General features: G+C 45.3%; 97 protein-coding genes, 10 tRNA genes, 3 rRNA genes and 1 pseudogene (2 of these 111 cut by a window edge). 67 read left to right on the forward strand and 44 right to left on the reverse strand.

Features of this window, described 5'->3' with window-relative positions; translation table 11 throughout:
• From QWZ07_RS22275 to QWZ07_RS22295, 5 genes are all read right to left on the reverse strand, one after another.
• Window positions 1-420, reverse strand: the 5' portion of a protein-coding gene (locus tag QWZ07_RS22275; RefSeq protein WP_017109674.1) for a thiol:disulfide interchange protein DsbA/DsbL. It extends 180 nt beyond the left edge of the window; 420 of the gene's 600 nt are visible here — the first part of the coding sequence; its start codon is at window positions 418-420; its stop codon lies beyond the left edge, outside the window.
• A 55-nt stretch (window positions 421-475) separates the two neighbouring features.
• A complete protein-coding gene (locus QWZ07_RS22280; RefSeq protein WP_065111984.1) occupies window positions 476-1,462 on the reverse strand; it encodes a serine/threonine protein kinase in 987 nt (328 codons plus the stop codon).
• A 74-nt stretch (window positions 1,463-1,536) separates the two neighbouring features.
• The gene (gene ccoG, locus QWZ07_RS22285) at window positions 1,537-2,955 is read right to left on the reverse strand and encodes a cytochrome c oxidase accessory protein CcoG (protein WP_017109665.1); all 1,419 of its coding nucleotides are present in this window, start codon (window positions 2,953-2,955) and stop codon (window positions 1,537-1,539) included.
• 299 nt (window positions 2,956-3,254) lie between these two features.
• Entirely contained in the window at window positions 3,255-3,518 is a 264-nt protein-coding gene (locus QWZ07_RS22290) for a YihD family protein (protein ID WP_017109664.1), read from the reverse strand.
• Window positions 3,519-3,649: 131 nt separating this feature from the next.
• Entirely contained in the window at window positions 3,650-3,817 is a 168-nt protein-coding gene (locus QWZ07_RS22295; protein ID WP_004735761.1) for a hypothetical protein, read from the reverse strand.
• A gap of 283 nt (window positions 3,818-4,100) precedes the next feature.
• Here QWZ07_RS22295 and QWZ07_RS22300 point away from each other — a divergent pair, with 283 nt between their 5' ends.
• Together QWZ07_RS22300 and trhA are read left to right on the forward strand one after the other, a co-directional pair.
• Entirely contained in the window at window positions 4,101-4,892 is a 792-nt protein-coding gene (locus QWZ07_RS22300) for a sporulation protein (RefSeq protein ID WP_065104219.1), read from the forward strand.
• Between the two features lie 143 nt (window positions 4,893-5,035).
• The gene (gene trhA, locus QWZ07_RS22305) at window positions 5,036-5,689 is read left to right on the forward strand and encodes a PAQR family membrane homeostasis protein TrhA (RefSeq protein ID WP_017107564.1); all 654 of its coding nucleotides are present in this window, start codon (window positions 5,036-5,038) and stop codon (window positions 5,687-5,689) included.
• Here the strand turns inward: trhA and QWZ07_RS22310 are convergent.
• From QWZ07_RS22310 to def, 6 genes are all read right to left on the reverse strand, one after another.
• Entirely contained in the window at window positions 5,686-6,258 is a 573-nt protein-coding gene (locus QWZ07_RS22310) for a DUF3157 family protein (protein ID WP_192854255.1), read from the reverse strand. The two genes, trhA and QWZ07_RS22310, sit on opposite strands and share 4 nt — an antisense overlap.
• Window positions 6,259-6,284: 26 nt before the next feature.
• A complete protein-coding gene (locus tag QWZ07_RS22315; protein WP_017109660.1) occupies window positions 6,285-7,730 on the reverse strand; it encodes a TrkH family potassium uptake protein in 1,446 nt (481 codons plus the stop codon).
• Window positions 7,731-7,811: 81 nt separating this feature from the next.
• The gene (gene trkA, locus QWZ07_RS22320; protein ID WP_004735766.1) at window positions 7,812-9,188 is read right to left on the reverse strand and encodes a Trk system potassium transporter TrkA; all 1,377 of its coding nucleotides are present in this window, start codon (window positions 9,186-9,188) and stop codon (window positions 7,812-7,814) included.
• Window positions 9,189-9,298: 110 nt separating this feature from the next.
• Window positions 9,299-10,579: a 16S rRNA (cytosine(967)-C(5))-methyltransferase RsmB gene (gene rsmB, locus QWZ07_RS22325; protein WP_017099685.1), complete on the reverse strand. Its 1,281-nt coding sequence runs from the start codon at window positions 10,577-10,579 to the stop codon at window positions 9,299-9,301.
• 119 nt (window positions 10,580-10,698) lie between these two features.
• Window positions 10,699-11,664: a methionyl-tRNA formyltransferase gene (fmt, locus tag QWZ07_RS22330; protein WP_192854651.1), complete on the reverse strand. Its 966-nt coding sequence runs from the start codon at window positions 11,662-11,664 to the stop codon at window positions 10,699-10,701.
• Between the two features lie 38 nt (window positions 11,665-11,702).
• Window positions 11,703-12,215 carry a peptide deformylase gene (def, locus tag QWZ07_RS22335; RefSeq protein WP_004735769.1) on the reverse strand — a complete coding sequence of 171 codons (513 nt, stop codon included), beginning with the start codon at window positions 12,213-12,215 and terminating at the stop codon, window positions 11,703-11,705.
• A gap of 140 nt (window positions 12,216-12,355) precedes the next feature.
• On the opposite strand from def, the gene QWZ07_RS22340 reads away from it, so the two are divergent.
• The 4 genes and pseudogenes from QWZ07_RS22340 (at window position 12,356) to QWZ07_RS22355 (ending at window position 15,617) form a co-directional block, all read left to right on the forward strand.
• Window positions 12,356-13,447 carry a LysM peptidoglycan-binding domain-containing protein gene (locus QWZ07_RS22340; RefSeq protein WP_192854653.1) on the forward strand — a complete coding sequence of 364 codons (1,092 nt, stop codon included), beginning with the start codon at window positions 12,356-12,358 and terminating at the stop codon, window positions 13,445-13,447.
• A pseudogene (dprA, locus tag QWZ07_RS22345) lies at window positions 13,444-14,555 on the forward strand (DNA-processing protein DprA). The gene QWZ07_RS22340 and the pseudogene dprA overlap by 4 nt, the downstream one beginning before the upstream one ends.
• 3 nt (window positions 14,556-14,558) lie before the next feature.
• Window positions 14,559-15,035 carry a DUF494 family protein gene (locus QWZ07_RS22350; RefSeq protein ID WP_009848094.1) on the forward strand — a complete coding sequence of 159 codons (477 nt, stop codon included), beginning with the start codon at window positions 14,559-14,561 and terminating at the stop codon, window positions 15,033-15,035.
• Window positions 15,036-15,047: 12 nt separating this feature from the next.
• Window positions 15,048-15,617, forward strand: coding sequence for a DNA topoisomerase family protein (locus tag QWZ07_RS22355; protein ID WP_192854655.1), 570 nt, complete (start codon window positions 15,048-15,050; stop codon window positions 15,615-15,617).
• 67 nt (window positions 15,618-15,684) lie between these two features.
• Here QWZ07_RS22355 and QWZ07_RS22360 read toward each other — a convergent pair whose 3' ends face one another.
• On the reverse strand, window positions 15,685-16,815 hold the full coding sequence (locus QWZ07_RS22360) for a 5-(carboxyamino)imidazole ribonucleotide synthase (RefSeq protein ID WP_017107570.1): 1,131 nt from the start codon (window positions 16,813-16,815) through the stop codon (window positions 15,685-15,687).
• 5 nt (window positions 16,816-16,820) lie between these two features.
• Entirely contained in the window at window positions 16,821-17,306 is a 486-nt protein-coding gene (gene purE, locus QWZ07_RS22365) for a 5-(carboxyamino)imidazole ribonucleotide mutase (protein ID WP_017073863.1), read from the reverse strand.
• 195 nt (window positions 17,307-17,501) lie between these two features.
• On the opposite strand from purE, the gene tsaC reads away from it, so the two are divergent.
• The 4 genes from tsaC (at window position 17,502) to QWZ07_RS22385 (ending at window position 20,191) form a co-directional block, all read left to right on the forward strand.
• On the forward strand, window positions 17,502-18,059 hold the full coding sequence (gene tsaC, locus QWZ07_RS22370; protein WP_029222950.1) for an L-threonylcarbamoyladenylate synthase type 1 TsaC: 558 nt from the start codon (window positions 17,502-17,504) through the stop codon (window positions 18,057-18,059).
• Between the two features lie 19 nt (window positions 18,060-18,078).
• Window positions 18,079-18,996: an oxygen-dependent coproporphyrinogen oxidase gene (hemF, locus tag QWZ07_RS22375; RefSeq protein WP_192854657.1), complete on the forward strand. Its 918-nt coding sequence runs from the start codon at window positions 18,079-18,081 to the stop codon at window positions 18,994-18,996.
• Between the two features lie 77 nt (window positions 18,997-19,073).
• A complete protein-coding gene (gene aroE, locus QWZ07_RS22380) occupies window positions 19,074-19,904 on the forward strand; it encodes a shikimate dehydrogenase (RefSeq protein WP_192854659.1) in 831 nt (276 codons plus the stop codon).
• Window positions 19,905-19,921: 17 nt separating this feature from the next.
• Window positions 19,922-20,191, forward strand: a complete 270-nt coding sequence (locus QWZ07_RS22385) for a DUF1488 family protein (RefSeq protein WP_192854660.1) — start codon at window positions 19,922-19,924, stop codon at window positions 20,189-20,191.
• Here QWZ07_RS22385 and QWZ07_RS22390 read toward each other — a convergent pair.
• Window positions 20,188-20,733: a gamma carbonic anhydrase family protein gene (locus QWZ07_RS22390; RefSeq protein WP_192854662.1), complete on the reverse strand. Its 546-nt coding sequence runs from the start codon at window positions 20,731-20,733 to the stop codon at window positions 20,188-20,190. The two genes, QWZ07_RS22385 and QWZ07_RS22390, sit on opposite strands and share 4 nt — an antisense overlap.
• Before the next feature lie 571 nt (window positions 20,734-21,304).
• Here QWZ07_RS22390 and QWZ07_RS22395 point away from each other — a divergent pair.
• The 8 genes from QWZ07_RS22395 to QWZ07_RS22430 all read left to right on the forward strand — a co-directional run bounded on the left by QWZ07_RS22395 (window position 21,305) and on the right by QWZ07_RS22430 (window position 26,928).
• Window positions 21,305-22,859: ribosomal RNA gene (locus tag QWZ07_RS22395) — 16S ribosomal RNA — on the forward strand.
• Between the two features lie 123 nt (window positions 22,860-22,982).
• Window positions 22,983-23,058: transfer RNA gene (locus tag QWZ07_RS22400), tRNA-Glu, on the forward strand.
• A 2-nt stretch (window positions 23,059-23,060) separates the two neighbouring features.
• Window positions 23,061-23,136: transfer RNA gene (locus QWZ07_RS22405), tRNA-Lys, on the forward strand.
• 25 nt (window positions 23,137-23,161) lie between these two features.
• Window positions 23,162-23,237, forward strand: a tRNA-Ala gene (locus QWZ07_RS22410).
• Between the two features lie 32 nt (window positions 23,238-23,269).
• A tRNA-Val gene (locus QWZ07_RS22415) sits at window positions 23,270-23,345 on the forward strand.
• A gap of 316 nt (window positions 23,346-23,661) precedes the next feature.
• Window positions 23,662-26,554: ribosomal RNA gene (locus QWZ07_RS22420) — 23S ribosomal RNA — on the forward strand.
• A gap of 98 nt (window positions 26,555-26,652) precedes the next feature.
• Window positions 26,653-26,768 (forward strand): 5S ribosomal RNA (gene rrf / locus QWZ07_RS22425).
• Together the 16S, 23S and 5S rRNA genes with 5 tRNA genes alongside form the textbook arrangement of a ribosomal RNA operon.
• 69 nt (window positions 26,769-26,837) lie before the next feature.
• Window positions 26,838-26,928 (forward strand) — tRNA-Ser (locus QWZ07_RS22430).
• A gap of 116 nt (window positions 26,929-27,044) precedes the next feature.
• On the opposite strand, the gene ilvY is transcribed toward QWZ07_RS22430, so the two are convergent.
• Window positions 27,045-27,935, reverse strand: coding sequence for an HTH-type transcriptional activator IlvY (gene ilvY / locus QWZ07_RS22435; protein WP_029223704.1), 891 nt, complete (start codon window positions 27,933-27,935; stop codon window positions 27,045-27,047).
• Window positions 27,936-28,081: 146 nt separating this feature from the next.
• Here ilvY and ilvC point away from each other — a divergent pair, with 146 nt between their 5' ends.
• Complete coding sequence (gene ilvC, locus QWZ07_RS22440) at window positions 28,082-29,566, forward strand: ketol-acid reductoisomerase (RefSeq protein ID WP_017112134.1); 1,485 nt, start codon at window positions 28,082-28,084, stop codon at window positions 29,564-29,566.
• A gap of 278 nt (window positions 29,567-29,844) precedes the next feature.
• Here ilvC and ubiK read toward each other — a convergent pair whose 3' ends face one another.
• From ubiK to QWZ07_RS22460, 4 genes are all read right to left on the reverse strand, one after another.
• Entirely contained in the window at window positions 29,845-30,096 is a 252-nt protein-coding gene (gene ubiK, locus QWZ07_RS22445) for a ubiquinone biosynthesis accessory factor UbiK (protein WP_009848085.1), read from the reverse strand.
• 119 nt (window positions 30,097-30,215) lie between these two features.
• Window positions 30,216-33,338 (reverse strand): multidrug efflux RND transporter permease subunit, encoded by a 3,123-nt coding sequence (locus tag QWZ07_RS22450; RefSeq protein WP_192853234.1) that lies wholly within the window; start codon window positions 33,336-33,338, stop codon window positions 30,216-30,218.
• An 11-nt stretch (window positions 33,339-33,349) separates the two neighbouring features.
• Window positions 33,350-34,456, reverse strand: coding sequence for an efflux RND transporter periplasmic adaptor subunit (locus QWZ07_RS22455; protein WP_065106032.1), 1,107 nt, complete (start codon window positions 34,454-34,456; stop codon window positions 33,350-33,352).
• Window positions 34,457-34,474: 18 nt separating this feature from the next.
• A complete protein-coding gene (locus QWZ07_RS22460) occupies window positions 34,475-35,056 on the reverse strand; it encodes a TetR/AcrR family transcriptional regulator (protein WP_065106033.1) in 582 nt (193 codons plus the stop codon).
• Window positions 35,057-35,236: 180 nt separating this feature from the next.
• Here QWZ07_RS22460 and rep point away from each other — a divergent pair, with 180 nt between their 5' ends.
• On the forward strand, window positions 35,237-37,255 hold the full coding sequence (gene rep, locus QWZ07_RS22465) for a DNA helicase Rep (protein WP_017112130.1): 2,019 nt from the start codon (window positions 35,237-35,239) through the stop codon (window positions 37,253-37,255).
• A gap of 68 nt (window positions 37,256-37,323) precedes the next feature.
• On the opposite strand, the gene QWZ07_RS22470 is transcribed toward rep, so the two are convergent.
• Complete coding sequence (locus QWZ07_RS22470) at window positions 37,324-37,737, reverse strand: c-type cytochrome (protein WP_029223703.1); 414 nt, start codon at window positions 37,735-37,737, stop codon at window positions 37,324-37,326.
• A gap of 297 nt (window positions 37,738-38,034) precedes the next feature.
• Between QWZ07_RS22470 and QWZ07_RS22475 the strand changes: the two genes are divergently transcribed.
• The 11 genes from QWZ07_RS22475 (at window position 38,035) to QWZ07_RS22525 (ending at window position 47,567) form a co-directional block, all read left to right on the forward strand.
• Window positions 38,035-38,111, forward strand: a tRNA-Arg gene (locus tag QWZ07_RS22475).
• Window positions 38,112-38,159: 48 nt separating this feature from the next.
• Window positions 38,160-38,235, forward strand: a tRNA-His gene (locus QWZ07_RS22480).
• A gap of 77 nt (window positions 38,236-38,312) precedes the next feature.
• Window positions 38,313-38,389: transfer RNA gene (locus QWZ07_RS22485), tRNA-Pro, on the forward strand.
• Between the two features lie 44 nt (window positions 38,390-38,433).
• A tRNA-His gene (locus QWZ07_RS22490) sits at window positions 38,434-38,509 on the forward strand.
• Between the two features lie 55 nt (window positions 38,510-38,564).
• Window positions 38,565-38,641, forward strand: a tRNA-Pro gene (locus QWZ07_RS22495).
• A gap of 850 nt (window positions 38,642-39,491) precedes the next feature.
• Window positions 39,492-41,219 (forward strand): dipeptide ABC transporter ATP-binding protein, encoded by a 1,728-nt coding sequence (locus QWZ07_RS22500; protein WP_099167170.1) that lies wholly within the window; start codon window positions 39,492-39,494, stop codon window positions 41,217-41,219.
• A 96-nt stretch (window positions 41,220-41,315) separates the two neighbouring features.
• A complete protein-coding gene (locus QWZ07_RS22505) occupies window positions 41,316-42,869 on the forward strand; it encodes an ABC transporter substrate-binding protein (RefSeq protein WP_017112128.1) in 1,554 nt (517 codons plus the stop codon).
• A gap of 178 nt (window positions 42,870-43,047) precedes the next feature.
• Complete coding sequence (locus QWZ07_RS22510; RefSeq protein ID WP_017112127.1) at window positions 43,048-44,025, forward strand: ABC transporter permease; 978 nt, start codon at window positions 43,048-43,050, stop codon at window positions 44,023-44,025.
• A 2-nt stretch (window positions 44,026-44,027) separates the two neighbouring features.
• The gene (locus tag QWZ07_RS22515; RefSeq protein ID WP_017112126.1) at window positions 44,028-44,966 is read left to right on the forward strand and encodes an ABC transporter permease; all 939 of its coding nucleotides are present in this window, start codon (window positions 44,028-44,030) and stop codon (window positions 44,964-44,966) included.
• Between the two features lie 187 nt (window positions 44,967-45,153).
• On the forward strand, window positions 45,154-46,122 hold the full coding sequence (locus QWZ07_RS22520) for an SPOR domain-containing protein (protein ID WP_192853235.1): 969 nt from the start codon (window positions 45,154-45,156) through the stop codon (window positions 46,120-46,122).
• A gap of 203 nt (window positions 46,123-46,325) precedes the next feature.
• Window positions 46,326-47,567: an NADH:ubiquinone reductase (Na(+)-transporting) subunit B gene (locus tag QWZ07_RS22525; RefSeq protein WP_192853236.1), complete on the forward strand. Its 1,242-nt coding sequence runs from the start codon at window positions 46,326-46,328 to the stop codon at window positions 47,565-47,567.
• A 92-nt stretch (window positions 47,568-47,659) separates the two neighbouring features.
• On the opposite strand, the gene QWZ07_RS22530 is transcribed toward QWZ07_RS22525, so the two are convergent.
• From QWZ07_RS22530 to QWZ07_RS22555, 6 genes are all read right to left on the reverse strand, one after another.
• Complete coding sequence (locus QWZ07_RS22530) at window positions 47,660-47,911, reverse strand: DUF6482 family protein (protein ID WP_029223702.1); 252 nt, start codon at window positions 47,909-47,911, stop codon at window positions 47,660-47,662.
• A 141-nt stretch (window positions 47,912-48,052) separates the two neighbouring features.
• On the reverse strand, window positions 48,053-49,735 hold the full coding sequence (locus QWZ07_RS22535) for a hypothetical protein (RefSeq protein ID WP_192853237.1): 1,683 nt from the start codon (window positions 49,733-49,735) through the stop codon (window positions 48,053-48,055).
• Between the two features lie 265 nt (window positions 49,736-50,000).
• Window positions 50,001-50,594, reverse strand: a complete 594-nt coding sequence (locus QWZ07_RS22540; protein WP_192853238.1) for an ECF-type sigma factor — start codon at window positions 50,592-50,594, stop codon at window positions 50,001-50,003.
• Window positions 50,595-50,596: 2 nt separating this feature from the next.
• Window positions 50,597-51,913, reverse strand: a complete 1,317-nt coding sequence (locus QWZ07_RS22545; protein ID WP_192853239.1) for a serine/threonine-protein kinase — start codon at window positions 51,911-51,913, stop codon at window positions 50,597-50,599.
• Between the two features lie 183 nt (window positions 51,914-52,096).
• Complete coding sequence (gene gorA / locus QWZ07_RS22550) at window positions 52,097-53,452, reverse strand: glutathione-disulfide reductase (RefSeq protein WP_192853240.1); 1,356 nt, start codon at window positions 53,450-53,452, stop codon at window positions 52,097-52,099.
• A 188-nt stretch (window positions 53,453-53,640) separates the two neighbouring features.
• Window positions 53,641-54,480, reverse strand: coding sequence for a 23S rRNA (adenine(2030)-N(6))-methyltransferase RlmJ (locus tag QWZ07_RS22555; protein ID WP_029224298.1), 840 nt, complete (start codon window positions 54,478-54,480; stop codon window positions 53,641-53,643).
• Between the two features lie 279 nt (window positions 54,481-54,759).
• Here QWZ07_RS22555 and prlC point away from each other — a divergent pair, with 279 nt between their 5' ends.
• Window positions 54,760-56,802, forward strand: a complete 2,043-nt coding sequence (gene prlC / locus QWZ07_RS22560) for an oligopeptidase A (protein ID WP_192853241.1) — start codon at window positions 54,760-54,762, stop codon at window positions 56,800-56,802.
• Window positions 56,803-56,870: 68 nt separating this feature from the next.
• Here the strand turns inward: prlC and asnC are convergent, their stop codons facing one another.
• A complete protein-coding gene (gene asnC / locus QWZ07_RS22565; RefSeq protein ID WP_009848066.1) occupies window positions 56,871-57,335 on the reverse strand; it encodes a transcriptional regulator AsnC in 465 nt (154 codons plus the stop codon).
• Window positions 57,336-57,461: 126 nt separating this feature from the next.
• On the opposite strand from asnC, the gene QWZ07_RS22570 reads away from it, so the two are divergent.
• The 3 genes from QWZ07_RS22570 (at window position 57,462) to QWZ07_RS22580 (ending at window position 62,230) form a co-directional block, all read left to right on the forward strand.
• Window positions 57,462-60,584: an EAL domain-containing protein gene (locus QWZ07_RS22570; RefSeq protein ID WP_192853318.1), complete on the forward strand. Its 3,123-nt coding sequence runs from the start codon at window positions 57,462-57,464 to the stop codon at window positions 60,582-60,584.
• 169 nt (window positions 60,585-60,753) lie between these two features.
• Window positions 60,754-61,533 (forward strand): class I SAM-dependent methyltransferase, encoded by a 780-nt coding sequence (locus tag QWZ07_RS22575; protein ID WP_192853242.1) that lies wholly within the window; start codon window positions 60,754-60,756, stop codon window positions 61,531-61,533.
• A 121-nt stretch (window positions 61,534-61,654) separates the two neighbouring features.
• The gene (locus QWZ07_RS22580) at window positions 61,655-62,230 is read left to right on the forward strand and encodes a hypothetical protein (RefSeq protein WP_102311773.1); all 576 of its coding nucleotides are present in this window, start codon (window positions 61,655-61,657) and stop codon (window positions 62,228-62,230) included.
• 114 nt (window positions 62,231-62,344) lie between these two features.
• Here QWZ07_RS22580 and QWZ07_RS22585 read toward each other — a convergent pair whose 3' ends face one another.
• Window positions 62,345-63,223, reverse strand: coding sequence for a carboxylate/amino acid/amine transporter (locus QWZ07_RS22585; protein ID WP_192853243.1), 879 nt, complete (start codon window positions 63,221-63,223; stop codon window positions 62,345-62,347).
• 52 nt (window positions 63,224-63,275) lie between these two features.
• Window positions 63,276-63,710, reverse strand: a complete 435-nt coding sequence (gene uspA, locus QWZ07_RS22590; RefSeq protein ID WP_004735555.1) for a universal stress protein UspA — start codon at window positions 63,708-63,710, stop codon at window positions 63,276-63,278.
• A 188-nt stretch (window positions 63,711-63,898) separates the two neighbouring features.
• On the opposite strand from uspA, the gene ftnA reads away from it, so the two are divergent.
• From ftnA to QWZ07_RS22605, 3 genes are all read left to right on the forward strand, one after another.
• On the forward strand, window positions 63,899-64,426 hold the full coding sequence (gene ftnA, locus QWZ07_RS22595) for a non-heme ferritin (protein WP_017109234.1): 528 nt from the start codon (window positions 63,899-63,901) through the stop codon (window positions 64,424-64,426).
• 68 nt (window positions 64,427-64,494) lie between these two features.
• Entirely contained in the window at window positions 64,495-64,818 is a 324-nt protein-coding gene (uspB, locus tag QWZ07_RS22600) for a universal stress protein UspB (RefSeq protein WP_009848060.1), read from the forward strand.
• 236 nt (window positions 64,819-65,054) lie between these two features.
• Complete coding sequence (locus QWZ07_RS22605) at window positions 65,055-66,248, forward strand: BaiN/RdsA family NAD(P)/FAD-dependent oxidoreductase (RefSeq protein WP_192853244.1); 1,194 nt, start codon at window positions 65,055-65,057, stop codon at window positions 66,246-66,248.
• A 136-nt stretch (window positions 66,249-66,384) separates the two neighbouring features.
• Here QWZ07_RS22605 and QWZ07_RS22610 read toward each other — a convergent pair whose 3' ends face one another.
• Window positions 66,385-67,293, reverse strand: a complete 909-nt coding sequence (locus tag QWZ07_RS22610; protein WP_192853245.1) for a DMT family transporter — start codon at window positions 67,291-67,293, stop codon at window positions 66,385-66,387.
• A 138-nt stretch (window positions 67,294-67,431) separates the two neighbouring features.
• Here QWZ07_RS22610 and rmuC point away from each other — a divergent pair, with 138 nt between their 5' ends.
• The 7 genes from rmuC to tatC all read left to right on the forward strand — a co-directional run bounded on the left by rmuC (window position 67,432) and on the right by tatC (window position 73,752).
• Window positions 67,432-68,964, forward strand: coding sequence for a DNA recombination protein RmuC (gene rmuC, locus QWZ07_RS22615; RefSeq protein WP_017103438.1), 1,533 nt, complete (start codon window positions 67,432-67,434; stop codon window positions 68,962-68,964).
• Window positions 68,965-69,029: 65 nt separating this feature from the next.
• Window positions 69,030-69,809, forward strand: coding sequence for a bifunctional demethylmenaquinone methyltransferase/2-methoxy-6-polyprenyl-1,4-benzoquinol methylase UbiE (ubiE, locus tag QWZ07_RS22620; protein WP_029222994.1), 780 nt, complete (start codon window positions 69,030-69,032; stop codon window positions 69,807-69,809).
• A 98-nt stretch (window positions 69,810-69,907) separates the two neighbouring features.
• Window positions 69,908-70,513 (forward strand): ubiquinone biosynthesis accessory factor UbiJ, encoded by a 606-nt coding sequence (locus QWZ07_RS22625; protein WP_017099242.1) that lies wholly within the window; start codon window positions 69,908-69,910, stop codon window positions 70,511-70,513.
• Window positions 70,510-72,144 (forward strand): ubiquinone biosynthesis regulatory protein kinase UbiB, encoded by a 1,635-nt coding sequence (gene ubiB, locus QWZ07_RS22630; protein WP_009848053.1) that lies wholly within the window; start codon window positions 70,510-70,512, stop codon window positions 72,142-72,144. Before QWZ07_RS22625 ends, ubiB begins: the two co-directional genes overlap by 4 nt.
• Window positions 72,145-72,198: 54 nt before the next feature.
• Window positions 72,199-72,453, forward strand: a complete 255-nt coding sequence (gene tatA / locus QWZ07_RS22635; protein ID WP_004735565.1) for a Sec-independent protein translocase subunit TatA — start codon at window positions 72,199-72,201, stop codon at window positions 72,451-72,453.
• A 3-nt stretch (window positions 72,454-72,456) separates the two neighbouring features.
• Window positions 72,457-72,864 carry a Sec-independent protein translocase protein TatB gene (gene tatB, locus QWZ07_RS22640; RefSeq protein WP_048612432.1) on the forward strand — a complete coding sequence of 136 codons (408 nt, stop codon included), beginning with the start codon at window positions 72,457-72,459 and terminating at the stop codon, window positions 72,862-72,864.
• A gap of 132 nt (window positions 72,865-72,996) precedes the next feature.
• A complete protein-coding gene (tatC, locus tag QWZ07_RS22645; RefSeq protein ID WP_017109229.1) occupies window positions 72,997-73,752 on the forward strand; it encodes a twin-arginine translocase subunit TatC in 756 nt (251 codons plus the stop codon).
• A 315-nt stretch (window positions 73,753-74,067) separates the two neighbouring features.
• Here tatC and QWZ07_RS22650 read toward each other — a convergent pair whose 3' ends face one another.
• Complete coding sequence (locus QWZ07_RS22650) at window positions 74,068-74,829, reverse strand: TatD family hydrolase (protein ID WP_192853246.1); 762 nt, start codon at window positions 74,827-74,829, stop codon at window positions 74,068-74,070.
• A gap of 208 nt (window positions 74,830-75,037) precedes the next feature.
• Between QWZ07_RS22650 and hemB the strand changes: the two genes are divergently transcribed.
• The 4 genes from hemB to spfP all read left to right on the forward strand — a co-directional run bounded on the left by hemB (window position 75,038) and on the right by spfP (window position 80,327).
• On the forward strand, window positions 75,038-76,081 hold the full coding sequence (hemB, locus tag QWZ07_RS22655; protein WP_102294596.1) for a porphobilinogen synthase: 1,044 nt from the start codon (window positions 75,038-75,040) through the stop codon (window positions 76,079-76,081).
• A 78-nt stretch (window positions 76,082-76,159) separates the two neighbouring features.
• Window positions 76,160-76,594: a GNAT family N-acetyltransferase gene (locus QWZ07_RS22660; protein WP_192853247.1), complete on the forward strand. Its 435-nt coding sequence runs from the start codon at window positions 76,160-76,162 to the stop codon at window positions 76,592-76,594.
• A gap of 678 nt (window positions 76,595-77,272) precedes the next feature.
• Window positions 77,273-80,086 (forward strand): DNA polymerase I, encoded by a 2,814-nt coding sequence (gene polA, locus QWZ07_RS22665; protein WP_192853248.1) that lies wholly within the window; start codon window positions 77,273-77,275, stop codon window positions 80,084-80,086.
• A gap of 193 nt (window positions 80,087-80,279) precedes the next feature.
• Window positions 80,280-80,327, forward strand: coding sequence for a small protein SpfP (spfP, locus tag QWZ07_RS26550; protein ID WP_438356636.1), 48 nt, complete (start codon window positions 80,280-80,282; stop codon window positions 80,325-80,327).
• A 265-nt stretch (window positions 80,328-80,592) separates the two neighbouring features.
• Here spfP and QWZ07_RS22670 read toward each other — a convergent pair whose 3' ends face one another.
• Together QWZ07_RS22670 and yihA are read right to left on the reverse strand one after the other, a co-directional pair.
• Complete coding sequence (locus QWZ07_RS22670) at window positions 80,593-81,198, reverse strand: GTP-binding protein (protein WP_099167178.1); 606 nt, start codon at window positions 81,196-81,198, stop codon at window positions 80,593-80,595.
• A gap of 229 nt (window positions 81,199-81,427) precedes the next feature.
• Complete coding sequence (yihA, locus tag QWZ07_RS22675) at window positions 81,428-82,087, reverse strand: ribosome biogenesis GTP-binding protein YihA/YsxC (protein WP_065106051.1); 660 nt, start codon at window positions 82,085-82,087, stop codon at window positions 81,428-81,430.
• 148 nt (window positions 82,088-82,235) lie between these two features.
• Here yihA and QWZ07_RS22680 point away from each other — a divergent pair, with 148 nt between their 5' ends.
• The 5 genes from QWZ07_RS22680 (at window position 82,236) to hemN (ending at window position 86,794) form a co-directional block, all read left to right on the forward strand.
• Window positions 82,236-82,853: a c-type cytochrome gene (locus tag QWZ07_RS22680; protein ID WP_065113320.1), complete on the forward strand. Its 618-nt coding sequence runs from the start codon at window positions 82,236-82,238 to the stop codon at window positions 82,851-82,853.
• A 557-nt stretch (window positions 82,854-83,410) separates the two neighbouring features.
• Entirely contained in the window at window positions 83,411-84,049 is a 639-nt protein-coding gene (locus tag QWZ07_RS22685) for a class I SAM-dependent methyltransferase (RefSeq protein ID WP_017107910.1), read from the forward strand.
• Window positions 84,049-84,609 (forward strand): Der GTPase-activating protein YihI, encoded by a 561-nt coding sequence (yihI, locus tag QWZ07_RS22690; protein ID WP_102541736.1) that lies wholly within the window; start codon window positions 84,049-84,051, stop codon window positions 84,607-84,609. The genes QWZ07_RS22685 and yihI overlap by 1 nt, the downstream gene beginning before the upstream one ends.
• Before the next feature lie 6 nt (window positions 84,610-84,615).
• Window positions 84,616-85,104, forward strand: coding sequence for a DUF2489 domain-containing protein (locus QWZ07_RS22695; protein WP_004735578.1), 489 nt, complete (start codon window positions 84,616-84,618; stop codon window positions 85,102-85,104).
• A gap of 298 nt (window positions 85,105-85,402) precedes the next feature.
• Window positions 85,403-86,794 carry an oxygen-independent coproporphyrinogen III oxidase gene (gene hemN / locus QWZ07_RS22700; RefSeq protein ID WP_192853249.1) on the forward strand — a complete coding sequence of 464 codons (1,392 nt, stop codon included), beginning with the start codon at window positions 85,403-85,405 and terminating at the stop codon, window positions 86,792-86,794.
• Window positions 86,795-86,888: 94 nt separating this feature from the next.
• On the opposite strand, the gene gepA is transcribed toward hemN, so the two are convergent.
• From gepA to glnA, 5 genes are all read right to left on the reverse strand, one after another.
• Window positions 86,889-89,489 (reverse strand): phosphodiesterase GepA, encoded by a 2,601-nt coding sequence (gene gepA / locus QWZ07_RS22705; RefSeq protein WP_192853250.1) that lies wholly within the window; start codon window positions 89,487-89,489, stop codon window positions 86,889-86,891.
• Window positions 89,490-89,596: 107 nt separating this feature from the next.
• The gene (gene glnG, locus QWZ07_RS22710; protein WP_102518372.1) at window positions 89,597-91,000 is read right to left on the reverse strand and encodes a nitrogen regulation protein NR(I); all 1,404 of its coding nucleotides are present in this window, start codon (window positions 90,998-91,000) and stop codon (window positions 89,597-89,599) included.
• A gap of 110 nt (window positions 91,001-91,110) precedes the next feature.
• Window positions 91,111-92,187 carry a nitrogen regulation protein NR(II) gene (gene glnL, locus QWZ07_RS22715; RefSeq protein ID WP_017109220.1) on the reverse strand — a complete coding sequence of 359 codons (1,077 nt, stop codon included), beginning with the start codon at window positions 92,185-92,187 and terminating at the stop codon, window positions 91,111-91,113.
• Window positions 92,188-92,355: 168 nt separating this feature from the next.
• Window positions 92,356-92,907 (reverse strand): DUF4124 domain-containing protein, encoded by a 552-nt coding sequence (locus tag QWZ07_RS22720; protein ID WP_192853251.1) that lies wholly within the window; start codon window positions 92,905-92,907, stop codon window positions 92,356-92,358.
• A gap of 217 nt (window positions 92,908-93,124) precedes the next feature.
• On the reverse strand, window positions 93,125-94,534 hold the full coding sequence (gene glnA, locus QWZ07_RS22725; RefSeq protein WP_017107904.1) for a glutamate--ammonia ligase: 1,410 nt from the start codon (window positions 94,532-94,534) through the stop codon (window positions 93,125-93,127).
• A 564-nt stretch (window positions 94,535-95,098) separates the two neighbouring features.
• Between glnA and typA the strand changes: the two genes are divergently transcribed.
• Window positions 95,099-96,931: a translational GTPase TypA gene (typA, locus tag QWZ07_RS22730; RefSeq protein ID WP_017107903.1), complete on the forward strand. Its 1,833-nt coding sequence runs from the start codon at window positions 95,099-95,101 to the stop codon at window positions 96,929-96,931.
• A 169-nt stretch (window positions 96,932-97,100) separates the two neighbouring features.
• Here typA and QWZ07_RS22735 read toward each other — a convergent pair whose 3' ends face one another.
• Window positions 97,101-97,631, reverse strand: a complete 531-nt coding sequence (locus QWZ07_RS22735; protein WP_192853252.1) for an AAA family ATPase — start codon at window positions 97,629-97,631, stop codon at window positions 97,101-97,103.
• A 19-nt stretch (window positions 97,632-97,650) separates the two neighbouring features.
• A complete protein-coding gene (locus QWZ07_RS22740; RefSeq protein WP_017107901.1) occupies window positions 97,651-98,292 on the reverse strand; it encodes a DUF2959 domain-containing protein in 642 nt (213 codons plus the stop codon).
• A 205-nt stretch (window positions 98,293-98,497) separates the two neighbouring features.
• Here QWZ07_RS22740 and QWZ07_RS22745 point away from each other — a divergent pair, with 205 nt between their 5' ends.
• Genes QWZ07_RS22745 through QWZ07_RS22755 form a run of 3 tightly spaced genes read left to right on the forward strand, consistent with a single transcriptional unit; the run spans window position 98,498 to window position 100,797 of the window.
• Window positions 98,498-99,439: a virulence factor BrkB family protein gene (locus QWZ07_RS22745; protein ID WP_017109217.1), complete on the forward strand. Its 942-nt coding sequence runs from the start codon at window positions 98,498-98,500 to the stop codon at window positions 99,437-99,439.
• Window positions 99,411-99,845, forward strand: coding sequence for a D-aminoacyl-tRNA deacylase (gene dtd, locus QWZ07_RS22750; RefSeq protein WP_192853253.1), 435 nt, complete (start codon window positions 99,411-99,413; stop codon window positions 99,843-99,845). The genes QWZ07_RS22745 and dtd overlap by 29 nt, the downstream gene beginning before the upstream one ends.
• A gap of 16 nt (window positions 99,846-99,861) precedes the next feature.
• Complete coding sequence (locus QWZ07_RS22755; RefSeq protein ID WP_192853254.1) at window positions 99,862-100,797, forward strand: bifunctional GNAT family N-acetyltransferase/hotdog fold thioesterase; 936 nt, start codon at window positions 99,862-99,864, stop codon at window positions 100,795-100,797.
• 37 nt (window positions 100,798-100,834) lie between these two features.
• On the opposite strand, the gene QWZ07_RS22760 is transcribed toward QWZ07_RS22755, so the two are convergent.
• The 4 genes from QWZ07_RS22760 to hslR form a co-directional block, all read right to left on the reverse strand.
• Window positions 100,835-102,805, reverse strand: coding sequence for an AsmA family protein (locus QWZ07_RS22760; protein WP_390226388.1), 1,971 nt, complete (start codon window positions 102,803-102,805; stop codon window positions 100,835-100,837).
• Between the two features lie 154 nt (window positions 102,806-102,959).
• Window positions 102,960-104,585 (reverse strand): phosphoenolpyruvate carboxykinase (ATP), encoded by a 1,626-nt coding sequence (gene pckA / locus QWZ07_RS22765; RefSeq protein ID WP_192853255.1) that lies wholly within the window; start codon window positions 104,583-104,585, stop codon window positions 102,960-102,962.
• A gap of 337 nt (window positions 104,586-104,922) precedes the next feature.
• A complete protein-coding gene (gene hslO / locus QWZ07_RS22770) occupies window positions 104,923-105,816 on the reverse strand; it encodes an Hsp33 family molecular chaperone HslO (RefSeq protein ID WP_123302158.1) in 894 nt (297 codons plus the stop codon).
• A gap of 18 nt (window positions 105,817-105,834) precedes the next feature.
• A complete protein-coding gene (hslR, locus tag QWZ07_RS22775; protein ID WP_004735595.1) occupies window positions 105,835-106,221 on the reverse strand; it encodes a ribosome-associated heat shock protein Hsp15 in 387 nt (128 codons plus the stop codon).
• A gap of 317 nt (window positions 106,222-106,538) precedes the next feature.
• Between hslR and gspC the strand changes: the two genes are divergently transcribed.
• From gspC to gspK, 9 genes are all read left to right on the forward strand, one after another.
• The gene (gspC, locus tag QWZ07_RS22780) at window positions 106,539-107,435 is read left to right on the forward strand and encodes a type II secretion system protein GspC (RefSeq protein WP_065106058.1); all 897 of its coding nucleotides are present in this window, start codon (window positions 106,539-106,541) and stop codon (window positions 107,433-107,435) included.
• Between the two features lie 41 nt (window positions 107,436-107,476).
• Window positions 107,477-109,501 carry a type II secretion system secretin GspD gene (gene gspD / locus QWZ07_RS22785; protein WP_017109211.1) on the forward strand — a complete coding sequence of 675 codons (2,025 nt, stop codon included), beginning with the start codon at window positions 107,477-107,479 and terminating at the stop codon, window positions 109,499-109,501.
• Window positions 109,501-111,003: a type II secretion system ATPase GspE gene (gspE, locus tag QWZ07_RS22790; RefSeq protein ID WP_076667664.1), complete on the forward strand. Its 1,503-nt coding sequence runs from the start codon at window positions 109,501-109,503 to the stop codon at window positions 111,001-111,003. The genes gspD and gspE overlap by 1 nt, the downstream gene beginning before the upstream one ends.
• Before the next feature lies 1 nt (window position 111,004).
• Window positions 111,005-112,225 (forward strand): type II secretion system inner membrane protein GspF, encoded by a 1,221-nt coding sequence (gspF, locus tag QWZ07_RS22795; protein WP_065106059.1) that lies wholly within the window; start codon window positions 111,005-111,007, stop codon window positions 112,223-112,225.
• Between the two features lie 88 nt (window positions 112,226-112,313).
• On the forward strand, window positions 112,314-112,757 hold the full coding sequence (gene gspG / locus QWZ07_RS22800; RefSeq protein ID WP_004735601.1) for a type II secretion system major pseudopilin GspG: 444 nt from the start codon (window positions 112,314-112,316) through the stop codon (window positions 112,755-112,757).
• A gap of 96 nt (window positions 112,758-112,853) precedes the next feature.
• Window positions 112,854-113,447 carry a type II secretion system minor pseudopilin GspH gene (gspH, locus tag QWZ07_RS22805; protein WP_102343936.1) on the forward strand — a complete coding sequence of 198 codons (594 nt, stop codon included), beginning with the start codon at window positions 112,854-112,856 and terminating at the stop codon, window positions 113,445-113,447.
• A complete protein-coding gene (gspI, locus tag QWZ07_RS22810) occupies window positions 113,434-113,817 on the forward strand; it encodes a type II secretion system minor pseudopilin GspI (RefSeq protein ID WP_102311765.1) in 384 nt (127 codons plus the stop codon). The genes gspH and gspI overlap by 14 nt, the downstream gene beginning before the upstream one ends.
• Complete coding sequence (gspJ, locus tag QWZ07_RS22815) at window positions 113,804-114,571, forward strand: type II secretion system minor pseudopilin GspJ (protein ID WP_192853256.1); 768 nt, start codon at window positions 113,804-113,806, stop codon at window positions 114,569-114,571. Before gspI ends, gspJ begins: the two co-directional genes overlap by 14 nt.
• Window positions 114,555-115,343, forward strand: partial view of a type II secretion system minor pseudopilin GspK gene (gene gspK / locus QWZ07_RS22820; protein WP_192853257.1) — the 5' portion only. It continues 261 nt past the right edge of the window; 789 of the gene's 1,050 nt are visible here — the first part of the coding sequence; the start codon lies at window positions 114,555-114,557; its stop codon lies off the right edge, out of view. The genes gspJ and gspK overlap by 17 nt, the downstream gene beginning before the upstream one ends.

Raw genomic sequence — 115,343 nt, forward strand, 5'->3', positions numbered from 1 at the left:
ATCGAATTTCTTAGCATCAACGCCTTCATCTAGGAAGATTTGACGCAGTTCTGCTTCATCGCGTGGTGGCTTGTTCATGTTGTGAATGCGGTTAAACATCACTGGCACCATTTTGTCTTCCACTTTAAGCGCAATCATTGTCGCGTAAGCTTTGCTCATTGGCAGACCCATGTTGCCGCCCATGAATGAAACATGGTTCTTCTGTAGCTTCGCGTCAGCTGGTAGCTGTTGTTTTAGCTGCTGGATGATAGGCTCAAAGCTATTACAGTGTGGGCAGTAGAAAGAGAAAAACTCTGTCACCATTGGTTTTTTTGATGCTTCTAGATCGAGAACTTTGTAGTGTTCACCTTCGTTAAATTTCGCAGCGTGAGCTGAAAGGCTCAACATGATCAATGAGAAAAATGCGAATAGCTTTTTCATTTATCCAATCTCCATTATGTTTGAATTTTTATCTAGTTGTATGTTGCGATTGCGTTTACCACTGAGGCATTAACGAAAGTGGTGGCTCTTGCAGGGTAGCAATTTGCTCTTTACAAGCAAGTACTTGTTGCTCCCAATATTTCGGGTCATTAAACCATGGGAAAGCCAAAGGAAACGCTGGATCGTGCCATCGCTTCGCCAACCATGCCATGTAATGCACCATACGTAGACCGCGTAGTGGCTCGATAAGTTTCAGTTGCGAGGGATTAAAATCACAAAACTCTTGATAGCTCTCTAGCAGAATATCCAGTTGCATCAGCTTATCTTGGCGCTCACCGTTAAGCAGCATCCACAGGTCTTGAACCGCAGGGCCATTACGCGCGTCATCGAGATCGACGAACATTGGTCCGTCGCGCCATAGGATATTACCCGGGTGGCAGTCGCCATGTAGGCGGATATTCTCAGTATTGCTCGGCCATTGGTTCTCTAACTCTTTAATTAGGAGGTCGACGTCATTGAAGAACGCGTTTTCTAGATGCGTTGGGATAAACTGAGAGTTTTCTAATATCTTGCGTGGCTGATAAAGGTATTCATCTAAGCTGATGGTCGGGCGATGTTGGAATGTTCTTCCTGCACTCGCCTTATGAATTCGACCAAGGAAACGACCTACACCTTCCAATTGGTCTAGGTTATCCACTTCATACTGTCGGCCACCGACACTTTCAAACAGTGCAAACAGGTAGCCTTGGTATTCGTGCAAGGTCGCACCATTGATACGCATTGGCGGAGCGATTGGCATTTCTTGTTCGATCAGTTCTAACGCGAAGTCGTGTTCTTCTTGGATCTGTGCTTTGTTCCAACGTTGCGGGCGATAAAACTTAACAACGTAGCGTTTGCGATCTTCATCGGTGAATTGGTAGACCCGATTTTCGTAACTGTTAAGAGCGAGAAGCCCGGATTCAGCGCGAACCCCAATGCTCTCCAGTGCGTACCACATGAAGTCAGGGGTTAGGTTATCAAAGTTAAAGGCTTGCATCGTCATATAATAAAAAAGGCTCATTACTGAGCCTTTTTCCATTTATTTGGGTGTTATACCCACCATTAAGGTGATTGGTATCAGAGCTTCTTGATAAAGCGGCTTTCGACTTCCATCGTAAACTCTTCATTATCCGAGAGTATAAACTGAATTGTCGAAACTGGTGAGCTCAGTTTTTCTGGATCGACTCCCAAACTGATAGGAAGGTTTAAAACCTCACCTGGCTCTACGGTAATGGTTTGTTTACCGTACCAGATAGAATCGGGTAGCCCGCTGACATCAAGCTTGTACTCTTGTTCTTGCTGAGTTTTGTTGATGACTTTCAAGTTGTAAGTATTTTCGACAAGTCCTTGGCTATTGATTTTAAATAGTTGGTTTCTATCGCGCAGAACGCTTAAACCTGCAGGATCTACACTCGCGATTTGTGCGAAAAATAGCCCCAACATAACGATCAGTATTACGCCATAGCCCAAGAGCTTAGGACGCATGACCTTGGTTGAGTGCCCTTCAAGCCTATGCTCTGTGGTGTAGTTGATCAGACCTTTCTCATAACCCATACGTTCCATGGTGTTGTCACAGGCATCAATACACGCGCCACAGTTAATACACTCGTATTGTAGGCCGTCACGAATATCAATCCCCGTTGGGCACACTTGCACGCATAAATTACAGTCAATACAGTCGCCCAAGCCGAGTTGTTTGTGGTCGACTTTACGTGAACGAGGGCCACGGCTTTCACCTCGTTCAGTGTCATAGCCCACAATAAAGGTATCTTTGTCGAACATAGCCGATTGGAAACGCGCATACGGACACATGTGCAGACAAACAATCGAGCGCATCCAACCTGCATTGGCATAAGTACAACCTGCGAAGAACAGTACCCAAAACACAGGCCAAAAAGTGGAATTAAAGGTAAAGAAGCCAACCACTAACTCTTTGATTGGAATGAAGTAGCCAACGAAGGTGAGACCGGTTGCGATAGCAATAGCCCACCATGCGATGTGTTTGAGTGTCTTTCTGATCGCCAAATTGGCGGTGAGTTTGTTTGAATCTTGCTTCTTACGCTTGTTTGCCGCGCCTTCCAGTTTCTCTTCGAACCAGATGTACATGAAGGTCCAGACGGTTTGCGGGCACAAATAGCCACACCAGACACGTCCTAAGAAGGTGGTTATGAAGAACAAGCCAAACGCCGCAATCATAAAGAGGATGGCGAGTAGCGTCAGATCTTGTGGGTATAGGGTTGTACCAAAGAAGTTGAACTGTTGGCTGCCGATATCGAGCAAGATCGCTTGTCGCTCACCAAATGGGATCCATGGGATAAGCGCAAAAAGTAAAAGTAAGAACCAACCGCCATAACGGCGCAGTTGTTGGAATTTACCTTTGCTTTCTCGAACATAGATTCGGTTACTTGGGTTAAATCGATCTCCATTACCTTTATGTGTCTTGGGATTAAAGGTTTTAGGAGTCACATCTTTGATATCGATTTTATCCTGACTCATGGACTATCCTTTTGGTGGCTATACCCTCTGCGAGAGTATTGACGACATTGCTTTAAAATATGGTGTTAGAGAACCTAAGCTTCGAGTTTGGTGCATGGGCTGACTTAACACTGACTCTTATTATTTTAGAAGATTCTTATGGGTGGCGATTATAGCGGCAATCTTGTTGTCATTTCTTTAACGCTATCAACCTTTAACAACAAAAGTGGTAACAGTTGTGACGAAAAAATAGCGAACAGAAACAAAATAAGCGACCGAGTGGTCGCTTATTGAAAGTTTGGGTGATCGTTTTAAGCCGGTTAGATGATACCGCGCGCTTTAAGAATTGCCGTTTTGAAGTCATCTTCTTGGTCTTTTTTCAGACCTGGGATCATTTCATCTTTCTCGCTGTTACGCATTTTTAGATGATAGATAAGAACATCGTCAGTCAGATCTTCAAGCTTACCTTGGTAGCCCGCTTCTTTTGATAGCTTAATGATGAACTCTAATAAGTTAAGCTCTTGATCTTTCTGCCACTCAGGCTCCATCAGTTCAAGCAGTTCCTCAATGCGGTGACACTTCATACTTTACTTCTCCACAAATTTTATAATGATTTGTGGTTAAGGTATCAAATCGGGTAGGGAATACCAATGTGTAAAGACATTTCAAGGTGGGACAGGGCAAGAAAAAAGCGCAGTAAAAACTGCGCTTTTCGTTAAGCGGCTTTAATTACTTTTGTTGCAGTCGGTGCTAATAAAGCAGTCTTCTGAACGAGAGTCATTGTAGGAGCCAATTTCTTAGCCGTTGGAGCAGCAACAAAGCCACTACGACGACGCATCGCACTACGGTTGGTGTGCGAGAACCTGACAGCTGTTGGGCGCATTAATTTACCTAACGGTCAGGCATATCCATTGCCAATCTAATGGCCTGACTTATCATGAGCTTCGCTTCAATTACTTGAAGAGTCACTCTTCTGGCTTTCGCCAATCCGAAAAATAAATCAGGATAATGATATGCATGCATATCAAGGCTTAGATTATCACTATCTCAGTTATCGATCGACGCCTGAGTGATAATTAAACGATATTAGAGCTAAAATAGTGTGAGCAGTATATTTGAGTTTGAACCTCTTTCAGGCTTAAGATGATGCTTTAAAGGAGGTGCATATGTCGTTCTTGAAGAAAACGTTAGCAAGTTTTGGAATTGGGTCTGCCAAGGTGGACTCTGTATTGCAACAGGAAGTGCTTTACCCAGGTAAGAAGGCGAGCATTATTGTGCATGTCTACGGTGGTGCTCAGCCACAGGAGATCGACAATATCGATCTCAATCTGTGTTGCCGCTATGTCAAAGAAGTTACCATGAACTCCCAAAGGCAAGAAGGTGGCCATAAACGCCGAATGCACCAGACGTACTCATTGGCAAAATGGAGCCTACCGTATGCTTTTGTTATTCAGCCGGGTGAAACTCGCGATTTTGAATGTGAGTTCGATGTGCCATTGAATACTCCAGTGACGATTGGTGATTCCAAGGTTTGGTTAGAGACAGGGCTCGATATTGCGATGGCGATTGATCCGTCTGATAAGGACGTTTTAACGGTTCGTCCTGATCCTTTGCTCGATGGCATCTTTAACGCACTTGAAGCTCAAGGGCTACGTATTCGCCAAGTCGAGTGTGAAGCGGTGGAAGGTTTCGAGTTACCGTTTGTGCAAGAGTTCGAATTTGTTCCGACGACTGGCCCTTATCATGGCCGTTGGCGTGAATTGGAGGTGGTTGCACACCACGATGAAACAGAACTCAAGCTGTGGTTTGAGATCGATAGAAATCGCGATGGCGCCAAAGGCATGTTAGCGAGCTTGCTTGGTATTGGTCAGCTACAGCGTCAATTGAGCGTCCCGCTTGATACCTCACCAGAAGATGCCGGTAAGATGGTGGTCGAGTATTTAGAAAGCGCGTCTTAGTTGAATCGCATATATTCACCTAGTCACAACGGTTAGCTTATCGCACATCTTAGAAGTCATTTTGTCATAAAAATTTAAGCTTACACGTGTAAGCTTAATGTGCAATACTGGGTCAATCGAACATTTACTCTAGTAGGATACACATGTCTGCATCATCAGCCAGCGAATACAGTGACATCGAAGAACGCGCTAATGCGATAACCCATGGTTTGGGCGTCGTACTTGGCGTAGTGGGCCTGATCCTGTTACTGATTCGTGCGTTTGATTACCAAGCCGACATGCTAACGGTTGCCAGTATGGCGGTGTATGGCAGCAGCATTATCCTTCTGTTTCTTGCTTCTACGCTTTACCACTCGATCACCACCGAAAAAACCAAGCGCTTACTCAAAACCCTCGATCATTGTGCGATTTACTTACTGATCGCAGGCAGCTACACGCCCTTTTTATTGGTCGGTTTAAGAACCCCTCTCGCAATGGGTTTGATGGCGGTTATCTGGGGAATTGCGTTGGTCGGTATTATCATGAAGATAGCATTCGTGTACCGATTTAAGCGTTTATCGCTGTTCATTTACTTAGCGATGGGTTGGCTATCTTTGATTGTGGTTTATCAATTGGCGATGAACATCGATATAGGTGGTTTGGTGTTACTGGCAGTTGGCGGGGTGATTTACTCGTTGGGTGTGATTTTCTATGTGGCAAAACGCATCCCTTATAACCATGCTATCTGGCACTTGTTTGTATTGGCGGGCTGCGCTTGCCATTTCTTTGCTATCTATCTGTACGTGACTCCGGTTTAGCGAGTCAGCACTTCTACGATTTGAGCTTTGATTTGATACTCTGGGTATTGATCAACAGCTAGGTTAAGCGACGTACCTTCGGCATCGGTTTTTGGTCGAAGGTAGGTATCTGCCATACGCTTTATCGATTTCCAAACCGCTACTGTTTTCTCTTCTAATAACTCACCATTTGGTGAATATACACCTAACTTCAAAGACACTAAGATGACAGCCTGCGTACCTTGGTTAGTAATAGCCGTAGGGATGATCAGCTCGCCGTCTTCATAGCGACTTGCACCTAGTACAACATCCACTCCTGATTGAGACAGCTGTAAGCTTGGCTTCTTGCTATCAACGATAATCGTTGTACCACGCACATTAGTCGCGATTGGGACAGCTACAACCGGCGCAGCTGCAACAGACACTGCGATTTCTGATGTTGTTGCCGTTTCCGTTTGTTTCTGTGTCACGTATTGCCACGTAAAGTCATCTTTTAGAAGTATCTGTTTACCATCTTGCAGAGTCACCATTTGGTCGGCGAATGCAGAGCTGCTAAGCAGTGCGCTTGCGATAAGTAGGTATGATTTCATCTGTGTTTCCTTAAATATTCGCGTAATTAGCGTCGCCAAAAGGCTGGGAAAAATAGAACAATTAGCGTCAGTATCTCAAGTCGGCCCATCAACATGCCTAAACTTAATAACCATTTTGCGGCGTCAGGTAGTGGAGCAAAGTTACCTGTTGGGCCGATCACGCTACCCATGCCTGGACCAACGTTGGCAACGGCTGTGATAGCGCCAGATATACTGGTCACAGGATCAAGTCCCATTGCGCTCAAGCCGCCTGCAATTAAGATAATCGTGATAAAGAACATCAAACCAAATGCCACGAGTGAACGTACAATATCGTCATTCACAGGTCGCTGATTGTAGCGTTGAACAAACACGCCCGATGGGTGAATTAGCTTCATCATTTGTTTGTGGAGCATGGTCATCGCGATCTGGAAGCGGAAGATTTTGATACCGCCAGAGGTTGAACCCGAGCAAGCTCCCGCCATCATTAGGAATGCAAACAAGGTAGTTGGTAGTGCACCCCACGCGGTGAAGTCTTCTAAGCCAAAACCGGTTGTGGTGACGACTGATACGATGTTGAACATCGAAACACGCATCGCATCCATGACTGTGTAGCCATCTCTCATGACCAACCATGTGGAGATCACGGCACTGGTGACTAAGAACAGGTAAGTGAAGCCTCTGACTTGCGCATCTTTGTAGAGTATTGAGAGCTTTCTGCCTCGCAGTGCGCTAACAAACAGTAAGAACGGCAGGCCGCCAAGGAACATGAACAGGGTTCCTACCCAATGAGCGCTGTTAGAGAAGTGGTTCATTGAGCCATCTGATGTTGAGTAACCACCCGTCGACAGTGTTGTGAAGGCATGATTGATCGCATCGAAGATGCCCATGCCTGCAAACAGATAGCTAATGATGCATAAGCCAGTCAGAACTAAATAAACCGCCACGATGTTCTTCGCGACTGTTTTCGCTCGTGGGCTACTTTTATCTGACCAATCGGATGATTCGGTTTGGAACAGGCGCATACCACCGACGTTGAGCATTGGCAGAACCGCTACCGCCATAACGATAAAGCCGATGCCACCTAACCATTGCAGTATTGAACGCCACAGCAGAATGCTTGGTGCCATGCTGTCTAAGCCGCTTAATACGGTTGAGCCTGTTGTGGTGATACCAGACATGGTTTCAAAATAGGCGTCAGTGAAGCTGATGTGGTTGATGAAGACAAACGGCAGTGCAGCAAAGGCACTGGCAATCGTCCAGACCAGAGAGGTGATCAGGAACATGTCCCGCACCCCAAGTCGGAACTTAGCTGAACGGCCTAAACTCAAGCAGATGAACGCCACTATGTGCGTGATCACTACCGATTGACCAAACTCGAGGAAGCCACCGGTGCCTGTGAAAAAGGCAACCAATGTAGGGATGTACATGAAAAGGGCGAGTTTTGATAACACTAACCCTATCACTAATAATATCGGACGAAAGTTGACCATAGCTTAATAGACCATCGCTTTGTGTCGGAGCGTCGTTCCCACAAAAAGAAAGTTGCGAGAACGATGCTTACGAGAACAAGGCTATAAGAAGAACGGGCTCGGTTGGAATAGAGACTCAACATCAGGTACGTATTTCTTGTCCACTAGGAACATCACTACGTGGTCATCTTGTTCGATTACGGTTCTATCGTGCGCGATAAGTACTTCTTCTCCGCGAACAATCGCACCAATAGTGGTACCCGGTGGTAGTTTGATATCGCCAATCGCTCGGCCAACAACCTTAGAGGTGGTTTCGTCACCGTGAGCAATGGCTTCGATCGCTTCAGCAGCGCCGCGACGTAGAGATGATACGTTTACAATATCAGCACGACGAACGTGAGTAAGCAGCGCAGAAATGGTCGCTTGCTGTGGAGAGATCGCAATATCAATCACACCACCCTGAACAAGGTCTACGTAAGCACCACGCTGAATCAGTACCATTACCTTCTTGGCGCCCATTCGCTTCGCCAGCATTGCTGACATGATGTTGGTTTCATCTTCATTGGTTAGGGCGATGAACACATCTACCTGATCGATGTTCTCTTCGGTTAGCAGTTCTTGGTCTGCTGCATCGCCACAGAATACGATGGTGTTTTCTAATTCTTCAGATAGCTTCTCGGCGCGAGTGTAGCTGCGCTCGATAAGTTTGATGCTGTAGCTCTGCTCTAGGCGTTTCGCCAAGCTTGCACCAATGTTACCACCGCCAACGATCATGATGCGTCGGTAGGGTTTCTCTAGGCGTTGCAGTTCACTCATTACTGAGCGGATGTGGTTACTTGCTGCCACAAAGAAAACCTCATCATCGGCTTCAATGATGGTAGTGCCTTGTGGGCGAATTGGGCGACCTTGACGGAAAATAGCGGCTACACGAGTATCGATGTGCGGCATGTGCTCACGCAAAGCAGACAGGGCGTTACCAACCAATGGCCCACCGTAGTAAGCTTTTACTGCTACTAGGCTAACCTTCTGTTCAGCAAAACTCACAACCTGCAGTGCACCTGGGTATTGAATCAGGCGCTCGATGTAGCTGGTGACGAGTTCTTCGGGTGCAATCAGGTGATCGACTGGGATAGCACCTGATTTGAATAGCGCTTCTTTCTCTTCTAGATATTGAGGAGAACGAATACGAGCAATTCGGTTTGGCGTATTAAACAGAGAGAAGGCAACCTGACATGCGGCCATGTTGGTTTCATCCATGTTGGTTACGGCAACCAACATGTCGGCATCTTGTGCGCCCGCTTCACGTAGTGTGTTCGGGTGGCTGGCATAACCGTTTACAACCCTAAGGTCGTATTTGTCCTGAAGTTCACGCAGTCGGTCGGCATTACGGTCGACGATGGTGATGTCATTGTTTTCACCCACTAGGTTTTCAGCAAGGGTACCGCCAACTTGTCCAGCACCTAGAATAATGATCTTCATAGCCTTTCTCTTATTTTTTGCCGTTGTAATTCTAGTGAACTCATTTCGCTTTGATAATGCACTAGAAAGAAACAGCGGCTAAGAAATAAATTCTTAGCCGCTGTTAGTTGTTATGCCTGTTTTACTAGAACTGCGTAGTAGAAGCCATCCATATCTTCTTCGCCAGGCAGTATTTGACGACCCGGTTTTTCGATATCAGACCCAACCAGCGTTGCGTTCTCGGTACGCTCTAAGAATGCTTTCACTTGCAGCACGTTTTCTTGCGGCGTGATAGAACATGTCGCATAAACCATGGTGCCGCCTTCTTTTAGCTGGCGCCACATTGCATCCAAGATTTCGCTTTGTAGTTCTGCTAGTGCATCAATATCAGATGCACGGCGTAGCCACTTAATGTCAGGGTGACGGCGAATTACACCGGTCGCTGAACACGGAGCATCAAGTAGGATGCGATCGAACTGACTGCCCGTCCACCATTCTTCAGGGTAGCGAGCATCCCCACAGATTACGTCGGCACGTAGTTGTAGGCGTTCAAGGTTATCGTAAACACGGTCTAGGCGTTTAATATCACTGTCGATTGCAACCACTTCAGTGTCTTGAGTATGTTCAAGAATGTGTGCAGTTTTACCGCCAGGTGCTGCGCAGCAGTCTAGGATTAGCTCACCATCTTTTGGTGTTAGGTAATCAACAGAAAGTTGAGCTGCAGCGTCTTGTACTGATACCCAGCCTCGGTCGAAACCAGGAAGCAAAGTAACATCACAAGGTGACGCTAATTTTATGGCATCAGCCGCTTCAGGGTGCAGTGTGTATTCAATGTTTTCGTTTTTAAGCAGTTCAACATACTCGTCACGAGTGTGGTGTTGGCGGTTTACACGCAGCCACATTGGTGCCTTGCTGTTGTTTGCTTCAACCAATTGCTCCCACTGATCTGGGTAGCTTTCTTGAAGCATTTTTAGGATCCAGCTTGGATGGCTGTATTTGCCCGCATTGTGGCTAACGGCTTTCTCATCTAGCTCTTCTTGATCGCGCAGGTAGCTGCGAAGCACTGCGTTGATCAAACCACTCAGGCTTGGGCCGCGCAGTGTTTTGGTTGCTTCAACGGTTTCAGCAACGGCAGCATGAGAAGGAATGCGCATAAAGCTCAACTGGTAAATGCCTACTAAGATCAGGTGGTGGAATACGCGCTTTTTACCTTTAAGCGAGTTTTCCATCAGTTCGTTAGCGATTGACTCTAAGCGAGGCAGGTAACGAAGTGCGCCGTAGCAAATCTCTTGCAGTAGAGCATGGTCTCGCGGGCGGATCGTTTTTTGAGCCGCAGGGAGAGCGTGTGAAAGAGAGTGGCCTTTATCGACAACTTGGAATAGGACATTTGCAGCAGCAGCGCGAACATTCATGAGGGATACCGAATATTTATTTGAATACATGAGGGCATCTCTGCCCTCGTAAAGGTTTTCTAAACTGTGTTTTTATAAGCTACACGTCTTTAAGTACATATTGAGTAGCTTTAAAGCGGTTAAGAAAGTTGAGTACCAACTTCAAACCAGCTTGCACGTGAGTTCAAGATGTCTTGAACTGACATGGCTTTTTTGCCTGGAACTTGTAGCTGTTCCAATACTAGTACTTTGTCGCCAGTCGCAACATAAATACCAGTCTTATCTGCTTTGATGATTGAGCCAGCTGGCGCAGATGTCGACTCTTCATCAACACGTGTCTGCCAAACTTTAATGCTTTTTTCATCATTAGAGCTGCTATCAACAATCGCAAAGTGACTCATTGGCCACGGGTTGAAAGCGCGCACACAACGTTCGATGTGTTCTGCACAGTCATTCCAATCAATTTTTGCTTCTTCTTTGCTCAGCTTCTTCGCGTAGTTAGCAAGTTCGTCGTCTTGCTTCTCAGCAACAGCCTTACCAGAAGCGATGTCTGCTAAACACTCAACAAGAGCATCAGGACCAAGGCCCGCCAACTTCTCGTACATTGACGCACTGGTGTCTGTTGCATCGATTGGTAGCGTCGCGATACTTAACATATCACCAGTATCTAGGCCGATATCCATCTGCATGATCGTCACGCCAGTCTCTTTATCGCCCGCCCAGATAGAGCGTTGGATCGGAGCAGCACCACGCCAGCGCGGTAGGATAGAGCCATGTACGTTGATACAACCCAAGCGAGGCGTATCTAATACAGCTTGTGGAAGAAGCAAGCCGTAAGCGACAACAACCATGATGTCAGCATTCAAATCTGCTAGCTCTTGCTTAGCTTCATCTGACTTGAAGTTTTCTGGTTGGTAAACCGGAATATTGTTTTCAAGTGCGATGTTTTTTACTGGGCTCGCGGTCAGTTTTTTACCGCGGCCTGCTGGACGATCTGGCTGTGTGTAAACAGCAATAACTTCATGCTCCGAAGACAACAACGCCGCCAAGTGACGGGCGGCGAAATCCGGAGTACCTGCGAAGACAATTCTTAAAGATTGACCCAAGGTAGACTTCCTTCTTAATTTAGTAATAGCAGCGGTTATTAACCTTGTTTCTCGTTGAAACGTTTAATCTTCGCTAGCTTATCTTGAATACGTTTGCGCTTTAGTGGCGATAGGTAATCAACAAACAACTTGCCTTCTAGGTGGTCAAGTTCGTGCTGAACACAGATAGCCAGAAGGTCGTCAGCGTCGAATGTGAATTCGTTGCCTTCACGGTCTAGTGCTTTAACCGTTACTTCTGCAGCGCGAGGTACTAGAGCTCGAGCGCCTGGTACAGATAGACAGCCTTCTTCGATACCATCTTCGCCACGTTTGTCGGTAATTTCAGGGTTGATCAGAACCATAGGCTCGTCACGTGTTTCTGAAATATCGATAACAACGATGCGCTGGTGGAAATCTACTTGCGTTGCAGCAAGACCGATACCTTCTTCGTCGTACATGGTTTCAATCATGTCATCAACGAACTTTTGAATCTCTGGGGTAACTTCTTTTACCGGTTTCGCCACGGTACGTAGACGATCATCTGGTAATGTTAATACTTGTAATACAGACATATACACTCGAAATATTGAACTGTGCCGAAACAGCTTAAACCTTGTTGGCTCAATTCTAGACATTTTAGAGGTCAAATGACAGCATCCTGAAGGTAATTCTCTAATCAGATGTCATATATTCAGACCAAGGAACCTAGGTCATGCGTCATTTTTTCCCCGCTTTATCTCTTATTTGTGCCTCGCTTTCGTTCGCCACTATGGCTGAAAATAGTGAACAACCTTTAACCATTAAACAAGGCGCACCCGAAGCGTATGTGGTGGTGAAGGGCGATACTTTGTGGGATATCTCCGCGATGTATCTCGATAGCCCATGGCTGTGGCCGAGGTTGTGGCAGGTCAATCCTGAGATCGAAAACCCTCACCTTATTTACCCCGGAGATAAATTGTCTCTGGTTTGGATTAATGGCGAGCCTGTATTGAGCCTCAAACCCGTCATCAAGCTAAGCCCTAAGATTCGTGTCTCTGAGAAGAAAGCAGTACCTACCGTCAATGAGGGGCTGGTTTTGCCGTATCTACAGTCTGATCGCTTGGTGGAGCAACAAGATATCCAATCGGCGCAACGAGTGTTGGGGACAAGTGATGGTAAACGTTTCTTATCAGGTGAAGACCGACTATTTATCTCGGGCAATCAGCAACATCAAAAATGGGGTATTTACCGTTCTGTCGAAACTTACCAACGACAGCAACCTCAAGCGAGTATGACTTCTTTGCGTTTAGTCGCCACAGCGCGCTTGAAAGAGGTGGATGCTGAGTTCAGTAGTTTGCAAATAGAGACTCAGCTACAAGAGGTACTGCTCAACGACCTCGTGTTACCAGAACTTGGCGTTGGTCAGGTGAAGCTCTCAACTACGTTTTATCCTGCACCTAGTGCCGCGGGTCAGTTTGCTAATATCTTGGGCTCATTAGATGGCAGCCAATACAGTGCAAAGAATCAGGTCGTGGTTATTAATAAAGGCTCACAGGACAATCTTCGCCAAGGATCTATGTTTACGCTTAGTGAAAGCGGCGCGGTGGTGTTTGGTAAGCAGGGTGAATATAGCTATAAAGAGTCAGCGGCGAGCGATAAGGTGCAGTTGCCAAGTACCTCACTCGGTAGCTTGATGGTCATTCGTCCTTATGAGTATTTTAGCTTGGCCTTGATCACTCAGAGCTCTAAGCCTGTTAGTAATGACATTCTGGCGGTATCGCCTTTGGACCTTGCTGTGACGGAAGAGCTTAAGGGCACCGAGTGAATGAGCAACAACTGAGCGCTTGGCTAACTCTAAGTTTTGTACCGCAATTGGGTGGCAAGCGCCTTTCTCGTCTGCTGAGTATCGACTCCCCTTCGAACATTGTTGGCTACTCAAGTCAGCAGCTGCAAGCGATTGGCTTGTCAGCTAAGCAAATCTCCTATTTAAGAGAGCAAGCCCCAAGAGAAGTGGAGGCTTGCCTAGCGTGGCAAGCAAGACAACCCAACCATCACATCATTACCCCGAATTGCTCGCATTATCCCAAACTGCTGAATGAGACAGCCTCTGCGCCGAGCGCGCTTTTCGTTAAAGGTCACGTTGAAAAACTGATTGAGCCTCAAATCGCAATGGTCGGCAGTCGTAATGCCAGCATCGAAGGGCTGCAGACAGCGAAGTCCTTCGCCAAAGAGTTCGTCCAAAACGGTTTGATTGTCACGAGTGGCTTAGCGTTGGGCATTGACGGTTACGCTCATGATGGTGCTCTAGATAAAGGAGGAGAGACTTTCGCGGTTTTAGGTTCAGGTTTGGATTCCATTTACCCAGCACGGCACAGAAACTTAGCCGATAGAATCTGTGAAAATGGTGCATTGGTTTCAGAGTTTCGCCCAAGTGCCAAACCTCGACCTGAACATTTCCCTCGCCGTAACCGTATTATAAGTGGGTTATCGCTCGGAACCTTGGTAGTGAAGCGGCTGAGAAGAGTGGCTCTTTGATTACAGCTCGCTATGCCATGGAGCAAGGCCGAGAGGTGTTTGCGTTACCAGGCTCTATTCATAGTCCAACCAGCCGTGGCGGCAATAGATTAATTAAAGCTGGTGCATGTTTGGTGCAAAATGCTCAAGATGTTCTGATCGAAATAAAGAGTCTGTTAGACTGGTCTATAGATCAGCAGCCCAGTTTGTTCGAGCCTACGCCGAATGAGTGTGAAAATGAACAATTGCCATTTCCACAGCTGTTAGCTAACGTAGGATTAGAGGCGACACCCGTTGATATTTTGGCACAGAGAACCCATATACCTGTGCATGAGGTCATGATGCAGCTTTTAGAGCTTGAGCTCTCAGGGCATGTTGTTGCAGTTTCCGGTGGCTATATTCGAAAGGGGAGAGGCTAAGCTATGATGATGGACATACTGATGTACTTGTTTGAAACCTACATCCATAGCGATTCTGAATTGCAGGTGGATCAAGATGAGCTGGAAGATGAGCTTCTTCGAGCAGGGTTTCACCAAGATGATATTTATAAGGCCCTCCATTGGTTAGAAGATCTTGCTGCATTGCAAGATACCGAGAACCAAGCGGCGATTAGTGTGTGTTCCAATACCTCGATGCGTATTTATACCAGTCGAGAGATTTCACGTATTAATATGGAGTGTCGAGGCTTCTTATTGTTCCTTGAGCAGATCAACGTGCTTACGACAGAGATTCGTGAAATGGTGATTGATCGTGTGATGGGGCTTGAGACCAACGAATTTGAATTGGATGATCTGAAATGGATTATCTTAATGGTGCTATTTAATGTGCCGGGTAATGAAAGTGCTTACACGCAAATGGAAGAGCTGTTGTACACCAAAGAGCAAGGTATCTTGCATTAATACAGGCTTGTCATGAGTAGTAAGATTGATAATCAGCTTTTTTCAGCACATGAACATGCGTTAGAGCGTGAACCATGTCCACAGTGTGGTGGAGAGCTTCAGCTTCGCCATGGTAAGCACGGCCCATTTTTAGGCTGTAAGCAGTATCCGAGCTGTGATTACATCAAGCCTTTGCATCAAAACGATGGCCATGTGGTGAAAGAGTTGGGTGTACCGTGTCCTAAATGCCAAAACGAATTGGTATTAAGGCAAGGCCGCTTTGGGATGTTCATTGGTTGTAGTAGCTACCCAACGTGTAATCACATCGAATCTTTGGATCAACCCAAAGAACAACCTGAAGAGCAGCCACTTGTTGCTTGCCCTGAGTGTGGCAGAGGCCATTTGGTTGAGCGTAAATCTCGCTATGGCAAAACCTTCTATGCTTGTGATAACTACCCTAAGTGTAAGTTCGCAGTAAACCAACCACCTGTTCTAGGCCGCTGTGAAGAGTGCCAGTTCCCGTTGTTACTTGAGAAGAAAACAGCCAGTGGTATCAAGAAGCAATGCGCTGATCGCAAGTGTCATCACATTCAATCTCAATAACCTGATGCTATAGACAAAAAAACGGCGCTCACTGAGCGCCATTTTTATATCAAATCCACAATGTCGGCTACTTCATCTGCTCAGCAAACTCATGCACAGCAGGGTAAGCTTGCTTATCGAGAATATCTGCCAGTGAGCATAACGCTCTTTGCAGTTCTGCGTTGTAGTCAGCGCTCACGTTAATGTGGCCCATCTTACGACCTGCACGCTTCTCTTTGCCATACCAATGAACATGACAACCACCTTGAGCCAAAATTGCTTCAGGTAGAGTATCTTCACCAAGAATGTTGATCATTGCGGTTGGGCGAATCAGTTTAGTACTGCCTAGTGGCATACCACACACAGCACGTAGGTGGTTCTCAAACTGACAAGTTTCAGCGCCTTGTTGCGTCCAGTGGCCAGAGTTATGAACACGTGGTGCAATCTCGTTAACCAGCAGTGAACCTTTAACATCAAAGAACTCTAACGCTAGCACGCCAACGTAATCCAAACGTTCTGCAACAGCGGTGAACATGGTTTTTGCTTGCTCTTGCAGTTCAATGTCATCAATCGCTGTCGATAAGCTCAATACGCCGTCGGTGTGAACATTTTCAGCCAGTGGGTACACTTGAATCTCGCCATTGGCGCCACGAGCACCGACAAGTGATACTTCGCGGTCAAACGGAACGAACTCTTCAGCCACAATAGCTTGGTTGTCGGTCGCGGCAATGCACTCCGCCATTTCTGTCCAAGTTGACTCAACATTATCTAATGTCTTTAAGCGCCACTGGCCTTTGCCATCGTAGCCGCCAAGTGTGCTCTTCAAGACCATTGGCAAGCCTACGTGAGCAATCGCAGCGTCAAAGTCTTCGCGAGAGTTAATCACGTAGTACTTGGCATTTTTCACGTTTGCTTCGTCTAACAGGGCTTTTTCAAGACGACGGTCACCGCCAGCTTTGATTGCTTCTGTTGTCGGCAAGAACTTACCGCTGCGCTCACATACCTCAAGCACGTCGTGAGGGATATGTTCGAACTCTGCAGTAATGACGTCTGCACGCTCAATCGCATTGTCTAAGCCGTTGCCTAGAATCGCTTGCGTTAATGGGTGAACAATATTTTTGCTGCCAACATCAAAAGCAGAAATTTCAATATTCAGCGGTGCCCCAGCTAGGGACATCATGCGAGCAAGTTGGCCCGCGCCTAACACAAGAACATGCATGGGAATTAGTCCTCTGCAGGGTTTGGATTAGCAAGAACCGTTTCTGTTTGCTCAGAGCGGAACGCTTCTACTTTTGCCATCACGTCTTCATTGTGTGTACCAATGATTTGAGCGGCTAGGATGCCAGCGTTAGCAGCACCAGCTTCACCGATAGCCAGAGTACCTACCGCGATACCTTTTGGCATTTGTACGATAGAAAGTAGCGAGTCCATGCCTTTCAGTGCTTTAGACTGAACAGGAACACCTAAAACAGGGACGCTTGTGAAAGCTGCAGCCATGCCCGGAAGATGCGCAGCACCGCCAGCACCAGCAATAATCACTTTAATACCGCGCTCTTTCGCACTGGTTGCGTAGTCAGCAAGCAACTGAGGTGTGCGGTGAGCAGAAACCACTTTTGTTTCGTACGCCACGCCAAACTGATCCAACATTTCTGCAGCTAGCTTCATTGTTGGCCAATCAGATTTAGAACCCATGATAATACCGACAGTCATCTCAAACTCCTTCAGGTACGATTTAATTAGTGATTAGATATTTTGCGCGCATTATACGGGTAAAATTGCTTAAGGAAAACGTTTGCGTCAGTCTAGGTTGTTAATTGATACATTTTATAAACAAATAGCTTTAGTCACAGTGAATGATAATTTGTACACTTAGCGAGTTCGATAACAGAATTAATGAGGCAACCCTTGGATAACTTTCAACATACTTTGCAGGCATTACAACAAGGTGAAGTCATTGCTTACCCGACAGAAGGCGTTTTTGGGGTCGGTTGTGATCCCGATAATCCACAAGCCATCAAGAAATTGCTCGATTTAAAACAGCGACCGATGGAGAAAGGGTTGATCTTAATTGCTGCAAGTTACGAGCAGTTGTTGCCTTATATTGACGAAAGCCAACTAACCGATGACCAATTAGCGACGGTTAAAGCGACATGGCCAGGCCCGGTCACTTGGATTATGCCAACCAGCAGTAAAGTTACTGACTGGGTAAGCGGTCAATTTGATTCGATCGCGGTACGCGTGACGGATCACCCTTTGGTTCAAAGAATGTGTAATGAATTCGGCAAGCCGTTAACCTCTACCAGTGCTAACCTGACTGGCGAGCCGCCTTGTATGACGACTGAAGAAGTTCAACAGCAACTGGGTCAACATTTGGTGGCTATTTTAGAAGGTCAAACGGGTGGTCGTGAGAAGCCAAGCGAAATTAGAGATGCAAAAACGTCGAAAATATTAAGACAGGGTTAAACCCTGCAGAGGAAGAAAGATGTCAGCAATTGATAAAGAAGCAGTAAAACAGTTTTTACTGAGCCTACAAGATTCGATTTGCCAACAGCTTGAGCAAGCTGATGGCACAGCACTGTTTGAAGAAGATGCATGGGAGCGTGAACCTGGCGAACACCTTGGTGGCGGTGGTCGAACTCGCGTGATGACCAATGGTGCAGTATTCGAGCAAGGTGGGGTTAATTTCTCTCACGTAGCGGGTAAGGCAATGCCAGCTTCAGCAACAGCTCATCGCCCTGAGTTAGCTGGACGTAAGTTTGAAGCGATGGGGGTTTCATTAGTTATCCACCCTAAAAACCCATACATCCCAACCTCACATGCGAACGTTCGGTTCTTTATTGCGGAAAAAGAGGGGGAAGACCCGATTTGGTGGTTTGGTGGTGGTTTTGACTTAACGCCATTTTATCCTTTCGATGAAGACTGCCAATCTTGGCATCAAACCGCTAAAGATCTTTGTGCGCCGTTTGGTGATGATGTCTATCAAGAACATAAAGAGTGGTGTGATAAATACTTCTATCTGCCTCACCGAGACGAAACACGTGGTGTTGGTGGCTTGTTCTTTGATGACTTAAATGAGTGGGGTTTCGATAAGAGCTTTGCTTATATGCAGGCGGTCGGTGAAGGCTTTGTAGCCGCCTATCTACCAATTGTAGAACGACGAAAAGAGACGTCTTACGGTGAGCGTGAGCGTGACTTCCAGCTATATCGTCGTGGTCGCTATGTTGAATTTAACCTAGTTTACGACCGTGGCACCTTATTTGGTTTACAAAGCGGTGGTCGCACAGAGTCTATATTGATGTCTATGCCGCCGCTGGCTCGTTGGGAATACCGCTACGAACCACAAGCGGGTTCACCAGAAGCTCTTCTTTATAGTGACTACCTAAAACCTCGAGTTTGGTAGTTCTTCCTTCCTTATAGGGATAGTGATAGGGTCATCTATATAGATGACCCTTTTTATTATTTCTGTTAGGTAAGGATATGACACAGCAAGTAGATCGTTATGCCGTTTTCGGTAATCCTATTGGGCAAAGCAAATCGCCATTCATTCATACATTATTTGCTCGCCAAACCAGCCAACAACTTACCTATACAGCACTCCAGCCAGAACAAGGTGAATTCATCATTGCTGCTCAAGCTTTTTTTAGTGAAGGTGGTAGAGGGTGTAATGTCACAGCGCCATTTAAAGAAGATGCTTATCAGTTCGCTAATCGCCTGACTGAAAGAGCTGAACTAGCCGGTGCTGTAAACACACTTAAGAAGCTCGATGATGGAGAGATCATTGGTGATAACACCGATGGTGAAGGCTTAGTTCAAGACCTTCTTCAACATCAAGTTATGCTCGAAGGGGCTCGCGTTCTTCTGCTTGGCGCTGGTGGTGCTGCTCGAGGAGTGATCCAACCTCTTCTCGACCAAAAGCCACAACAGTTGGTAGTCGCTAATCGAACCAGTTCAAAGGCTGAACTTCTGGCCGAAATGTTTTCTTCACATGGAAACATCAAAGGAATGGGGTTAAGCGATGTTAATGAAGGGTTTGATGTCATCGTTAACTCGACCTCGTCTGGTCTAAGTGGTCAGCTTCCTGAAATTTCTGAGGTTATTTTCAATTCGAATAGTGCCGTTTATGACATGGTTTACGGGTCGGGCAACACGGTATTCAATCAGTGGGCATTAGATAATGGTGTTCACGCTGCTTATGATGGTTTGGGTATGTTGGTAGGACAGGCCGCTGAGAGCTTCATGCTTTGGCGTGGCCTTCGTCCGGGAACAAAACAGATTTTAAGAGAACTACGTAAAAACCTAGAGATGTAATGAGGTATTTATAAAAAATGAATCAATCAATTCTATTTCCTGATATCCAAGATTGGGATGAAGAAAATCAATCAGTCATCTTCCCAGCACAGCAGTCTGGCGCACTGATTGAGTGTGTTATGTCTATTGAAGAGCTGTCTCGATTGGCAGGTAAAGGTATAGAAGAAGGCGATCAAGCTTTAGTTATCTTTTCAGAGTTACGTTTTGATATTGAAGAGCTAGCGGAAGAGTTAATAGAAGAAGAGGAGTATGACTCCTCTAATCGGATTCAGATCAAAGTGCTTTAGACTGGTAGCACAGAGTCTAGATAGTCGTTTTTATTCTGAACATAGTTGTCAGCTGACTTCTGTAAAAAGGCACGCTCTTTATCATTTAATGGGCGTGCTTGTTTTACTGGGCTTCCTACATAGAGATAACCGCTTTCAAGTACCTTGTTTGGCGGAATTAAGCTACCAGCACCAATCATCACATCTTCTTTAATAACCACGCCATCGAGCACGATAGCTCCCATACCAACAAGTACACGATCTTCAATGGTGCAGCCGTGTAGCATTACTTTATGACCGATAGTGACATCATTACCTATTAGTAGAGGATAACCCTCAGGGTTTTCTGCATTCTTATGGGTGACGTGCAAAACGCTGCCGTCTTGGATATTAGTTCTATTTCCAATATGAATGTGGTTCACATCTCCTCGAGCTGCAACCAAAGGCCACACACTAGAGTCGTCACCTATTTTGATATCACCAACCAGTACCGAACTTGTATCTATATAGACACCTTGTCCAATCTGAGGGGATATTCCTTTATAACTGCGTATTGAACTCATAAATCCTCCTTTATATAGGCACCTTAAGCCTTTAATTAAGGGGAATACTAGTGAAAACGGGGTGTTTTGAACAAAAAACGCTCGAACAATCAAAAAAGTAAGAAAAACTTCAAAAAGGGCTTGCCAGTGTGATCGAAATCTCTATAATGCGACCTCGTTGAAACGGGAAGGCTTCGCAAGAAACCAAAACGAATCAGCAGGTCAAATTAGCCAAGCTAAGCGCTTGAAAAAAGTTTTGAAAATAGTGGTTGACACTAAAGCTTAAATCGCTAAAATGGCCGTCCGATTTGAGCGAAGCTCAAAAAGGAAAAGCTCTTTAACAATTTAAACCTATCAATCTGTGTGGGCACTCGTTGATGAATATCAAAACGTTTTATCGTTAGATAAAACAGATTCTTCGGAATCAAAATTGATTTCAATGAACTGAGTGACCAATACGTTTAACTACTTGTAGTTATTCGGCACAGTCAATTCATTACCATTCTGTTGGAATGGTAATAGCTTTAGAATTACATGTTTACTTCGGTAAATATTAGTTTTGAAGTCAGTATTCGTTGAGTCACAAAATCTTAAATTGAAGAGTTTGATCATGGCTCAGATTGAACGCTGGCGGCAGGCCTAACACATGCAAGTCGAGCGGAAACGACAACATTGATTCTTCGGAGGATTTGTTGGGTGTCGAGCGGCGGACGGGTGAGTAATGCCTAGGAAATTGCCTTGATGTGGGGGATAACCATTGGAAACGATGGCTAATACCGCATAATGCCTACGGGCCAAAGAGGGGGACCTTCGGGCCTCTCGCGTCAAGATATGCCTAGGTGGGATTAGCTAGTTGGTGAGGTAATGGCTCACCAAGGCGACGATCCCTAGCTGGTCTGAGAGGATGATCAGCCACACTGGAACTGAGACACGGTCCAGACTCCTACGGGAGGCAGCAGTGGGGAATATTGCACAATGGGCGAAAGCCTGATGCAGCCATGCCGCGTGTATGAAGAAGGCCTTCGGGTTGTAAAGTACTTTCAGTTGTGAGGAAGGGTGTGTAGTTAATAGCTGCGCATCTTGACGTTAGCAACAGAAGAAGCACCGGCTAACTCCGTGCCAGCAGCCGCGGTAATACGGAGGGTGCGAGCGTTAATCGGAATTACTGGGCGTAAAGCGCATGCAGGTGGTTCATTAAGTCAGATGTGAAAGCCCGGGGCTCAACCTCGGAACTGCATTTGAAACTGGTGAACTAGAGTGCTGTAGAGGGGGGTAGAATTTCAGGTGTAGCGGTGAAATGCGTAGAGATCTGAAGGAATACCAGTGGCGAAGGCGGCCCCCTGGACAGACACTGACACTCAGATGCGAAAGCGTGGGGAGCAAACAGGATTAGATACCCTGGTAGTCCACGCCGTAAACGATGTCTACTTGGAGGTTGTGGCCTTGAGCCGTGGCTTTCGGAGCTAACGCGTTAAGTAGACCGCCTGGGGAGTACGGTCGCAAGATTAAAACTCAAATGAATTGACGGGGGCCCGCACAAGCGGTGGAGCATGTGGTTTAATTCGATGCAACGCGAAGAACCTTACCTACTCTTGACATCCAGAGAAGCCAGCGGAGACGCAGGTGTGCCTTCGGGAACTCTGAGACAGGTGCTGCATGGCTGTCGTCAGCTCGTGTTGTGAAATGTTGGGTTAAGTCCCGCAACGAGCGCAACCCTTATCCTTGTTTGCCAGCGAGTAATGTCGGGAACTCCAGGGAGACTGCCGGTGATAAACCGGAGGAAGGTGGGGACGACGTCAAGTCATCATGGCCCTTACGAGTAGGGCTACACACGTGCTACAATGGCGCATACAGAGGGCAGCAAGCTAGCGATAGTGAGCGAATCCCAAAAAGTGCGTCGTAGTCCGGATTGGAGTCTGCAACTCGACTCCATGAAGTCGGAATCGCTAGTAATCGTAGATCAGAATGCTACGGTGAATACGTTCCCGGGCCTTGTACACACCGCCCGTCACACCATGGGAGTGGGCTGCAAAAGAAGTGGGTAGTTTAACCTTTCGGGGAGGACGCTCACCACTTTGTGGTTCATGACTGGGGTGAAGTCGTAACAAGGTAGCCCTAGGGGAACCTGGGGCTGGATCACCTCCTTATACGAAGATACCACGATGAGTGTCCACACAGATTGATTAGGTTTAGAAAAGCAAAGAGAAGAAGAACTCCCAAGGTTCTTCGAAGTTTGTTTCTACTTTTTAAAGTGGAGATAAATTAGCAGTGTCCCGTTCGTCTAGAGGCCTAGGACACCGCCCTTTCACGGCGGTAACAGGGGTTCGACTCCCCTACGGGATACCATTGGGTCGTTAGCTCAGTTGGTAGAGCAGTTGACTTTTAATCAATTGGTCGCAGGTTCGAATCCTGCACGACCCACCATTTCCTCCCAAGGAAATAAAAGTATGGGGCTATAGCTCAGCTGGGAGAGCGCCTGCCTTGCACGCAGGAGGTCTGCGGTTCGATCCCGCATAGCTCCACCATTCTTTCTCCATGAAGGAATTAAAACTATCATGGGCGATTAGCTCAGTTGGGAGAGCACCTGCCTTACAAGCAGGGGGTCACTGGTTCGAGCCCGGTATCGCCCACCATCTTTAAGCATTCTCGTAAGAGAGTATTTAAAAATGATTTTGAAAGTTTAACACTTGAAAAACTCTTGCTCTTTAACAATTTGGAAAGCTGACTGATTTGATTACTTACGAGTAATTCAAATCAAATTTAAAAGTTCTCAATGTTTATCTTTCATTAGATAAACACAACAAACACATTCAAGTGTCTTGTATTCGAATCAATCTTTACATTGATTCACAATTGAGTCCGGCAAACAGTCATCAGGAATTAACCCTTCTTGATGACAACCAAAAACCTTGGTTAGTTGCCATACACTAAGACCCTTTCGGGTTGTATGGTTAAGTGACTAAGCGTACACGGTGGATGCCTTGGCAGTCAGAGGCGATGAAAGACGTAATAACTTGCGATAAGCCCAGATTAGGTAGTAATAATCTTTTGAGTCTGGGATTTCTGAATGGGGAAACCCACGTGCATAAGCACGTATCCTGTTGTGAATACATAGCAACAGGAGGCAAACCGGGGGAACTGAAACATCTAAGTACCCCGAGGAAGAGAAATCAACCGAGATTCCGAAAGTAGCGGCGAGCGAAATTGGATTAGCCCTTAAGCTTTTAATGATGCAGGTGAAGAGTCTGGAAAGTCTCGCAATAAAGGGTGATAGCCCCGTAACCGACACATCATAATCAGTGAAATCGAGTAGGGCGGGACACGTGATATCCTGTCTGAATATGGGGGGACCATCCTCCAAGGCTAAATACTACTGACTGACCGATAGTGAACCAGTACCGTGAGGGAAAGGCGAAAAGAACCCCTGTGAGGGGAGTGAAATAGAACCTGAAACCGTGTACGTACAAGCAGTAGGAGCACCTTCGTGGTGTGACTGCGTACCTTTTGTATAATGGGTCAGCGACTTAATTTTAGTAGCAAGGTTAACCGTTTAGGGGAGCCGTAGGGAAACCGAGTCTTAACTGGGCGTACAGTTGCTAGGATTAGACCCGAAACCAGGTGATCTAGCCATGGGCAGGTTGAAGGTTGAGTAACATCAACTGGAGGACCGAACCGACTAATGTTGAAAAATTAGCGGATGACTTGTGGCTAGGGGTGAAAGGCCAATCAAACCTGGAGATAGCTGGTTCTCCCCGAAAGCTATTTAGGTAGCGCCTCGGACGAATACTACTGGGGGTAGAGCACTGTTAAGGCTAGGGGGTCATCCCGACTTACCAACCCTTTGCAAACTCCGAATACCAGTAAGTACTATCCGGGAGACACACGGCGGGTGCTAACGTCCGTCGTGGAGAGGGAAACAACCCAGACCGCCAGCTAAGGTCCCAAAGTATAGCTAAGTGGGAAACGATGTGGGAAGGCTCAGACAGCCAGGATGTTGGCTTAGAAGCAGCCATCATTTAAAGAAAGCGTAATAGCTCACTGGTCGAGTCGGCCTGCGCGGAAGATGTAACGGGGCTAAGCTATACACCGAAGCTGCGGCTACGTACCTTAGGGTATGTGGGGTAGGGGAGCGTTCTGTAAGCCGTTGAAGGTGTGCTGTAAGGCATGCTGGAGGTATCAGAAGTGCGAATGCTGACATGAGTAACGATAAAGGGAGTGAAAAACTCCCTCGCCGGAAGACCAAGGGTTCCTGTCCAACGTTAATCGGGGCAGGGTAAGTCGACTCCTAAGGCGAGGCCGAAAGGCGTAGTCGATGGGAAACGGGTTAATATTCCCGTACTTCTTACAATTGCGATGGGGGGACGGAGAAGGCTAGGTGGGCCTGGCGACGGTTGTCCAGGTTCAAGTATGTAGGCGGAAAGTTTAGGTAAATCCGGACTTTCTTAACGCTGAGATACGATGTCGAGCTACTACGGTAGTGAAGTCATTGATGCCATGCTTCCAGGAAAAGCCTCTAAGCTTCAGATTGTAAGGAATCGTACCCCAAACCGACACAGGTGGTCGGGTAGAGAATACCAAGGCGCTTGAGAGAACTCGGGTGAAGGAACTAGGCAAAATGGTACCGTAACTTCGGGAGAAGGTACGCTCTTATCAGTGAAGTCCCTTGCGGATGGAGCAGACGAGAGTCGCAGATACCAGGTGGCTGCAACTGTTTATTAAAAACACAGCACTGTGCAAAATCGTAAGATGACGTATACGGTGTGACGCCTGCCCGGTGCCGGAAGGTTAATTGATGGGGTTAGACTTCGGTCGAAGCTCTTGATCGAAGCCCCGGTAAACGGCGGCCGTAACTATAACGGTCCTAAGGTAGCGAAATTCCTTGTCGGGTAAGTTCCGACCTGCACGAATGGCGTAATGATGGCCACGCTGTCTCCACCCGAGACTCAGTGAAATTGAAATCGCTGTGAAGATGCAGTGTACCCGCGGCTAGACGGAAAGACCCCGTGAACCTTTACTACAGCTTGGCACTGAACATTGAACCTACATGTGTAGGATAGGTGGGAGACTATGAAACCGCGTCGCTAGATGTGGTGGAGTCGTCCTTGAAATACCACCCTTGTAGTTTTGATGTTCTAACGTTGGTCCCTGAATCGGGATTACGGACAGTGCCTGGTGGGTAGTTTGACTGGGGCGGTCTCCTCCCAAAGAGTAACGGAGGAGCACGAAGGTGGGCTAAACACGGTTGGACATCGTGTGGTTAGTGCAATGGCATAAGCCCGCTTGACTGCGAGAATGACAATTCGAGCAGGTGCGAAAGCAGGTCATAGTGATCCGGTGGTTCTGAATGGAAGGGCCATCGCTCAACGGATAAAAGGTACTCCGGGGATAACAGGCTGATACCGCCCAAGAGTTCATATCGACGGCGGTGTTTGGCACCTCGATGTCGGCTCATCACATCCTGGGGCTGAAGTCGGTCCCAAGGGTATGGCTGTTCGCCATTTAAAGTGGTACGCGAGCTGGGTTTAGAACGTCGTGAGACAGTTCGGTCCCTATCTGCCGTGGGCGTTGGAAAATTGAAAGGGGCTGCTCCTAGTACGAGAGGACCGGAGTGGACGAACCTCTGGTGTTCGGGTTGTCATGCCAATGGCATTGCCCGGTAGCTAAGTTCGGAATCGATAACCGCTGAAAGCATCTAAGCGGGAAGCGAGCCTTGAGATGAGTTTTCCCTGGCACTATAAGTGTCCTAAAGGGTTGTCGTAGACTACGACGTTGATAGGCAGGGTGTGTAAGTGCTGCGAGGCATTGAGCTAACCTGTACTAATTGCCCGTGAGGCTTAACCATACAACACCCAAGGGGTTTTGTGGACTCAAAGAAAGACCAGACCTTGAATGAGTTTGAAGAGATACTTTTAAATCCAGTTTTCCGAATTTTAAAATTTGCTTGGCGACCATAGCATTGTGGACCCACCTGATTCCATGCCGAACTCAGAAGTGAAACACAATAGCGCCGATGGTAGTGTGGGGTTTCCCCATGTGAGAGTAGGACATCGCCAGGCTTTAATTTCGTTGTTTGCATAGCAAATGACAACTTCAACAGTGCACAAATCTGTTGATGACAATTTGTTGGAGGGATGGCTGAGTGGTCGAAAGCACCGGTCTTGAAAACCGGCAACCGTTAATAGCGGTTCTAGGGTTCAAATCCCTATCCCTCCACCACCATTGAAAAGCCCGCTGAGAAATCAGCGGGCTTTTTCATATCTGCTATTTAGAAGAACAAAAAAGAGCACTAACGTGCTCTCTATTATTCTCTTAACCAGCATATCTAAAGTTAACTAGTCAGGGAGATACTTTCCTTCGGCTACCTGCCAAAACGCTCTAATCAGTGGGTTCTCAAGTTGAGATCGTTTACAGCAAACTCCTAATTCAAACGGTTTTATCGGCTCTATTTTCAAACGATCGACTTTGTCTCTCACTGGACTGTTGTTAATGACGACATCAGGAGCAATACCTACTCCACAACCTAGCGCAACCATACTTACAATCGCCTCATGCCCAGATACCTGTGCGTAAATGCTGGGCTTAATCTTCATCTTTTTGAACCACGCATTAGCACGTTCACGAGCAGTACCTGCTTCGGGTATGATAAAAGGAACCTCATTCCAATTTGGCTTTTCGGATTGCAGTTGCTGACTAAAGCTACTGACACCGGATGGGATGATTACTGACAGTGGTATATCGCTAATGGTTTCGAATTCTAATCTTGAAGGCAAAATGTCTGGTTTAGCTGAAATAGCAATATCAGCTTCATCATTCAGTATCTTGTCAATGGACTGCGCTGGATCACCGGTAGAGAGCTTAAACTCAATATACGGATGAATAGCTCTGAATTCGGTAATGAGTTCAGGAAGGTGACTGTAGCTTGCTGTTACGGAACAGAAAATACGGATCTCACCCTTTAGCTCCTGTTCTCCGCCTTTTAGATGAAGATTATATTGCTGCCACTCGCCAACGATGCTCAATGCCACAGGTAATAGGTGTTTACCTGCCGGAGTGAGATCAACACTTCGATTATCCCTGATAAGCAGTTCTTGCCCTGTTTCTTCCTCAAGCTTTTGTATCTGACGACTAAGAGCAGAAGGACTGACGTGCATAGCAGCAGCTGTTTTGCTGAAACTCTTGCTATCACATAAATGTATAAATAATTGTAGAGATTTTATGTTCATGTTCTGTGATCGTTTCCATGTTGCATTTATTGCAATAACTAATTGTGAATATATCACTTTCAGCAACGGGATGTCTGTTTTAGTATGAAGTCATTCGATAGAGAGATATCGACCTTACGGACTTATTTTTAAAGGAGTGCCCTACAATGGCTAACTATTTCAATACATTAAACCTTCGTGAGCAACTAGACCAATTAGGTCGCTGCCGTTTCATGGATCGTGAAGAATTTACGACTGAAGCTGAATACCTTGAAGGTAAGAAGATCGTCATTGTTGGCTGTGGTGCTCAAGGCCTAAACCAAGGTCTAAACATGCGTGATTCTGGTCTAGACGTATCTTACGCTCTACGCCAAGCTGCAATTGATGAGAAGCGTCAATCATTCAAGAATGCTGACGAAAACGGCTTTGTAGTTGGTAGCTACGAAACGCTAATCCCTCAAGCAGACCTAGTGATTAACCTTACTCCTGATAAGCAACACACTAATGTTGTTGAGACAGTAATGCCTCTAATGAAAGAAGGTGCTGCTCTTGGTTACTCTCATGGTTTCAACGTTGTTGAAGAAGGCATGCAATTACGTGCTGACCTTACCGTTGTAATGGTTGCACCTAAGTGCCCAGGTTCTGAAGTACGTGAAGAGTACAAGCGTGGTTTCGGTGTTCCAACACTGATCGCTGTTCACCCAGAAAATGACCCTAAAGGCGAAGGCTGGGATATCGCTAAAGCTTGGGCTGCAGGTACTGGTGGTCACCGTGCAGGTTGCCTAGAGTCTTCATTCGTAGCTGAAGTTAAATCTGACCTTATGGGTGAGCAAACCATTCTATGTGGCATGCTACAAGCAGGTTCTATCGTATCTTACGAGAAGATGATTGCTGATGGCATCGAACCAGGCTACGCAGGTAAACTTCTACAATACGGTTGGGAAACGATTACTGAAGCACTTAAGTTCGGTGGCGTAACTCACATGATGGATCGTCTATCTAACCCAGCTAAAGTTAAAGCGTTTGAGCTTTCTGAAGAGCTAAAAGATCTAATGCGTCCGCTTTACAACAAGCACATGGATGACATCATTTCTGGTCACTTCTCTAGCACTATGATGGCTGACTGGGCGAACGATGACGTGAACCTACTAGGCTGGCGTGAAGAGACAGGCGAAACGGCATTCGAAAACTACCCAGCTTCTGACGTAGAAATCTCAGAGCAAGAGTACTTCGATAACGGTATCCTTATGGTTGCTATGGTTCGTGCGGGTGTTGAGCTAGCATTCGAAGCAATGACAGCATCTGGCATCATCGATGAGTCTGCTTACTACGAGTCTCTACATGAGCTTCCACTAATCGCAAACACAGTTGCTCGTAAGCGTCTTTACGAAATGAACGTTGTAATCTCTGATACAGCTGAGTACGGTAACTACCTATTCGCAAACGTGGCAACACCGCTACTACGCGAACAGTTCATGCCTTCAGTTGCAACTGACGTAATCGGTCGCGGTCTAGGTGAAACATCTAACCAAGTAGATAACGCGAAGCTGATTGAAGTAAACGAAGCTATCCGTAACCACCCTGTAGAGTACATTGGTGAAGAGCTACGTAGCTACATGAGCGACATGAAGCGTATCGCAGTAGGCGGTTAATTAGTCGCTTAGATACTGATAAATTTGTAGGAAAAGCAAAGCAGTATCATTGGCTCCTTACAGGTTGGAGTTATTATTAAGCAACACAACATCTAATAAAAAGGCTTGGTCGCCGTTGACCAAGCCTTTTTGCTTTTAGGCGCAAAGTTATACAGATCAGTAGAATTGACATTGCTTGATAGGTCTTAGACGTCGAATTTCAGTTCTTGATTGAGCCTTAGAAATACAAAAGGGTTGGTGTTTTCACACCAACCCTTTCAGTTTTCTTGCTCTAAGGCTTACTTGTCAGCAATTTTTGCTTCTAAATCCGCTAGCTTCTGTTCCATCTCTGTCAGCTTTTGACGAGTGCGAAGCAGTACTTGTGTTTGAACATCAAACTCTTCACGGCTCACAACGTCTAGCTTGTTTAGTTGGCCTTGGATAACTTGGCGAACTTTTTGATCTACATCTGAACCAAGCTCTTTGACTGGTTGAGGCATAGAATCGTGGATCTGCTTAGCAATCTGCTCTAGTTTTTTTGGATCAAACATATCAATTAAAACTCCTGAATATTTACCACTATTCTATTTAATCACACTTGAGATGTCGCCTATGGCGTATAAAAAAAGGCCACCGAAGTAGCCTTTTTATTGTTAATACGACTTAGCGATTACTTATTATCAGCTAATTCTCTGTGTGCCGCTTTTGCTTCATCGACGCGAGCTAGTTTTTCTAGGTCTTTGTCTTCAACAAATACAGGTAGAGGTTTGTGTTTTTCAGCCAAGTAGCTATAAATCACTGGCAGTACAAATAGCGTGAAGATAGTACCAATCGCTAGACCAGCAACGATTACGATACCAATACTAAAGCGCTGAGCTGCACCCGCACCACTTGCGTACATCAGTGGGATTAGACCCGCGATCATCGCAGCGGTTGTCATCAGGATTGGACGAAGACGAACCTTCGCAGCTTCCATTACCGCTTCGATACGAGTCTTGTGATGATGCAACTGTTCTTCTTTTGCAACTTCACAGATCAAGATACCGTGCTTGGTAATCAGGCCAACCAAGGTGATCAAACCTACTTGCGAGTAGATGTTCATCGTTGCCGCACCCCAAGCCAGAGCTATTAGGGCACCGCAGATCGCCAGTGGTACAGATACCATGATAACCAATGGATCTTTCAGAGATTCGAATTGAATCGCCAGTACCAAGAAGATGATAGCCAGTGCTAGACCAAAGGTCGCGTAAAGTGCGCTACCTTCAGTTACGTATTGACGTGCTTCTCCCATGTAATCGTGGTTGTAGCCACTTGGAAGCTTATTTTCCGCCGTGTCTTCAAACCATGCAATTGCATCACCCATTGCAGCGCCTGGAGCAGGTACTGCACCAATCGTAGCTGAGTTCAATTGGTTGAAGTGAGGAAGAGAGCGAGGTTCTGCCACAACATCAATCGTAATCAAACTGCCTAGTGGTACAGCATTACCGTCCGCAGCACGTACGTAGTAGTTATTCATCGATTCTGGGTTCAAACGGAATTTACGTTCAACCTGAGGGATAACCTCGTAAGAACGACCATTCAAGTCGATACGGTTTACGTAGCCATCTGACATCATGGTACCTAGCGTGATACCTATATCTTGCATGGTTACGCCGTATGCGCCCGCTTTATCCTTGTCGATGTGTACTTTCATCGTTGCTGAGTCGTAGTTCAGATCGAGATCCGAGTATACGAATAGTGGGTTTGTCGCTACATCAGTCAAAATGTCAGTGGTGATTTGGAACAAGCTTTCAAAACTGTTTGGCGTTGTAATAACAAACTGAATTGGAAGGCCTGAACCTGCACCTGGTAGTTCTGGCATTTGGAAGGCTGTTACGGCCATTCCAGGAACATCTTTCACCAAACCACCAACGCGGTTTGCTACCTCAGACTGGCTTGCTTCACGCTCACTCCAAGGAACCATAGATGCAATACCAAACGCTTGGTTTGCATTAGGAACACCTGTGAACACCTGCGCGTAAGCTACTTCTGGCTGATCAGACAGAATCTTGTTTACGTCGTTCATGGTATTTTGCATGAAGTCTAAGTTCGCATTAGATGGTGCAGTACCCATCAGCATGATTACACCTTTATCTTCTGAAGGTGCTAATTCACTAGGGATGAACTTGAACAACATCGGCAAACTTGCAAATACGATGATAGCAAAGCCAATAAATACCGGGCGATGTTGCATTACCGCGCCAAGCATACGCTCGTAACGGTTAGTCATACCATCCAAAACGCTATGAACCTTCTGCTCAAACTTGCTCGGCTCAGCGTGAGCTTTCAGCATTTTTGAACACATCATTGGCGACAGCGTTAGTGCCACGATACCTGATACAAATACAGAACCGGCTAGGGTTAATGCGAACTCTTTAAATAGTGAGCCCGTGATACCGCCCATCATTGCGATTGGAGCGTATACCGCACCTAGCGTGAGTGTCATTGCGATAACCGGGACCGCAATTTCACGAGTACCGATGATCGCAGCGCGGAAAGGGGACTCTCCGAGCTTGATATGCCTGTCGACGTTTTCAAGTACCACGATCGCATCATCTACCACCAGACCGATGGCGAGTACCATTGCCAGTAGTGTCATCAGGTTCCAAGAGAAGCCCATCGCCTGCATTACCATTGCCACACCAATCAGGGATAGTGGGATAGTAACGATAGGGATCAGTACTGCTCGGAATGAACCTAAGAACAATGTGATTACGATTAATACGATTAATGCCGCTTCAAGAATTGTCTTGATAACTTCTTGAATTGACTCGTTAATCGCAATGGTTGAATCGTACATTACGTTCATTGAGATGTTGCTTGGAAGGTTCTTCTCTAGCTGAGGAAGAAGCTCAAGTACATCTGCAGCGATGTTGATTGGGTTCGCACTTGGTGCCGCATTAATTGCTGCAACAACCGCCTCCTGACCGTTCGCACTTGCACGATAAACGTCGTGGCTTTTCTCTAGAGAAACCTTAGCGATGTCAGACAGACGGATAATCTCACCTTCACCACTTCTAACGACTAAGTTCTCTAACTCTTCAGTGTTTGATACTTGTGTATCGGCACTGCCGTTATAAAGAACGAATTCGCCAGTAGCTTGACCTGTCGCTGACTGGTAGTTGTTGGCATTCAATACCGACATAACATCAGTAGCAGTTAGGTTAACAGCTGCCATTTTTGATGGATCTAGCCATACGCGCAGTGCGTATTTCATACCACCATAAAGGTCGACTTTAGATACACCATTTACCGTAAATAGCTGCGGGTTGATTACACGCTCTAGATAATCGGTAATTTGGCTTGATACGAGCTCATCACTGGTAAAACCAATATAAAGTACCGCGGTCGTTGAACCGGTCGACATGGTTACGGTTGGATCTTCGGCTTCTTTTGGAAGCTGAGAACGTACCGAGTTTGTCTTGGCCAGTATGTCAGACAGCGCCGCATTCGGGTCGGTGTTCAACTTCATGTTAACTGTGATAGTTGAACTACCCAGTACAGAAGATGAAGTCATATAATCGATATTATCCGCTTGAGCCACAGCCTGTTCGAGGGGCTGGGTTATAAAGCCTTGGATAAGATCGGCACTTGCACCGTAGTAACTCGTTGTTACGGTTACCACGGTATTCGTCATTTCAGGGTATTCACGCACCTGCATTTTGAAGATTGCTTGTAGACCAAGCAGCGCAATCAAAAAGCTGATGGATACCGCTAGAACTGGACGTTTAATAAAAACATCAGTAAAGCGCATTATGCCTCCAGTTACAGCTTAGGTGTTTCAGATGGTGGAGTGATCGCATCACTTTCCACAACCTTAACTTTGGCACCGTTACTTAGACGAACTTGGCCAGAAGTTACAACTGTATCGCCAGCTTTAACACCCTCAAGGATGTGAGCAATATCAGCGGTACGTTCACCTACTTTTACAACATGTTGAGCAACACGTTGAACACCGTCTTCTTCCGTTAGGATGTAAACATTGTCACCGTATAGTGTGAAGGTGATTGCTGTTTGAGGTAGTGTTACTTGGTTCTCTAGCTTAGGCAGAATGATGTTGGCACGAGCGAACATACCGCTACGAAGCTTGCCATCATTGTTCGGAATGTCTGCTTGAACTTGAATCAAACCACTTTGGATGCTTACTGCAGGTTCGATTGCACTAATAGAACCTTCGAAAGGTTTTTCAGGGTAAGCGTCCACGAAGATATCGATAGCTTGACCAACATTGATGCGTGAGATGTCTGTTTGAGAAACGGTGAAGCGCAGGCGCATTACACTGGTGTCTTCTAAACGAACAATATCAGTACCCGACTGCAGGTATTGACCTAGATACACATTACGGATACCGACTTTTCCATCGAATGGTGCACGGATTTCACGGCGTTCAATCGATGCTTTCAGGCTTTCAATGTCAGCAGATAGAGAGAAGTAGTTCGCTTCTGCTTCATCGTATGCTTCTTTAGAGATCGAACCTTTCTTATATAGACCTTGGTAACGTTTGTATTTTGCTTTCGCAGCAGGCAAACGAGCTTCAGAGCTCTTTAGGTTTGCTTTTTCTACGTCAGAATCGAGACGTACTAGTTGCTGACCATTCTTAACATCAGTACCAGATTCGAAAGAGATTTGATCAATGACACCGCTGGTTTCGTTGGCTAGCGTTACACCTTGGTTTGGTTCGATGAAACCAATCGCTTCAATCACTGGAACCCAGTCGATCGGCTGAACTTCAGTTACCGTTACTGGAAATTCTGGCTCAGGGCGGTTGGCCATAAACTCAGCAATTTTTTGTTGTTTGAACATGTTGAACCCGATAACGCTGCCGAAAAGCAGTACAGCGATGAGTAACATGAAGAAAGTCCACTTTTTCATTATGGTCAAAACTCCGATCTAGTGTGTAATTATTGCGTCCCAACTGGCTTCAATGGCTGCTTCTAATGCGGCCTCATCCATTTGGTAAAAACCTAAAGAGTGCTTGCGTGCAAGTGACACGCTAGCGGCTAAACTTAAACCACTTAAAATTTCATTATTGAGTGGTTTAAAAATTCCTTGCTCTTTACCCTCGTTAAACAGTAGCTCAACTTGGGCAAACATTTTTCTTTCAAGTTCCCTAAATGCCATACTATTTATTGCAGGTAGAGAATCGTACTGAACCCTGTTTTTGATTGCTGCAGGGTCTGTACCCGCTAAGTTCCATATGTTTAACCACATAGTTCTATAACGCAGCTTTATTGAATCTGAATCATTAACACCATTTTGAACAGCGTCCGCGACTCTTTGAGTTACCTGAATGCGAACATCTTCAATTAAATGGTCTTTATCATCGAAATATCGATAAATAGTCCCGGCAGCCACTCCTGCTTCTTTGGCCAGTTTTTGCATTGATAAGCCTTGAAAGCCGACCTCCGCAATTAACTTTTCCGCAGCAGAGAGTATCTGTAAGCGTTTATCTTGAGATGTATTATTGGTCATAGACTAATCACTAGTGAATGAACGTTCATTCATTATAGCCTGAATTACGTACATTTGTGCAACAGAGTTTTGCATAAATAGAGTAAAATTCTTGTGTAAGAGAGCATAGCATTCGTACCGTTGCACCATTATTATAGGCGCGCGTGAACAAATAGACCTTTTAACCATGTTGAGAAAGTAATGAAACTGAACCCAAGACAAGATGAAGCTGTGAAATACGTCTCTGGTCCTTGCCTCGTTTTAGCGGGCGCAGGCTCAGGTAAGACACGTGTAATCACCAACAAAATCGCTTATTTGGTTCAGGAATGTGGTTATAAAGCTCGTAACATTGCCGCGGTAACTTTTACTAATAAAGCGGCGCGTGAAATGAAAGAGCGTGTTGGACAAACCCTAGGAAAAGGCGAGTCGAAAGGGCTCATTGTTTCGACCTTCCATACCATGGGCCTTACGATCATCCGTCGAGAGTACAAAGCGCTTGGCTTAAAAGCGGGTTTTTCTCTATTTGATGATCAAGACCAGTTAGCTTTATTAAAAGAGCTAACGGAGAAACAAATCGATGGTGATAAGGATTTGTTACGTGCATTGATGAGCACAATTTCAAATTGGAAAAATGACATGTTGACGCCAGATCAGGCGAAAGCACGTGCTCAAGGTGAACAAGAGCAGTTATTTGCATTCTGTTTTGAGATGTATCAAAAACAAATGAAGGCTTATAACGCATTAGACTTTGATGATTTGATCGCAATGCCTGTTTTGCTATTGAAAACCAATCAAGAAGTACGTGAACGTTGGCAATCTCGCATTCGTTACCTATTGGTCGATGAGTATCAAGATACCAACACCAGTCAATATGAACTGGTTCGTTTGCTCGTGGGTGAACGCGGTCGCTTAACTGTGGTAGGCGACGATGATCAGTCGATCTATTCATGGCGTGGTGCGAAACCACAAAACTTGGTGTTACTTGGTGAGGATTACCCTAACCTACGCCTTATTAAGCTTGAGCAAAACTACCGCTCAACCAGTCGTATCTTGCGTGCGGCGAACATCTTGATCGCCAATAACCCGCACGTGTACGAGAAGTCTCTGTTCTCTGAGATCCCGGATGGCGAAAAGCTCAAAGTACTTAATGCCAAGAATGAAGAGCACGAAGCCGAGCGTATTACTGGTGAAATCATTGCGCATAAATTTTTGAATCGTACTGAGTACAAAGACTACGCGGTACTTTATCGAGGCAACCATCAATCTCGATTGATTGAAAAAGCGCTGATGCAAAACCGAGTGCCTTATAAGATTTCTGGCGGTACCTCTTTCTTCGCTAGAGCTGAGATAAAAGACATCATGGCGTACCTGCGAGTATTGGTGAACCCGGATGATGACAATGCCTTCCTACGTATTGTGAATACTCCGCGTCGCGAGATTGGCCCTGTTACACTAGAGAAGCTGGGCAGTTACGCCAATATGCGCGGCAAAAGCCTATTTGAAGCCAGCTTCGAAATGGGGTTAGAACAGACATTGACTGGTCGTGGTTTAGAAAACCTCCGTCGTTTTTCTGATTGGATTGTTCGTATCTCCGATAATGCTGAACGTGGAAACACCGTTGAAGCGGTGCGATCCTTGGTTCGTGACATCAATTACGAAGATTGGCTCTACGAAACCTCCCCAAGTCCGAAAGCGGCAGAGATGCGAATGAAGAACGTGTCTGATCTCTATAGTTGGATTGTTGCCGATCTAGAAGGTGATAATTACGATAAAGAAGAGAAGACGCTTCGCGAAGTCGTTCAACGTTTAACCTTGCGTGACATGATGGAACGTGGGGAAGATAACGACGATGCAGACCAAGTTCAATTGATGACGCTGCATGCTTCGAAAGGCCTAGAGTTTCCTTATGTGTTCTTGATGGGGGCAGAAGAGGGTATTCTTCCGCACCAAACCAGTGTTGATGAAGGTAATGTAGAAGAAGAACGTCGTCTTATGTATGTAGGCATTACCCGAGCGCAAAAAGAGCTGACTTTCACTAAGTGTCGTGAGCGTAGACAGTACGGTGAGTTGATCAAGCCGACGCAAAGCCGCTTCTTAGATGAATTGCCTCATGAGGATGTGGAGTGGGAATCGGTGAAAAAACCGCAGTCGGCTGAAGAGAGAATGGAAAAAGGGCAGGCACACATTGCCAATATTCGTGCGATGTTCAATAAGAAGTAATAGACAGAGTTTCAGGTAATAAAAAAGGTGACCATGAGGTCACCTTTTTTATATCAATCTATTTTGGCTTACAGGCCAGCAATCATGTGCTCGATAGCATCTTTGATTTCATCGTCAGAACAGTCCATACATGAACCTTTAGCAGGCATTGCATTGAAACCGTTGATTGCGTGATCTGCTAGGATGTCTCGGCCTTGTGCAATTCGTGGAGCCCAATCACCAGCATCGCCAGCTTTTGGAGCGCCGCTCACACCTGATGCGTGACAAGCAATACAGAAGGTTCCGTAAACTGCTGCGCCATCACGAGGGCCTGTTGGTTCAGCAACGACTGGCTCACTACCGACTAGGTATACTTGACCAACTGGTTTGATGCGCTCAGCAATAAGATCTTGCTCCGCTTCACTTAGGCCTGAAGCCATAACGCCAGTGGAAAAGGTTAAAGCTGCGATAACAACAGTTAAAATTCGACGAGACATATCCATTAAACTCACTTTACATTCCCAAGGTAAGTACATGCTTACCAATTTATAGTGTTAGAGGGGTGTGTTGATTTAAGTTGCAAAAAGCGACTGTTAAATCAATGTAAATAATGGGTGATTATATCCTGATAAGTTGTTGCAATAAACAACAACTTATAAGCTCCAGAGGGTTGTAGTACTCAAATAAGGGGTTTATCACATATTAACTGTCGAAAAAGAGACCAAACAGAAAAAAAAGTTAAAAAAGTACTAGACGACCTTAGGTGATATACGTATTATTCCACTCCGCCGACAGGGCATGCGCCTGTAGCTCAGCTGGATAGAGCGTTGGCCTCCGGAGCCAAAGGCCGAAGGTTCGAATCCTTTCAGGCGCGCCATCCGGTCTCTTACTTCGGTAAGTGAGAATTGGCAAAAAAGAAACAATGGTGGCTATAGCTCAGTTGGTAGAGCCCTGGATTGTGATTCCGGTGGTCGCGAGTTCGAATCTCGTTAGCCACCCCATTCTTTCTTTACAAAATAACGGTAGCTTCGGCTTCCAGTGTTGACTCATTATTCCCAAGAGTCGAGACAAAATTAGTCGGTGAATAGCGCAGCTTGGTAGCGCATCTGGTTTGGGACCAGAGGGTCGGGGGTTCGAATCCCTCTTCACCGACCACTATTTCAATAATCGCCTGATAGCGGTTATATAAAAAATTAGTGGTGGCTATAGCTCAGTTGGTAGAGCCCTGGATTGTGATTCCGGTGGTCGCGAGTTCGAATCTCGTTAGCCACCCCATTAATTTTGGTAACTTCTTTGAAGTTCCCTGTTTGAGAAATCAAGCGAAATGTCTCGGTGAATAGCGCAGCTTGGTAGCGCATCTGGTTTGGGACCAGAGGGTCGGGGGTTCGAATCCCTCTTCACCGACCACATTAAGAAGCCTCGTCAGAAATGACGAGGCTTTTTTGCATCTATCGTATCGGAAATTCTTCAACTTTTTATTTTTGAGTGCTGGGAACTAACTTGTTTAGATATCTCTCGTAGCACCACTTCAATCAAGTGCTCTTTATATAAAACACCCACCATCGATTTTCTAGATTCTCACGCCTTAATTGAGATGAGCGCTTTATGAAATGCGCTGATCTATATCTAATTTTATATAAATAAATCACTCAATTATTCGACAGGCTAATGAGTTTGGTCTAAAGATTTTTATTAAAAGTGAAATCTGCCCCTAAATTTGCTCACTAAGGCCTGTAATTGACAGCTTTCTTTACTCCCAGTCGCTTAAATTCTTCTCTAATTTATTAAACCTTTCGTTTTTCTGGTTTGTATTCGCTGAAATAATAGGAGAGGTTGAATGTATGGCTAAATTAGATCTATCTGGTTGTTTTATTTGCTTAAATTAATAAATTTGGTATTTGTTTCTATAGTGTTAATTGTTTTTTGGAATAATTATTTGTTTTTAATGACTGATAGTGAGATCTGCTTTGAACCATAGGTTTAACTCTACAAGTAAGTAGTAGTAAGGGATTTGTGAGTGTTTATTACCAACAATATGATGTTGTTTTTTCTTACTATATGCTCTCTATGTGAATAGTTATGTGGTACTTTTGCTTGCTAAGCGTTTAATGTCGACTTTTTATCCTATTTTTGTTGCTTTTCTGTGAATTATTTGCCAAATTGTCAACCGTATAAAATATCAGAACAATATTCTGGTAAGAATGGATTCAATTTTGCAGACAGGGCAGAGAGCTGCCAAAGCAGTAGAGGTCTGGTAATGTCACTTTTAGAAGTAAAAAATCTTCGTATCGAATACCCATCACGTCATGGTGTACACGCTGCAGTAAAATCATTGTCGTTTAGCATTGAGCGCGGCGAGATTGTCGGTGTTGTTGGTGAATCTGGCGCTGGTAAGTCAACAGTTGGTAATGCTGTGATCGATTTGCTAAGCCCTCCCGGTCGTATTGCGAGCGGTGAAGTGTTCCTTGATGGCGAAAAAGTATCGGGTTTATCTCCGGAAGAGATGCGTAAAGTTCGCGGCTCTAAGATTGGATTTATCTTTCAAGATCCAATGACTTCTCTTAATCCTCTATTTACCGTAGAACAGCAATTAAAAGAAACCATCCATGCCAATATGAAGGTATCGGATGCAGAAGCTTATCAGCGTTCATTAGACTTAATGAACCAAGTGGGTATCCCACAACCTGAAAACCGCCTTAAACAGTATCCGCACCAATTCTCTGGTGGTATGCGTCAGCGTGTGGTTATCGCGATTGCATTGGCAGGCGAACCTGACCTGATCATCGCCGATGAACCAACAACCGCTCTAGACGTATCTATCCAAGACCAAATATTAGGCTTGATTCGCGATCTATGTATTAAGAAAAACGTAGGTTGTATGTTGGTGACCCACGATATGGGTGTTGTATCTAACGTGACTGACCGTGTTGCGGTTATGTACCGTGGTGATCTGGTTGAATTCGGCCCAACGAAACAAGTATTGGGTACACCTGAACACCCATACACGCACAGCTTGATTTCAGCCGTTCCTCGCTCAGACCGTAAACTCGACCGTTTCCCTCTTGTTAGCTACATCGAAGAAGCACACGAGATGGAAGCCTTAGATGTAAAAAATCACTGGTTAGGTCAAAGCCAAGATCATCGTGAATACACAGGTCCGCTACTGAACGTAGAAAACGTTAACCTGCGCTTTACGACAAAAGATTCTTTCTTCGAAAGCCGTCGCGAGTATGTGCAAGCTTCAAACAATGTAAGCTTTGAAGTGCATGAAGGTGAAACCTTTGGTTTAGTGGGTGAGTCTGGTTCTGGTAAATCAACCATTGCACGTGTTATCGCAGGCCTATACGCCCCTAACTCAGGCAAAGTAACCTTTGAAGGTGTCGATCTTACTGGGCTTAAATCTGAAAAAGAACGTCGCCCAATGCGTCGTCAAATGCAGATGGTTTTCCAAAACCCATATACGTCAATGAACCCACGTATGAAGATTTTCGACATCATCGCAGAGCCAATTCGTTTCCATAAACTGACTCGCAACGAGAACGAAACTCGTCAGATTGTTCATGATTTGTTGGATCATGTTGGTCTTGGACAAATGGCAGGGGTTAAATACCCGCATGAATTCTCAGGCGGTCAGCGTCAGCGTATTTCTATCGCTCGTGCTTTGGCAACGCGACCTCGCCTATTGATTTGTGATGAACCAACATCGGCGTTAGATGTATCGGTACAGGCGCAGATCCTAAACCTATTAAAAGATCTACAAGACGAACTCAACCTAACCATGCTGTTCATCAGTCATGATTTACCGGTTATTCGTCAGATGTGTGATCGTGTTGGCGTGATGCAGATGGGTACGCTACTGGAAGTAGCACCTACTGAGCAGTTATTTAACTCTCCACAGCATGAATATAGCCAACACCTGATTTCTTTAATGCCTGAATTTACGGGCTTACGAGAAGAAAAAGCAGTGGCACAAGCCGCAATATAAATTTCAGCAGGGTAGAGGCTTAGCCTGCCTGAAATACAATAACAGACGCAAATACAACAACTAGGGATCTGGATTCCCGCATGAAGGAGTTATGCAATGAAAACCATGAAAAGCAAATTAGCAGTAGCTTTGATGGCAGCTGGCCTAAGCTTTAGTGCAGCAGCAGCAGATATTACTGTTGGCTACGCAGCTGACCCAGTGTCACTTGACCCGCACGAGCAGCTATCTGGCGGCACACTGCAAATGTCTCACATGGTGTTTGACCCTCTAGTACGTTTCACTCAAGAGATGGATTTTGAAGGCCGCCTAGCGACAAGCTGGGAACGTGTCAATGAAACGACTTTCCGCTTTAATCTACGTCAGGGTGTTAAATTCCACTCAGGCAATGAACTAACAGCTGACGATGTTGTGTGGACATTCGAACGTCTACAAGCATCTCCAGACTTTAAGTCTATCTTCACGCCTTACGAGAAGATGGTAAAAGTGGATGACTACACAGTTGAACTAGTCTCTAAAGCGGCTTACCCACTAGTACTACAAACAGCAACTTACATCTTCCCAATGGACAGCAAGTTTTACTCAGGCCAAACAGCCGAAGGTAATGACAAGTCTGAGCTAGTTAAGCACGGTAACTCGTTCGCTTCTACAAACGTTTCAGGTACAGGTCCATTCATCGTTACTCAACGTGAGCAAGGCGTTAAAGTAACGTTTGAGCGTTTTAACGATTACTGGGATACAGAAACGAAAGGTAACGTAGACAAGCTAACATTGGTTCCAATCAAAGAAGATGCAACACGTGTTGCAGCACTTCTTTCTGGCGATGTAGACATGATTCACCCAGTAGCACCTAACGATCACAAGCGTGTTAAAAACGCTAAAAACATCGATCTAGTGACGCTGCCTGGTACTCGTATCATTACGTTCCAAATGAATCAAAACAGCAACGAAGCACTGAAAGATGTGCGCGTTCGTCAAGCAATCGTTCATGCGATTAACAATGAAGGTATTGTTAAGAAAATCATGAAAGGTTTCGCTACTGCAGCTGGTCAGCAAAGCCCAACAGGCTACGCGGGTCATGATGATGCACTCGTACCTCGCTACGACCTGAAAAAAGCAAAAGAGCTAATGAAGGAAGCGGGCTACGAAGATGGCTTTACGCTAACGATGATGGCACCTAACAACCGTTACGTGAACGATGCAAAAGTTGCTCAAGCGTCAGCGGCAATGCTATCTAAGATTGGTATCAAAGTTGATCTTAAAACGATGCCTAAAGCGCAATACTGGCCTGAGTTTGACCTATGTTCAGCAGACATGATGATGATCGGTTGGCACTCAGATACAGAAGATTCAGCTAACTTCAGTGAGTTCCTAACAATGACTCGTAACGAAGAAACGGGTCGTGGCCAATACAACTGTTCTGGTTACTCAAACCCAGAGATGGATGCAATTGTAGAAGCTTCTAACACTGAAACTGACCCTGTTAAGCGTTCTGAAATGCTGAAAGGCGTTGAAGCAACACTTTACAACGACGCAGCGTTTGTTCCTCTTCACTGGCAAAGTGAAGCGTGGGGCGCGAAGTCTAACGTAGGTGCAGCAGACGTAGTAAACCCAATGGTTATGCCTTACTTCGGCGACCTAGTTGTAAAATAATCTAGCTTGCTAGAATCGAGAGCCTGAAAAGCTTCAGGCTCTCGAATTATTAAGAAATAGATTTAAGTTTCGGTATTTGGTCTTCCTTCAGTCTGGCTAAATACCTTTTTTAAGACTGAAATTTTTTATCTAGTCGCGGATTTTGATTAGATAGTCATGGATAGATAAGGGGCAAGGAATGGTTACGTTTCTGGTCAAGCGCCTGTTTCAGGCACTGATAGTGATGTTTGTGATCAGTTTGGTGGCGTTTGCCATACAGGATAACCTGGGCGACCCGTTGCGTGAGTTAGTCGGTCAATCTGTTTCAGAATCGGAGCGTCAAGCGCTGCGTGATGAACTCGGCTTAAATGATCCCTTCATTACAAAATACACTCGCTTTGTAGGCGCTGCTCTACAGGGTGATCTTGGTACTTCGTACTTCTTTAAGCGTCCGGCTGTGGACGTGATTCTCGATAAGCTAGTAGCCACACTAGAGTTAGTGTTTGGCGCTTCTATTATTATTGTTTGCCTGTCGATTCCACTAGGCGTTTACTCCGCTATTCACCCTAAGAGCTTTTTTACCAAGCTGATTATGGCGGGTAGTAGTGTTGGTATCTCGGTTCCTGTGTTCTTGACGGCCATTATGTTGATGTATGTCTTCTCTATCGAGTTAGGCTGGCTACCGTCCTTTGGTCGTGGTGATACGGCAAACTGGTTTGGTTGGGAATCTGGTTTCCTAACACTTGATGGCTTGGCGCACCTTGTGCTTCCAAGTATTGCTTTGGCTTCAATCATGCTACCGCTGTTCATACGTCTCGTACGTTCTGAAATGCTGGAAGTATTGAGCTCGGAATACATCAAATTCGGCAAAGCGAAAGGCTTAGCGTTAAATAAAATCTATTACCAACATGCATTGAAAAACACCATGCTACCGGTACTTACCGTTGGTGGTGTTCAGATTGGTACTATGGTGGCTTACACCATTCTTACGGAAACGGTTTTCCAGTGGCCAGGTACAGGCTTCTTATTCTTAGAAGCGATCAACCGTGTAGATACACCACTGATTACCGCATACGTTATTTTTGTTGGTCTTATTTTCGTAGTGACTAACACGATTGTTGATTTGCTTTACGGTGTTATCAACCCAACCGTTAACATCACAGGGAAAGGAGCATAATCATGGAACAGACATCGACAGTGCCGTCTCGCTGGGAACGTTTTAAGCAATCTGACATTGTGTATTACTTCTTACGCGACAAAGTGGCAATGGTGAGTTTTGCCATTTTCTCAATCTTCTTAGTGATGGCTCTAGCTGCACCTATTCTAGCGCCAACAGACCCGTACGACGTGACATCGATTGATATCATGGACTCAGAACTTCCACCATCATGGATGGAAGACGGCGAAGACCGCTTCTTGCTAGGAACGGATGAGCAAGGCCGTGATATTTTATCGACCATGCTTTACGGTTCGCGTTTATCACTGACCATTGGTTTCTTGGCGGTAGGTCTACAACTGACGCTTGGTATCATCATTGGCTTGTCTGCGGGTTACTTCGGTGGCCGTATTGATAGCTTCTTGATGCGTTTTGCGGATGTTCAGCTCTCTTTCTCGACCATGATGGTTGCGATCATTGTCTCGGCCATCTTTAAGGCAAGCTTTGGTAGTGACTTCTATGCGCAATACGCCGTTGTCATGCTGGTGGTCATCATTGGTATTGCCGAATGGCCTCAGTATGCGCGTACCATTCGTGCATCTGTATTGGCAGAGAAGAAGAAAGAATATGTAGAAGCAGCTCGCGTGATGGGCTTTAAAGCGCCACGTATTATGTTCCGCCATATTCTACCGAACTGTTTATCGCCAATTTTGGTTATCTCTACGGTACAGGTGGCAAATGCCATCATGTCGGAAGCGGCACTTTCTTTCCTAGGTTTAGGTTTGCCAGTCGACCAACCATCACTGGGTGCCCTGATCAGTACCGGCTTTAACTACATTTTCTCTGGAGCATGGTGGATCACAGCATTCCCAGGTGTGCTTTTGGTAACACTCGTTCTAGTGATCAACCTATTAGGCGACTGGTTACGTGACGTATTTAACCCTAAAATTTATAAAGGGTGATAACGCGGATTGATTTTTAGTAAAAAAAATCACTAAACTAAGAGCCGTAAGCAATTACGGCTCTTTTTTTGCTTAATGGATCTGGAACTAAGTATTATTGACATGGTCAATAATACTTAAAATGGAATTCATGTTTTATCGACATAGAATCGGTAACAATTAGCCCGAGAGGGTTTAAGTGGTGGTTATGAAATTGACAATGAATGCTGTATGTCGTGCTGTGAGTAAAAATTATCGTATGGGGCTTATTGCTGCATCCCTCTTGGCATCGAGTCAGGTTAATGCAGAATCGGTTCTATGTGATGCTACTCAAGCAAGCACTAATCAATTACCACAGCTAGAACAATCATGTCCGATCGGTAAGGGTGTTTGGGGCAGCAAGGCGCCTAAACGTCATTCAGCTAATGAACTGTTTTGGGTTCAATGTGGCCTGCTTAATAAGCCTTTGTCATTGAGCCGAGCGAAGCCTCTTTATGAAAAGATCTCGACCAATGTATGGATGAAGCCTGAAGGTGGCGATTATCGTTGTCTGATTGGCCCTTATTCAACATTCTCTGATGCGAGAAAAGACCTCGCTCAGGTGCGTAAAGTGTCTGGATACAGCGAAGCCTTCATTCGTATGGTTGATAAGTCCCAGACCTCGTCACAGCCTATCGTTGCAAAATCGGCAGAGCCAAAAATGGTCAAGCCTAAAGCTCCTGTAAAACCCAAACCAGCAGCAAAGCCTGCACCTAAACCTGTGGTCGCGACTTCAGCGGTAGCCGCAACGAGTGCAGCCGCAATCCAAGCGATTCCTAGCAATGGTTCAAGTTCGGGTAATGATCTCGATATTGAAGTTCGTGTGACCGCTAATGTTGCGGGCAACAAGTATGCGGTGCCATATTTGTCGGACCATAAACAGCAGTTCTATATGGAACAGGGAAAACCTTGGAGTCGTTTAGATTTTGGTAGTGCCGAACTTGTGTGTAATCAGATCGGCATGAAGTTGATGAATGAACAGCAGTGGCAGAGTATCCTTGGCTCAAAAGTCATGGAAAAGCAGAACTGGCCAATGCACTTACCTTATTGGGGAGCGGATAAAAAAGGCCTGTTCACTAACGGTAACGTAAACCAGCTCAAAGGCTCTTCATTACTCAACGTGATGTGCGTTAAGTAACAACGACCGTTATAAGACTAAACAAGCCTCAGCCATTGCTGGGGCTTTGTTGTTTATGCGTCTAACTTTCTCAACGTCGGTTTTACTGTTGAATGTTGACCCGTTTCTTCAATACAAATTTGATTAAAAATCGCTAAAAATTGTTCAAATAGAGTAGTTGGTGCGTAGAAAACCATAACTCAAGCAATAAGGTGATTGAGATTATGAGTTTGAAGAAACGATTAGAAGACGTAGCCCCGCGTTTTGAAGCCGGAGGTAAATACGAAAAGCTTTACCCAGTCTATGAGGCGTTTGCCACCATCTTTTACACGCCCGGTAATGTAAACCGAGGCTTGACCCATGTTCGAGATAGTATCGATCTCAAGCGTATTATGATTTTGGTGTGGCTGGCGACTTTCCCTGCCATGTTCTGGGGCATGTATAACGTCGGGCACCAGAGTGTCTCGGCACTGACATCCAGTTATCAACTTGATGAACTTACCTCGGTTATTGAGAGTAGCTGGCGCTTGTCGTGGGCATTTGGTGATGCACCGTCCTTAATGGCAAGTGGCTGGGGGAGTCAGATGTTGCTCGGCGCCCTCTACTTCTTACCCGTTTACGCGACGGTTTTCGTTGTTGGTGGTTTTTGGGAGGTGTTGTTTGCCGTTGTGCGTAAGCATGAGGTGAACGAAGGCTTTTTTGTTAGCTCGGTTCTCTTTGCCTTAATTCTTCCGCCGACTATCCCTTTATGGCAAGCAGCGTTAGGTATCACCTTTGGTATCGTTGTCGCGAAAGAGCTGTTTGGTGGTACAGGACGAAGCTTCCTTAACCCAGCTCTTGCAGGTCGAGCCTTTCTATATTTTGCCTATCCAGCCAACATGTCGGGCGGGCTTGTGTGGGTTGCCGCTGACGGTTACTCCGGTGCGACCCCTTTAAGTCAATGGTATGAAGGTGGCAGCACGTCACTCATCAATAACATGACTGGCGAGGCGATCACTTGGATGGACGCCTTTATCGGTAATATTCCGGGTTCGATGGGTGAGGTTTCTTCATTGCTTATCATGTTGACGGGTCTGATTCTGATTGTCATGAAGATCGCCTCTTGGCGCATTGTCACTGGTGTGATTATTGGCCTCGTCGTGACTTCGAGTTTGATGAACTGGATTGGCTCTGATACCAACTCGATGTTCTCGATGCCGTTTTACTGGCACTTTGTGTTGGGTGGTGTTGCGTTTGGTACTTTCTTCATGGCAACCGACCCAGTTTCTGCCGCTTTTACCAATCAGAGTAAGTGGGCTTACGGGATTCTTATTGGCGTAATGACGGTCGGTATTCGAGTGCTCAACCCTGCCTATCCAGAGGGCATCATGTTGGCCATCCTGTTCGCCAATCTCTTCGCCCCACTGTTCGACTTTATTGTGAAAGAGCAAAACATCAAACGCAGGCAGAAACGAACATTACGTTGATTTCAATGCGAAACAGGGAAAGTTACTCTCATAAGAAAGGCTTGCATCGTTGCAAGCCTTTCAATTTTTATCGCGATTGATTTGAAGTTGATTCAACTCCACTTCAAATCAATCTCGAAAGGTTGGGTGTTACCGCAATGCTCACCACACATTTCGTCGTAGGCGCTGTTATGAACCAGCATTGCTGATGCTACGCCTTGGTCGCTAAAGTGATCGCGTGCTTGGTTAACGCTCAAAAACTTCATTGGGTGCTGGTGGTCGTCTTTGATTAACTGCTTTTGCTCGCCAATGATTTGGTAAGCCAAGTAGATCCCGCCTTCAAATGATTCAATGAGTAGATTCATAACAAACTCCATGTTGCTCTCGATAGTTCTTTGTTTCTGTATCTACGTTGATGGTTGTTTGAAGGTTCATGTGTGTTAAAAATGAAAAAACCAGAAGCTCAGCTTCTGGTTTATTAATAAGTAATCAAATTAACTCAAAGGTTAGTTGATTTTCTGCATGATGCTAACACGGCCATCGGTGTTGCCTGTGTTGTCCATCTTACGACGAATCAGCAAGCCCTCATCCCAGTTGGTACCAGCAGGTTGGTATTCCCACTTAACGAAGTATTCATCTTTTGAGCTACAAGCTTTGCCAGCAACATAATTGTTTTGGTCACAGAAGCGAACCACAGTGTTCAGTTCTGTCAGTGTGGCTTTTGAAGCTCGACCTGTTTGATCAAACCACCAGTAATCTATATTAGCTAGTTGTTTATAAGTGTAAGGGGTACCAGAATCTTCCATACCCTCTGGTGCTGTTGATCCACACTCTTGGCCTGTGGTCGTTGCTCCGGATGAATCAAATTTCATGGTGCTTACTGCAATTTCACCGTTTTCACAGATTTCTTTTGTTTCCCATGTACCAGTGAAATCCACGTAACGTTCAGAATCTTTTGTTGGAATCTCGTAGTAGTAAGCAACACGCTTTGTTTTTCTGTCTACTGAACAGTTTGTAGAACTGCAATCGGTGTTATCTTCTAACTCTTCTTTTTCAGTGATTTCAGTATAAACCTTAGTGACAGGATCGTAGGAGCCAGAAATATTTTGGTTGACCCATGAATGACCACCATCGTCGTTATCGTTGAACTTTTCATCTGCGGTAAAGTGATTGAGTTCGTTAACCGTGGCTACTGAGAATGGTAGGAAGTTGCCTACAGTTTCCCAGTCCATTGACTCATCATCATTTTCTTCACCATCAGGATTAACGAGCAAGTATTTAAAGTTGCCTCCCAAAGCGTAATGAGAAGCAGGGACACCACTACATGTGTTTGGGGCTGTGAACGTATTACTAGGGTCGCCAGCCAAGCAGTTCAGGTAATCCTGGGCAAAGCCTTCCGTTAACTGAGCGTCATTAGACCCTTTTAGATAAGCTAAACTCGCGGTGTTTACTTGATAGTCCATTTGAACCATGCCACGTGTCGCTTCAAACAAGTCATTTGGTAGAGTTTTATCAGCATGAACAAAGGTGAAGTTGCCATCTAAACGTTCTTGGGTTACGTCAATGTAACGAACAAATTGGCCGTTTTTCTCTGCAAATGGGTTTACTGAACCATCACCACGCTTCATTGAACCAAACGCGTTTTCCATATGCGTTAGAGCGTCGCTTTCTGATGTGATATTTGCAGCTTCTACGCCAATCGTAGTTAAGAAGTCCGTCACGCTTGTACTATCGTCTAGGCTTAGACCTTTCATCTTCGCTAACGTCGCAGCATCAGGTTCGCGCAGCGCATCTGGAATTGTCAGTACTTCATCAGAAGAGCTACCAAATTGGTTATCTAAAGACTGAAGTAAAATTGCTAAGTTAAGTGCGCGAGCGTATTTTCCCGCCGCTTCAAATGGAGTCAGTACATCACGGTTTGATGCTGCACCTACTTTTAAGCCGTTTTTACCACCAATGAAGAAGGTCACAGTGTCGTTAGTTTTAGCGGTAAACTCGCCTTCGCTATTTGTAACCCCGTTTAAGCCTGAACTGGTGTTGTAGTAGATACCTTCAACAGCTGCATCGATAAATTTGTTGGTTGTCGTCGATGGTTCTGTCGGTGCTGTTACACCTGAGTTAGAACTATCGCTACCACAACCTGTTAAAGCCACTGCAATCGCCGCTGCGAGAATACTCACTTTTTTCATTACTCGTACATCCTTTATGTAATAGAGCTATTTGTTATTTTTATGCGTGTGATTTTATAGCGCGCGATTGTAGTGTGATCTTTCTTCCAAGTTAAGTGTGTAAAATGCTGTTCGGTTAATAAACATTCAAACCATGCGGTAAAAAATACAAAAAGCCGACAGATGTCAGCTTTTTAATAATATCACTTTGACTTACAAGAGCTTATTTTGAGCTGTGCCCCTGCTGCAAGACACGAGATTTGAGTGAAATACCGTAAATTATTTTTCAATAAATTGGGTTGTGCTGCGTGTTTATTTTTCTTGTTAGCCAACAGCGAGAAAACTTTAAATCCTTTTCAATTAGGCTGTCGCTACAAGTTAGTAGCTGGCTAATTTCTTGAGTTTGAAGCCCCATAAGGTATTTCAGTTTGAATGCTTGTGATTGCCTTGGGTAATTCAAAGTAAAGTGGTCCACAGCCTTATCCATAATAATTAGCTGCTCGAAATGCCTGTCTTCTTGAGGGGGGACTTTTGTGGGCAGTTGGCGTTTCTGTGCCTGTTGACGTCGAGCGTTATCGATAAGTATTTGTCGCATGATTTTTGCTGCCATTAACAGGAAATCACGAGTGTCTTCTATTGATTGAGTATCGGCAAAAGAGAGCTTTAGGTAAGCATCGTGAACTAACGCCGTTGTGTTGTTGATGCTATTCCAAGACACCCAACAACTTTGCTCATGCTTGGTCGTGCTCCTTTTTCTCTCTTTTTGAGCGAGAGCGTAGAGGTGGGCGTAAGCGAAACGATAGAGTTTCTGTTCTGCCCATTTGTGCCCAGCTTTCCAATCTCTCATGATCGACTCTATATCAGTAAGTTGGTTACTCATGGTTAGCAGTTTCCTTTTGTTGATTCTGTCCTAGTTGTTTGTGGGGCAATTATTCGTAACAGTTTCATCTTTGTTTTTGTTGGTATACCAGGATCGCCTAAAACCGCTTTATGGGTATGTTTTAGTACTGTATTGATCGATGCTTTCGACTTAGGGCTCTCTTTTATCTGAGAAAGCGTTCGGACAAATTGCTTTGTGACTCTTTCTGATGCGCGCTTTTCTATTTGAAGTTGTTGGTTTTTTTTGATCAAAGGTGTGTAGAAACCTACACCACACCAAATGAGCATAGTAGATAAAGCACATTGAATTGGACGGCGTTGGCATAGCTTCAGAACGGAATAAAATGGTTGGTTTTGATATGCGGAGATTGGACGACAAGCGATCAGCTGCGTAATGTCGTTATAGAGTTCATTGGTACTCGAATAGCGCAGTAAGGCGTGGCTTCGTGTCGCTTTTTGAATTATGCAGTTTAGGTCCCCCTGACTTATCGGTAGTTTAGGAAACATAAAGCTTAAGACCTTTCCTAGAGCGTAAATATCGCATCGGACTGTGGGGGGGCTTCCGCTGATTTGCTCTGGACTAGCGTAGTCATGACTGTAGGCATTGATAGTAAGTGGGTGAGCTGATAATTGGTCACTGATTCCTCTCATTAAATTAAAGTCGAGTATCTTTGGGCTCCCCTCACAATCGATTAATATATTTTCTGGCTTCAAGTCGGTATGCAGCACTTGGTGTTTGTGTGCGTGTGATATAGCAGAGCATATCTTTAAAAATAGATTGAGCTTTTTGGGGTAGCTCAGGGTGTAGGTCGCAAGGTACTCGTTTAACGTGCAACCTTTAATATGTTCCATAACGATGTAGACAGACCCTTCATGTGTCCCTCCATCGATCACCTTGGTTATATATGGGTGATTCAACGTCGCAAGTGCTTGTGCTTCTTGAAACAGATACTCTTTATCTATGAGGTGGGATAAAGCGGGTTGAATGAGTTTTATGGCAAGATCTTGATGGAATGTCTTATCCACTCGAGTAGCAGCATAGACAACACCAATACCGCCACGACCTATTTCGTAAGATAGGTGGTATTTATCAATGCATGTATTAGAGAAGTTAGCTTTTTTGTCGGTAGCTTGAAGGGCGCTTACACCAAAGATGTGTGTAAGAGGCTCTAGAGCTGACGTGCAGAGAAGGGGATAAATCTTGTTATACAGTTCGACTTGGTGTGATTTTAGTTCTTTTAGGTATTTTGTTTTTTCTGCCTCAGATAGGTCCAATAATTGATAAAAAAGATCGGTTATATGGGTGTTGGCTACTGACATTGTCGCTTGTTCAAGAATTATTATGAACGGGATTCTATAAGTACGAGCTATAGATTTTGCTGAGATTTGACAATCTTTTATAATTTTTTATATATCAGTGCTTTGTGTGTTCTTTTTTTGTTCAAGGTGGTTAATAAAAAGCAGGCCTAAGCCTGCTTCTATCTTTAATCTTATGATCTGCGATTAACGCATCGTCACAAATTCTTCTGAGCCCGTTGGGTGAATTGCCACAACAGAGTCGAAATCTGCTTTGGTTGCGCCCATCTTCATTGCAACGCCGAAGCCTTGAATCATTTCATCAACAGTGAAACCGATGCCGTGTAGGCCAACTACAGTCTCTTCTTCACCAGCACATACTAGCTTCATCTTACAAGGTTGACGGTGTTGAGTGACTGCTGTGTACATTGCAGTAAAACCAGACGTGTATACCTTGATGTTGTCTTTGCCGTATTGCTCTTCAGCTTCTTGAGTCGTTAGACCAATTGTGCCGATAGGTGGGTGGCTGAATACAACAGTAGGAACGAGCGTGTAGTCCATCTTCGCGTTGGTTTGACCATTGAATAGACGCTCAGAAAGCTGACGACCTGCTTTAACAGCAACAGGTGTTAGCTCGATGCCGCCTTCCATGATGTCACCAACACAGTAGATGCCAGGAACGTTGGTTGCTTGGAATTCGTCTACTTTGATGTAGCCACGGTCGTTTGTTGCAACGCCCGTTGATGCTAGGTTGATAGCGTCAGTTGCTGGGTGACGGCCGATAGCCCAGATTAGGTGGTCAACGTTTTGAGTGTTGCCGTTCTCTAGATGCAGAGTCAGTGTGCCATCTGCTTCTTTCACTACTTCTTTAGGAACAGAGTGCGTGTGAAGTGTTGGGCCTTCCGCTTCCATTACTTCAACCAGTGTCTCAACAATCATTGGATCGAAGCTACGTAGTGGCGACTCTTTACGACAGAACAGATGTGTTTCAGTGCCAAGTGCACTTAGTACGCCTGCGATCTCAACTGCGATGTAGCCCGCGCCGATAACAGCAACACGTTTAGGTTGCTCCATCAGGTCGAAGAAACCGTTTGAGTCGATACCGTGCTCTGCGCCAGGGATGTTTGGAATGGTTGGACGACCACCTACTGCGATCAGGATGTGATCCGCTGTGTAGTGTTCACCGTTAACTTCAACGGTTTTTTCGTCAACAAACTTAGCAAAGCCTTTGATTACGTTTATTTTGTTGTTACCAAGAACGCGATCGTAAGATTGGTGGATACGACCAATGTACGCTTGGCGGTTTTCAACCAGTTTGCCCCAGTCGAAGCCTTTTACGTCAACGTCGAAGCCGTAGTCTTTTGAGTATAGGTTGATCGCTTCAGCAACCTGAGCACCGTGCCACATAACCTTTTTAGGAACACAACCAACGTTTACACAAGTACCACCAAGGTCTTGAGCTTCGATAAGTGCAACTTTTGCACCGTGCATTGCTGCGCGGTTAGCTGATGCGATGCCGCCTGAACCGCCGCCGATACAGATGTAATCAAAATGAGTCGCCATTACTTTCTCCATTTATTGAAGGCTGTGGGTACAGTGAGCGCACTGAACACCTACGTCCTATAGATTCTTAAATTGTCTAATTATTATATTGAGGGCAGATCGGTTGAACTCAATCTCCCTGTTTAAAATTTATTCGTGTACGTCACAGTCTGTTGAAGATTCTGCAAACTATGACGTTAAGTTCGAGATTACTCGGGTACGATCCACTCTACTTTGAAGTGACCGGTTGCCGGCGCAATTGCTTCCTTCAAGAATGGAAGAATTTCGTTCATTTGGCTTTCTAGCTTCCAAGGCGGGTTGATAACAATCATGCCTGATGCTGTCATGCCACGCTCATTGGTGTCTGGTGATACGCCAAGTTCGATTTGTAGAATCTTGTTAATGCCTAGGCCTTCAAGTCCTTCAATCATGTCTTCGATATCACAGCGGTTTACCACTGGGTACCAAATTGCGTAGATACCGGTTGCCCAGCGCTTATGGCTTTGAGCAATCGCAGTCACAACATCACGATACTCTTTTGCCAGCTCGTAAGGCGGATCGATCAGTACCAAACCACGACGTTCTTTTGGTGGCAGGCTGCCTTTTAAGCGTTGGAAGCCATCTTCTTTATAGATAGACACCTGACGATCGCGGTGGAACTCTTGCTCAAGTAGAGGGTGGTCTGCAGGGTGAAGTTCGGTTAATACCATGCGGTCTTGATCACGGAGGTGTGCACGTGCAACTCGTGGTGAACCTGGATAGAAACGCAGTTTTTCGCCATTGTTGAGTGCAGAGATAGACTCAAGGTAGCTTTGAATGTCTTCAGGAAGTTCTGTTTGTGCCCAGACGCGGGCAATGCCTTGTTTGTACTCGCCCGTTTTTTCAGACCATTCATGCGTTAAGTCATAACGACCTACACCAGAGTGAGTGTCATGGTAAACAAAAGGCTTATCCTTCTGTTTCAAAGAATTAAGAATAAGGCTCTGTACGATATGCTTTACTACGTCGGCATGGTTACCCGCGTGGAAGCTGTGGCGATAACTTAACAAATTAAACTCTCGTAACACTCTCGAATTAGAGTGTGGTTAGTGTAGGTGGGGTTAATTTGACTATTATAACCCCCAATGGACCATAAATTCTCGAACAATTCAGGAACAGTCGTTCGCAATATGCAGTTAGTTATTGGTTCTACTATTGAAATTTGCCTTCATGAGCACTATTTAATAACTATTCGCAGGTGATTTTTTAGGGCGATCCTTAGCCTGATGACTGTAAGACGACCTCATTACAAAAAAGACGAAAGTCTCTAAAGCCAAAGGAATGTTTATATGTCTAATCCGCTATTAACCTTCACGGACTTACCTCCGTTTTCACAGATCAAACCTGAGCACGTTAAGCCAGCGGTTGAGCAAGTGATTGAAGAGTGTCGCAACAAGATAGAACAAGTACTTGAAGGTAATACTTCACCAAGCTGGGACAACCTCGTTGCTCCGATTGAAGAAGTGGATGATCGTTTAGGTCGCATTTGGTCACCTGTAAGCCATATGAATTCTGTGATGAACAGCGATGAGCTGCGTGACGCTTATGAGAGCTGTCTGCCTGTGCTTTCTGAGTACGGCACGTGGGTTGGTCAACATAAAGGTTTGTTCGAAGCGTATAAAGCGATCAAGGCGAGTGAGGCGTTCTCGGCATTAGACCAAGCTCAACAAAAAACCATTACCGACGCACTGCGTGACTTTGAATTGTCAGGCATTGGCTTACCCGCAGACGAGCAGCATCGCTACGGCGAGATCAGTAAACGCCAGTCTGAGCTGGGTTCTCAATTCTCAAACAATGTGCTTGATGCAACCATGGGTTGGAGCAAGCAGGTAACAGACATGGCTGAACTGGCCGGTATGCCTGAGTCGGCATTGGCAGCAGCACAAGCCGCGGCAGAAGCTAAAGAGCAGGAAGGTTACCTACTGACTCTAGATATCCCATCATACCTGCCGGTGATGACGTACTGTGATAACCAAGCGCTACGTAAAGAGCTGTACGAAGCCTACGTAACTCGCGCTTCAGATCGCGGTCCAAATGCTGGTAAGTGGGACAACACTGAGATCATTACTGAACAACTTAAGCTGCGTCACGAGATCGCACGCATGCTTGGCTTTAGCACTTACAGCGAAAAATCTCTGTCGACTAAGATGGCAGAAACGCCAGACCAAGTACTTGGTTTCCTTAACGACCTAGCAGTAAAAGCCAAACCACAAGGTGAGCGCGAAGTAGAAGAGCTACGTCAATTTGCTGAGAAAGAGTTTGGTGTCTCTGAGCTAAACCTGTGGGACATCGCTTACTACAGCGAGAAACAAAAACAGAACTTGTTCGAGATCTCTGATGAAGAGCTTCGTCCATACTTCCCTGAGTCGAACGCAGTGTCTGGTTTGTTCGAAGTACTAAATCGTGTGTTTGGTATGTCTGTGACTGAGCGTGAAGGTGTGGATACATGGCATGATTCAGTGCGCTTCTTTGACATCTTTGATGCGACAGGCACATTGCGCGGTAGCTTCTACCTAGATCTATACGCACGTGAACACAAACGTGGCGGCGCTTGGATGGACGACTGTCGCGGTCGTCGCATTACTCAATCTGGTGAGCTACAGACGCCTGTTGCTTACCTAACGTGTAACTTCAACAAGCCAGTCGGTGACAAACCAGCACTGTTTACTCACGATGAAGTGGTCACTTTGTTCCACGAATTTGGCCACGGTATCCACCACATGCTAACGCAAGTTGAAGCGGGTGCAGTTGCGGGTATTAACGGTGTGCCTTGGGATGCCGTTGAGCTACCAAGTCAGTTCCTAGAAAACTGGTGTTGGGAAGAGGAAGCGCTGTCATTCATTTCTGGTCACTTCGAAACGGGTGAAGCGCTACCAAAAGAGATGTTAGAGAAGATGCTAGCGGCGAAGAACTTCCAATCTGCGATGTTTATCCTGCGTCAGCTAGAGCTTGGCTTGTTCGATTTCACACTGCACACAGAATACGATCCAGAAGTCGGTGCTCGCGTACTAGAAACACTAGCTGACGTGAAGTCTAAGGTTTCTGTATTGCCAAGCCTTGATTGGAACCGCTTCTCACACAGCTTTGGGCATATCTTTGCTGGTGGCTACAGCGCGGGTTACTACAGCTACCTATGGGCAGAAGTATTGTCTGCAGATGCGTTCTCTGCATTTGAAGAAGAGGGCATCTTCAACACTGAAACCGGCAATCGTTTCCTGAACAACATCCTTGAGATGGGTGGCAGTGAAGAGCCGATGGAGCTGTTCAAACGCTTCCGTGGTCGTGAGCCTCAAATCGATGCGATGCTGCGTCATGCGGGTATCAGCGCTTAATATTGTGCTGGTCAGAATGTAAAAAGAGCCTCATTGTGAGGCTCTTTTTGTATCGATTTATCAAACGATTATGGATTTACATTGCGGTTGATAGGGTTCTGCAATGAAATTAGTGTCTCAGTCGATTGAACCTCGTCAATCGCCTGCAATTTATCAATCAGTACGAACTGCAACTCTTCGATCGATTTACACATCAGTTTAACGAAAATGTTGTAGGCGCCAGTGGTGTAGTACGCCTCAACCACTTCATCTAATGCATTAAGCTTGGCAATGGCTGAGTGGTAGTCGCGAGCTGCGTTAAGGTTGATACCAATAAAACAACACACGTCGTAACCAAGCTTCTTGGTGTTTACCACAACCTCGGTTCGCTCAATAATGTCGGCCGATCTCATCTTTTCGATACGAACGTGAATCGTCGCGGGACTGACATCGAATTTCTTTGCCATTTCAGCATAAGGCGTGCGCGCATCTTCCATCAAAGTTTTGAGAATGGCACGGTCTAGGTCATCCAGACGAGCAGTAGTTGTGGACATGCGTAAACCCTTATATCGAATGAAAATAGTTCGGCTAGAGTACATATCATAGCCAAGGGTGATAATATTAGCAGCAACGATGATGTTAAGGTGAATTCAGTGCGATTTTGGTTGTTATTTCTTGTGATGTGTTGGAGTACGTTTGCTTCAGCGCAGACAAAAGATGTGTTGGTGATTCACTCTTACCATCAAGGTTTTTTCTGGACAGATGATTTCCACAAAGGGCTAGCGGCAGAGCTTGACCGAGATGGCCTGTCTTATCGTGTCGTTTATCTTGATAGTAAGCGCTCTCAAAATCCTGAGTATCTTGAGCGTGTTTACCAGCTTTATCACACCAAACTGCTGCATGAAGAGTTTGCTGCCGTTGTGGTCAGTGACAATAACGCGCTCAACTTAATGAAGCGCCTTGCGCCCGATCTCAAAGATACTCCTGTTATCTTTGGCGGTATCAACAACTTCTCTCCCGAAATGATTGAAGGTTTGAACGCGACGGGTATTAGTGAGGATATTGATTTAGTCGGTAATATCGAACTCATCAAGCGTCTTCAATCGACTGTCAAAAAAATCTATATTGTCACCGACCATTCAGTGACGGGCCAAGCCATTCGTGCTCAAGTCGACCTGTTTGTTAGAAAACACCCAGAATTTTCCGATCTTGTTGAACACTATGTTCCTGATTCTTATCAAGAGCTCGTGGCATTTTCTCAGAGTGCCGATCTCGGAAAAAGCTTGCTGTTTTGGGCGTATTATCGCGATGCCAATGGTCGAGTCAGCAGCGATGAAGACTGGCGCGTTCTCAATACACAGACTCAAATGCCATTGTATATGGTGCATGACTTGGGGCTTGGGTTTGGTGCTATCGGAGGCGTGATTCAGAGTGGTGAGACGCAGGGGCGAGATACTGGGCGTGTTCTATTGAATGTGTTGGCTAATCCGGATAAACCGCTGCCCCAAGTGGTTGCTGGCGCGCCAGAAATCAAACTCGATTACCAACAAATTTCTCGTTGGGATTTGGGCGCAGAGAATGAAGCGGCAGTCACTTTCCTAAATAAGCCTAAGCCATTTCTCGCGCGCTATCGCGACGAGATTCGTACGATTGGTTTGCTGTTTTTAGCCATGGCGTGCGTGATTGCCACCTTGGTGTATTACCTGAACCGACTTAAAAAAAGCGAACGGGCAAGCCGAAAAAGCCAAATGTTGCTCGAGTCGATCTTCGATCAAAGCCTGCAATTTATGGGCATTATCGACAAAAATGGGGTGCTGTTGTCGAGTAACAGCAAGCTGCATGAACTTCTTTATAATCAAGGCTACAAGCTTGGTACTCCGCTTCAAAACCACCAACATTGGGAAGAGTCTGCACGTGAAATACTGAAGGAGTATTTTACGAGCAAAGAAACGCCGCCAGCTTTGCGCTTTGAAGCGGAAGTATGGTGTCGTGACCGTGGTGTGATGGTATTAGAGATTTCTCTGAAGTCGATGCCGGGCAATGAAGAGGATGATACCCAATTCTTATTTGAAGCGCGTGATGTGACTTCCCGTAAACTTGCTGAAAACAAACTGTTCCAACGCGAAGCCAACCTTAAACTGTATTACGACAAGCAACCCGTAATGATGATTACGCTGGATGGCAACAACCGTATTCAGCAAGTGAACCAGTTTGCTGAAGAGGTGTTAGGTTATCCTCTGGAACAATTGCTAGGTCATCGTCCAAGAGAGTTCTATGTCGATGAAAATGCAATGATCCCGCGTCATATCTTGTTGCAACCACAACATAAGGTGCGCGGCGTGTGGCGCCGTGATATCGAATATCGTCATGCGGATGGCAGCACAATCTGGATTCGTGAAAACATTCGTCCATTGGTTGAATCCGATCAGCTGTTGATTGTTGGCGAAGACATCACCGAGACTCATGAGCTTTCTGAAAAGTTAGAGTATCAGGCTCGCTATGACTTGCTCACTGGTACCTTTAACCGCAATCACTTTGCACAAGAATTGCAAAAGGCATTAAAAGAAGTCGAGAGCCACATGCGTACTCACGCCATGCTGTTTTTGGACTTAGACCAACTTAAGGTCTTAAACGATACTGCTGGCCACGAAGCGGGTGATGCTGCAATCATGTTTAGCGCTAAGCTGCTGGAAGACGTCCTGCCATACAATGCCGTGTTGGCACGTATGGGCGGCGATGAGTTTGCTGTATTAATCAAAGACTGCACTGAGCGAGATGCGGTTAATGTGTGTCGCAGTATCATCTCAATGATGAGTGAGAATCCATTCTTGTGGGGTGATATTCGCCTTAACCTGACCAGCTCTATCGGTATTCGATTGATTGACCATACCGCGGCTTCACCGCAAATGGTGCATGCTCAGGCTGATGCCGCTTGTCATGCAGCGAAAGAAGAAGGGCGTAATCGCTATAACCTTTATCATCAAGATGATGAAGATATCCGTCGTCGTCACTTAGAAATGGAGTGCGTCAATCTCGTCCATGAGGCCTTGGCGAATGATCGTTTAGAGTTGTTTGCACAGCGTATTCTTGGTTTAGACAAAGACAGCGAGAAAATGCATTTCGAGATCTTGGTGAGAATCAAAAACATCAAGGGTGAGTACATCTCTCCGGGGATCTTCATGCCTGCATCAGAGCGCTATAATATTGCGCACTTGATTGACCGCCGAGTCGTGAGCCAAACCCTCGCTTGGTTGGAAGGTCGACCAAAGGTGATAGATGAACTTGGAATGTGCTCTATCAATCTGTCTGGTCACTCGATGGGTAATCGAGAGTTTGTTGAGTTCTTGATTGAAAGTTTGGCGAACTCGTCAGTGCCTTGCCATAAGATTTGTCTAGAAATCACTGAAACGGCCGCGATGAGCAACATGAAACAAGCGATCAAATTCTTTACTCGCATTAAAGAGCTTGGCTGTATGATTGCACTCGATGACTTTGGTTCAGGCTTATCATCGTTTGGCTACCTGAAGAAATTGCCAGTCGATATTGTGAAGATTGATGGCCTATTTGTACGCGATATTGATGTCAACGAAATGGATCATGTGATGGTTCGTTCTATCAATGACTTGGCCAAGCAGATGGGTAAACACACGGTAGCTGAGTTTGTTGAAAACACTCAGATCATCGACAAGCTGATCGAGCTCGGTGTTAACTACGCGCAAGGCTACATTATTGGTCGACCTAAGCCGCTTGCAGAGCTCGTTGAAGAGTTACAACAAGAGCGAACGTTAGAGCATTTAGATTAAGCGAACCAAGCGACACTATGAGTATTCTTTAGCACTAGCGACGCTAATCATTTACAGCGCTAACAAGCTTTCAGAACTAATAGTTTGCACCGCTAATATGTATTGTTGAGGCAATCAGGTAAACTGGTTGCCTCTTTTGTTTTAATACTACTGTCTGTTGGAGACGACCTTGCTACTACAACTGATTTGCGAAGATGCCACCCAAATCGATCATCTAAATGACTTAGCGACCCGTTGGAATTTATCTCATGATGAAAACAGCGATTTCGCTTTGGTACTGACTAGCGAGCGACTTGAGTTACGTAAAGTCGATGAACCTAAGCTTGGTGCTATCTTTGTTGATTTGGTCGGAGGCGCAGTCGGTCACAGACGTAAGTTTGGTGGTGGTAAAGGTCAGGCAATTGCTAAGGCCGCAGGTCTAAATAAAGGGGCAACACCGACCATCTTAGATGGCACCGCTGGTTTAGGACGTGATGCGTTTGTTCTAGCTTCGTTGGGCTGTAAAGTACAGATGGTAGAGCGACATCCAGTTGTGGCTGCATTATTGGATGACGGCCTGCAGAGAGCACAAAAAGACCCAGACATCGGTGGTTGGGTGAGTGAACGTATGAAGTTGATTCATGCTTCTAGCCATGATGCCCTAGATAAGCTGAGTAACGATCCTGAATTCGAACAGCCTGATGTGGTGTATCTCGACCCTATGTACCCGCACCCTGAGAACAAAAAGAAATCGGCTTTGGTTAAGAAAGAGATGCGCGTATTCCAATCTTTGGTTGGTGCAGATCTGGATGCCGATGGTTTGTTTGAGCCTGCGATGAAGCTCGCATCAAAGCGTGTTGTGGTCAAAAGACCGGATTACGCGGCGTGGTTAGACGAGCAAAAACCAAGCATGGCGATCGAAACCAAAAAGAACCGTTTTGATGTCTATGTGAAAGCATCAATGACTTAGCAGCACGCTAAGAAAGTTTCCCGTCATAAATACGATAAATTGCCATTTAACACTTGCGATAGTCGCGTTACGGATGTATATCTAACTAAGAATCATTATTATTCTTAGCTGGAGTTGTAGCATGGCTAAACGCTTTTGTAAGTTAAACCGTCGAGATATCACTGAACACCTAGGCGAGATCCACAGCTTGGTTACCCAACCTAAGTTTGTGTGTCGTTCTTGTGCGCGTTCATCGTCGGATCAAGCGAACCTATGCAAACCAACAGCAATCCCACCGATTGATTGTCAGAATAAACCCGTTGAAGAAAAAGTCGCGTGTGGTCTACTTGCTGAAACATTGCCAACTCCAGACGTTTCTCTTATCGAGGTCATGGACAGCGCTGAGCCAGTTGTACAAATCTTTGACCCTGCGGTTGTAGCAACAGCGGATAAAGTCGCGTTGAAAAAAGCCAAGTTGAAAAAATTGATGGCGAAGGCGAGCGGCGATGAGAAAGCTGAACTCAAACAAGCGAAGAAAGCGGCGAAGAAACAAGAGAAGTACAACAAAAAGCTCGCGAAGATGATTAAGAAGCAGCAAAAGCTGTTTAAGAAAAGCCAAAAATTGGAAAGTGACCTTGAACGCATCAACCTACAACTTGATGACGTAGCCTTCACTGAAACCAAGACCCAGGTAGTGAGCCATAGTCACATTCACTGAAGTTGATTCGAAGAATTTATTGCTATACAGATGATTTAAAAAGAGCGACCTACGGTCGCTCTTTTGCTTTTTGGATATTAATTTTAGCCAAATACAGCTTGTTAGCTTAACGCGCTAGGCATTACTAGCATCTCTCGCAACACGCTTCTTAACCCAAGTCTCATTAACCCACAAAGACAGCAAGATAACCCCACCACCAATGGAAAGTCGTACTAGGTCGACATCTCTATTCCAGATAAGGATATTCACCACAAGGCCTGCTGGGACTAACACATTGTTCATCACGGCAAGTGCGCCAGCATTTACCATGCACGCGCCTTTGTTCCACATAAAGTAACCCATTCCTGAAGCAATTAAGCCGAGGTAAAGCAGGATTCCCCATTGAAGTGTGGTCGTAGGCAGTTTTTCAGGGTTGCCCAATAGCATGAAAGCAACTGAAGCCACACACAGAGCACCTAGATAAAAATAACCAAACACCGTGTGTTGAGGTAATTCAGTCGCTTCTTTTTCCATTACCACTTTATAGCCGACCTGACCGATAGCAAAGCATAGGTTCGCCCCTTGCACGACAAGGAAGCCGACCAAAAAGTTTTCATTGATGCCCGCGAATTTAATAAACACCGCGCCTAATACCGCAATAGCAGCAGTCACTAGGTACCAAGGTGAGAATTGCCCTTTGAGAAAGTCATAAATAAGCGTGACATAAATTGGGGTAAAGACGGTAAACAAAAGGACTTCAGGAACTGACAGCAGCAAGAACGACTGATAATAGAAGCAATACATCAGCCCAAGCTGAATACCACCAATAGCCATCAATTTAGCGATCAGCTTACGTGAGACGCCACGAAACTTAAGGAAGGGAAGAAATACGAGACCCGCAAGGGCAACACGCATCAAAACAGAGAACCAAGCATCAACCTGACCAGCAAGGTAGACGCCGATCAGGCTAAAGGAGAAGGCCCATAGGAGGGTAACACCAGCTAAATAGCTCATAGTAAAACTTCGTTAATAAGATATGAGCTGTATGTTACCTAACCTTAAATCATTAGTCTTCTGAATCTCTTAGAGGCACGACCAGCATATCAACTGGAGAGGCGTTGATCAGTTGTCGCGTTGAAGAAAGCAGTTTGCTCCAGAAGTCTTGATGGTGACCACAAACCACTAAATCAACATTGAACTCGTTGATGGTGTCACACAGCTCATGACTCAGGTCGCCACTGCCCACTAAGGTGTGGGTGATCGGGTATTGAGCATGCTCAGCAAAGTTTTGCAGCTGAACTCGAGATGCTTCCATTGCGTTATGCTGAGTTTCCGCCATGTTGATATCGATTAGGCCGGTATACAGCTCGGCATAGTTAATATCGATATGGATAAAAGAGACTTTGGCTTCCAATGGCTTTGCCAATGCTACCGCTTTATCCACAATTAATTTGCTGTCTTCTGATAAATCGACCGCGACCAAAATATGTTTGTAACTCATATCGCTACCTCCTTTATTCATTGTCTGTTTAAAGATTAGCACTATGCGATGGCTTTTTTTGCTGAAGTGATCTCATATCCATCGTCTTGCGTACTGGTTCTTCGAATTGTTGGTTAAGTAATGGTCAGCGAGATATTCATTAAATAGTGATATAGTAGAGAAAACTAAGGTGTAATCAGGAGACTTTAATGCTGTCTAAAACAATGGTTGATCAACTCAACGATCAAATTAATCTAGAATTTTTCTCATCCAACCTATACTTACAAATGAGTGCTTGGTGTGAAGACAAAGGATTTGAAGGTGCAGCAGAGTTTCTGCGTGTTCATGCAGTAGAAGAAATGGAACACATGCAGCGTCTTTTCACTTACGTTAGTGAAACAGGTGCAATGCCAATTCTAGGTGCTATTGAAGCGCCAAAACATGAATTCGACAGCCTTGGTGCCGTGTTCCGTGAAACATACGAACATGAGCAAATGATCACTGAAAAAATCAACAAACTGGCTCACGTTGCTTTCACATCACAAGATTACTCAACCTTTAACTTCCTGCAATGGTACGTTGCGGAGCAACACGAAGAAGAGAAGTTGTTTAAAGGTGTATTGGATAAGCTAGAGCTCGTTGGTGAAGACGGTAAAGCACTGTTCTTTATTGATAAAGACCTAGCGCAATTGGCAAAAGATGGTTCATCTTCAATTATGGAAGCTCCTGCAGTTTAGGCTGTAAGAAAAAGACACTGATTATCTTTTTCTTTTGAGTCTTCCCTTGAAGATGTAGGGAGGAAAGGATGATCAGCGGCGACACTATTCTATTTGCACTAATGGTTGTGACATGTGTGAACTGGGCGCGTTATTTTACTGCGCTGAGAACACTCATTTATATTATGCGAGAAGCACATCCTCTACTTTATCAACAAGTAGACGGAGGTGGGTTCTTCACAACTCATGGCAATATGACCAAGCAGGTTCGCCTGTTTAGTTACATCAAAAGCAAAGAGTATCACCATCATCACGACGAAGTTTTTACGTCGAAGTGTGATCGTGTAAGACAGTTATTTATACTCTCTTCCGCTCTGTTGGGTGTCACGTTGCTGTCTTCATTCATCGTTTAAATTCCAGATGAGTTGAGTGATTAACTAGAACTCAGTTCGTTGATTTGGTCATCCATATTGGCTTATGGGAACTGACTGGAATTTGCACGAATGAACATCAATTGCAAAGTTGAAAATTGCCGTTAGAATAGCGAGCAATTAGTAAGGATGTGCTGTTATGCACATCCTTTTTTATTGGTGGCGTTATGGGCACAAGGCGTGCTTCGTGATGCAAAAGTGAAGAAAGCAGAACCGCAATGAGTGAAAAATTTGACGTAATCGTAATTGGCGCAGGTGCAGCTGGCTTGATGTGTGCAGCAGAAGCAGGCAAGCGCGGCCGACGAGTGCTCGTCGTAGATCATGCCAAAAAACCGGGAAGAAAAATCCTTATTGCTGGTGGCGGTCGCTGTAACTTTACTAACTATGATGTCACAGCAAAAAACTTTTTAAGTCAAAACCCCCACTTTGTTAAATCTGCACTGGCTCAATATACCAATTGGGATTTCATTTCGATGATCTACAAGCATGGTATTGAGTTTGAAGAGCGTGATCACGGGCAATTGTTCTGTGTGAATGACCATAACTCAAAAGATATCGTCACCATGTTGCTAGCAGAGTGTAAGCAAGCAAAGGTTGAAGAGCGTTACCGTTGTGATGTTCATTCTATTGAGAAAACAGACGCTGGCTTCAAGATGCATCTCAACACCGATGAAGTAGAGTGTGATTCATTGGTTATTGCAACCGGTGGCCTTTCAATGCCAAAACTAGGCGCGACGCCATTTGGTTATAAAGTGGCAGAGCAGTTTGGTTTATCTGTGGTGCCAACAACCGCTGGCTTGGTGCCATTTACTCTGCATAAAGAAGACAAAGAAGCCTTTGCTGAGCTTTCTGGCATCGCGATTCCTACCGAGATCACCGCGCAAGACGGCACTTTATTCAAAGAAGCGCTGCTGTTTACTCACCGCGGCCTATCTGGCCCTTCGGTACTGCAAATCTCTTCATTTTGGAAAGCGGGTCAGTCGGTTTCCATCAACCTAGTTCCTGAAGTGGACGTTGCTGAGTTACTTGAAAACTCTCGTGAGAAACACCCAAATCAGAGCCTGAAAAATACCTTAGCGAAAGCATTACCAAAGCGTTTCGTTGAGGTGCTGATTGATCGTAAAGAGCTTGAAGATAAGCCGCTCAAACAGTTCAACGAAAAGCAGTTAAATGAGATTGTAGAGCATCTAGAGAACTGGAAAATTGCGCCCAACGGCACCGAAGGCTACCGAACGGCTGAAGTGACTTTAGGCGGTGTCGACACCAATCACCTCTCTTCAAAAACGATGGAATGTAAGACGGTTTCTGGCCTCTACTTCATCGGTGAAGTAATGGACGTAACAGGTTGGTTAGGTGGTTATAACTTCCAATGGTGTTGGAGCTCAGGCTTCGCAGCAGGCCAGTGGGTTTAAGCTTTTTGCTTACCGATTAGGTTTCAATTTACATAAAAATGGCGAGTCATAGGACTCGCCATTTTTGTATTTACAGATTGCTATCGTTGATCATTCAGGAAGTTGCGTATTGCGATAATCCTATTCTTTCTGGGCATCAACTTTCAGAGCTGGGGTTGTTTTTTTTCTTTCCCCACTTGATCTGCTGGATAACAAGGCCTGCAATAATTAGCATCAAACCAAACAGCGTCGCGGGGTGAATCTCTTCGCCAATAATGGTTGAAAGTAGCATTAGCGAGATAAACGGTGAGGCGAAAATTAGGTTGCTGATACGTGCCGTATTGTTGGTTAGCTTGAGTGCCGATAGCCACAAAACAAAGGTAATACCCATCTCGAATAGGCCAACATAAGTCACGGCCATCCAACCTTTCGCTGTGATTTGGCTAAAACTCTCGCCTTCGTAAACGGTTAAACCAATTGCGAATGGCAATGCCACTAAGAACCCAAGTAATACACCCACCACAGGGTCAGCTTTATTTTTGGTATTGAGAATCCAGTACCCTGCCCACAGCAGTGTTGAAAGCAGAGCAAGTGCCACACCGAGTGGGCTATCGAATTGCATGCCTAGCACATCGCCTTTGGTGGCAATAACTACCACACCCGCATAGCTGAAGGTACACGCCACCCAATCTTGTTTACGAATCTTTTGCCCTAGAAAAACCGCTGCCATTAGAGTCAGCGTGATCGCCCAACTGTAGTTGATGGCTTGAGCTTGAGATGCTGGTAACAAGTCGTAGGCTTTGAATAGAATCAGGTAGTAGGCTAGAGGGTTGACCAAACCGAGCAGTAAGTAATACCAAGGGTTTGAAAGAAACGTGGTACTCAGTTGAGAAAGCTTACCTTGAAACGCGCAAACGGCGATCAGCGCAATCGACGACACAATGCTGGCGATGGTCAGCATTTGAATCGGTGAAAACTCAGCAAGGGTCAGCTTAAAAGCAGTAGCGACTGTTGACCACAGCAATACCGCAGCAAGGCCAAAGCCCAAGGCACGACGTTCGTTCATAGCAACTCATTCTAATTTGATGGGACAGAATACGGAGCGCCTAGTCTATCTGTCGAATTTTAATACGGCAAACTGGACATTTATCCAGTATCAAAATACCATTTAATGAGTTATCTCCAATTAGGCTAAATCATTATCATGCAATGGATTATCGAACATCAGGCAACGCTTATTGCTGCTATTTCCGGCGCGCTCGTCAGCGGCGGTGTGGTGGGCTGGTGGATCAAACAGAAGTTCTCTTTTCAGCAGCGACTTCTTGAACAGCAACTAGAGTCCGACCGTTTGCTGCATGAGTCACAACAATCTCAGCTCAAATCTTCACTCGCAGAGGCACAACAAGAGCTCAATGAGCTGGATGATGATCGAGATAAAGCGGCATTTGAACTTAAGCAGGCACATGGCAAGGTGATGGCTGCGATGGAGAAGCTGCGCTATTTTGAAGCCGTGAAGCAAGAGCGTCAGCAGTATGCCGACGATATTAATGTTCTTAAGGAGCATAAGTCTGAGTTGGAGGCTGAGCTTCGCGAGCAAGAAGCTCGGCACGACCAAGAAAACCTCGCCAACAGTGAAAAACTGCAATTGTTAGAGCAGGCAGAGTCCCGATTGAAGCAGCAGTTCGAACTGTTAGCGAATCAACTGTTTGAGAGCAAAACCGCTAAGGTCGATCAACAAAACAAGCAAAGCTTAGAGGGTTTGTTGTCTCCATTGAGAGAGCAGTTAGAAGGCTTTAAGAAGCAGGTTAATGATAGCTTCAGTCAAGAAGCCAAAGAGCGTCACACCTTAGTTCATGAGCTTAAAAACCTGCAGCGTCTCAATGAGAGCATGACGCGTGAAGCGGTTAACCTGACTCAGGCGTTAAAGGGTGATAATAAGCAACAAGGTAACTGGGGCGAAGTGGTACTGGCTCGTGTGTTGGCGGATTCAGGCTTAAGAGAAGGCCATGAATATCAAACTCAGGTGAACCTGCAAAACGATGCCGGAAAGCGTTACCAACCGGATGTGATTGTGCATTTGCCACAAGACAAGCAAGTGGTGGTGGATTCGAAAATGGCGTTGGTGGCATTTGAGCGCTACTTCAACGCTGAGACCGATCAACAACGCGACGCAGCACTGCGTGATCATTTGGCTTCACTGCGAGCGCACATTAAAGGCTTGAGTCAGAAGGATTATCATCAACTCAAAGGCATACAGAGCCTTGATTATGTATTGATGTTTATTCCGGTAGAACCTGCGTTTCAAGTTGCGATTCAAGCTGACCCTAGCTTGGTCAAAGACGCGATGGAACAAAACATTATCTTAGTCAGCCCTACGACCTTGCTGGTGGCACTGCGTACCATTGATAACCTGTGGCGCAACGAAAGACAGAACCAGAATGCACAAATCATTGCAGAGCGGGCGAGCAAACTTTACGACAAGCTGCGCTTGTTTGTGGATGATATGGAAGGTCTTGGCAGTTCACTTGATAGAGCCAACCAAAGCTATCAAGGTGCCATGAATAAGCTGGTGACTGGTCGTGGTAACGTGATTCGTCAGGCCGAAAGCTTTAAGCAATTGGGTGTTGAGGTGAAGAAACCTATCTCAGTTGGCTTGGCGGAAATCGCTCAAAATGAGGCTTTTTCAGAAAATGCCTCCTTAGTAGAAAGACAACCCGCTGAGGATAAAGTAAACTAATCGGCCGCAGCGCCTCTAAATAGAGAGTGCACTGTCGATGAGAACTTACCATGGTAGATAACAGCATTATGGACACAAGCGTGCAGACAAATTCAGCAGTAGAGTCAGAAACCACACACTTTGGTTTCGAAACAGTCGCGAAAGACCAAAAAGTCGCGAAAGTAGCAGAGGTATTTCACTCTGTAGCCGCTAAATACGACATCATGAATGACTTAATGTCGGGTGGTGTTCACCGCTTGTGGAAGCGATTTACGATTGATTGCAGTGGCGTTCGCCCGGGTCAACGTATCCTAGACCTTGGTGGTGGTACTGGCGACCTTACTGCGAAATTCTCGCGCATCGTTGGTGAAAAAGGCCACGTGGTTCTTGCTGATATCAACAACTCAATGCTGAATGTTGGCCGCGATAAACTGCGTGATAGCGGCATTGTTGGCAACGTACACTACGTTCAAGCCAATGCTGAAGAGCTGCCATTCCCAGACAACTACTTTGATTGCATTACCATCAGCTTCTGTCTGCGTAACGTAACAGATAAAGACCAAGCGCTGCGTTCAATGTACCGCGTGCTTAAGCCAGGTGGCCGTCTGTTGGTTCTTGAGTTTTCTAAGCCAGTGCTTGAGCCATTGTCAAAGGTTTACGATGCATACTCTTTCCACCTATTGCCAAAAATGGGTGAGCTAATTGCTAACGATGCAGACAGCTATCGTTACCTTGCAGAATCAATCCGCATGCACCCTAACCAAGAAACCTTGGAAGGCATGATGCAAGAAGCGGGTTTTGAAAATACTAAATACTTCAACCTAACGGGCGGCATTGTTGCGCTGCACCGCGGTTACAAGTTCTAGTCGAACTTGGTAGCAGGCTCGTTGAGTGTGCTAAAAAATAAGAATAAAGATAGAACGGATAGGTTAACGCTTATCCGTTTTCAAAGGTAAGGACAGTCATGCCATTTGATCCATTGGTTACCGCGGTTATTGAAACCTCTTTAAATACTTTCGTGAACGATGATCCAGCTTTGGTTCGTCGTTTGTCTCGTTTAAAGGGGCAGATCATTCAAGTTAATTTGAAAGAGCTGAATAAAACTCTCACTTTCGTTTTTAGCCAACAAATCGATGTGTTGTCTGACTACGAAGGACAACCTGATTGCTACCTATCTTTGAACCTATCGGTACTGCCAGAACTGCGTGAGCAATCGAACATCACCAAACTGATCAAGCAAGATAAGCTAATCTTAGAGGGTGATATTCAACTGGCTCAGAAATTTGCTCAGCTAATGACAGACTGCAAGCCTGACTTGGAAGAGTGGCTATCGCGAGTGACGGGCGATGTGGTTGCTCATACCTTGGTACAAGGCGTTAAGAATGTTGGCGGTCTTGTAGCTAAGCAAGCGACTAAGCATCAAAACCATCTTGCTCAGGTATTAACTGAAGAGTGGAAGATTGCACCAGCGCCATTAGAAGTGGCACATTTTTGCGATCAGGTTGATGACGTGAAAAGCTCAGCTGCACGTCTTGAAGCTAAATTGAACGCTCTGTTGGAGAAAGCATGACCCCAACAGAACTGAAACGTCTTTATCATATTATCAAGGTACAGTTGGAATACGGCCTTGATGAATTGATGCCTGAGCACCAGTTGACTAAAGCCCCTTTACTGGCGAGAAAGTCACTGTTTTGGCTCAAGAATAAGCATCAAGATAAAGAATTAGGCCACCGCTTGCGTTTAGCGTTGCAAGAGTTAGGGCCTGTTTGGATTAAGTTTGGTCAGATGATGTCAACGCGTCGCGACCTATTTCCTCCTCATATCGCTGATCAGCTAGCACTATTGCAAGACCAAGTGGCACCATTTGATGGTCAATTGGCTAAACGAGATATGGAAAAAGCCCTCGGTGGTAGCCTAGATAACTGGTTTACCGATTTTGATATCGAGCCACTGGCTTCAGCTTCTATCGCTCAGGTGCATACTGCGAAGCTTAAAGAGAGCGGTCGTGAGATTGTTCTGAAGGTAATTCGCCCTGATATTCGCCCGGTGATTGATGCAGATCTAAAACTGATGCACCGAATGGCGCGTATAGTCGCTAAGTCGCTTCCTGAAGCACGTCGTTTGAAACCTGTTGAGGTGGTTCACGAGTACGAAAAAACGTTACTGGATGAACTAGACCTGCGCCGCGAGGCAGCGAATGCGATTCAACTGCGACGTAATTTTGAAGGCAGCGAAGAGCTGTATGTTCCAGAGGTTATCCCTGATTTAAGCAGTGAAACCTTGATGGTGTCAGAGCGAATCTATGGTATTCAAGTTTCAGATATTGAAACCCTGAACGCCAATGGCACGAACATGAAATTGCTGGCTGAACGTGGTGTGACGGTATTCTTCACCCAAGTGTTCCGCGACAGTTTTTTCCATGCAGACATGCACCCAGGTAACGTATTCGTTAACCCTGAAAATCCAGATAACCCGCAGTGGATTGGCTTGGATTGTGGCATTGTTGGCACGCTCAACAGCGAAGATAAGCGTTATTTAGCCGAAAACCTACTGGCTTTCTTTAACCGAGATTATCGTAAGGTCGCAGAGCTTCACGTGGATTCTGGTTGGGTGCCACACGACACCAACGTCAACGATTTCGAATTCGCGATTCGTATGGTGTGTGAGCCGATTTTTGCAAAACCACTTGGCGAGATCTCATTTGGCCATGTGTTGCTAAACTTATTTAATACAGCAAGACGTTTCAACATGGAGGTTCAACCTCAGTTGGTGCTTCTTCAGAAGACCTTGTTGTATGTGGAAGGCCTAGGCCGCCAGTTGTATCCGCAACTTGATTTGTGGGCAACGGCTAAGCCTTTCCTTGAAACCTGGATGATGAATCAGGTGGGGCCACAAGCTGTGATTAACGCAGTAAAAGAGCGAGCGCCATTCTGGGCAGAAAAACTGCCAGAACTGCCAGAGCTACTTTATGACAGCTTGCGTCAAGGTAAAGCCATGAACCACAGAATGGATCAGCTTTATCAAGGCTATAGAGATAGTAAGCGTCAGCAAGCAACTGGAAAGTTTTTGTTTGGCGTTGGAGCAACTTTAGTCGTATGCTCCGCAATATTAGTTTCAAGCCCTTATGAGCAGCTATCTATGGGCTGTGGCATCGCAGGTGTCACATTTTGGCTGCTAAGTTGGCGAGCTTACCGTCGTTAGACAGTAAACTTCCTTAATATTTTTTATGTGTAGACAGACCCGAGGACAATGACAATGGGTGGTATCAGTATTTGGCAACTTCTAATCATTGCTGTAATTGTAATTTTGCTATTCGGAACGAAGAAGCTGCGCGGCATGGGCGGTGACTTAGGTTCAGCGGTTAAAGGCTTCAAAAAAGCAATGAGCGATGAAGATAAGCCTGCAGATAAGAAAGATGCAGACTTTGAACCAAAGAATATTGAACAGCAGAAGAAAGAAGCTAGCGCTGAAACAACTGCTGAAACAAAGAAAGACAAAGAGCAGGCGTAAATCGTGTTTGATATCGGTTTTTGGGAACTGGTATTAATATCTGTCGTTGGGTTAGTGGTTTTAGGGCCTGAGCGTTTGCCCGTTGCAATTCGTAGTATCTCCAAGTTTGTTGGGCAAGCGAAAAGCATGGCAAATAGTGTGAAAGATGAACTTTCTCATGAGCTTAAGGTTCAAGAACTGCAAGAAAACCTACGCAAGGCGGAAAAAATGGGTATGGAAGATTTATCTCCAGACCTAAAAGCGTCAGTCGATGAACTCAAGCAGGCCGCTGCTGAAGTTCAACGTCCGTATGCTAAGCCTGAGTCTGATAAGCCAAGTGAGACTAAACCTAGTGTCACGGAAACTGTTGAATCTGAAACCATTCAGGTCAACAGCGAAGCTTCAGCACCGTCAGATAAGAAAGCCGAATAGTCTCGCAAGGAGGAGTCGCCGGATACTTGAGTCGCTAGATGTTTAAGTCGATAGCTATTCAAGTAGATATCTATTCAAGTGGATAGATAGGTGTGCGGCTCCTTTTCGATCTTCCTGTTTAAGAGGTTTGACATGTCTTCGACTGAGCAGACACAGCCTTTAATTAGCCATCTTCTAGAACTTCGTAATCGCTTATTACGTGCGATTGTTGCGGTTCTGGTGGTGTTTGTTGGGCTAATTTATTTCGCTAATGATATTTATGAGTTCGTCTCTGCACCTTTGGTAGATCGCTTACCTGAAGGCGCGACGATGATTGCAACCGATGTTGCGTCGCCATTTTTCACACCTTTAAAACTGACCTTGATCGCGTCTATATTTCTCGCGGTTCCGTTCATTTTGTATCAGGTGTGGGCTTTTGTCGCTCCGGGTTTATACAAGCATGAGAAGCGCTTGATCATGCCATTATTGGCTTCAAGCTCATTGCTGTTTTACTGTGGTGTGGCGTTCGCTTACTTCATTGTATTCCCGTTGGTATTTGGCTTTTTTACCGCCATCTCATTGGGGGGAGTAGAGTTCGCAACCGACATATCGAGTTACCTTGATTTTGTACTCGCGCTGTTCTTTGCCTTTGGTATTGCTTTTGAAGTGCCAGTCGCGATTATCTTGCTATGTTGGACGGGTGCAACGACACCTAAAGAACTGGCAGAGAAGCGTCCTTACATTGTTGTGGGTGCGTTTATTGTCGGCATGATGCTAACGCCGCCCGATATGATCTCGCAGACACTGTTGGCGATTCCGATGTGTATTCTGTTTGAGATTGGCCTATTCTTCGCGCGTTTCTATGTGCGTAAACCAGATGCCGATGAAGAGGAAGAAACTGAATCTTAACTCGCAAAGTGCTGTAAGAGCATAAGCAGTAGAGTCCTTCAGCAAAAATCACATAATAAAAAAGCGGCCTTGGGCCGCTTTTTTATTATGTCTGTTTATCGAATCTTTAACTGATAGCCACAGTTCTGACATATATAGAGCTCTTTAATCCCTAATATTTTATGCCATAGAGTTCGATGTTGACGCTGTAAGTGCTGTGAATGGTCACACATAATCAACTACCTCCATATGCAGGTGGTTGATAGTATACACATCACTTTGTTTTAACAAATAAATAGGCTATAAATTCATAAAATCAAGTTATTAATAGTTTTATCATAAATTAAACAATGACTTAGCATTGATGGTGGTTATATTTTCGACTTCTTCAAGGGTGATTCCGCGCAGTTCAGCGATACGTTTTGCGACCAATTCTGTGTAGGCTGGCTCATTGCGTTTACCGCGATTTGGCGCAGGTGCTAAATATGGGCAGTCTGTTTCTAGGATGACGTAATTCATATCCAGATGTGGAATTACCTTATCCATACCTGAGTTCTTGAAGGTCGACACGCCACCTAAACCTAAATGAAAGCCTAGCTCGTTGATCGCTTGAGCTTCCTCTAAGCTGCTGCCAAAACAATGGAACACACCACGTAAGTTGCCATCTTGTTCTTGGCGAAGCAGGGCAAGTGTCTCTTCAATAGAATCACGCGTGTGGATCACGACAGGTAGGTCTAGATCTTTTGCCCACTGCAGTTGAGTTACAAACGCCATCTCTTGTTCGGCCTTAAAGGTTTTGTCCCAGTACAGGTCGATACCGATTTCACCCACGGCGATAAAGTCATGCTTATCAAACCAAGCTCGAATGGTTTTCAGGGTCTGCTCGATATTTGCATCCACATAACAAGGGTGTAAGCCCATCATTGAACGACACACCTCAGGGAATTGTGCTTCCGTCGCTAACATGGGTTCGATAGATTCTAAATCGATGTTAGGTAATAGAATGGTATCAATACCTTGAGCCAGTGCACGCTGCACCACTTGTTCACGGTCTTCGTCGAATTCACTCGCGTAAATATGGGCATGGGTGTCGATCATTATTTTGTCCTGAAAGCGGTTTGTACTGAGTTGTCATGAGTATACGGCAGTGTGAGGAGAAGGTCATTTTTTGCCATTTATCCCTTTTTTTGAATGGGTTTTTCGCTTTACTGCTAGCGTCCTGAGCCATCAGTGATATGCTTTTGCCAGTATTTAGCACTTTTCATATCTAAGCATTTTGGTGTTTAGACTAGGCAAGGAGAATCTAGTGTCTGTTTCAATTCAAGGTCAATTCCCAGGTCGCCGTATGCGTCGTATGCGTAAACATGACTTTAGCCGTCGCTTAATGGCAGAAAATCAGTTGTCTGTAGATGACCTAATCTACCCAATGTTTATCTTGATGGGTAAAGAGCGCCGTGAGCCTGTAGAGTCAATGCCAGGTGTTGAGCGTCTGTCTATCGACCTTATGCTTGAGGAAGCGGATTACCTGTCAAAATTGGGTGTTCCTGCGATTGCTCTGTTTCCGGTAGTGAACCAAGATGCGAAAAGCTTATGTGCCGCTGAAGCTCATAACTCGGAAGGTTTGGTGCAGCGTGCAGTACGCTTACTCAAAGAACACGTGCCAAATATGGGCGTTATTACTGATGTAGCACTCGACCCGTTCACCACTCATGGTCAAGACGGCATCATCGATGAAGATGGCTATGTGATGAATGACGAGACGACTGAAGTCTTGATCAAGCAGGCTCTGTCTCATGCTGAAGCGGGTGCTGATGTGGTTGCACCGTCGGATATGATGGATGGCCGTATTGGTAAGATCCGTGAAGCCCTAGAAGAAGCTGGCTACATTCATACCCAAATCATGGCCTACTCTGCGAAATATGCATCGTGCTACTACGGTCCGTTCCGTGATGCGGTCGGCAGTGCTTCGAACCTGAAAGGTGGTAACAAGAAGAACTACCAGATGGATCCTGCGAACAGCGATGAAGCAATTCACGAAGTGGCAATGGATCTCAATGAAGGTGCGGATATGGTGATGGTTAAGCCAGGCATGCCTTACCTAGACATCGTGCGCCGTGTTAAGCATGAGCTACAAGCGCCGACTTTTGCTTACCAAGTATCTGGCGAGTATGCGATGCATAAAGCTGCGATCCTGAATGGCTGGCTGAAAGAGCGCGAAACCGTAATGGAATCACTGTTGTGCTTTAAGCGTGCTGGTGCTGATGGCATCCTGACGTACTTCGCGAAAGATGTCGCAGAGTGGCTTGCTGAAGATAACGCACAAGCTGCTGAGCACCTGCAAGGCAAGTAAGTACGGTTAAGCAAACCATATGATCACTAAAGGGTTGGCCGTTGTGCCAGCCCTTTTGTTTTATGAGGATGAAACAAGATGTCTGTCATTGTGCGTGAAGGCTCATTAGAAGAGGTGGTTTCTGTTGTTGAACAGATAACCGAGTTTGCCAAAAAAGAGACTGTAGCGTCTTTATCGGAGCGATTAGCGGGTAAAACAAGCCTGATCCTCGTTGCTGAAGAAGCGGGTGTGTTACTGGGTTTTAAGATCGGTTATGAATTGGATGAAAACACTTTTTATAGCTGGTTTGGTGGTGTTTCATCATTGGCAAGAAACAAGGGTGTGGCGCAAGCGCAACTTGATGTTCAAGAACAGTGGGTGAAGCAGCAGGGCTATCAACAACTGAAAGTGAAATCTCGTAACCAGTTTCCAGCCATGCTGCGTTTGTTATTGAGAAACGGTTACCTAATCGAAAAATTAGAAGAAAAAGAAGACATTAATACCAATAGAATTCATTTTTTGAAGCAAATTTGAGCACTGTAATTAAAGGATTAGAAATTAAATGAGATTTATTATCATTTAAGTGTTGACTATTAAATGAGAATCATTATTATTAACTTCGTCTTAGGGAATGAGGAAATGTTCACAAGGATGTTAAGTACTCAAGTATCTACTTGGTTACCCAACAGAATTCTCGCGAACTTGTACTAAGTTCTTTTTGACACGACATTGCTCACATTGCTTCCAGTGTAATTTATAGCTTTTAGGTAAAGCTGTGATATTCAATTTGAATAGCTTTACCGGTTTTTGCTAGGCGACATCTTCGGGTGTCGCTTTTTTTATATCTCAATTTCAACAAGATGCATATTTAGTGGCACGTATTTTTATGAATAAAACGCCATCAGCATTCTTTTCCACAATCCAAGATCTAAAAAAGATCGTTTATCATATGTTCGATCTGTAAAATAATTCTTTATTTTCATGTATTTATATCTGTTTTTCGCTTGTCTTAGTTGAGTTCTCAACAGGGTGGGTAAATAATATAAACAGAGTTATCCACAGATGGGCCTTGTCGCAGAACAAAAAATAACAATAAATTGATTACAACGAACACAATCGAGTCAACGGATAAGGATCGACAACGTAGAATCCAATTAGCAGACGTGGCATCCTTAACAGATTATTTCTGTACTTACTGGATACACAAACATTATGGCTCGTATTCCTGATAATCCATTGATTTTGATCGATGGCTCTTCTTACCTATATCGCGCGTTCCATGCTTACCCTGGCACCATGAGTAATGGTGATATCCCAACCAATGCTGTTTATGGCGTGGTTAACATGCTGCGCAGCATGATGCGTCAATTTGCTTCTGATCGTATTGCGGTTATTTTTGATGCGAAAGGGAAAACGTTCCGTGATGATATGTACCCAGAGTACAAAGCAAACCGTCCACCGATGCCTGATGATCTTCGTTGTCAGATCGAGCCGCTGCACAACGTAATTCGTGCAATGGGTCTACCGCTTATCTCTATCCCTGGGGTTGAAGCCGATGACGTGATTGGTACGCTGGCTTCTCAAGCTTCCGCGATGGGTATGCCAGTTCTTATCAGTACTGGCGATAAAGATATGGCCCAACTGGTTGATGAGAACGTTACTTTGATCAATACCATGACTAATGTTGTGATGGATCGTGAAGGCGTTATCGAGAAGTTTGGTATCCCACCAGAGTTGATCATCGATTACCTTGCTCTAATGGGCGATAAAGTCGATAACATCCCAGGTGTTCCGGGTGTGGGTGATAAGACAGCTACGGCATTACTGCAGGGTATTGGTAGCATCGAAAAGCTGTATCAAAACCTTGATGATATTGCGGCGCTTGGTTTCCGTGGTTCGAAGACGATGGCTAAGAAGCTGGCTGATAATAAAGCCAATGCTGACATGTCTTATGAGCTTGCGACGATTAAACTCGATGTTGAATTAGAAGACACGCCAGAGTCTCTCGTTAAAGCACAACCAAATACTGATGAGTTGATTAAGCTATACGGCCAATTGGTCTTCAAATCTTGGCTAAACGAGCTACTTGAAGGTGGTAGCGGTGTGGTTGAGGCGGATGAGAAATCTGCCGCAGCGGGAGCTGGCTCGGTACGCAGCAGCACAGCATCAACCACTTCTACCGTAGAGATGAATACCTCTGCAGTGACGATTGATCGCAGTAACTACGAAACGATTCTAGATGAAGCGTCATTCAATGTATGGCTAGAGAAGCTCAAAGCCGCAGACGTGTTTGCCTTTGATACCGAGACTGACAGCCTAGATTACATGGTTGCGAACCTCGTTGGCCTGTCATTTGCGACTGAAGAAGGTGTTGCCGCTTACGTACCTGTTGCTCACGACTACCTAGACGCACCACAACAGCTGGATCGCGATTGGGTGCTTGAACAGCTGAAACCGATTCTTGAAGATGACGCACAAGCGAAAGTGGGTCAAAACCTAAAATACGATATGAGTGTGCTAGCGCGCTACGGTATCGAGATGAAGGGTATTAAGTTCGATACCATGTTGGCGTCATACGTTTTTAATAGCGTAGGTGGCAAGCATGACATGGACAGCCTAGCGCTGCGTTTCCTACAACATAGCTGCATCTCATTTGAGCAAATTGCAGGTAAAGGTAAGAAGCAACTGACTTTCAACCAGATTGAGCTGGGTGAGGCTTCTCCATATGCTGCGGAAGATGCTGACGTGACTTTACGTCTTCATAACCGCCTGATGGAAAACATCGAGAAAGATGAAAAGTTAAAATCGATCTATGAAGAGATCGAAGTACCGCTAATTCCTGTGATGTCTCGTATTGAGCGCACCGGTGTATTCATCGACGACATGTTGTTGGGCGCTCAATCGCAAGAGATTGCGGTTCGTCTTGATGAGCTAGAACAGAAAGCTTACGAGATTGCAGAGCAAGAGTTCAACATGAACTCGCCAAAACAGCTGCAAGCGATCTTGTTCGAAAAGATGGGTCTGCCTGTTATTAAGAAAACGCCTTCTGGTGCCGCTTCGACTAACGAAGAAGTGTTGCAAGAGTTAGCGTTAGACTATCCATTGCCTAAACTGATCATTGAGTATCGTGGCCTGGCGAAACTGAAGTCAACGTACACCGATAAACTGCCGAAGATGATCAACGCTGAAACGGGTCGTGTTCATACGTCTTATCATCAAGCCGTGACTGCGACGGGCCGTTTGTCTTCGACCGATCCAAACCTACAGAACATCCCAATTCGTAATGAAGAAGGTCGTCGGATCCGCCAAGCATTCGTTGCACAACATGGTTGGAAGATCCTAGCGGTCGATTACTCTCAAATTGAATTGCGTATCATGGCGCACCTATCGGGTGATAAAGCGTTACTGGAAGCATTCCAACAAGGCAAAGATATCCACGCGGCAACCGCTGCTGAGATTATTGGTGTTGATATTGAGAGTGTGACCACTGAACAACGTCGTCGTGCTAAGGCTGTTAACTTTGGTCTTATCTATGGCATGAGTGCCTTTGGTTTGGCTAAGCAGTTGGGCATTCCTCGTGGTGAAGCGCAGCACTACATGGACACTTACTTCGAACGCTACCCAGGCGTAATGCAGTACATGGAAGACACTCGCAGCGCTGCTTCAGAGCAAGGCTTCGTTGAAACCATTTACGGTCGTCGTTTGCATCTTCCTGAAATCCAATCTCGTAATGGCATGCGTCGTAAAGCGGCTGAGCGTGCGGCGATCAATGCGCCAATGCAAGGCACTGCGGCAGACATCATCAAGAAAGCGATGTTGTTAGTGGATGAGTGGATTCAAGCCGAAGGCGATGGTCGTGTGAAGCTATTGATGCAAGTACACGATGAATTGGTATTTGAAGTTCAAGAGTCAGCTTTAGCCGAAATTGAAAGTAAAGTACAAGAATTGATGGAGTCAGCAGCAGATCTTGAAGTACCGTTAGTCGCGGAAGCAGGCCACGGTGACAACTGGGATCAAGCCCACTAATCAGTTTTCGACCTTATTGAGTAAATTAGTATGAGCCAGTGCACAAACACTGGCTTTTTTTTGTCTCAAATAAAGTCGAGTTGTAGAAAGAGCTTAGGTGTTTTAATAAAACATTCATGAAAAAAAACTACAAAAATTGTTTTCATTTCTGAGCAATTGTTGTACATTAAATCTCGTAGGGTACAGAGGTAAGATGTTCTATCTTTCAGACCTTTTGTTTCACGTTATTGGATTAGGCTGATTCAGCCGCCCCAGCCAGCATTTGGCTGGGGCGTTTTTTCTTGTGCGAAAGAAAAATATTTCCAACCTATAATTTCCTCGTTAATCGGCTTCTTTTTAGTATCTTTCTTATTCTTCTCGAAACTTTCTCTCTATCACTTTATTTGTCTTCAATCTGGAATTTGATCAGCAATTGGTAATTTAAATCCGTCTCTAAGTGGATTGTTTTATTCTTGAAAATAACTTTTATTTTACAAGTAACTCATAATGCATTGATCAATTACGTCCTATTTATCAGTGTATTGAGTAGGTGAATGCTCAATGTAATCCATGATTTCTTGTTGTTTTTCGGTACTGAATTTAAGTGCTTCGGCTGTGATCTGTATTGAGTGCGCCATGGAAGAGATGTTATGGGTCGCTTTCACCAAGGTTTGCTGCATGGGTTTGAGGATAAGTAGGTAGATAGCCGTTAACGCGATAATAATGACCGCGATCACCGCCGCCAACGCAATAATGATTTTAGTTTGGATATCATCTAGCAGTAGTTGACTGGTTTTCTTAAAGGCGAGTCGAGAATTGTCTAAGGCTTGCGGCAGTTGGTTGAGGGATGTTTTGGTTGAACTGGCGAGCTTATTAATGCTCTCAACGGTTTGGTTCAAGGCTTGCTGCTGGTCATCGCTGAGGTTGGGGTTGTTGACGATGGCTTGCAACGATTGTGATATCACCTCGAGAGATTCGCTTGCCTCCTGAGCATACTTCTCCATGCCGTCGAGATCTAAGGTCATATCAACATTGACTAGAGCAGCCTCGGTCTTGGGCTTTTCCGCTTCAGATGCTACACCGGAAAATGAGATCAATATAAGTGCGATGGTCGCCAAGGTTTTTTTCCACATGAGTATTCCTTTCTCACTGTTCTGTTTGTCAAAGGTTGTCTTTTAGTATGGTTCACTTCTCTCTCTTCTAACTGATTAATATTGTCTTTAACTCTCAAGATCTAGGTTTAACTCACTCATTTGTGGGTAAAAAATACCCCACCTATAAAAGGCAGGGTATTGATAAGGCTAAATCACTGGTTGTCAGTGCTTTAACCTCTAATTATAGATAATGCTCTATATAGAGGAACTACTCTGAGTCGTTGTGCTCTTCGTCAGCTAATTCATCAAGGATTTGATCGGCAAATACCGGAGCAAACCACTCATCCATCTTGGCACGTAGCTGGTCAACGCCGATGCCCTTCATTGAAGAGAAGACATCAACCGCAACATCACCACCGAAAGATTTCGCATCGTTACGGATTTTCAGTAGTTGTGCTTTACGCGCGCCACTTTTCAGTTTGTCTGCTTTTGTTAACAAAACCTGTACTGGGATGCGGCTATCGATAGCCCAGTAGATCATTTGTTGGTCAAGGTCCTTCATTGGGTGACGGATATCCATCAATACCACTAAACCTTTTAGGCTTTCGCGTCGTTGTAGGTATTCACCTAGCGACTTCTGCCATTTTTTCTTCATCTCAAGCGGTACTTGAGCGAAGCCATATCCAGGCAAATCGACAATATGACAGCCGTCGGTAACCTTAAATAGGTTAATTAGCTGAGTTCGACCTGGGGTTTTACTGGTTTTCGCCAAGCTTTTTTGGTTTGTAACGCGGTTTAGTGCGCTAGATTTACCAGCATTGGAGCGTCCTGCAAACGCAATTTCGATCCCTTCGTCTTCTGGTAAGTGACGAATATCAGGTGCACTGGTAATGAAATGCGTGTTTTGATAATGAATTTTTACGCTCACTGTTAACTCCATCTCGACTTTGTGTAGTCGATTGATTACTTTTTTGTGAATTTGTGTAAAATAACCGTGCTCGGCATAAGGTCGCCTATTGTACCATGAGTGGCAACATAGAGTGGTACTGGAAGCTTGATAATTATAATGGAATGTCATGAAGAAATTAGCGCTAATTTTGAGTCTTTTAGCCAGCTGCTCAGTATGGGCTCAAGGTAGTATTGAAGCTGGTAAAGCCAAATCACAAACATGTGTTGCCTGCCACGGTGCTGACGGCAACAGTCTGATCACGCAGTACCCTAAACTGGCTGGTCAACATGAGAAGTATCTAGAGAAGCAGTTAAAAGAGCTTAAGCTAGGTATGACGAGTGGTGGTAAGCAAGGTCGTAATGAACCTGTAATGGGTGCAATGGCGATGTCTTTATCTGAAGAAGATATGGCTGACCTAGCGGCATACTACGCATCTCTACCTATCTCGAACAACTCTACACCTGAAAATGTTGTAGATGAAGGTAAGGTTCTTTACACCGCTGGTAACGCAGAACGTGGCGTAACGGCGTGTATTGCTTGTCACGGTCCACGTGGTAACGGTACCGAGCTTTCTGGTTTCCCTAAGATTTCAGGCCAACACGCAGATTACATCAAGGCTCAACTTGAGAAATTCCGCGATGGTAGCCGTAATAACGACATGAATGCGATGATGCGTGATGTAGCTAAAAAGTTAACAGACGCAGATATTGATACCTTATCGAAGTACGTTGGTGGTTTACACTAATATGTCGGTTTCTTGTTCTTAGCCAGAACAAAGAAATGTACGTTCGAGCAAAATTGAAGAGACGCCCCAATCAGCAATGGTTGGGGCGTTTTCTTTTGTATTGATTTTATTTATGCGTTTTCAGCTCATGTCTAATTTATCAATGTGTGATCGATTTGTGTACGAAAGTGTGAAGTCGCACTCTTGTAGTCTTTTTGTAACACGGTAAAGTAACCGCCATCAGCTAGGAGCTGACTTAGATATGGATGATCATCTAGTCTAACGGTATAGACAGAAACGGATCAGGCTAGGACAGCCCAGCAACAAGGTGTTAGAAAAGGATAGCCAAAACTCATCAGGACGATGAACAACAAATAAATTTGGCATGGAAAGCACCAATAACAAATGGAGATTTGTGTACCAAGTTGAGTATACAAATTTTGGCCGATATAGGCAGATTTAGAGAGCGATAGGTTTTCCTATCGCTTTTTTTATTGATTTGATGAAAAAACACCCAATACCCCTCCACTATAAACTCAGTTTCTGGTATGTTTCGCATCCCTGTTTAAGGATGTGCTATGTATACTTGTCCCTTATGCCATCACCAAGGCGTGAATCACTATTTTGAAGACAAACGTAGAGCGTATCTACAATGTCAGCAATGTGAACTGGTATTTGTTAAACCTGAACAAAGGTTAGAAGCAAAAGAAGAAAAAGCACACTATGATCTCCATGAGAACGATCCTAGTGATGCGGGCTACCGCCGCTTTTTATCTCGCATCGCGGATCCCTTAACAGACAAAATTTCATCTAACTCACAAGGGTTGGATTTTGGTTGTGGCCCAGGCCCTACGCTATCTATTATGTTAGAAGAAGCCGGACACACCATGGAGTTGTACGATATTTATTACCATCCAGAGACTTCTGTGTTGGAGAAAACGTATGACTTTATGACTGCTACCGAGGTGATAGAGCACCTTTATCACCCAGACAAAGTGTGGCAGCAATGGTTGAATTTAGTTAAACCCAAGGGCTGGATTGGTCTCATGACTAAGCTAGTAATAGACGTAGATGCGTTTGCTGGTTGGCACTATAAGAATGACCCGACACATGTCGTCTTCTTTAGTCGTCAAACATTCCAGTTTTTGGCCGAGCGGGATAAGCTCGAACTAGAATTTTTTGGAAGTGATGTAATTTTACTGAGGAAAGTGCAGTAATGGGTCGTAGTAAGAAATCAAGAAAGCCGGGAGCACTTGGCGCTCCTGAACCTATGGTAACAAGAAACCGTAGTGAATCTGATGTTGAAGGTCGTGAACGCAAGCGTGTTAAAAAGCGCAAAGGTCTTAAATCTGGCAGCCGTCACTCAGATGGTAGTGAAGCGAGACAGCGTAAAGCTGCGCAAGATCGTGACCCTCGTTTAGGCAGCAAGAAAAAAATTCCGCTGATTGTTGAGCCAACTAAGAAGCCGACGAAACAAGAGCGTAAGCTATCTAACGAACAAGAGTTAGAGATGCTTGAGAATGATGCTCAACTGAACACATTGTTAGATCGTATCGAAAATGGTGAAAACCTAGGTGCTGGTCTACAGAAGTTCGTTGATGAGAAACTTGATCGTATTGAACACCTAATGGGCCGTCTAGGTCTGCTAGAGCCAGAAGACGATGAAGAAGAGATCTTCGAAGAAGCACCTGTTGTCGCTAAGAAGAAGAAAGCAAGCTCTGACGAAGACTTGTTGTCTCAATTCGAAGATATCGATTTAGACAGCTTTAAAGGTTAAGACGAAATGAATGTAACCTTATTAGCAATTGCTGGTGGAATTATCATTCTCGGCTTGGGCTCTTATGCAGGTTACCTTCTACTTCAAGTGAAGAAGCAGACGGAGTTGCAAAAGCAGCATCAAGCACTTGCCATTGAAAAACGTAACGCAACGATTTACGACAACGTAAATACCTTGTGTTTAGCGGGCATTCAAGGCCAGTGTGATTTACCTGAGATCAGTATCCGAGTGTGTATCATTATGGATAATGTTCAAGGTGATGAGCGTGTCGATTTTGATTCTGAATATCCTGCTCTTTCTGAGTTGTACCATATCGTTAAAGATATGGCGCGCGGAGACGGAAGGCAGGAACTGACCAAGAAAGAACGCATGCAGCAGAATCTCACACGCCATAAGGCAGAGACTCGCTTGAATGATGCGGTTATCGAAGATTTGAAAAGGTTGCAGGAGAAGGTTAAGCCTCTCAACAATCAAATCAATATTCAGATGATCTAGTCACTGAGACTTTTAATATAGAGGCTTGTTTAATACAGGGTGTTCTTAAGACACGCTGTTCTTAATGCACCTTATCTTTATAGATAGTGTTAAATGAGCCTTCTTACCTTTTGCACCTTTTTATTTCGGTGCATTGTTAGTGATCAAGCTAGCAGTTCTGAGTTTTTATCTGAAAAAAAGATTTTGTCTTGAAACGTCCTTACAAGTCGTGTGGCAAAATAACCCGTCTATATTTTAATGTATGTAAAATGATTTGAGAGACCTTAGGTTCTCGCGGATCTAAATTGGAATTACCGCTATGTCGAGCAAGCCAGTAACAACGAATCAGCAAATCGTTTGGGATCAAGAAATCTTAAACAAGTATAACTATTCGGGACCTCGTTACACTTCATACCCAACCGCGTTGGAGTTTCATGAAGCGTTTACCGTCGCTGATTACGACATGGCGTGTACTCAGTACCCAGAGCGTCCTCTCTCTCTTTACGTACATATCCCGTTCTGTCACAAGCTTTGTTACTACTGTGGTTGTAACAAGGTCATTACTCGTCACTCGCATAAAGCCGATGAGTACTTGGATGTGATCGAACATGAGATTCGTCAGCGTGCTTCTTTACTGAATGGCCGCGAAGTGACTCAACTTCACTTCGGTGGTGGTACGCCAACATTCTTAACTAAAGCTCAAATTACCCGTTTGATGCTGATCCTACGTGATGAGTTTAACTTTACGGCTGATGCTGAAATCAGTATCGAAGTTGACCCACGTGAAATCGAATTAGATGTCCTTGATCACCTGCGTAGCGAAGGCTTTAACCGCCTGAGTATTGGTGTCCAAGACTTCAACAAAGAAGTGCAAAAGCTGGTTAACCGTGAGCAAGATGAAGAGTTCATCATCGCGATGGTTCAGCGTGCCAAAGAGCTGGGTTTCCGTTCAACCAACCTAGACTTGATCTACGGCCTACCAAAGCAGACTCAAGCGTTGTTCGCGGAAACATTGAAGCAAGTACTTGAGATGAAACCGGGTCGTTTATCGGTATTTAACTACGCACACATGCCGCAACTGTTTGCTGCGCAGCGTAAGATTAAAGATGAAGACCTGCCTGAGCCGAAAGAGAAGATGGCTATCCTACAAGATACCATTGAGACTTTAACGGGCGCGGGCTACCAGTTCATTGGTATGGATCACTTTGCTTTACCTGAAGACGAGCTAGCAGTTGCACAACGTGAAGGTATTCTGCATCGTAACTTCCAAGGCTACACGACCCAAGGTGAAGCTGACCTAATTGGTTTCGGTGTTTCTGCTATCTCAATGGTCGGTGATGCTTATGCACAAAACCAGAAAGAGCTGAAGAAGTACTACGCACAAGTTAACGACCTGCGTCATGCACTTTGGAAAGGCGTTGCTCTAGACAGTGACGACCTTCTACGTCGTGAAGTGATCAAACAGCTGATTTGTAACTTCAAGCTTGATAAAACGATGATTGAATCTGAGTTCTCGGTTAACTTTAATCGTTACTTCAAAGAAGACCTAGGGCTGCTGAAAACCTTCATCAACGATGAGTTGGTTGAAGTTGACGATAAAGAAATCCGCGTGACTCTACGTGGTCGCTTGTTGATTCGTAATATCTGTATGTGTTTCGATAAATACCTACGTGCGAAAGCTCGCCAACAGCAGTTCTCTCGCGTTATCTAATCGCTCGATTGAGAATAGAAACATAAAAAATGCCAGCATCATGCTGGCATTTTTGTATCTGTGTATTGCTGCTCTAAGACTGTCTACAACCCGGCTAGGTAGCGCTCTCTTTGATGCTTTGTTTACTTTTGGTATTTTGTTGAGCGTTGGCATTCTTTTGAACATTGATGAGATCAGTTGGCCACTGCTCAAACGGAACAGGACGGCTGTATAAGAAGCCTTGTGCCAGTGGGCATTGCAGTTGTTTGAGCAAATCAGCCTGCTGTTGAGTTTCCACACCTTCCGCAACTAAGTTCACCTTAAAGCCTTTGGTTATGTTGACGATAGCCGCAACGATTGAGCTGTCTAAGCTTTCTTGTTCGAGCTTACAGACGAAGCTTCGATCAATTTTAAGACAATCAAATGGCAGCTTCTGCAGGTAGGCAAGCGATGAATAACCGGTGCCAAAGTCGTCAATTGCAATCGAAATCCCCAGCGCTTTGAGTGTCAGCATGTTATCGATGATGGTTGGGTCATTGTCGACGATGCGTGACTCCGTGATCTCCAATGTCAGGTTTTGGGCGGGTAACTTGGTATCACGCAGCGTGTTTTTAACCAACTCAATAAATCCGCTTTCACTCAGTTGGTCGACAGACAAGTTAACGTGAATAGAGAAGTCTTCACTCCATTTTCCTGATTCGATCGCGATGGCGGTATCTCGACAAGACTTATGCAGAATTTGCTGACCAATATCGTAGATGAGCCCTGTTTCTTCCGCGAGTGGAATGAATTCCAACGGTGAGATAATGCCTTCATCAGTGATCCAGCGGGCTAGGGCTTCAGCGCCGATTGTTGAGCCCGACTCTAGGTCGATAATAGGTTGGTAAAAGGGTTCGAATTGTTGCAGTTCGATCGCTTTGTTGAGGCGGGCTAGCATCTTGGTTCGGTGTCTAGAGGCCTTGCCCATTTCTGGACTGTAGATGCTGACACGCGCTTTATCTTGCTTGGCATTGCTCAGTGCAATACTGCTGTTGCGAAGCCATAAGGTAACGTCTTGGTCATTTGATACGTGAACGACACCAATCGATACCTTAATCACCACGTTTTCTGATTCCATGGAAAATGGCGAAGCAAAGGTTTGGAGTAGTCGGTTAGCAAGCAGCTGAACGTCGTCGTCTTGAGTTACATTGGGTGCGTAGATCGCGAACTCATCGCCACCAGTACGAGCCAACAAGTACTCCGTTGGCAGAATGCCGCGCAGTCGAGCGGCTGCGATGATCAGCAGTTGGTCACCATTGTAATGGCCAAGGCTATCATTGATATCCCGGAAGCGATCGATACCAACCAAATAAAGCGTTCCTTCCTCTGTTTCGGTGCTTTTCTTTGCAGCATCAATAAAGCCTTCTCGGCTATACAATTTGGTTAGTGAGTCATAGGTAAGCTGAGATTGTAATTGCTGGAAAGAGGCCTTTAAGTTGTTGGCCATCTCATTGAAGGCTGCTACTAGCATGCTGGTTTCGTAGATATTACCCGGTTTCGGCATGCTGTTATTCCAATCGCCATTGGCTAGGCGTTTTGCAGCGTCGGCGGTTGAGGTTATCGGTCGAATTACGCGATTAAAGGCAATCAGCCCTGCGATGATGCCAATACAGCTGAGCGCGAGCCCAAGTAGCCAACTGTTTCTTTGATTTTCTGGTAGTTCACCGAGCAGGTTAGACTCAGGGATCGACATGCCAATAAACCAAGTGATGCCATGCCCATCTTCAAAAGGTGTGAGCTGGTTGAAGTATCGTTGGTCATCGAGATTAAAACTGAAACGTTGAACGGCCATGTTTTTAACCAAGTGAAACTGGTCAACGTAACTGGCACTCTTTTGTATGACTGGATTAGAACTTTCTGTTGCGAGGAGACGTTGGCCCTTGTGGGTTTTACCTGTTCCCCAAGACACGACGCTGCCGCCTTCTGAGTGAGCAACTAAACGTTGTTGCTGATCGATGATGTAGACAGAGGCATCGGTATTATTTTTCAAATCTCTCAAGAATGCGTTGAAGGTGTTGATCTTAATATCGCTGACAATGACCGCTTTAAATTCGTCGTTATCATAAATAGGCGCAAGTGCTGACAGGGTGATCTCTTGGCGTTCATCGGCATTGGCGTAAATGGGCGACCACACGGCTTTTTTCTGATTCGCAACTGGCGTATACCAAGGGCGCACTCGCGGGTCATACCCTGAGATGACAGAACGAATGTCTTCACTTATCTTGCTGCCACGGTAGATAACTAGCTGATCTTGAGTGCGGTCATCCTGCACCATCAAGGTATAACCATCGTTTGCTTCTTTACGAAACCCCACATAATTTCCGTCTTCAGAACCAAAACCAATCACATCAAGTTGCGGTACTACGGTGAAGTGATCGGAAAACTTATAAAGAATGTAATCTTGAACTTTGCTGAGGTTTCCAGCTTGGTAGAGGTGGTGGTAGCCAATGTTATGGCTGAGTGAGAGGTTGGCGTGAAACGGCTTTTCTAAAAAATCGGACAGGCTTTTATGAACATTGTCAGTGAGTGATGCTAGCTGACGTGCACTAATATCACTCACCATCTCTTTGTAGCTTTGTTTTTGAGTGAAAACCATTACGCCCATAGTGAACAGAAAAATCATCACGAATGGGAGAACCACCGCGGTTCTCAATGTAATTTGTGTTTTCAAAGACATCTTTAGCTACAACTTTAGTGAATGGCATACCTTAATTGTACCGACACTAAGCAAACCAAGCGACCCTTTTTTGGTTAAAAAGTAGCTGCATCGAAAGTCATATCAGGTCAGTACAATTCTTTGAGCTTACGGGTTAGGGTGTTTCTTCCCCAGCCTAAAACCTTGGCTGCATCCTGTTTGTGACCATTGGTATGGTTGAGTGCAGCCTCTAGCAGTATACGTTCAAACTCTGGCAGAGCATAAGTTAGCAGCTCTTTTTCTCCTGAATCAAGCGCACACTTTGCCCAATTAGCTAGCAGTTGCTGCCAGTTATCACCAGAGCCTGAAGTGGTCACCACTTTCTCTTCCAGTAACTCAGGAGGCAGATCTGAAGGTAATATTTCACTACCGCTGGCCATTACAGTGAGCCAACGACAAATATTTTCCAGCTGACGTACGTTACCTGGCCAATTCAGTTGATTGAGCTTTAGGATCGTCTCTGGGTGGAGTGTTTTTACTTCTACACCGAGTTCTTCGGCGGCAGAGGCTAAGAAGTGATGAGTCAGTTTCTCAATATCTTGTTTACGTTCACGCAGCGCAGGAATATGGATTCGAATCACATTCAGTCGATGGAAAAGGTCTTCACGAAATCCCCCTTCATGCACCAGTCTTTCTAAATCTTGGTGGGTTGCCGCAACGATACGTACATCAACCTTAACTGCAGAGTGACCGCCCACTCTATAAAATTGGCCGTCCGACAAGACACGTAGCAAGCGGGTTTGAATATCAAGTGGCATATCACCAATCTCATCCAAAAATAGCGTGCCGCCGTTGGCTTGTTCAAAGCGTCCTTGGCGAACACTGTTGGCTCCGGTAAAGGCGCCTTTCTCGTGGCCAAAAAGTTCGGATTCGATCAAGTCTTTAGGGATTGCTGCCATGTTGAGGGCAATGAATGGTTTCTTTGCTCTCGGGCTGTGGCGGTGCAAAGCGTGCGCGACTAACTCTTTACCCGTACCGGACTCACCATTAATCAGAACAGAAATAGATGAACGAGATAGACGACCAATAGCGCGGAAAACTTCCTGCATCGCGGGTGCTTCACCGATGATTTCGGGTGCGTTGGTTTCTTCGGCAACTTCGCTGGCTTGTTCACGCTTCTGTTCTTGGCTGTGTGCAATTGCTCGTTCTACTAGGGTCAGTGTTTCATCAATATCGAAAGGCTTTGGTAGATATTCAAAAGCGCCTTTTTGATAAGCATTCACCGCCGCATCAAGGTCTGAGTGCGCGGTCATAATGATCACGGGTAGGTCGGGAGAGCGTTGATGAACCTGATGCAACAGCTCAATTCCATCGATACCAGGCATGCGGATATCAGACACTAATACGTCTGGCGTTTCGCGCTCAAGCGCCAGCAAAACGCTCTCTGCATCAGCAAATGTTTCGCACTTAATATCCGCAGATGACAGCGTCTTTTCTACGACCCAGCGTATAGAACTGTCGTCATCGACGACCCAAACGTAACCCTTACTCATAATTCAATTCCTTTGCAGCCAAATCTATTGTGATAATCATTGTTGTTTTTATTGTTCGGTATTCGTTGTTGCCGATGAAACGTTGTTTCCTATGGGAATCAAGGCTTCGCTTATATCGGCAAATAAATCGTGAATGTGGTGTTACCTGGCCAGCTCTCAACATCAATTTTTCCGTTGTGCTGATCGATCAGGTTTTGAGATATCGATAACCCTAAGCCTGTGCCACCCTCTCGCCCGCTGACCATTGGGTAAAAGAGGGTGTCTTTTAGCTCATCCGGGATGCCCGGGCCGTTGTCGCTGATCTCAATGCGAGCCGCGAGCTTGTGTCGTTTGCCATGAATATTGGCTTGATGCACCGTTCTGGTGCGGATGGTGATTTTACCGGACTCTTGCGCCTTCAAAATCTGTGCAGCGTTACTCACGATATTGAGCATAGCTTGTTCAACTTGAGCGGAATCCATCATTATCGCCGGCAGGCTAGGGTCGTAATCTCTTTCGATGGCGAGTGTTGAGCCCGCTTCAAGCTCTACTAACTGTCGAACTTTTTCTAAAATTTGATGAAGGTTCTCTTCGGTTTTTTTGCCTGGTTTTTGTGGACCAAGAAGACGGTCTACCAAGGCTCTCAAGCGATCGGCTTGTTCAATAATGATCTGCGTGTATTCATTGAGGGACTGATCGGGCAACATTTTTCCAAGCAGTTGCGCCGCTCCTCTTAAACCACCCAATGGGTTTTTGATTTCATGGGCCAACCCGCGCACCAGTAGCTTAGCCGCTTGTTGTTGTGCGTGTTGGTTTAGCTCTTGGCTGAGGCGTCTTTGCTGGTCTATCTTGCGCATCTCCACTAGTAGCAAGGTTTCACGCTGCCATGAGATAGGGCTTACGGTGACTTCTAACATCAGTGGGCGATTGTCGACAACAAAGGTAACGTCGCTGTCTGTGATGCTTTGGCCACTTTGTAGAGGCTGAGTTAGAAGTGCTAAGTCGAGAGAAGCATGTTGAATTAACTGGCTTAGTGGGTGATCGACGATGCGTCTCGCGCTTTGAGAGAAGAGTTGTTCAGCTGCAGGGTTTGCGTATCGCACGAACAATTGCTCATCGAGCATCAAGGTCGCGGTCACCATATTGTCGAGAATGGCGTTGGAAAGATGATGTGTATCTATGCTGTCGCTTTGGGCTGATCGATTCACTATTTCGTCCTTGAACTGGTGTTTTTCTCACTGCACCAAATTGGTGCGTAGCTAAGTTCAAGTATGGCTCATATCAACCAGAAGCTAAAGATAATTCATTAGAGTCGCTGAAAGCTGCTTCGATTGGGTGAAAAGTAGAGGTAATTCAGTCTCTTTTAACACATTGGCCTACTTGAGCGTCGCTCGATGTAAATACACGGTGACTGGACTAGTAGATGCAATAAGCTTGCCGCTTCTATGTGCTTGAATTGCAATGGTGTGAGTACCTCGATCGATGCCTTTCAATTCCCAAGTTGGCTGGGTTTGTGGAGCACCATAACGGCGGCCATCGAGCATTAATTGCAACTGCTCACCAATGCCTAGCTTGCGGTTGAGTTCGATTTGAATGGGGATTAAGCCGCGGTTGTTACGGATGGTTTGATCGTGAATGGGAGTCAGCATGGTAAGTGTTAGCTGAGCTGGTGCCTCGTGTTCCGTCGTTTTTGCTTTAGCTGGCGTTTTAGTTGTAGTTGATGCTGCAGCGTCAACAGGCGTTGAGGCCTCAAATTTAGGGGCTGGCGCTGACGCTTGTACATCAGGCAGGCGAAGAGATTTAGCACCTTGATCGGTTGGGGTATCACTAAAGTGGAGTACGCCATCTTCGTCTACCCAGGTATATACCGTTTGAGCAGAGCACGAGAATGCGACTGTTAACCCGATTAGGAACAGTATGTTTTTCATATCGTTAGCCTCTTTCCACCGTTAGGTGTTTTCACGTTTGGCGTTGGTTTTGTTATTGATTTTATTGTATTTATAGCAACAGCCTCTGAGGGCTTTTGTTTAATATATGGTACGAGGAAGCTGGGGGAGGGAGAATAGAAAAAAGGCCCACCTGCGAGGCGAGCCTAATATTTTTCTAGAGTTTCTTACTTATTGCAGTAAGAAGACCGACTAAAAATTAAACTGAGTAGTACAGTTCAAACTCAAGTGGGTGTGTCGCCATGTTCACGCGTTGTACATCGTCAGATTTCAGTGTGATGTAAGAGTCAATGAAGTCGTCAGAGAATACGCCGCCAGCTGTTAGGAACTCACGATCAGCGTCTAGAGCTTTAAGCGCTACTTCTAGAGATTCTGCAACTGTTGGGATTTCAGCCGCTTCTTCTGCAGGAAGGTCGTATAGATCTTTATCCATAGCTTCGCCTGGGTGGATCTTGTTCTTGATACCGTCAAGGCCAGCCATCAGCATTGCTGAGTAGCATAGGTATGGGTTCGCTGCTGGGTCACCAAAACGTAGCTCGATACGACGTGCTTTCGGGCTTGGTACTACTGGGATACGGATAGAAGCAGAACGGTTACGTGCTGAGTAAGCAAGCATTACCGGAGCTTCAAAACCAGGTACAAGACGCTTGTACGAGTTTGTTGATGGGTTAGCAAATGCGTTGATTGCACGAGCGTGTTTGATTACACCACCGATGTAGTAAAGCGCCATTTCAGATAGGCCGCCGTACTTATCACCAGCAAACAGGTTAACGCCGTCTTTTGCTAGAGATTGGTGAACGTGCATACCAGAACCGTTATCACCAACTAGTGGCTTAGGCATGAATGTCGCTGTTTTACCAAATGCGTGAGCAACGTTGTGTACAACGTACTTGTAGATTTGAGTCTCATCCGCTTTTGTTGTTAGCGTGTTGAAGCGAGTTGCGATTTCGTTTTGACCCGCAGTTGCTACTTCGTGGTGGTGAGCTTCAACAACTAGACCCATCTCTTCCATTACTAGACACATTGCAGAACGGATGTCTTGAGAAGAATCTACAGGAGCTACTGGGAAGTAACCGCCTTTAACGCCAGGACGGTGACCTTTGTTACCGCCTTCGATGTCAGAACCTGTGTTCCAAGCTGCTTCTACGTCATCAATCTTGAAGAAAGAACCAGACATGTCATTTGAGAATTTAACATCATCAAATAGGAAGAATTCTGGCTCAGGACCGACTAGAACTGTATCTGCGATACCAGTAGAGCGTAGGTATTCTTCAGAACGTTTAGCGATTGAGCGAGGGTCACGGTCGTAGCCTTGCATTGTTGCAGGCTCAAGAATGTCACAACGGATGTTTAGCGTTGCGTCTTCTGTGAATGGGTCAAGAACGGCAGATGATGCGTCAGGCATCATTACCATGTCAGATTCGTTAATGCCTTTCCAACCTGCTACTGAAGAGCCGTCGAACATTTTACCTTCTTCAAAGAAGTCAGCGTCAACTTGGTGAGAAGGAATAGAGATATGCTGCTCTTTACCTTTTGTATCAGTAAAACGTAAGTCGATAAATTTAACTTCGTTCTCTTGGATCAGGGATAGTACATTTTCTACTGACATCTTGGATAACCTCCAGTGTTATTAATTCGGTATTAGCTCGATTCGGTTGAAACCAGCATTGATTAATGTCTGTATGTGCATTAATCGATGCTGATTTATCTATTGCCAAAAGCGTGCCAAAAAAATTATTCCATTAATTTCAATTGCTTAGTCGTTTTTGTTTGCGTTTATCTTTGAGTTTTGCACCAAAATGATCTCTGCGTGCACCGTGTTGGTGCAATGCGCTTGATGTGCACCAATATGATGAATCACAAACGAATACCATTCAGCAACGAATTGAGTACGTTGTCAATCCACTTTTCTTTTTCGGGGTAGATTTGGCTCGAAGTTAGCGCGCAATGATTTTAAAAATCGTACGAATTTAGCTGTTCTATACTGTATTGAATCGATGTTAAGCGAATATGAATCGCTAATAGAGAAAAAAGCCTTGGTTCAGATCACATATTTCTGGGTTTTTTTCTAAAATCTGGTATATTATTGACCGTTTTTTAAATCAAGCTAGCGGTTATTATCCAAACAATTGAGATAATTGACGGCTACCTTTTATGAGTGAATCGAGAATCCATGTCTACTCCACAGATTGATAAGTTAAGAAATATCGCGATCATCGCGCACGTTGACCACGGTAAAACGACTTTGGTTGATAAACTGCTACAACAGTCAGGCACTCTTGAGTCTCGTGGTGAAGCTGAAGAGCGTGTCATGGATTCGAATGACATCGAAAAAGAGCGTGGCATTACAATCCTTGCTAAGAACACAGCAATCAACTGGAATGATTACCGCATCAACATCGTAGATACTCCGGGACACGCGGACTTCGGCGGTGAAGTTGAGCGTATTATGTCTATGGTTGATTCAGTTCTTCTGATCGTAGATGCAGTTGACGGCCCAATGCCTCAAACTCGTTTCGTAACGCAAAAAGCATTCGCACACGGCCTTAAGCCAATCGTTGTTATCAACAAGATTGACCGTCCTGGTGCTCGTCCTGATTGGGTTATGGATCAAGTATTCGACCTTTTCGACAACCTAGGTGCTACTGATGAGCAACTAGACTTTACTGTTGTTTACGCTTCAGCTCTAAACGGTTGGGCAACAATGGAAGAAGGCGCAGTTGGCACAGACATGGAACCACTGTTCCAAGCTGTTGTTGATACAGTAGAAGCGCCTGCAGTTGACCTTGACGGTCCACTACAAATGCAAATTTCGCAACTTGATTACAGCTCTTACGTAGGTGTTATCGGTGTTGCTCGTGTTACTCGTGGTTCGGTTAAGCCAAACCAACAAGTAACTATCGTGAATGCTGAAGGCAAGAAACGTAACGGTAAAGTAGGTACTGTACTTGGTTACCTAGGTCTTGAGCGTCACGAAGTAGAACAAGCTAACGCTGGCGACATCATTGCAATCACTGGTCTTGGTGAACTGAAAATTTCAGACACTATCTGTGACGTAAACAATGTTGAAGCAATGGAACCACTGTCTGTTGATGAACCAACAGTAACAATGACTTTCCAAGTAAACACTTCTCCGTTCGCGGGTAAAGAAGGTAAGTTTGTAACTTCACGTAACATCCTTGAGCGTCTTGAAAAAGAATTGGTTCATAACGTTGCACTACGTGTTGAAGAAACTGAAAGTCCAGACCGTTTCCGTGTATCAGGCCGTGGTGAGCTTCACCTTTCTATCCTGATCGAAAACATGCGTCGTGAAGGTTTCGAGCTAGCAGTATCTCGTCCAGAAGTAATCATCAAAGAAGAAGATGGTCAGAAAATGGAACCGTTCGAAACGGTTACTATCGATGTAGTTGAAGAGCACCAAGGTGCAATCATGGAAAGCATCGGTCTACGTAAGGGTGAGCTAACAGATATGGCACCAGATGGTAAAGGCCGTGTTCGCATGGACTTCATGATGCCTTCTCGTGGTCTTATCGGTTTCCAAACTGAATTCCTTACAATGACATCTGGTTCTGGTCTTATTTACCACTCGTTCGATCATTACGGTCCTTACAAAGGCGGTATCATTGGTCAGCGTAACAACGGTGTTCTAATCTCGAACGCAACGGGTAAAGCTCTTACTTACGCTCTATTCTTCCTTCAAGCTCGTGGTCGTCTATTCACAGAGCACGCTGATGAAGTTTATGAAGGTCAAGTAATCGGTATTCACAACCGTTCAAACGACCTGACAGTAAACTGTCTAAAAGGTAAGCAACTAACGAACGTTCGTGCATCTGGTACTGATGAAGCACAAGTTCTTTCTCCACCGATCAAGCACACTCTAGAGCAAGCTCTTGAGTTTATCGATGAAGATGAACTAGTAGAAGTAACGCCACTAAACGTACGTATCCGTAAGAAGCTTCTTACTGAAAACGAACGTAAGCGTGCAGCACGTCCAGCTAAGGCTTAATTGCCAGCTGACTAGCTTCTAGCTAAGTAGATAAGAAAGCCCCGAGTAGCCTAGCTGCTCGGGGCTTTTGTTTTTTAGTTAGTTTAGATTCGAGTAAACGAGATGCGAGATACGAAGGGCATTCAAGTATTCGTTATCCTTAAGAGGGAGGAACGACTGAGTTGGGTAGTTAGCTTTTGATTCCTAGGTAACTTTCAACGGATTGAACTCGCTCTGCTACCGACATAAATGGCACTTCGACAACCTCATAGCCAAGCTCTTGGTAGACTCTGACTAACGCGTGGTGAATCTCTAGTGCTTCTTCAAACGGATAAGGGCGCACTTCATCTTGAACATAGATAGAAGCTTCAGGGCAGCAGAATAGGACTTGGAAGTGATAGCCTTGACTCGCTTCTCGGTAGTTATCATCAACCTCAAGATTAGCCTGAGACAAGTAACCACAGATATCTGGAATCGCACGGTCAAGAAACGCAACCGGATGCTGATTGGCCTGTTCCTTTTGCTCATTCATGATAGTGAGACACAGGCGAGCAAAGCCCGGAAGATCTAACCAAGGTAAGATACCGTTCTCAAGTTGGCTCAGCTTTTCTATCAACTGGCGAGAGGATTCAGCGAAGGTTGGGTAACCCATGTCACCCAAGGCGTTAATCAGCGTTGTTTTTCCGGCTCCGGGACCGCCAGTAATAATGATAGGCTGCATGGTGTTGTACTCTGTAGCGCTACTTCTGGTTCAGTTGAGCTAAGAACTTATCCGACTCTGCTATCGCCGCATTCATCTGTTCTATCGCGTAGGCGATGTCTTTTTCTAAGCTCATAAACTCTCCCTGCAATGAACCAACGGCACTCGCATTGAGGTTGTGCTTGAGATAAAGCGTGTTGTCGCGAAGAGTGTTGAGTACCGGATCCATTTTCTTCTCAGCTCTTTTCATCGCTGATAGCATGGTTTGGTAAGACGATTTGGTTTCACGCAGCTTTTTCTCACTTGATCGACGCAGCGAATCACTGGTGTAGAGATCTAACTCTCCCTGCCACTCTTCAAATAGTGCATCGGACACATCTTCAATCGCAGCAATGCGGTCACTGACATTTTGTGCGGCTTTCTCACTGTCTTGGTATTTATCATTAATCTTGTTGTACATGTCTTCAAGGTCGCCACCACTGAAGTTAGTCAGGCTACTCAAGGCTTCAAGTGCGCTGGTAAACTCTTCCTGAGCATCCTGCTGCGACTCTTTTGCATCTTCCACTCTGTCGACCATAATGTCGCGTTTGTGGTAGCCCACTTGCTCCATAGCGGAGTAATAAGCTGACTGGCATCCAGTAAGAGTAAAAATAGAGAGGACTATAACTATTAAATAAGGCATCCTAGTTTCCTATAGTTAAATAATATCAATCGTAGTAAATAACTGCTCAACCTAGCTTGTTAAAATGCTCGATAACGGCGTTAGAATTTTTGATTGTAGAATGACTACTTATCGAAAAACTCTTCCTTGTTCTCAAGCCTTTTTCCTACGCTATTTTTGAACATTTACTTACTGTGATTAATACAACGGAATATTAATTAGGACTATGAACGAGTTACAAGGGAGTTACAAGTTGAAGATAAAAAAGGTCGCCACACTCAGTATTCAGTTTTCTCGCTATCTTTTGGCGCGAATGACGCACGATCGAGTCAACGTGAATGCGGGCTATTTGGCGTACATTACCTTGCTCTCGATCGTACCGATGTTGACGGTTCTGCTCTCTATCTTGTCGTCATTCTCCATCTTTGCTGATGTCGGTATCGTGATTCAAAATTTCGTCATTACCAACTTTGTTCCAGCGTCAGGGGATGCAGTGCACGGTGCTTTGTTAGAGTTCGTTGCCAATACCGGTAAGATGACGGCGGTCGGTAGTGTGTTCTTATTCATTGCTGCACTGATGCTGATCTCCAATATCGATAAGAACCTAAACTACATCTGGCGTGTTAATGAGAAGCGACGTGCGGTGCTGTCTTTCTCTATGTACTGGATGGTGTTAACGCTTGGGCCTATATTGGTCGGTGCGAGCATTGCTGCTACCTCTTATGTGACATCCTTAAGCTTGCTACAAAATGAAGTTGTCTCTGGCGCCTTTAATACCGTGATTCGCAAACTTCCTTTAATTCTCTCTTTCTTTGCGTTCTTCGGTTTGTACCTGCTGGTTCCCAACAAAAAGATACACTTTTCTCATGCAGCTGCTGGCTCTTTGGTTGCGGCTCTGTTGTTCGAACTCAGTAAGAAAGGCTTTGCAGCCTACATTACGCAATTCCCTTCTTACCAGTTGATTTATGGCGCATTAGCAGCGATTCCGATTCTTTTTGTCTGGGTGTATTTGTGTTGGTTGATCGTGCTGGTGGGTGCCGAGGTGACCGCTGCTCTTGGTGAGCACGAACAGTGGAGTGACCCGCAAGAAATGGTACACTCAACGGATAACGACAAAATTACAGAGCAAGGAAACAACAGTGATAGCACTGATCCAGAGAGTAAGTGAAGCTGCCGTCCGTGTTGATGGCGAAGTAGTGGGTGAGATTGAGCAAGGTTTATTGGTTCTGTTAGGCGTAGAAAAAGGTGATGACGAAGCCAAAGCCAAACGTTTGATGGAACGAGTGACCACTTATCGTGTCTTTGGAGATGAGGACGAGAAAATGAACCTCAACGTGAAGCAGGTAGAAGGTAAGGTATTAGTGGTGTCTCAATTCACTCTGCCAGCCGATACCAAGAAAGGCACGCGAGCGGGCTTTTCTCGTGGTGCTCACCCCGAAGATGCAGAGCGTCTTTACAACTATTTCTCAGACCAATGTGAATCAGTGTTGCCAACGGAACGTGGTCGATTCGCAGCCGACATGAAAGTGTCTTTGGTTAATGATGGCCCAGTGACATTCTGGCTGCAGGTTTAGGCTTAAAGGAATAAGCATGTTTAAACTCATAACCCCAACCACCGAAAATCAGTTAAATAAGTATTACCATTTTCGTTGGCAGATGCTCCGTGAACCTTGGCGAATGCCGGTAGGTTCAGAGCGCGATGAATATGATCCAATGAGTCACCATCGCATGATTGTTGATGGTCGAGGTCGTCCGATGGCGATTGGTCGTCTGTATATCACCCCAGATCTAGAAGGTCAGATCCGCTACATGGCGGTTAAGAACTCTCGCCGTAGTAAAGGTATGGGTTCGTTGATTCTAGTCGCGCTTGAGTCATTGGCTCGTCAGGAGGGTGCAAAGCGCTTGGTGTGTAATGCACGTGAAGATGCGATCTCATTCTATGAGAAGAATGACTTTGAGCGTCGTGGTGAGATTAACGACCAACGCGGTCCTGTGCGTCACCAACAGATGGTTAAGCAACTTGACCCAATGGCTGATGTATTGCGTAAGCCTGAATGGTGTAACGAACTTCAGCAACGCTGGGAACACCAGATCCCGATCAGTGACAAGATGGGCATCAAGATAAACCAATACACAGGTTACCAATTTGAGTGTAGCGCTCAGCTGAATCCCAATCTGAACCCTCACAACACCATGTTTGCAGGCTCTGCCTTTACTTTAGCGACCTTAACCGGTTGGGGTATGACTTGGTTATTGATGAAAGAGCGCGGGCTGACCGGTGATATCGTGCTGGCAGACAGTAATATTCGTTATCGTCACCCAGTTGAGCAAAACCCTGTTGCCTCTACTTCATTGGATGGTATCAGTGGCGACTTGGATCGCCTTGCGTCAGGCAGAAAGGCACGTATCATCATTCACGTGACTATTCATAGCGGCGATGTGGAAGCTGTAGAGTTTACGGGAACCTATATGCTGATCCCCGACTACAAAAAGATACTCTCGACAGATACCAATGTGAACGAATAGCTAACACCGGTAATACTGTCGATATTGACTGAAAGCGCTACTCCTGAGGAGTGGCGCTTTTTTGTTGGCAGTCGTTAATCTCCGAATACTCAGCTTGGGTGAGCTTTCCTGAGATTTGATGGCATGTGTCCGATAGGGTAATCGAGAGAGTGTGTTGCTCGTTTTTAAGCAAGTCGAGCTCTCCAGAGACCTCACCGTTGAGCGTTTGAACTCTTTGTGTACCTTGCTCTGCTGCGGATGCACCAATAATGTGCATTGGTTCGAGAGTGAAGCGACCACGGTCAAAATTCGCATTAAGCTCTGGGATTTCGAAGACGTTATCGGTTGAGGTTTCAGAAAGCGTGTCGTTAAAGGTCATCACACCCTGGCGAACGCTGCCAGTGAGTTGCCCTGTGGTTGAATAACCGAGCATCAGTGAGTCGCCATATAAACCTGCGGCTTGAAGTTCAAACTCGCCATAGCCGGTTGCATCGAGTGGTAATTCAAGTCGCTGCAGCATGGGTGCTATCGGTAACCCATCGGCAGAAATATCTAAGCTCCATGGCTTGCTGATTTGGTTAAAGTCGAGAGTGGCATTCGCTTCAATATAGCCATTCTTCAATGGTGCAAACAGGCGTGTCAGCGTCCATTTTCCTTGCTCGCTATTCATTTCAACCACAGGCTGAGCACTGAGAATATTTTGGTAGCTGGCATCATTGGCACTGGCCATTAACTTGCCTTGCCACAATCCTAGTTTTCTATCTTGTAGCAGTTGAACCTGATGCCCCTCGACATGAAGTCCTGAGACCTGCCAGTAAGGTTTTTTTGCGAGTTGGATGAGTTGGCTACGCTCTATATTTAGTCGATGAATAGAGGCTTGCTGTAGCTGTGTAAGCCAAGGGATTAAACGAGTGGCCGGTAGATTTTCATCTTGGCTTTCAGTAATCCATTTTATGCCCTGAACATCAAGTTGTGCGAGTTCAACTGAGCTTGGTGTTACCGTCCCGTTCATTTGGATACTGCCTTGTCGCCATTGCGTATAGAAATCCTCAATCAGGATCTGTTCCGGTTGAAGGTTTAACTGAATACTCGGGTCGACAAACAAGTCATCATCGATGGTGACGCCTTCTGCTTGTAGGGAAAAGGTGGCTTGTTGTTGCTGCCACAGCTGAAACGGTACCTGAACATTTTCTAATGAAGCATCGAAGCCAGCTAAGTGGCCACTTTTCCATTCCACATCGCTGCGCAAGATATCTAAACTGTTGATGTGGTTTATCTGAATACCTGCTCCATCCCATTTTTTGCTCAAGAGGCTTTGGGTCTGTTTCTCGTTGAGTCGCAGGCCGTCGATGGTGATATTCACTAATGACCAATCATGTTTATATTGCTCTGCTTGTCCGGAAATTTTGGCGCCACGCCAATCAAATGAAGCGCCATAAAGGGTGCTGTCACTCGGTTTAAGGTCTAGGTCAATCAACAGGTTATCAAACGCTTCGCCTTGCCAATACAGCTGCGAGGCTGAGAGTTGGATTTTGCCATAGGGTAGTAGCGAGCTGCTGTCGTCCCATGTTGGATATGAGATCTGGAGGTCGATGCCTCGAGCATTAAACTCTGGCGTTGAAAAATCGAGATTGTTGATGGCCAGCTGGTGGAGTTTGATGTTTGGCTGGGTAAATAATTGCGTGAATGTCTCTAGATCGTCTGCTTCCAATTGCAGGCCACTGATCAACACAGATTCAAAGACCAGTTTGGCTTCTGCAATTGAGTTAGGGCTGAACCAAAGATCGATCTTGTCGATATATAGAGGTGCCTGCTTTTCGGGTTGGCTTTGGGTAACGCCCATTAAGGTGATGTGATAAGGCGCCTGATACTCAACATCTTCAATGAGCACAGGTTGTTCAATCGCATGTTTGATAAAAAAGTTAGCAACATCCGCACGGTATTGCGTCTGCAGGCTTAATAGCAACGCTGCGATAGTTGCAACGGCGATAGCCAACACAATGCCGAACACCATGAATACCTTTTTCATTCCCTGAAAGCCTTAAATTTCAATCGTCTTAAAACAGAGTGGAACAAAAAGGGTCAAGCATCAACAAAAAAGCCCCTCAAAAGAGGGGCTTGCTACAAAAATATCATTTTAAATTGGGCGTTCGCTTATGGCTAAGCCCGAGCAGATGGTTGGATTAGTCCAGTTGAGGACCAGCCGCAACCAGTGACTTACCTTCAGCGTTGTCAGTGTACTTATCAAAGTTGTTGATGAAGCGTTCTGCTAGATCTTTCGCTTTGCTTTCCCATTGTAGTGGGTCAGTGTACGTGTCGCGTGGGTCAAGAATCGCTGGGTCAACATCGTGCAACGCTAGCGGTACTTCTAGGTTAAACATAGGGATAACCTTAGTCTCAGCTTGGTCGATTGAGCCATCTAGGATAGCGTCGATGATGCCACGAGTATCTTGGATTGAGATACGTTTGCCTGTGCCATTCCAACCTGTGTTCACTAGGTAAGCTTCAGCGCCAGCCGCTTTCATACGCTTCACAAGTACTTCAGCGTACTGAGTTGGGTGAAGAGTTAGGAATGCCGCACCAAATGCCGCAGAGAACGTTGGTGTTGGTTCAGTAATACCACGCTCAGTGCCCGCTAGTTTCGCAGTGAAGCCAGATAGGAAGTGGTACTTCGTTTGCTCTGGAGTCAGTTTAGAAACGGGTGGTAGTACACCGAATGCATCAGCAGTTAGGAAGATAACCTTTTGAGCATGACCTGCTTTTGATACAGGCTTAACGATGTTGTCGATGTGGTGAATCGGGTAAGAAACACGAGTGTTCTCTGTTTTTGAACCGTCATCAAAATCGATAGAACCATCGCCACGAACCGTTACGTTTTCTAACAGTGCATCACGACGGATTGCATTGTAGATTTCAGGTTCTGCTTCTTTAGATAGACGAATGGTCTTCGCGTAACAACCGCCTTCAAAGTTGAAGATGCCATCGTCATCCCAACCGTGCTCATCATCACCGATTAGCTCACGCTTAGGATCCGTTGATAGGGTTGTTTTACCTGTGCCCGATAGACCGAAGAAAATCGCTACATCGCCTTCTTCACCGACGTTAGCACTACAGTGCATTGAAGCAATGCCTTGAAGAGGAAGTAGGTAGTTCATCATTGCGAACATGCCTTTCTTCATCTCACCGCCGTACCAAGTACCACCGATGATTTGAACGCGTTCTGTTAGGTTGAAAGCAACGAAGTTTTCAGAGTTTAGACCCTGCTTTTCCCAGTTAGGGTTAGTTGTTTTAGCACCGTTCATTACCACGAAATCAGGTTCGAACGTTGCTAGCTCTTCGTCTGTTGGACGAATGAACATGTTCTTAACGAAGTGCGCTTGCCACGCTACTTCAGTGATAATACGTACACTTAAGCGCGTATCAGGGTTAGCACCACAGTAACCGTCAATGACAAACAGGCGCTTGCCAGATAGCTGAGTTGTCACAAGCTCTTTAAGCTCATCCCATACTTCAGTTGTAATCGGTTTGTTGTCATTTTTGCCTTGATCTGACCACCACATGGTATCGCGCGTGGTGTCATCTTTAACAATGTACTTATCTTTTGGTGAGCGGCCAGTAAAGATACCAGTGTCAACCGCAACAGAGCCTAGTTCCGTTACTACGCCTTTTTCGTAGCCTTCCAAACCTGGCAGTGTCTCTTCAACGAATAACTGCTCGTAGCTAGGATTACGAAGAACTTCAGTAACGCCAGTCAGTCCGTGCTTAGTTAGATCAATTTGTGCAGCCTTAGTATGTTCCATAACGGTCATAGGTGCTCCTTGTAGGATATTTTGTAGGGATTTTGTATTAATTTTTTATTGTTATCTGCTCACCATGCTAGCAACGAGACTCTGGGGAAACAGGGATACAGCTCAAAAAGTATCCATATTAATCTTGGGGTTTTAAGCGTCTCGTCACATATTGGCCTAACTAGTCTATCCTGTACGCAAACCTTTGCGCTAGGGGCGAGAACATTATTAATTGATTAAAATTAAGCGGTGATTTTATTACGAGATGTTACGGGCTTTGCGCTATTTTGATCACAAAAAAGGCCAGCTGAGTGCTGACCTTTGTAGGGTAAATTACGTGTTTTTGGTACGCTGTAAATTAATGAACCGTATTGTCGCCTTTATCTGCTGCTTCTGCGTACAGTGCGTCAACGTCGTTCTTGTCAAACGAGTAGTTTGTGCCACAGTAATCGCAGTGAAGAGCCACACTTCCTTCAGTGCTGATGATGTCGTAGATCTCTTCTTGAGCAACAGTAATGATAGCCGCACCACTACGTTGACGAGAACAACCACAGAAGAACTCAACCGGTTGTGGGGTAAATACCTGAACCTTCTCTTGGTTGTATAGACGGTACAACAGGTCGTTCGCTTCTAGAGAGAACAACTCTTCATTTTTTACAGTGTCAGTTAACTGCTCTAGGTGTTCGAAGTCATCTGGCGTACCAGTACCGTCAGGCATAACCTGCAGAAGCATACCAGCAGCGTGTGCTTTGCCTTCATGTTCACCCGTGCGCAGCCATAGACGAGTCTTTAGCTGTTCAGAGTTTGCGAAGTAACCTTCAAGTACTTCAGCAAGCGTGTCACCTTCAAGACCAACGATGCCTTGGTAACGCTCACCTTTTTTAGGATCGATAGTGATCACTAGGTGGCCTTTACCTATCAGGTCGTGTAGGCCTGCGTCGTCAGCAATATCACCGTCAAAGCGAGCAACACCACGGATCTTCTGATCGTTATCGCCATTAATAACAGCGAGAGATACTGGGCCATCACCTTGCAGTTGCATCGTGATAGAGCCTTCAAACTTTAGAGTCGCCGTTAGTAGCGTCGTTGAAACCAGTAGCTCACCCAACAGCTTTTGCACTGGCGCTGGGTATTCCTTGCTAGAAATAATCTGTTGGTACGCTTCGTCCATTTGTACCAATTCACCACGTACTGATAGGTCTTCAAATAGGTAGCGATTTAAAACATTACTTGTAGACATTGGGTCTGCCATTTGGCTATTCCTTCTAGCTTATTGAGTCTTGAACTTGATGATGTCACGACGTTGCTTTTTGTCTGGGCGACGTTCTGGTGCTGGGCTATGAGCATTAAGTTTGCGCTGTTGTGCAAACTCTTCTCTTTTTGCCAAGCTTTCGGTGGTTTCTTCATAGAGTGTCTGAGCGACTGGCGCCCCGCCACGGTGTGCGGATATTTTCTCTATGGTGACCGTCTTTTCTTCATTACCTTGGCGCAGAGTAATTACTGCACCAAGTTCTACGATTTTGCTAGGTTTGCTGCGCTGACCATTATAGTGGACTTTGCCACCATCGACCATGTTGCGAGCAATTGAACGAGTCTTATAAAAGCGTGCTGCCCACAACCATTTATCGAGTCTGACAGCTTCATTAGTCGTTTTCATATAGGACAGTGCCTTTTCAGTTAGAAATGAATGCGGTTTAACTGTTAATCACAGTATGCAACTTATTTTATTTGATGACGCTTATCACATTTAGTAGAAGCTTATGTGGAGGCGACTGGCTTTTTTTTCAAGGAAGATTACAAAATAGCTCAGGTAATGCCGATTTATAGATTTGCTATGATATAGTTCAGGATCTTATGCTTTTAATAAGCTGGAACAGAATTTATGAACAAAAAAGCTGATAGTTTAGTAGGTTACAGCTTTATTCGTTATAGAAAGGGTTAGGGAACGTGAACTTTTTAGAGCTCAAACTTCGCATGGATAACTCTCCGGTGCTGAGCCGATTTTTAGAGAATGGATTTTTACTCCAGCAGAAACTGAGCCTTGTTCTTTGTTGTGTGTTAATCGCAGCTTCCGCATGGATTTTAGGACAGCTTGCATGGTTTATCGAACCTGCCGAGCAAACCGTTGTGCCTTGGAAAGCAACGGCTTCATCGTCTTCTGCTCCTCAATCGACTCTTGATATCTCTTCTTTGCAGCAGAGCAACTTTTTTGGCGCATATAACCCAACCAAGCCTGCTGTGGTTGAGCAGCAAGTTATTCAAGATGCTCCAAAAACGCGACTGAATCTGGTTTTGGTGGGTGCGGTTGCCAGCTCTAACCCCAAATTAAGCTTAGCTGTGATTGCGAATCGTGGCACACAAGCAACCTACGGAATTAACGAAGAGATCGAAGGCACGCGCGCTAAGTTAAAAGCGGTATTAGTCGATCGCGTGATTATCGATAACTCAGGCCGAGATGAAACCTTGATGCTTGAAGGTATTGAGTACAAGCGTCTGGCCGTTTCAGAACCGGCACCACCCCGTGCCTCTTCTTCTGTCCGTGGTAACAACCCAGCTTCTGCAGAAGAGAAGCTTGATGAAATTAAAGCGAAGATAATGAAAGATCCGCAACAAATCTTCCAATATGTTCGACTGTCTCAGGTGAAGCGTGACGATAAAGTGATCGGTTATCGTGTGAGCCCTGGCAAAGATTCAGAACTTTTTAACTCTGTTGGGCTCCAAAACGGAGATATTGCGACTCAGTTAAATGGACAAGACCTGACAGACCCTGCTGCTATGGGCAACATATTCCGTTCCATCTCAGAACTGACAGAGCTAAACCTGGTGGTCGAGAGAGATGGTCAACAACATGAAGTGTTTATTGAATTTTAAAACTTTGCGTCTAACGAAGGACGAAAGTGTAGGAGAAGTACGTGAAGCATTGGTTTAAGAAAAGTGCATGGTTATTGGCAGGAAGCTTAATCTGCACACCCGCAGCCATAGCGAGTGATTTTAGTGCCAGCTTTAAGGGCACTGACATTCAAGAGTTTATTAATATTGTTGGCCGCAACTTAGAGAAGACGATCATCGTTGACCCTTCGGTGCGCGGGAAAATTGATGTTCGTAGTTACGATGTGCTCAATGAAGAGCAATATTACAGCTTCTTCTTAAATGTTTTAGAAGTGTATGGCTACGCGGTGGTCGAAATGGACTCGGGTGTTCTTAAGATCATCAAAGCCAAAGATTCTAAAACGTCGGCAATTCCAGTTGTTGGAGACGGTGACACGATCAATGGCGACAATGTTGTCACACGCGTCGTGACCGTTCGTAATGTTTCAGTACGTGAACTTTCTCCTTTGCTTCGCCAGCTGAATGATAATGCGGGTGCGGGTAACGTTGTGCATTACGACCCTGCAAATATCATTCTAATTACTGGCCGTGCAGCCGTTGTTAATCGTTTAGCAGAGATCATCAAGCGTGTTGACCAAGCGGGTGATAAAGAGATCGAAGTCGTTGAGCTAAAGAATGCTTCTGCGGCAGAAATGGTGCGTATTGTCGATGCATTGAGCAAAACCACCGATGCGAAAAACACACCTGCATTTCTACAACCTAAATTAGTTGCCGATGAGCGTACCAATGCGATTCTTATCTCAGGCGACCCTAAGGTACGTAGCCGTTTAAGAAGGCTGATTGAACAGCTTGATGTTGAAATGGCAACCAAAGGCAACAACCAAGTAATTTACCTTAAATACGCAAAAGCCGAAGATTTAGTCGATGTGCTGAAAGGCGTGTCGGACAACCTGCAATCAGAAAAGCAGACATCAACCAAAGGCAGTTCATCGCAACGTAATCAAGTGATGATCTCTGCTCACAGTGACACCAACTCTTTAGTGATCACGGCTCAGCCAGACATTATGAATGCGCTACAAGATGTGATCGCACAGCTGGATATTCGTCGTGCTCAAGTATTGATTGAAGCTTTAATTGTCGAAATGGCAGAAGGTGACGGCATTAACCTTGGTGTGCAATGGGGTAACCTTGATACTGGTGCTGTGATTCAGTACGGCAACACAGGTGCATCGATTGGTGGTGTGATGGTTGGTTTAGAAGAAGCCAAAGACACTGAAACGACTACCGCAGTATATGATGACAATGGTGCCTTTGTACGTAATGAAACGACAACCGAATCAGGTGATTATTCAACGTTAGCTTCTGCACTTTCTGGCGTGAATGGTGCTGCTATGAGTGTCGTTATGGGCGATTGGACAGCGTTGATCAGTGCGGTAGCAACCGATTCAAACTCTAACATCCTATCTTCTCCGAGTATTACCGTGATGGATAACGGCGAGGCTTCATTCATTGTGGGTGAAGAGGTGCCTGTTCTAACCGGCTCTACAGCAGGCTCAAGCAACGATAACCCATTCCAAACGGTTGAACGTAAAGAAGTGGGTATCAAGCTGAAAGTCGTGCCACAAATCAATGAAGGCGACTCGGTTCAATTGCAAATAGAACAAGAAGTATCGAACGTATTAGGTGCAAACGGGGCTGTTGATGTTCGTTTTGCTAAGCGTCAGCTAAATACGTCAGTGATTGTTCAAGATGGTCAGATGCTGGTACTTGGTGGCTTGATTGATGAGCGCGCACTGGAAAGTGAATCCAAAGTACCATTCCTAGGCGACATCCCTGTTCTCGGACACCTGTTCAAATCAACCAGTACTCAGGTTGAGAAAAAGAATTTAATGGTCTTCATCAAACCAACCATTATTCGTGATGGTATGACAGCCGATGGTATCACTCAGCGTAAATACAACTTCATCCGTGCTGAGCAGCTGTATAAGTCAGAGCAAGGCCTGAAACTGATGGATGACGATAACATCCCGGTATTGCCTAAATTTGGTGCAGAGATGAATCACCCGGCTGAGATCCAAGCCTTCATCGATCAAATGGAAACAGAATAATGGCTCAATTGGTAGGGGCGGCAAGTACTTATCAGCGCTTGCCGTTTAGCTTTGCAAATCGCTACAAGATGGTGTTGGAGTATCAACATCCAGAGCGTGCACCGATACTTTATTATGTTGAGCCACTGAAATCGGCGGCGATCATTGAAGTAAGTCGTGTTGTGAAAAATGGTTTCACGCCACAAGCGATCGGCGCAGACGAATTTGATAAAAAACTGACGGACGCGTATCAGCGTGACTCGTCGGAAGCTCGTCAGCTAATGGAAGACATTGGTGCCGACAACGACGACTTTTTCTCTCTAGCAGAAGAGCTGCCTCAAGACGAAGACTTGCTTGAATCAGAAGACGATGCGCCAATCATCAAGTTAATCAACGCGATGCTGGGTGAGGCGATCAAAGAGGGTGCTTCGGATATTCATATCGAAACCTTCGAGAAGTCACTGTCTATCCGCTTCCGTATTGATGGTGTATTACGTGATGTTCTTGCGCCAAGCCGCAAACTGGCCCCGCTGTTGGTTTCACGTGTCAAGGTTATGGCTAAGCTGGATATTGCGGAAAAACGCGTGCCACAAGATGGTCGTATTTCTCTGCGTATTGGTGGCCGAGCGGTCGACGTGCGTGTTTCAACCATGCCGTCTTCGCACGGTGAACGTGTGGTAATGCGTCTGTTGGACAAAAACGCCACTCGCTTAGACTTGCACAGCTTAGGCATGACGGCAGAGAACCACGAGAACTTCCGTAAGCTGATTCAGCGCCCACACGGCATCATCTTGGTGACCGGCCCAACGGGTTCTGGTAAATCAACAACCTTGTATGCTGGTCTACAAGAGCTCAACAGCAATGAGCGAAATATCCTAACTGTTGAAGATCCAATCGAATTTGATATTGATGGTATTGGCCAAACACAAGTGAACCCTAAGGTTGATATGACCTTTGCGCGCGGTTTACGTGCGATTCTTCGTCAAGATCCCGATGTGGTTATGATTGGTGAGATCCGTGATTTGGAAACCGCCGAGATTGCAGTACAAGCTTCTTTGACGGGTCACTTGGTTATGTCGACTCTCCATACCAATACCGCGATAGGTGCGATTACGCGTCTACGTGATATGGGTATTGAACCTTTCTTGATCTCCTCTTCACTGCTCGGTGTTCTGGCGCAGCGCTTGGTTCGAACCTTGTGTAGCGAGTGTAAAGAACCGTACGAAGCTGACAAAGAACAGAAAAAGTTGTTTGGCCTGAAGAAGAAAGACAGCCTAACCCTTTATCATGCCAAAGGCTGTGACCACTGTAGCCACAAAGGTTACCGAGGTCGTACCGGTATTCATGAGCTATTGATGATTGATGATTCGGTACAAGAGTTGATTCACAGTGAGTCTGGAGAACAGGCCATTGAGAAGGCAATTCGTGGCACAACCCCAAGTATTCGCGATGATGGCTTGAGCAAAGTTCTGAAAGGGGTAACGTCCCTAGAAGAAGTGATGCGCGTGACCAAGGAAGTCTAGTATGGCGGCATTTGAATACAAAGCATTGGATGCCAAAGGCAAAAGCAAAAAAGGCTCTATTGAAGCAGATAATGCTCGTCAGGCTCGACAAAGAATAAAAGAACTTGGCTTGATGCCGGTTGAGATGACCGAGGCTAAAGCAAAAACAGCAAAAGGTGCTCAGCCGTCGACCAGCTTTAAACGCGGTATTAGTACACCTGATTTGGCTTTGATTACGCGTCAGATATCAACGCTAGTCCAATCTGGAATGCCGCTAGAAGAGTGCTTGAAAGCGGTAGCCGAGCAATCTGAAAAGCCACGTATTCGAACTATGTTGTTGGCAGTTCGCTCTAAGGTGACGGAAGGTTATTCGTTAGCGGACAGTCTGTCTGATTTCCCTCACATCTTCGATGAGCTGTTTAGAGCCATGGTCGCAGCTGGTGAGAAATCTGGCCACTTAGATGCGGTATTGGAACGACTGGCTGACTACGCTGAGAATCGTCAGAAAATGCGCTCTAAGCTGCTGCAAGCGATGATCTACCCAATCGTGCTGGTGGTGTTTGCGGTGACGATTGTTTCGTTCCTACTAGCAACGGTAGTGCCTAAGATCGTAGAGCCGATTATTCAGATGGGCCAAGAACTTCCTCAATCGACACAATTTTTATTAGCATCGAGTGAATTTATTCAGAATTGGGGTATCCAATTACTGTTGCTGACCCTTGGTGTGATTGTTCTTGTGAAGACCGCGCTGAAAAAGCCGGGCGTTCGTATGAGTTGGGATCGCAATCTATTGAGTATCCCGCTGATCGGCAAGATAGCGAAAGGGATCAATACCTCTCGCTTTGCACGAACACTTTCTATCTGTACATCGAGTGCGATTCCAATCCTTGAAGGGATGAAGGTCGCGGTTGATGTTATGTCGAATCACCATGTGAAACAGCAAGTATTACAGGCATCAGACAGCGTTCGAGAAGGCGCGAGCCTGCGTAAAGCGCTCGATCAAACCAAGCTCTTCCCACCGATGATGCTGCATATGATTGCCAGTGGTGAGCAGAGTGGTCAGTTGGAACAGATGCTGACAAGAGCGGCAGACAACCAAGACCAAAGCTTTGAGTCGACGGTTAATATCGCTCTAGGTATCTTTACCCCAGCCCTTATCGCGTTGATGGCAGGCTTAGTGCTGTTTATCGTGATGGCGACACTGATGCCAATGCTTGAAATGAACAATTTAATGAGTGGTTAACGTACTGCTCATCAGACGTTAGTTTTTGGATTATCGAGAAAAAGGACATCATTTCCCTTAACTCGCTATCTGTAATTTGGAGAAAATAATGAAAAATAAAATGAAAAAACAGTCAGGCTTTACTCTTTTGGAAGTCATGGTTGTTGTCGTTATCCTTGGTGTTTTAGCAAGCTTTGTTGTACCTAACCTTTTAGGCAACAAAGAGAAAGCGGATCAACAAAAAGCCATTACGGATATCGTGGCGCTAGAAAACGCGTTAGATATGTATAAGTTGGATAACAGCGTTTACCCAACGACGGATCAAGGTCTTGATGGATTGGTGACAAAACCAAGCAGTCCAGAGCCTCGTAACTACCGTGACGGTGGCTACATCAAGCGTCTACCAAACGACCCTTGGGGCAATGAGTACCAATACCTAAGCCCTGGTGACAACGGTACGATTGATATCTTCACTCTTGGCGCTGATGGTCAAGAAGGCGGTGAAGGTATCGCTGCGGATATCGGTAACTGGAACATGCAGGATTTCCAATAAGCTTCGGCTTGTTGCTTGATTCGTTCCTGTTGGTTGATAAGTTATTGAGCTTGATACGTTATTGATGGTAGGACGTAAACAGATGGAGTCTACAAGGTGAAAACTAAGCAAACACAGCCAGGTTTCACCTTGATTGAGATTCTCTTGGTGTTGGTACTACTGTCAGTAACGGCGGTCGCGGTGATTTCGACCATTCCTACCAACAGCAAAGATGTTGCCAAAAAATACGCTCAAAGCTTTTATCAGCGAATTCAGCTACTCAATGAAGAGGCTATTTTGAGTGGTTTAGATTTTGGTGTTCGTGTTGATGAAAAGAAATCGACTTACGTTTTGATGACTTTGAAGTCTGATGGTTGGCAAGAAACTGAGTTCGAAAAGATCCCCTCTTCAACTGAATTACCAGAAGACCTCGCACTGACACTGACACTCGGTGGCGGCGCGTGGGAAGACGACGATCGCCTTTTTAATCCGGGAAGCTTATTTGATGAAGATATGTTTGCGGATCTGGAAGAGGAAAAGAAGCCAAAGCCACCACAGATCTACATCTTGTCGAGTGCTGAAACGACACCGTTTACGCTTTCTTTCTACCCAAACACCGGTGATACCGTGCAAGATGGCTGGCGTATTCGAGTGTTAGATAATGGTGTGATTCGATTGCTAGAGCCGGGAGAAGAAGATGAAGAGGAATAACCGTTCTCGTGGTATGCCTCTTGGTTCTCGAGGAATGACTCTGCTTGAAGTATTAGTTGCGCTCGCTATCTTCGCTACAGCGGCGATCAGTGTGATTCGTGCCGTCACCCAGCACATTAATACACTCAGCTATCTAGAAGAAAAAACCTTCGCAGCAATGGTCGTTGATAATCAAATGGCCTTAGTGATGCTGCATCCTGAGAAGCTTAAAAAAGCGCAGGGCACGCAAGAGTTAGCGGGAAGAGAGTGGTTCTGGAAGGTGACTCCCATTGATACCAGCGATAATTTATTAAAGGCGTTTGATGTGAGTGCGGCAACCAGCAAGAAAGCGTCTCCAGTCGTTACGGTGCGAAGTTATGTGGTTAACTAAGAGCGTGTGGTCAACTAAGACCATGTCGCTAAATAAAAGCATGTCGGCAAATAAGCCTACGCCGCGTAAACCAGGTCTTTCTTCCAAAGGTAAAGGCTTTACCCTAATTGAAGTTTTGGTCTCGATCGCTATCTTTGCCACGTTAAGTATGGCGGCTTATCAGGTAGTGAATCAGGTTCAGCGCAGCAACGAGCTCTCAATTGAGCGCAGTGCTCGTTTAAATCAACTGCAACGTAGCTTAGTCATTTTAGATAATGATTTTCGCCAGATGGCGGTACGAAAATTTCGTACCAATGGTGAAGAAGCATCATCTAAGCTGATCTTAATGAAAGAGTATTTACTGGACTCCGACAGTGTTGGCATCATGTTTACTCGCCTAGGTTGGCACAACCCGCAGCAGCAGTTTCCTCGCGGAGAAGTAACGAAAGTTGGCTACCGCATCAAAGAAGAAACACTTGAGCGTGTATGGTGGCGTTACCCAGATACGCCTGCAGGGCAAGAAGGTGTGATTACCCCTTTGCTTGATGATGTCGAAAGTTTTGAAATCGAGTTTTATGACGGGAGTCGCTGGGGTAAAGAGTGGCAAACCGATAAGTCCCTGCCGAAAGCGGTGAGGCTCAAGCTGACACTGAAAGACTATGGTGAGATAGAGCGTGTTTATCTCACTCCCGGTGGCACCCTAGATCAGGCCGATGATGCTTCAAGTAATGACTCTTCAGGCAGTAGTGAGGGGAATAATGACTCATCGAACTAATAAGCGTATAGCGACAAGGTCAGCCTTGGGACGTAAACAACATGGTGTCGCGCTGATCATTATTCTGATGCTATTGGCGATCATGGCCACTATTGCTGGCAGCATGTCTGAACGTCTGTTTACTCAATTTAAACGTGTTGGTAACCAATTGAATTACCAGCAAGCTTACTGGTACAGCATTGGTGTGGAAGCGCTTGTGCAAGACGGCATTAGGCAAAGCTACAAAGACAGTGATACCGTAAACTTAAGCCAGCCGTGGGCGTTAGAAGAGCAAGTGTACCCGCTCGATTATGGCCAAGTTAAGGGTCGAATCGTTGACGCTCAGGCGTGTTTTAATCTTAATGCCTTGGCTGGGGTTACGACGACTTCAAGTAACCAGACACCTTATTTAATCACGGTTTGGCAAACCTTGTTGGAAAACCAAGATGTTGAGCCTTATCAGGCGGAGGTCATCGCAAATTCCAGCTGGGAGTTTGTAGATAGTGATACCCGAACCACCTCTTCGTCTGGCGTAGAAGACAGCACCTATGAAGCGATGAAGCCCTCTTATTTGGCGGCGAATGGCTTAATGGCGGATGAATCTGAGCTGCGAGCGGTTTATCAGGTCACTGGTGAAGTGATGAATAAGGTTCGCCCATTTGTTTGCGCTTTACCCACCGATGATTTCCGTTTGAATGTGAATACTCTCACGGAAAAGCAGGCGCCTTTATTGGAAGCGATGTTTGCCCCTGGTTTAAGTGAATCGGATGCCAAGCAGCTGATAGACAAACGC

The organism is Vibrio lentus, assembly GCF_030409755.1.
GTDB classification, from domain to species: domain Bacteria; phylum Pseudomonadota; class Gammaproteobacteria; order Enterobacterales; family Vibrionaceae; genus Vibrio; species Vibrio lentus.

What these genes read in the sequence shown, in the direction of transcription:
- QWZ07_RS22515 (WP_017112126.1), top strand. Translation starts at nt 44,028, where the DNA reads ATGGAACAGACATCGACAGTGCCGTCTCGCTGGGAACGTTTTAAGCAA.
- QWZ07_RS22545 (WP_192853239.1), bottom strand. Translation starts at nt 51,913, where the DNA reads ATGTCAGTAGCCAACACCCATATAACCGATCTTTTTTATCAATTATTG.
- QWZ07_RS22460 (WP_065106033.1), bottom strand. Translation starts at nt 35,056, where the DNA reads ATGACCAATAATACATCTCAAGATAAACGCTTACAGATACTCTCTGCT.
- trkA (WP_004735766.1), bottom strand. Translation starts at nt 9,188, where the DNA reads ATGAAGATCATTATTCTAGGTGCTGGACAAGTTGGCGGTACCCTTGCT.
- glnA (WP_017107904.1), bottom strand. Translation starts at nt 94,534, where the DNA reads ATGTCAGTAGAAAATGTACTATCCCTGATCCAAGAGAACGAAGTTAAA.
- hemF (WP_192854657.1), top strand. Translation starts at nt 18,079, where the DNA reads ATGTCAGCAATTGATAAAGAAGCAGTAAAACAGTTTTTACTGAGCCTA.
- QWZ07_RS22680 (WP_065113320.1), top strand. Translation starts at nt 82,236, where the DNA reads ATGAAGAAATTAGCGCTAATTTTGAGTCTTTTAGCCAGCTGCTCAGTA.
- trhA (WP_017107564.1), top strand. Translation starts at nt 5,036, where the DNA reads ATGTCTGCATCATCAGCCAGCGAATACAGTGACATCGAAGAACGCGCT.
- asnC (WP_009848066.1), bottom strand. Translation starts at nt 57,335, where the DNA reads ATGTCCACAACTACTGCTCGTCTGGATGACCTAGACCGTGCCATTCTC.
- glnG (WP_102518372.1), bottom strand. Translation starts at nt 91,000, where the DNA reads ATGAGTAAGGGTTACGTTTGGGTCGTCGATGACGACAGTTCTATACGC.
- QWZ07_RS22455 (WP_065106032.1), bottom strand. Translation starts at nt 34,456, where the DNA reads ATGAAAAAGTGGACTTTCTTCATGTTACTCATCGCTGTACTGCTTTTC.
- QWZ07_RS22310 (WP_192854255.1), bottom strand. Translation starts at nt 6,258, where the DNA reads ATGAAATCATACCTACTTATCGCAAGCGCACTGCTTAGCAGCTCTGCA.
- prlC (WP_192853241.1), top strand. Translation starts at nt 54,760, where the DNA reads ATGTCTAATCCGCTATTAACCTTCACGGACTTACCTCCGTTTTCACAG.
- purE (WP_017073863.1), bottom strand. Translation starts at nt 17,306, where the DNA reads ATGACTGTCGGTATTATCATGGGTTCTAAATCTGATTGGCCAACAATG.
- QWZ07_RS22350 (WP_009848094.1), top strand. Translation starts at nt 14,559, where the DNA reads ATGATGATGGACATACTGATGTACTTGTTTGAAACCTACATCCATAGC.
- yihI (WP_102541736.1), top strand. Translation starts at nt 84,049, where the DNA reads ATGGGTCGTAGTAAGAAATCAAGAAAGCCGGGAGCACTTGGCGCTCCT.
- QWZ07_RS22390 (WP_192854662.1), bottom strand. Translation starts at nt 20,733, where the DNA reads ATGAGTTCAATACGCAGTTATAAAGGAATATCCCCTCAGATTGGACAA.
- QWZ07_RS22745 (WP_017109217.1), top strand. Translation starts at nt 98,498, where the DNA reads ATGAACGAGTTACAAGGGAGTTACAAGTTGAAGATAAAAAAGGTCGCC.
- QWZ07_RS22650 (WP_192853246.1), bottom strand. Translation starts at nt 74,829, where the DNA reads ATGATCGACACCCATGCCCATATTTACGCGAGTGAATTCGACGAAGAC.
- QWZ07_RS22570 (WP_192853318.1), top strand. Translation starts at nt 57,462, where the DNA reads ATGTGTTGGAGTACGTTTGCTTCAGCGCAGACAAAAGATGTGTTGGTG.
- QWZ07_RS22295 (WP_004735761.1), bottom strand. Translation starts at nt 3,817, where the DNA reads ATGCGCCCAACAGCTGTCAGGTTCTCGCACACCAACCGTAGTGCGATG.
- QWZ07_RS22530 (WP_029223702.1), bottom strand. Translation starts at nt 47,911, where the DNA reads ATGAATCTACTCATTGAATCATTTGAAGGCGGGATCTACTTGGCTTAC.
- QWZ07_RS22605 (WP_192853244.1), top strand. Translation starts at nt 65,055, where the DNA reads ATGAGTGAAAAATTTGACGTAATCGTAATTGGCGCAGGTGCAGCTGGC.
- QWZ07_RS22470 (WP_029223703.1), bottom strand. Translation starts at nt 37,737, where the DNA reads ATGGATATGTCTCGTCGAATTTTAACTGTTGTTATCGCAGCTTTAACC.
- QWZ07_RS22360 (WP_017107570.1), bottom strand. Translation starts at nt 16,815, where the DNA reads ATGCATGTTCTTGTGTTAGGCGCGGGCCAACTTGCTCGCATGATGTCC.
- uspA (WP_004735555.1), bottom strand. Translation starts at nt 63,710, where the DNA reads ATGAGTTACAAACATATTTTGGTCGCGGTCGATTTATCAGAAGACAGC.
- QWZ07_RS22385 (WP_192854660.1), top strand. Translation starts at nt 19,922, where the DNA reads ATGAATCAATCAATTCTATTTCCTGATATCCAAGATTGGGATGAAGAA.
- QWZ07_RS22695 (WP_004735578.1), top strand. Translation starts at nt 84,616, where the DNA reads ATGAATGTAACCTTATTAGCAATTGCTGGTGGAATTATCATTCTCGGC.
- gspC (WP_065106058.1), top strand. Translation starts at nt 106,539, where the DNA reads ATGGATAACTCTCCGGTGCTGAGCCGATTTTTAGAGAATGGATTTTTA.
- hslO (WP_123302158.1), bottom strand. Translation starts at nt 105,816, where the DNA reads ATGGCAGACCCAATGTCTACAAGTAATGTTTTAAATCGCTACCTATTT.
- QWZ07_RS22685 (WP_017107910.1), top strand. Translation starts at nt 83,411, where the DNA reads ATGTATACTTGTCCCTTATGCCATCACCAAGGCGTGAATCACTATTTT.
- gspE (WP_076667664.1), top strand. Translation starts at nt 109,501, where the DNA reads ATGGCTCAATTGGTAGGGGCGGCAAGTACTTATCAGCGCTTGCCGTTT.
- rmuC (WP_017103438.1), top strand. Translation starts at nt 67,432, where the DNA reads ATGCAATGGATTATCGAACATCAGGCAACGCTTATTGCTGCTATTTCC.
- ilvC (WP_017112134.1), top strand. Translation starts at nt 28,082, where the DNA reads ATGGCTAACTATTTCAATACATTAAACCTTCGTGAGCAACTAGACCAA.
- gspG (WP_004735601.1), top strand. Translation starts at nt 112,314, where the DNA reads ATGAAAAATAAAATGAAAAAACAGTCAGGCTTTACTCTTTTGGAAGTC.
- ftnA (WP_017109234.1), top strand. Translation starts at nt 63,899, where the DNA reads ATGCTGTCTAAAACAATGGTTGATCAACTCAACGATCAAATTAATCTA.
- tatA (WP_004735565.1), top strand. Translation starts at nt 72,199, where the DNA reads ATGGGTGGTATCAGTATTTGGCAACTTCTAATCATTGCTGTAATTGTA.
- ubiK (WP_009848085.1), bottom strand. Translation starts at nt 30,096, where the DNA reads ATGTTTGATCCAAAAAAACTAGAGCAGATTGCTAAGCAGATCCACGAT.
- QWZ07_RS22525 (WP_192853236.1), top strand. Translation starts at nt 46,326, where the DNA reads ATGAGTTTGAAGAAACGATTAGAAGACGTAGCCCCGCGTTTTGAAGCC.
- QWZ07_RS22660 (WP_192853247.1), top strand. Translation starts at nt 76,160, where the DNA reads ATGTCTGTCATTGTGCGTGAAGGCTCATTAGAAGAGGTGGTTTCTGTT.
- gepA (WP_192853250.1), bottom strand. Translation starts at nt 89,489, where the DNA reads ATGTCTTTGAAAACACAAATTACATTGAGAACCGCGGTGGTTCTCCCA.
- QWZ07_RS22290 (WP_017109664.1), bottom strand. Translation starts at nt 3,518, where the DNA reads ATGAAGTGTCACCGCATTGAGGAACTGCTTGAACTGATGGAGCCTGAG.
- polA (WP_192853248.1), top strand. Translation starts at nt 77,273, where the DNA reads ATGGCTCGTATTCCTGATAATCCATTGATTTTGATCGATGGCTCTTCT.
- hemN (WP_192853249.1), top strand. Translation starts at nt 85,403, where the DNA reads ATGTCGAGCAAGCCAGTAACAACGAATCAGCAAATCGTTTGGGATCAA.
- QWZ07_RS22720 (WP_192853251.1), bottom strand. Translation starts at nt 92,907, where the DNA reads ATGAAAAACATACTGTTCCTAATCGGGTTAACAGTCGCATTCTCGTGC.
- QWZ07_RS22760 (WP_390226388.1), bottom strand. Translation starts at nt 102,805, where the DNA reads ATGAAAAAGGTATTCATGGTGTTCGGCATTGTGTTGGCTATCGCCGTT.
- QWZ07_RS22540 (WP_192853238.1), bottom strand. Translation starts at nt 50,594, where the DNA reads ATGAGTAACCAACTTACTGATATAGAGTCGATCATGAGAGATTGGAAA.
- QWZ07_RS22315 (WP_017109660.1), bottom strand. Translation starts at nt 7,730, where the DNA reads ATGGTCAACTTTCGTCCGATATTATTAGTGATAGGGTTAGTGTTATCA.
- QWZ07_RS22670 (WP_099167178.1), bottom strand. Translation starts at nt 81,198, where the DNA reads ATGTGGAAAAAAACCTTGGCGACCATCGCACTTATATTGATCTCATTT.
- QWZ07_RS22355 (WP_192854655.1), top strand. Translation starts at nt 15,048, where the DNA reads ATGAGTAGTAAGATTGATAATCAGCTTTTTTCAGCACATGAACATGCG.
- gspI (WP_102311765.1), top strand. Translation starts at nt 113,434, where the DNA reads ATGAAGAGGAATAACCGTTCTCGTGGTATGCCTCTTGGTTCTCGAGGA.
- QWZ07_RS22735 (WP_192853252.1), bottom strand. Translation starts at nt 97,631, where the DNA reads ATGCAGCCTATCATTATTACTGGCGGTCCCGGAGCCGGAAAAACAACG.
- pckA (WP_192853255.1), bottom strand. Translation starts at nt 104,585, where the DNA reads ATGACCGTTATGGAACATACTAAGGCTGCACAAATTGATCTAACTAAG.
- QWZ07_RS22585 (WP_192853243.1), bottom strand. Translation starts at nt 63,223, where the DNA reads ATGAGCTATTTAGCTGGTGTTACCCTCCTATGGGCCTTCTCCTTTAGC.
- QWZ07_RS22300 (WP_065104219.1), top strand. Translation starts at nt 4,101, where the DNA reads ATGTCGTTCTTGAAGAAAACGTTAGCAAGTTTTGGAATTGGGTCTGCC.
- QWZ07_RS22340 (WP_192854653.1), top strand. Translation starts at nt 12,356, where the DNA reads ATGCGTCATTTTTTCCCCGCTTTATCTCTTATTTGTGCCTCGCTTTCG.
- QWZ07_RS22505 (WP_017112128.1), top strand. Translation starts at nt 41,316, where the DNA reads ATGAAAACCATGAAAAGCAAATTAGCAGTAGCTTTGATGGCAGCTGGC.
- QWZ07_RS22625 (WP_017099242.1), top strand. Translation starts at nt 69,908, where the DNA reads ATGCCATTTGATCCATTGGTTACCGCGGTTATTGAAACCTCTTTAAAT.
- QWZ07_RS22280 (WP_065111984.1), bottom strand. Translation starts at nt 1,462, where the DNA reads ATGACGATGCAAGCCTTTAACTTTGATAACCTAACCCCTGACTTCATG.
- gspF (WP_065106059.1), top strand. Translation starts at nt 111,005, where the DNA reads ATGGCGGCATTTGAATACAAAGCATTGGATGCCAAAGGCAAAAGCAAA.
- ubiB (WP_009848053.1), top strand. Translation starts at nt 70,510, where the DNA reads ATGACCCCAACAGAACTGAAACGTCTTTATCATATTATCAAGGTACAG.
- rsmB (WP_017099685.1), bottom strand. Translation starts at nt 10,579, where the DNA reads ATGAATGTTCGCGCTGCTGCTGCAAATGTCCTATTCCAAGTTGTCGAT.
- def (WP_004735769.1), bottom strand. Translation starts at nt 12,215, where the DNA reads ATGTCTGTATTACAAGTATTAACATTACCAGATGATCGTCTACGTACC.
- QWZ07_RS22510 (WP_017112127.1), top strand. Translation starts at nt 43,048, where the DNA reads ATGGTTACGTTTCTGGTCAAGCGCCTGTTTCAGGCACTGATAGTGATG.
- QWZ07_RS22535 (WP_192853237.1), bottom strand. Translation starts at nt 49,735, where the DNA reads ATGAAAAAAGTGAGTATTCTCGCAGCGGCGATTGCAGTGGCTTTAACA.
- QWZ07_RS22450 (WP_192853234.1), bottom strand. Translation starts at nt 33,338, where the DNA reads ATGCGCTTTACTGATGTTTTTATTAAACGTCCAGTTCTAGCGGTATCC.
- gorA (WP_192853240.1), bottom strand. Translation starts at nt 53,452, where the DNA reads ATGGCGACTCATTTTGATTACATCTGTATCGGCGGCGGTTCAGGCGGC.
- typA (WP_017107903.1), top strand. Translation starts at nt 95,099, where the DNA reads ATGTCTACTCCACAGATTGATAAGTTAAGAAATATCGCGATCATCGCG.
- aroE (WP_192854659.1), top strand. Translation starts at nt 19,074, where the DNA reads ATGACACAGCAAGTAGATCGTTATGCCGTTTTCGGTAATCCTATTGGG.
- rep (WP_017112130.1), top strand. Translation starts at nt 35,237, where the DNA reads ATGAAACTGAACCCAAGACAAGATGAAGCTGTGAAATACGTCTCTGGT.
- QWZ07_RS22500 (WP_099167170.1), top strand. Translation starts at nt 39,492, where the DNA reads ATGTCACTTTTAGAAGTAAAAAATCTTCGTATCGAATACCCATCACGT.
- QWZ07_RS22755 (WP_192853254.1), top strand. Translation starts at nt 99,862, where the DNA reads ATGTTTAAACTCATAACCCCAACCACCGAAAATCAGTTAAATAAGTAT.
- tatC (WP_017109229.1), top strand. Translation starts at nt 72,997, where the DNA reads ATGTCTTCGACTGAGCAGACACAGCCTTTAATTAGCCATCTTCTAGAA.
- QWZ07_RS22520 (WP_192853235.1), top strand. Translation starts at nt 45,154, where the DNA reads ATGAAATTGACAATGAATGCTGTATGTCGTGCTGTGAGTAAAAATTAT.
- ilvY (WP_029223704.1), bottom strand. Translation starts at nt 27,935, where the DNA reads ATGAACATAAAATCTCTACAATTATTTATACATTTATGTGATAGCAAG.
- uspB (WP_009848060.1), top strand. Translation starts at nt 64,495, where the DNA reads ATGATCAGCGGCGACACTATTCTATTTGCACTAATGGTTGTGACATGT.
- gspJ (WP_192853256.1), top strand. Translation starts at nt 113,804, where the DNA reads ATGTGGTTAACTAAGAGCGTGTGGTCAACTAAGACCATGTCGCTAAAT.
- QWZ07_RS22740 (WP_017107901.1), bottom strand. Translation starts at nt 98,292, where the DNA reads ATGCCTTATTTAATAGTTATAGTCCTCTCTATTTTTACTCTTACTGGA.
- QWZ07_RS22580 (WP_102311773.1), top strand. Translation starts at nt 61,655, where the DNA reads ATGGCTAAACGCTTTTGTAAGTTAAACCGTCGAGATATCACTGAACAC.
- hslR (WP_004735595.1), bottom strand. Translation starts at nt 106,221, where the DNA reads ATGAAAACGACTAATGAAGCTGTCAGACTCGATAAATGGTTGTGGGCA.
- QWZ07_RS22610 (WP_192853245.1), bottom strand. Translation starts at nt 67,293, where the DNA reads ATGAACGAACGTCGTGCCTTGGGCTTTGGCCTTGCTGCGGTATTGCTG.
- ccoG (WP_017109665.1), bottom strand. Translation starts at nt 2,955, where the DNA reads ATGAGTCAGGATAAAATCGATATCAAAGATGTGACTCCTAAAACCTTT.